A 115,343-nucleotide genomic window follows, 5' to 3' on the forward strand; every position below is an offset into this window, starting at 1 on the left:
TCTAATGTGCTTTGTGAGAGGGTGTATCTATGCTAGCAGTAAATGAGTATTTCGCAGGAAATGTAAAATCTATCGGTTTTCAGGGTGAGGATAAACCAGCATCTGTCGGTGTGATGGAGCCTGGCGATTATGAATTTGGTACAGCAGCACCTGAAGTTATGATAGTGGTTGCTGGCGCATTGACCGTTTTATTGCCGGGCAGCGATAGCTGGCAGACTTTTAATGCCGGCACTCAATTTGATGTGCCTGGTGATGCTAAATTTCAGGTGAAAGTTGAGACTCAAACAGCTTATCTTTGTCTGTATGGCTGATGCTTACCAGAGCAATCTAACTTGTATATACAGGCTAGCCTAAAGCAGCTAGCCTGTTTTTATCACTTATCACTTATCCCGCTTGCTTGTTTCTCTTTATTCAGTGCCAATCTATTGCGTATCAGCCCTATGATCTGTGGCATAAGAGAGCATACAATCATGCTGGCCATCAAGGCATATTGGTGGGGAGTAAACATCTCTCCCAACAGCAACATTCCTGTGATTATCCCCGCGACCGGATTGGCAATACCGCCGAAGGTAAAGTCGACCACAGTCATTCTCTGCAGCAACCAGACATACATTATGTAGCCTAGGGCAGTATTGAGCAGTATTATCCAGAGCAGGCCTAAGCCATGGGCTAGGTTGAAGCTATGTAATACCTCAACATAGACCTCGGGGGAAATGAGGGCCTGGATCCCGGCAGCCACGGCCAATATTCCTCCTCCTAAGATCAGTTGCCATGTCAACACGCTCCACCACTGGATACGGCTACCCAGTGCTTTTGTGAGGCTACTTCCCACTACGATACAGATGATCGCGCCCAGCATGGCGAGCATGCCGATAGGGTTAAGGCTTATTGAGCCCGGATCGAATAACAGCCAGGCTAACACGATTAACAAGAAACCGAAGAAGGCCTGTATACCCTTGGGTCGGTGCTTGCTAACAACCCAGTGATAGAGCATGGCAAATACAGGCACAGATATCATGCCGACACCGGATATTGCCGCGGGCAAGGTGAGTGCCATCACGAAAATCAGGCTGAAGAAAGCGGCGATATTAATACTTCCCAACTTGAGCAAGATGCCCCAATCACTTCGTTTCGGCAAGCTAGGGTTAAGCGCTAGCAAGATGAGCCCGGTCGGCAGTGCTCTGAGTGCTCCTAGTAATAGCGGCGGCCAATCCGGTAGGCTAAACTGGGTCACAGCATAAGTTGTCCCCCAGAAAAATGCTGGGATCATCGCGAGTAATATATTCATTAAACAGTCTCAAAATCATCTTTAAGCTTAGATTTAAGCTCATTCAAAGTTAAACTACCTTCATGTGAAGATAGTTTGTAGTCTGCGCCTCATTTTACCATTTGTAAAGTACCTTCACATGAAGTATCTTTTCGATAAGGTAAAAGTTGTTTTGCTGGTTAATCTAGTGTTGAGTTCAATAAACCAAATAATGTCAGTATAAACAATAACAATAATAGGATAAAAGGAATGGATGGATTAGATCGTGTCGTCGCCCAGTGGAAAGCCGAGAAGCCAAATTTAGATACCTTGCCCATGGAGCTGATCGGTAGATTAATGCGTTTGAGTAAGCATATAGAGTCACAAGTCGCCGAGTGTCATAAGGCCTATGATCTTAAGCCCGGTGAATTTGATGTGATCGCGACCTTGAGGCGTTCAGGAGGCGAGTACTGTTTAACGCCCTCTGAACTGATAGATTCCATGATGCTCACCTCAGGTGCCATGACTAATCGTTTAACTAAGTTGGAGTCCAAGGGCTTGATTGAGCGAGTGAACAGCAAGCAAGATAGGCGCAGTGTCTCGGTGGCGCTGACTCAACAAGGAGTGGTATTGATCGATGAGGCGATAGAGGAGCATGGTCGATTGCAGCAAGCAATAGTAGCGTCTTTGTCTGAGTCCGCTAGGCCAGAACTCAATGGATTATTAAAAACCTGGCTAGCCCAGTATGAGCCTTAAATCCTAAAATATTGGTAATAGCATAATCAGTGAAATAGCGATTAACACCAGCTCGAGAGGCTTGCCGAAAATATCTCCTTTAGGTGCTAGCTTCTCAATGAGCACCACTAAGGTCAATATTGAGATCCAGAATAGGTCCATGACCCCAAGTACAAATAAGAGTGCCATCAATACCCAGCAACAGCCAAGACAGTATTGCTCATGGCTAAAGCCCATCTTAATGGCATTCAAATTACCCTCACGCCAGTGAGTCGTGATTAGGCTCATCAGAGGCTACAGCAAAGAATGACAGTCCTAGGACCGGAACTAAGGTGCTATTTTTTGAATCATAAACGGCGGTAGTATCTACCTTTATCTCCTAGTGAACAGAATTAACTTTTGGTTAAATGACTAAATCGGGAGACGGATTTTAGAACTTTTTATAGCGAAGTAAAGTGGAATGATTACCGGCAGGGTTAAATCTTGTTAATGAGTCTTAAATTATTTTGTATCAAAGCCTTACACTTTTTTTGTTTTTTGTTGGCGGGTGTGAGTCTGGAGGAGATAAAAGCAGATTATATGATTGAAGGCTAAACCTTTATGGAGAAGCTGTTAATCACTGACTTTCGGGTTTTAATTAGGTATGTAAACTATTTTTCTGAGAATATCTAGATAAGTATATGTCAAATCACGTCAAAATCACGTCAAGAAGACAAATAAAAATGAACATTTTTATATCTTTGTTGTGTACTTAGAAGATCTTGTTGAACAAAGTTTATCAATGTAAGGATTTTGGTATGATTCAGGCTTAAAGATATAGTCGTGTCATGTGGGTGAGCTGGAGTTACAAGCGCCGCGGAGGGCTATTAGATGAGCTCACTCAACTCGTTATTTAATTCAAGATGACTTTTTTTGATTGGTTTGATGTGTATGGTGGTTTTATGCAAGGTTCTTTGCAAGATAACAATAGCAAATTTACAGCTGGTATAGTGATTAACCCTCTAATTCTGAATCCCATCAAGTCGGTGATTAATCGACATGGTTTTGCTGGTTTTTGGTTTCAGGGCATTGCAAATCGTGCTCACCAAGATTATCTGCAAAACTGTAAAAAAAACATACTGACTCGTCGCGTGCTACATAGATCCGATGGTATTTTGAGCTCATCGTCTAAGGTTCAATTGCTACAAAATCAGTATTTGGCTAAAGTGGCTCCAAGTGACATTAATTTCGCCCCAGCGCTGCAGTTAGATGAGCCTTACTGTTATCAGCTGTTAGAAAATGATCAAGCTAACAAGGCGAAGAAGCTGTTTAACTCTTATGGAATTAACACTGTGGTGAGTTATCCACTGCGGCATTTTTCTTCGAGCGTATGGTGCGGCCGCTTCACTCTATTATCTAAATATGACTCTAGCGAACTTAATTTTTCAGGATTAGATCTTAGCCTGAAGCAAGCTCAAATGGTGTTATTCGAGCACTATCATGATGAGTTAAATCCATACCTGCAACCTAATCTATTTAATCAAACTGCGATAAAAGCACTGAAAATGGCGGCAATAGGACTGCATAATCATGAAATATCAGCACAGCTTCGCATTACGGTTCGTGGTGTGGAATATCATTTAGAGTCGATGAGAAATAAACTCTCGGCAAGTAATCGTGCCAATCTAGTACATATTGCCCATCAGCTGGAGATTATATAATTAATGTTGGTATTGCTGGTTGAAGACAACCGTCTGTTAGCTAAAAACATCATTCACTATCTAGAGTTGAAAGGTATTGAATGCGACTATGCTGAATCCATCATGCAGGCAGACAGTGCCGTGTTTAGCCGTATTTTTGATGCCATTATTCTTGATTTGAACCTGCCTGATGGAGATGGACTCGAAGCATGTAAAAGGTGGAAAGATCAGTGCGTCATTTCACCTGTGATTATGCTAACTGCCCGCAGCGGGTTACAAGATAAACTTTCAGGCTTTGAAGTTGGTGCGGATGATTATCTGATCAAACCTTTCGCTATGCCCGAGTTGGTAGCCAGACTGAAAGTGATTGCTGAGCGTCGTCCAGCTCCTAAGTTACTAAAAATTGGAGAGTTAGAGTTTGATTTTGCTGGTCATAGAGTGCACCGGTTAGGGGAAGAGCTTTTACTATCGCGTACGGGGTGGAAAATATTATCCCTGTTAGCTAGACGCAGCCCTGAAACGGTCGAACGAGAAGAGGTTGAACGTCTATTGTGGCCGGATTGTTTGCCTGATAGTGATAGCTTAAGGAGTCATATGCATTTGTTGAGAAAAATTGTCGATAAACCCTATAAACATCACTACTTACATACCGTGCGCGGGATTGGTTTGTGTTTAAAGGTGGCAGCCTGTGAAGCATAAAATGAGTTTAAAGCGTGTCTATCAATGCTATGGCGTGGTGTTCTTAGCGGTCACCTTACTTATCAACATGTTTATTCCACTGTGTATGATGTGTACAGGGATGTTCAGTATGCATGACATCACCATGAGAAGTGCCGCACAGGCGGCTGAGCAATATCTGGCCGATACCGGTAACCTCTATCAAACAGATAATATTAAAATATACACAGATTGGAATAGCGTTCCAGAGCAAGTCAAATCGATCACACAGGGTATTAAACCGACAGGGTTAAATGAAGTTGAATATCATCACCATAATGGTCAGTTCATCGATGCAATTATGGTGTATCAGCAGGCATCAGGCCAAAACTTATACGTGTGGCTAAATTATAATGTCACCCATGATCTTGAGTTTGCACCAAAAAATATGGCGGCGCTCGGTTTGCTGATCACGATGACATTTGGTGTTGTCGCCAGTTTAGCCTTCTATCTACAAAGCCGAGTGATCTCTCCTGTTCATCAAATCAGTCGTGCGATTAAACAGCATGATTGGCAAAAAATGCAAAGCCTTAACTTCCCTCAACAATGTTATTCCGAGCTGCAATCGATAGTCGATGCTCTGGATATCTCGATAAGACAGTTAAAAGAGGCACAGCAACGCGAACTCTCTTTTTTGCGTTTTGCCAGTCATGAGCTTCGTACTCCTATTGCGATATGTCAGTCCTCTTTTGATATTTTAACCCTGCAACAAGGCAAGCTAGAGGGGCCTACGCTGCACGCTAGTCAAGCAACAAGTCAGATGAAGTCTATTACCGAGACTTTACTTTGGATGATGAGTTCTGAGTGTTCTGCTATGCAGTCTAGTCCAGTCAAACTGGATGAATTGTTACGAAAAATCATTTTTGATCAACAATATGCACAAGGAGATGACATCCAGATAGAGTTAATTTGTGATGATACTGAATTGATCGTGTTGAAAGAACCACTGACTATTATTCTAAATAACTTGGTACGCAATAGTTTAGAGCACGGTGCTCGAGGTGTACGAATAGAGCAGTCGGGTAAGCGAATTGATATCACCAATATAGTGTCACCTCATAATCGCAGCGGATTTGGTCTGGGACTCATGCTCGTTGAACGTTTAGCTAAACAGTTAGACTGGCAGTATCATTCGACTACTGTCGATAACAAATTCCATGCATCATTAATTATAACCTGACTGAAAGTAAGGAATATTTTGGCCATTACATTCCCTTGCTTTAAATAAGGTATCATTATTTTTGTCTAATATATAATAATTACATTAATATATATTAGACTATCCACTTAATTATTTTTAACGAACCCAAATTCATTTTGTTATTTATTTACTTTTAGTGGTTTTTTTGCTTTGTGGTCCATAAAATTTTGACGTAACTTTCACATTGTAAATTATTTAATTGTTCGTGTTAGCACCATTTTAATAGGTTTTACTTCTCAAACCCACAGTGATATTTAAATCAAAAGTAGATATCGAGCCAGCTCACAATTAATGTTTCTTGGTTGTTTATTCTATTCCAGATATTTTTATTAAGGAATAGCTCTATGAAAAAGCAACTTGTAACCGCACTGACCATGCTTCTTGTGGCACCAGCAATGTCGGCGACTTCTCTGGATATTGGCTACAAAGCTTATACCTCAGATACTAAGTCTGATAATGGAGGGGCTTATGACCAGCCTTTTGTTAAGTTGACTCACTTTAATAAGGCCGAGTGGGGAACCTTAATCGCTTATGTGAAACTGGAGAATCCAGGTGAGATTAGTGATGCTCAACATGGCAAGGATGGCAAGCTAACGGTTAAATCACTTCTTATTATTGACAAGCAAATCGCCGATTCTAGCTTTAATATTTGGGCACAGAACTTTCTTATTTCTAACCGAACCGTGATGGAAGACAACTTCTATCTTGGTGTTACCACCAACCAGAAGTTTGGATCTCTGTTCGTGAATGCAGGTGTCGGACTCAACTACTCAGCGGCTCACTTCGATCCTAGCGGGGAGAGTTTTGATGGATTAAGCGGTTATGCCGTGGTGATCAACGTCCGTTATCCATTCTCGGCAATGGGGCTTAAGCATTCCTTATCTGTTAACTATGAAGGCCAGATCGATCGTGATGAAGATCATATGAGTACCTTAGGTTATGCCAGCTACGGACATCAGATCATCACTACGTTAAAGACAAGTGTGAGTGATTCTTTCTATACCAAGTTGCACCTGACACAGTTCGATAGCTGGGGCGCAGCGCCTAATGATGGCATCGAATATGGCGTCTCGGTTGGTTTTAAATTCTAGTATCAGATTGATTTAATGGGAATATAAAGTGATTAAAAAAACAATTATCGCCAGCGCAATTATAGCTCTGGTTATGGGGTGTTCGGTTAAAGAGGCTGATCAAATAACCAAGAGCGAAGGTTCTGCGTTTGGTAAGCATGGAGAAATTCAAGTTCAGACCGAAACTAAAAATGGCCAGCTGGTCGATATTAGTATCTTGAAGCAGAATGAAAATAAGATATTGGCGGCGTCGGTATTTACCGAAATGAAAGATGCGATGATTGCCAATAACAGCACTGAAGTCGATGGCATCAGTGGTGCGACGATTACCAGCGATGCATTTAAACAGGCTGTTGAGAGCTCACTTTCTGCAGCTGGCGTCACCTTAGTTGCCGGTATGACTAAGAATAATAATAAGTCGAAAGTCCTGCTCGACAGTGAACAAAACTTCGACGTGGTTATCATAGGTTCAGGTGGTGCAGGTTTCAGCGCCGCTATCACGGCTAAAAATGCCGGTGCTAGTGTAGTCATCATAGAGAAGATGCCGACCGTAGGTGGTAACAGCTTGATCACTGGTGGCCAGATGAACGTGCCTGGTAGCTGGGTTCAGAAGAAGATGGGTATCGAAGATAGTATCGAGCTGTTTGTTAAAGATACCCTTAAGGGCGGCGACTATGAGGGCGATCCTGAGATGGTGCAGATCTTAGCTGAGCAGGCACTTCCTGCTGCAGAGTGGCTTAGGGACTATATTAAGGTTGATTTTTATCAAGACCAGCTATTCCAATTTGGTGGTCACAGCGTTAAGCGTGCCCTGATCCCTCGTAACCATACCGGCGCCGAGTGGATCAGCAAATTTATGGCAAAAACCGATGAGTTGCAGATCCCAATTCATACCCGCACGACAGCAACTGCGCTGATAAAAGATCAAAGTGGACGTGTTATCGGTGTAGAAGCCGAGAAGAATGGACAGAAGATCACCTATTACGCCAAGCGTGGCGTGATCATAGCAACGGGTGGGTTCGGTGCCAACGTTGAGATGCGAACTAAATATGCTCCCGAACTAGATAATCGTTATGGCACAACGAATGCTCGTGGGATCATGGGCGACGGTATCGTGATGGCCGAGAAACTCAACGCTCAAACTCATAATATGAAGTCTATTCAGACTTATCCTATCTGTCATATCGATAGCGGCGCGATCTCTTTGATCGCCGATTCACGCTTCTTCGGTGCCCTGCTAGTGAACAAAGAAGGTCATCGCTTCGTCGAAGAGTTGGAGCGTCGTGACGTTATTAGCAGCGCAATTTTGGCTCAGACTGGCAAGCAAACTTATGTGCTGTGGGGAAACGAAATCGAGAAAATAGCTAAAGTTGTAAGTGTGCATAAGGATGAGTTCGAAGAGCTTAACCGTAAAGGTATGATGTTTAAAGCCGATTCAATCGAAGAGCTGGCAGGTAAGTTCGGTATCGATGAGAAGGCATTGATGGCTCAGGTTGAACGCGTGAATCAGTTTGCTAAAGCGGGTGAAGATAAAGAGTTTAATCATCGTGGTGGACTCAAGACTATCATGGAGCCTCCTTTCTATATGTTGGTTGCTAAGCCATCTGTTCACCATACTATGGGCGGCTTGATGACAGATACTCACACCCGAGTACTCGATACCCAAGGTAAGGTTATTGCTGGTCTGTTCGCGGCTGGTGAAGTTACCGGAATGACCCATGGTTCTAACCGCCTAGGTGGTAATGCCATCACAGATATTACCGTGTTTGGTCGTATCGCAGGTAGAGAAGCTGCTGCAGAATAATTGCTAGCAGATGTTTAAAGATAACATGCCGATCACCTCAGTGATCGGCATTTTTTATCGCCATTTATGCGAGCTGTTTTGAATTATAGCAAGAGGCTAGGTATGAACCTTCTGATGATGATCTGCTTAGTCCCCCTGCTGTTCATGTCTCAGGCATGGGCGCATATCAATATCGAGCAGATAACCGGTACGACCTACACCATACAGTTGCGCCTACAGGATACTCTCGCATCGAAACAAGAGATAAAGGCGTTAGTGGAGCAGGAGCTTGAGAGGGTTAATCAATCTCTGTCAGTTTACCGTGAGGATTCCGAAATTTCTAAGTTCAACTTAAGTGATGCAGGTAAACCTATTTCGGTATCTGCGCGCCTTTGGGATGTACTGCAGATATCCCGCAGCGTTTCGGCACAAACTTATGGTGCGCTAGATGTGACCTTAGGCCCGGTGATCGAATTCTGGGGTCGCAGAGCTCTGCAAGGTAAAAACCGTGGTCAGCTAGAGCTGGCTCGCTTAAAAACAGGCATGGATGGATTCAGCTTGGACTCGGGAACCGTGACGAAAGTAATAAGGGGCCTAGAGATAAATCCCTCGGCGGTGGCGAAAGGTTATGGCGTGGATCGTGTCGCCAACATTCTTGATGATCTGGGTGTGCATCATTATCTGGTAGAGATTGGCGGGTAGCTATGTAAATTATATCGACAGTGATGATAAGACCTTGAGTCATATTATCGATCCGATAACAGGGATGCCGGCCAGCAACAGCTTGGTATCGGCGACCGTGCTTCATCAGCAATACGCCGTAGCCGACTGTTTTGCGACTGCCATGACGATCTTGAGTGTGGAGCGATCGATGCAGATTGCCAATGAGCTCGATCTCGCGGTCATGTTAATCGAACAGACTGACACGGGTCTTAGGACTCACTTCAGTGACAGCATCTCCCCGTACTTATCTAAATAAGAGCATTGAATAACCATGGAGTTTGACAAGACATTACGCACGATTGTCTGCTTGAGCGCTCTGGTGCTGCTGGTATGCACCCTGACTCTAGCTGTGTTTATGGTTAGGGGGGAATTTTCTGGAATCGATATTGTCGTGATAGCTTGCTGACTTTTTTTATTTTATTGAGCGCGTTTGATTATATTTTTACAGATAGGGAAGTTCTGAATTGTTGGATTTTAAAAAAGCATTAATATCATCATCAGTTATATTACTGACTATTAGCCTATTAGTTTCTAATTGGCTTTCATATACCTATATCAGAGATACCACGATTCAGAGTGTTAATGAGAAAAGCTTAGCCTTAATCAACTATGAGTCGAATAAACTTAAAATTTGGTTTGATAATCAAGTGTTAGCGGTAGATTCTGTGGTCAAAAATTATAAGAATGGCATGATAGATAAAGATTTCTCTCTGGTTGCCAGACTGGCTCAGAGCGGCAGCCATTTGACCAATATCTGCTTAGGGTTCGAATCCGGTATCGCCTACTCTTCGACCAGCGATCATGGTTGGATAAACGGCATGAGCCCCGCCGATTACGACCCTAGAGTTCGGCCCTGGTATCAACAAGGTCGGAGTGCCAACGGCTTAGATATTACCGATATTTATATCGACAAATACACAGGTGAACAAGGTATATCGATTGTCGCTAGTCTGGGAGATGGTGCTATTTTTGGCAGCATAGAGCTCTCCAGATTAGAGGCTAGCGTTAAAGGCATTAACTTTCCAGGTGCTTATGCCGTGATAGCAGACGATTCAGGAAAATTTATGGCATCTAGCTCAGGAGATTATAGGCTAGGTGATCGTTTTTCTGACATAGGTTTGAGCTATGTAGAGAGACAGATGCTGTCTAATCTTGAAACGCAGCAGGAGTACCGTCTCGATGGTGTAGATAAGTTGGCTTTTACTAAGGCGATAGAGCTGGTCAATGGCAAGCGTTGGTATTTGTTTATTGGCGTGGATAAAGCGGTGGCTTACGCAGGAGTCGATAAAGCCCTGAAAAATGCGATTATGCTGTCACTGGTCATGTTGCTGATATCAGTTTTGACCTCTCTTGGAATATTAAAAGTCTTATATCGGCCCATTCTTGAACTCAAGGAGATGGTAAGTGCTCTATCTACCGGGAATGGCGATCTCACACGTCGGTTAACTGTCAGTAGTAACGATGATCTAGGACAAATATCGGCAGGAATAAACCGTTTCATTGCCAGCTTGCAGGCGATGATGCTGGAGATAAAGGAGGCAGCAAATAATATCTCTCACAGTGCCGAACGCTTGAGGGCGCAGACAGATTCAAACGCTGAAATATTAAATGCTCACACCCAGGAAACGGAGCAGGTTGTGACGGCGATTGAGGAGATGAGTGCGACCGCAAATGATGTCGCTAACAATGCCTCGGAAACGGCGCTGTTTACTCAAAATACTCACTCTCAAGCGACTAAGTCCCAAGTGGCAGTCGCTGAGGCCGAAGAGACTGTCGCCCAGTTAGCGTTGGATGTTGACAAGACAGCTGCCGATATTGCCGCAATCGATAAAGATACCTTAGATATAACCAATGTACTTAAGGTGATCGGAGATATTGCCGATCAAACTAACCTACTGGCGTTAAACGCGGCCATCGAGGCTGCTCGTGCAGGAGAGCAAGGCAGGGGGTTTGCCGTTGTTGCCGATGAGGTAAGGGCGTTGGCCGCCAGAACTCAGACAAGTACGGCCGAAATTGAGTGTACATTGGCTAACTTGCGTCTTGGAGCCGATGCGGCCATGTTAGCCATGCAAGCGACAAAAGATACCTGTCAAAAAACAAGCCAAGCGACACACCAGGTTGCCGAAGATCTTGGGGTGATTAGTGATTCAGTTGAGCAGATCACCGAGTTGAATACTCAGATCGCGACAGCTGCGGAAGAGCAGAATGCAGTGTCTGCGGAGATCACTCGTAATATATCTTCGATGAGTGAGATGGTTGCAGAACTATCAGTGAACGGAGAAAAAACGGTCAATGAAACAATCGAATTGACTGCAGCACAGCGCCAGTTAAATACCTTAGTCGAACAGTTTAAACTAAAATAACATCCGCTAATGAGTACTGGAGGAATAGAGCTTCAAAGCTAAAAATTGTAGCATACCGAGCCTTAGTGATAAGGCTCTTAAAAGCTGAGTCTGTGTGTTGCTATCTCTTGCGCCAATGGCGCAGTGTGGACATCTTTGAGCGTAGTTCTCTGTCGGTTATATTCTCTAATTCATCCCAGCCACGTCTGGCGATCGCTTCAAGCTGTAATTTGGCACCTAAGTGGATATCACTTATCCCAATTTTGTTTTCTGCTAGAGGAGTGGAGTGTTGACTATTTGTTGCTGAAATTATTTGATGAACATCTCTCGCTTCTTTCCCTTTTATTTGCAGATTTCTGATTATTTTATTTTCATCTCGCGGCATGAGCATAGACTCTATTGATGATAAATATATTTATTTGGTACTTTGTTGAGGTGATTTATTAAACAATGTAAATGTTAAGTCTGAAATCACTGCGAGTATTTTATCTCTAAATTGATAGTAATAATATGGCTTGTCGACAATAGTTATTAAGTGATCTCGTATATTCACGCTGGATTCAAGTAATAAGTGCAACACCCTGTCCCATATAGACCTCAAATGGAGTGAGGCCACCTAATACTTTTCTTGGCGTGAAATTAAGTAGCAAGATCCTTCTTTCAATTTCATCATCTGTCAGTTTGCCCATGTCGAATTTTTTTGGCCAAAAACGCCTGATCCGACCATTGGTATTCTCATTGGTTCCTCGTTGCCAACTGGCATAAGGCTTGGCAAAGTACATATCTGCACCTATTGCCTTTGACACTCGAACGTGACCTGCAAATTCACCGCCATTATCTAACGTCACTGTCTTTACCGTGTGAACGGTTTTCAGCAGAGCAATCATTGCATCGCCAACTTCTTCTTTCGTTTTGCTAAATACACGTTTGGCTAGCGTAAAGCGGCTTGTGCGATCGACGAGTGTCACAAGGTGGGCACTCTGCCCGTGTACCGTGTCTCCTTCCCAATCACCTAATCGCGTCCGCGCATCCACAATATCAGGCCGCTCTGTAATATCGACTCGATCATGAATTAGCCTAACTCCCGCTTTTTTATTACGTTTCCCACCCTTCCACCGTGTTTTACCAAACCTGTGCAACTGACGGTACAGGTGACCACCTTGCAACCTATTCTCTTCAATACGTCGGTAGATCGTCGTATGGCTAAGCGTCTCTGTGACTTTACTTTCAACCGTCATTCGCAGACTAATAGCCTCTGGAGACCAGCCTAAAATGACGGAGCCACGGATGATGTCATCTGTGTGGCTATGACGTTTGTTCGCTTTTAAGGATGTTCGTTTCCGTATATCACTCAGCGGGTGAGCCTCAGCACCTGAGTATCCATTAGGGGGTGAATTTCTATTCAGCTCCCGACTAACAGTGCTGTAATGTACCCCGATCTCTTTGGCAATGCCTCTCAGTCCCATCCCTGTTTTACGAAGGGCTGAAATCTGGTATCGTGGCTCTTGAGTTAGCTGTCGGTACTGTTCGTTGAGTTTATTCATAACGGACTTAATTTTTGTGTGAGAGCTTAGATTGTGCCTTCAGCTGGCTCACTATTCAAATTTCAGCCTGTTGCACTTATTGTATTACTCCAGCACAATGCATTAAAATAAGTGATAGTATTTTTTGTTGCGACGTCGATATTATTATATTACCAATTGTAAATATAGGTGGTTCTTATATCATCAGTAATTATTCAGTGAGGAGATTTAAAAGTTTTATGTATTCTAAAATTATGTTAATTGTGGGTCGTTTTGTCCTAATAGTTACTGTAAAGAAAAAAATTACGATTTAGGTTGCAAAAAAAGTATAACTACTTGCTCTGGATGAACGATTAGTAATAATGAGTCCTCTTATTCAAAGATCTTCTGTCACCGCTGATTCAGCTTAACATTTATTGCCGGGAACTATTATGATGTGGAAAACCTGTTCTGTTCGTTTAATGGCTATTTTTACCTTGCTCATATCGAGTCCACTTATTGCCGATGAGCTTTCCGCTTTCGATAAGATGAGTGGTCAGTTGAATATTGCCGGTGGTACCGCGCATATTCCGGTGATGAAGAAGGCTGCGAGAAACATTATGGGGCATAACCCCAATATTCGTATCACCATCGCTGGTGGGGGATCTGGCGTCGGTGTGCAACAAGTGGCCAACGGCTTGGTGGATATAGGTAATACCGGGCGTGCTTTAAAAAATAAGGAGATGAATTTAGGGTTAAATTCATTTGCCTTCGCTATCGATGGTGTGGCTGTGATCATTCATCCCGAGAACCCAGTCAATGATCTTAGCCAGCAGCAGATCATCGCGATTTATCAGGGAAAAATTACGAATTGGCAAGAGGTCGGTGGCCATGACAGGCAGATACACCTCTTTAGTCGCGATGAAGCGAGTGGTACACGTTCAGTGTTCAGCAAAAAGCTGCTAAAAGGCGCACCGCTAGCTGGCAATGCGAACATAGTGCCATCGAATGGTGCGATGAAAACCGCAGTGTCTCAGGATGTTGCTGCTATTGGTTACAGTAGCGTGGGCTATATAGATGAGATGGTAAAAGCGCCAACTTATAACCAGATTAAGCCCAGTCAGGAGGCTTGTGCTTCTGGGGAGTATCCTGTGGTGCGTCGCTTATATATGAACACTAAGGGAGCGCCTAATGGTCTGACTCAGGCTTTTATCGATTATATCTATAGTAAGCAAGGTGCTCAGCTCATCCAGGCATCTGGTTATATTGCACTCGATGCAAAGCCATAACCATACGCTCACGCAAAATTGCTGGATGCAAGGCTTGCTGATGATTTTAGTGGTCATCAGTGGCCTGATGTTGTTTGCTGTATTCTGTTTCTTAATTTGGTTTTCGCTACCAGTTTTTTTGACTGAAACCAGTCTTGTTTTCAGTCTGCAATGGCAACCCGAACAGGGGCATTTTGGCATTCTGGCCATGGTCTTCGGCACCTTATCACTGGCTCTTATTTCGACATCTGCCGCCTTTGTGATCGCCCTGGGTCTCAATAGCTTCTGCCTGTTATCGCGTCGGCGTTGGTTGGTCGTTATCTTGCGATCTCTGCTTAAATTTATGGCGGCGGTACCGACTGTGGTATATGGGTTAGCAGCCCTTTTTCTCCTCTTGCCGCTGCTGCGTAACGGCCTGCAGCTCGGCTCAGGTTACAGCCTGTTTGCCGCTATCTGTATGGTGATATTGCTCATTTTACCTGTTATCTGTGTCATGTTAGATAACATTACCACGCCCTTATGGCAGCAATATGCTCTCGGGGCTCAGGCGTTGGGCTTTAGCCCTGAGCAAACCTATATGCGAGTCATCTTGCCCCATTGTAAAGTCAATATTTGTGGTGCAGCGTTACTGGGTTTTAACCGCGCTATCGGGGATACCATGCTCCCTTTGATGTTGGCGGGAAATGCCACGCAGTTGCCCTCGGGTGTCTTCGATGCCATGCGTAGTTTGACAGCGCATATCGCGTTAGTGATCGCCACAGATCAAGGCAGTGAAGTTTATAATTCACTGTTTGCTGCCGGAATGATCCTCTTAATGAGCAGCGCGTGCATCTGTTTGTTATCACGTTCTCTGGTGGGGCGAAATTGATTGGTGCAACTAGAATGAGTCGGTGGATAGGTCATTGGGGTAAGCTCTGTAGCCTTTTATTAATCAGTATCATGCTGATTTTAATTGGTTTCATTATATTTAAGGGGTTGCCCACATTAGGGCTGAAACTCTTCTTCGGTGATACAGACCCCCTAGCTGCAATGATGGGGCAGAAGCCAGTTTGGGAGGGGATATGGCCTGCCTGCGTAGGTACGCTCACCGTCGTTTTATGTGCGGTATCTTTGGCTGCGCTCCCCGGAATTGCCAGTGGGATCTGGCTCGCGAGTGCTGCGGAAAAACGGGCTCAGAAAGTGTTTAGTCTAGCGGTAGATATTCTGGCCGGGATCCCATCTATTTTAATGGGACTGTTTGGTTTTAGCCTGATTTTAGTTCTGCGAGCAAGTTTCTTTCCCCAAGCCAACGTCAGTCTTCTACTTGCGGCGTTCTGTTTGGCCCTACTCATTCTGCCTTATATCGCCTGTGCGACTCAAAATGCATTGAGCAGTTTGCCAAAACAGTTGACGGTTACGGGGGCCGCCTTAGGTATGACTCAATGGCAAGCCACTTATCGTCTGCTACTGCCACAAGCCAGCCCTGGAATTATGAGTGGGCTCATGCTAGCGATAGGCCGGGCGGCTGAAGATACCGCGGTGATTATGTTAACCGGCGCGGTTGCAAATGCGGGGTTACCCGGTGGACTTCTGCAGCGATTCGAAGCCTTACCATTTACCATATTTTATTTAAGTGCCCAGTATCAATCGCAACAAGAGCTTGATATGGCTTTCGGCGCGGCGTTAGTCTTACTCATTCTGACCAGTATTATCTTTACCTTACTTGCTGCTCTGCTCAGGCGCCGCAACTGCAATATATTTGGATCAGCAAAGAGCCTGATAAAGGAGACAATGTGTTAGATATCGTTCACAATTCCGGAGATGACATCGTCGGTTCCCTTCGGGGAGTCAGTATTCGTTTTGCCGATAAAACGATCCTCAAAGATGTGAACTTGCGGCTGATTAAGGGGCAGCTACACATGCTGAACGGTCCATCGGGTTGTGGAAAAACAACTTTATTGCGGGCGTTGAATCGGCTCAATGATTGCTTCGACCAGCATGATATGAGCGGCAGTATTTGTTTGAAATTGTCCGGGGAACAGGTAGATGTTAGTCAGCTTGCTCATAAGTTCCTGCCTTTGCTACGTCGCAAAGTCGGCATGGTATTTCAAACTCCCAACCTGTTACCGGGTAGTATCATAGAAAATCTGCTACTGCCGCTAAAGGTTGTGGCAGGATTAAATGCGGCTCTGGGCTTAGCACGCTGTGAGAAGGTGTTAGTGCAGGTGATGTTATGGGGCGAAGTTAAAGATAGGCTCAATGCCGATGCCGCCTCACTGTCCGGCGGTCAGCAGCAAAGATTATGTCTGGCAAGAGCCTTAGTGCTTGAGCCCGAGATACTCTTGTTAGATGAACCAACGGCTTCTCTGGATCCCGAAAATACAGAGGTGATAGAGCAGTTACTTGAGTCATTGAAGCAGCAATACACCATGGTGATGGTGTCACACTGCCCCGCGCAGACTAAACGACTGGCGGATAAGGTATTTAAGCTAGATCGACAGCAGGTTTTTACTTGTTAGTTTTATGAGCCAATTTATAGCAAGTTATCGGGGAGATTGAATCTCTGCGCCAAACAGATAAGCTAATCAGGGCTAATAGGCCCGCTTTCTTCCTCGCTCCATCATGTCTAATGTATTGAGTTTTTCTGAGGTGATTCGGTGAGGGTGAGTGTATATAGTCGCCGTTGGTGTTATATGTTTATTCTAAGTTATTTATTATCCTATTTAGTGGTAGATAGATTCGCTCATGACATATCTGTCTTTTAATATCGAAGTTAAAAAACATAATTGAACTAATTTGTAGCAGAAGTGCCGTATCGACTTGAGTGCTATATCATTGAGCATGGAAAAGTCACCACAGAGGCGTATTAGCCAGTTGGCACGTTGCCAAAGCAAAGACTCCCGCTCTGTTAGTGCAATATTGTGTCTGGGAAGATGAACTAAGCCACGGCTCGTCTGAAGCTGCTTTTGCTTACAGAGATCAGAAATGACATAGCAGTGTATTTCGAAAGGGTATTTGCCTCGGCTCATACGTTGAAGCCGGCTCATTGCTAATCCAAGTTGATCGGGAAACGGGTCATGATAGTCATGGATAATAGATAAAAACTGGCTTGAAATCTGTTGCCAAAACTGGGCTTATCAGGCTTTGGAATTCAAGCGCGTTACTCGGTGAGTTGCACTGTGCCAAGTGGTTTAAATAATCCAGCCGTTTAGGCTTACGTTTGCCTATCTAAGCGGGTCTTAGCTCCAAAACTTGTGCGCCGCCTAAGGTACTGCTTGCGGCGGTATCACGAACAATGAGCTTATCGTGGTGGGTCAGTGACATCGGCGGTTCAAACTGCAACTCGACTAAGGCGCGATGACCTTCGAGTGCCTGTAGAGGTGTTAATTCAGTTAACCAATCTCCCCGTTGCAAGCCTAAGTGAGAGTCAACACTGATCAGATTGACTCGGTCGGTTAACATCTGTTGTGGGCTCGTCACCTAAGCCAAATTTAGTTAAATCGGTGAGGGCACCGCTACCTTGATCTGAGATCAAACAATTGATGTTGCTGACAAAGGTCTGCTAAGGCTTTTTGTCTACCGCAGAGGTGAAGCCTTGAATATGATAGTTACTGGCATGATCTTTAAGCAAGGATTGTGATATTGCTAAGGGTACCTTATAAGATCTGATGTGACTTATACCAACCCTATTAAATATGTGCTCTTTCAGCGGGAGTTCAAAGCACTGTAGGCAAGGTCTATATTTGCTCCTCGGTAACTGCTCCTGCGTTACTCTACCTCCTATATCCCTATAGTCGTGCAATATAGACATTCACCACATCCATGTGGCTTGCGGATGTTTGAAGCTAATAGTTATTCTCGGCAACAAGCTCCTGCATTGCTCTACCTCCTGCATCCATGCAGTCGTATATCGAGAACATGTAACGCAGCATAAAGGGCTTTGCCCTTTTCTTTAAACATCAGCCGCACTACGTGAGCCTCTCAGGCGTTCCACTTCTGTGTTGCACTGACTTAAAAGGGAATAACCATTTCTACATCAATGCGCCTTGAATTGAAAAGCCTGAGTGGCTCTGAACTGAGCAGATATCTAATGAGATTGGTATTAAATGCCCTCAATATCGACTAAGCCTATGCAGGCTCATATGCCTGATAAATTGAAATATAGTACGATTTCGGCCTGACCGTGGGCCAGTATGCTTATCCCATGCATTTCCGCTCCCTGGGCTTACTGATGATGACCTCGGCGACACTTGCACAAGCATTCGAAGCCCTGCCAAATTATTCAGCCCTGGTGAGTAACTCGGCCAGCATCAAGTTGCAGAGAACCCCTGATCGCCTGGGATTCACAATTAGCCCATTACCCGGGGTTGATATTAGCCCTATGTCGATAGATGCATTTTTTGCTACCTTGGTGCATCACGGTGAGCTTATTTTAGGCCATGAAAAGTTTGTATTGAGTGTCGAGCTGATGCGAGCAGAACCTAAAAATTTGCGTCCCTGGCAAAGTTGTTTGTCCTGTCCTATCTCTTTCGATAAGCAAGAGAACTTGATGAATACCGAACTTTCGATCACCTTGCTCTCAGATAAACTCGGTTATACCAGCCTAACCAATTTTTCCCGTGCTTTTCATCGCTGGCATGGCACCAGTCCAGCCGCTTTTCGTCATAGAAGCAAGCCATAGCCTAATGCTACTCACCATTTTTAAATTCAACCTGAGCCAATATAAACCCGCGTTTATATTGGCCGGAAATGATAACCATGGTGTTGCATTAGTGTAATACGTTAGCTCTAGTTGTTAATGCCAGAGTGAGTACCCATGTTGAATAATCATACTAAAATGGACAGCGGTCAGCGGCCTTTTCTCAAGCAGCTTGCCAAAAATATTTCCAAGCAGAGCCTGAAGCAAGGTTTTCGCCCTTGTGGAATTAGATTAAATCGAATCAAGTTCAGCCGTACATTGCTCTTATCCAGTAGCTTATTACTGCTAGCCTGCCAGCCTAAGGTCGATGAGCGAGCCGACATGGCAGCCTTATCCGTTGCCCCCAATGTGGTGGATGCCTATGGTTTTACGCCCGCGACGAGTTATACCCTAGAGGCAAACTCTGCCGAGCTCCCAATCGGCGCATAAATATGTCGAATTGATGGGCGGCGCCGATGCCGTGCTAATTCATGGCAAGACAGCCTTCGCAGCCGGAGAATATCGTTGGGCCGCCGAGCTGCTCAATCATCTGGTCTTTGCTGATGGAGCTAATACATCGGCTAAAGAATTACTGGCCAAGAGCTACGATCAACTTGGTTATCAGGCCGAGTCTGCCGCTTGGCGTGATGTGTACCTATCGGCTGCATTTGAATTACGCCACGGCACTCCGGATAAGGGCATCGGATCTCATGTTCTCCGATGATCTCAGTATCGAGGGCAGCAAGCTGGATCTGCTGAGTTTCTTCTCGCTACTAGATAAGCCTAAAGGTGTGTTCGATATCGTTACACCTTAGATTAGGCCAAGCAGTTCCTAGCTTCAACTAGGAACTGCTTTCCAGCTTGTCTCCGCTTACCGCCTATGGTCCTAATGATACTCTGTTCATCGTTTGAGCCTCGCTGAGTAAATACGATTGACATATATAGTATAAAACCACTTAATGATATTAATAGTCATTCTCACTAAGTGGTTTGTATGTGCCAATGTTTTCCACAGTTCGATAGTCAAGATCCTGCCATCAATGTGCTTCGTCATAAGATACGCCACGGTGAAGAGGTCGATAATCCTAGCCTAGTGTTAATCTGGTTTTCCATGGAGCTAGCTTTTATGGGGGCCTGTAAACATGCTGCCTGGTCACTCCATGTGGCAGAGTATCGATTATTGCTCGATACTTTAGCTGATGACATACTCGAAGGACATTGGCGGTTGTGGTGTCTAGATAACATCTATAAGCCCTTAAGTGCGCTTTCTAGGTTGGTAGATACTGATGTTCAGAAGCTGGAACTTGAGAAGCTTTTCTATGAACTAAGAGTGACTAGCCAGTTTTTCAAAGCAGGCTTGGCCCACTAAGAAAGGACATTGGCCAGTTTATGGGTGTTTAGACAATATCTATAAACCGCTGAGTGCACTTTCTAGGTAGGTAGGTAGGTAAGTAGGTACTGATGTTCAGAAGCAGGAACTTGAGCGGCATGCTCTTAGCAAAGAGCTATGAGCTGAGAGTCACTAGTCAATTCTTTAAAGCAGGTTTGGCCCACTGATTGAACTAATTAGTCAGTAATAATGAAAAGGAAGATCATGACTACACGTATTGAAAGAGACAGCATGGGAGAGCTAGAGGTGCCGGCTTCGGCGCTATATGGAGCTCAAACACAGCGAGCGGTGAATAACTTTCCCATCAGTGGCAAGAGAATGCCTGAGGCATTTATTCGTGCCTTACTTCTGGCTAAATCTGCTGCTGCTCAGGCTAATGCAAAGCTAGCCTTGCTGCCACAAGATATGGCAGATGGTATCTCAGATGCAGTGTCTCAACTACTCGATGATGAGGCCATGATGCAGCATTTTCCGGTGGATGTGTTTCAAACCGGCTCGGGCACTAGCTCGAACATGAATGCTAACGAGGTATTAGCTACGCTAGCGTCTAGAATTGCTAACCAAACCGTAGGTGCCAATGACCATGTCAATTATGGTCAGAGCAGTAACGATATCATCCCTTCCTGTATTCATATCAGTGCCGCCATTGAGTTGGAGAATCGTTTATTACCGGCACTGGAACACCTATTGAAAGTGATTAAACACAAGGCCGCTGAAGTCGATCATCATATCAAGACGGGTAGAACTCATCTTATGGATGCCATGCCTGTGCGTATGAGTCAGAGTCTGCTGAGCTGGGCGAGTCAAATAGAGCAAAATATCGACCTGATCGATGGGATTAAGCCGAGATTACATAGCCTGGCTCAGGGAGGGACGGCTGTGGGCACAGGCATCAATGCCCATGCAGATTTTGCCGCGGAGTTTAACCATCAGCTCAGTGAGGTCACCGGACTCACGTTTACTCCGGCGAGTAATTTTTTCAGCCATATTGGCACACAAGATATTGCAGTTTCATTGTCGGGGCAGTTGAAAACGCTGGCCGTATCTATGATGAAGATAGCGAACGACCTACGTTGGATGAATTCGGGACCCTTAGCCGGTTTGGGGGAGATTGAGTTGCAAGCCTTGCAGCCCGGTTCATCTATCATGCCGGGCAAGGTTAATCCGGTGATCCCCGAGGCGGTCACTATGGTCGCGGCTCAGGTCATAGGTAACGATAGCGCCATCACAGTGGGCGGCCAGGCGGGAAATTTTGAATTAAACGTCATGTTGCCCATGATTGCCGATAACTTACTTTCGAGCATAAGCTTGCTGGCCAATGTCAGTCATCTATTGGCGGATAAGGCCATAGCGACATTCAAGGTTAACGAGGTGCAATTGCAGAAAACCTTGGCTCGTAACCCGATTCTAGTGACCGCGCTCAATCCAATTATTGGCTATGCTAAGGCCGCTGAAATTGCTAAGAAGTCTTATAAAGAAGGTCGAGCCGTACTGGATGTCGCCGAGGAAGAGACCGACATTTCTCGTGAGGAGCTTGAGCAGCTTTTAGACCCAGCCAAACTCACCTTAGGTGGGCTTTAGTCCCTTTAATTCAGAGGAGAAGGGAGAGCTAGTTCTCACTTCTCTGGGTTTACTTATGCGGCTTATCGCTCAGTTGAAACTTGCTGCACATGTAGACAGTCAGAGAGATAAGCGCCGTGATGATGAGATAGCGGTTAAACAGGAGCACAGAGAAAGGATCTTTGCCTAAATGCTTTAATTCACTCACTAGCACAATCATGGATAGGGCAAAGATAATCCAATATTGATACTTGAGTTTGAGTGTCGATAATGGCACGGCACCGCAAGCCAGATAGGCCAATAACCAGCCCAATATCGCGCCAAAGGCGATGTCTTCTGGCCAGTGTGCACCCACCGCAATACGAGAAAGCCCCACCGCAACCGCCAGCATCAATACGCTTAGTTTACACCATAGCTTATCGGCTAGTAGCCAGATGACACCGGCTAATGCAAAGGCTGTCGTTGTGTGTCCCGATGGGAACGCATGCTCATAGCGAGCCTTGCCTATTATATTGATTACCTCGAGTACGGCAGCAGGCCTGGGGGCATCGAAATACTGTTTTAAAAAATGCACGCATAATGCACACAGCAGCGTGGTGACTATGACACGATATAACCATTGAGGCTTATAAGTGAGGCAAATTAAGATTAAGGCTCCGGCGGTAATGCCGTCGCCTAAGTCAGTCACGCACAGTAGTAACCAGCTAGGTAGGCTAGCGCCAAGTTCATTGAACCAGTTGAAGGTCTCTAAATTGGTTTGCGCATTCAAGGTGAGAATGTGGCAGATAAATAACAGCAGTAAAACGGATAGGAAGCTACTGTTAATTTCTGAGTCTTGTGGCTGTTTTACAGTCGCGACTCGACTGAGCTCGTGTGTCGGTAACATAAACTGATACTCATACTTTTATTATTTTTATTCGTGGTAGTTTAAAGCGACAGGTGCGACCGGACTCTTGCGAGAAATGTAGGCCTGAAGCAAATTGTTAACATAGACATAATCTTACCTGTCATATGTTGAAATCCGTTTCAGTCATTGAAAGTTTTGTTTTAGAAATTGATTCGCTAAAGCTAGCGTATATTCAAACACTGGAGATGTAATGTCAATGTATTGCCAATGTTTACACTAGTGAGTGAAAATAGATTAGCGCGGTTAACTTATGATCAGGGAGACCATCTTCAGTGGGTGATTCCCGTCAAATGACGGGAAGTCCTGATGGCAATCTAGCCAGGTATGGCTGGTTACCGTGCGTCCTTGTTTCTCGACGCAGCGAACCAGGGCATCAAACCAGGCCGCTCGTTCGACCTTAGCGACGTTATTACAGCAGATTATGGTGCCACCCGGTTTCGTTGTCAGTAGTGCGGGCTTAAATAGACTCTGGTAGTCATTGATAAGGTCGACGATACCGAAAGGGCTCTTGGCGAAGCGAGGTGGATCGAGAAATACCAAGTCAAACTGAGTCGCTGTTAGTTTAGGGTATTTAGGTAGCTTCTGGTTACGACGCCCACCGACCTTAAGTCCGGCTAGCTGACGCAGTGCCGGGAAGGCATCACTCTGGACAAACTCACAGACATCGTCGACATTATTTAGCTCGGCATTCTTTTTACCTGCGGTTAATGCAAACGATGAGAAGTCCACATTCATCACCCTGCTGGCTCCGCCTACCGCGGCGGCTGTGCCTATGCCGCAGGTATATGAAAATAGGTTGAGTACGGTTTTATTCAGGCTGTTTGCCTTGACGAATTCACGACCCGCTCGCATATCCAGAAACAGCAAGGGATCTTGTCCCTCATGACGCAGCTTAGAGGTAAACTTGATGCCATTCTCATGTATCACCTGAGCTTGGTTAGCAAAGTCTTGGGTAATGACATCCAGCGGGTTCATCACGCGTGAATTCTTATCGGAGCGGTCGTTGTAGATAATGGGCAGATCTTCGACTCGAGTTAGCGAGTCACTTATCTCTTTTAGCTCGACTTCATTCAATGTCTGATGAAAGCTTTGAATTAACCAGGCTTCGCCATATCTATCTATGTTTAAGCCATTTACGCCTTCGGCTGTGCCATGAAATACCCGGTAACAATCTGTGTGGTTCGTTTTAGCTTGGGTAAGTAAGTCTTGACGCTTTTCGAGAGCTGTGGCTAATAATGCGGAGATAGACATGGTCATTGACTCGTATAGATGACTAATATTGACATTGGTGTATTGGCTGTAACTAGTGACAGCGGCGCCATGATAGCAAAACCGATAACTAAAAGTGGTGTTAATCCAAGTTAGTATTTAGAAATAATGAGAAGCGATCAGTGATGACCATAACAGAGGGAAAGCCTAAACTGGTTTTAGTGCATGGTATTTTTAATACGGGATCTGTGATGAGCTGGATGAGAAGACAGTTTGAGTCTCAGGGATTCGAGTGTTTCACCCCGACGCTAAAACCCTTTGATGGTCGCCATGGCGTTGAGTATGCCGCCAATAGCCTAAAGAGCCAGATAGATAAGCGCTACGGTGAACATCAGCGCATAGTGCTTATCGGCTTCAGCATGGGGGGTATCGTTGCGAGATATTACCTGCAACATCTCGAAGGGTATTCAAGAACTAGCCACTTATTTACCATCTCTAGTCCTCATAGCGGCAGCTACATGGCCTATCTGCCTTATCCATCGAAAGCGATGAAACAACTCAGGCCCGATAGTGAACTGCTCAGGTCCTTAGATGAATCTGCAGACCGGCTCGATGGGCTAAAACTCTATTCTTACAGAACATCTATCGATTACACCATAGTGCCGAGTACCAGTTCACATTGGGAGTTGGCTGAGAATAAGACGTTCTTCGTCGCTCTGCATCTTTCTATGGTCTTCAGCAGTAAGATCACTAATGAAATACTCGCTAGACTGAATGAGTAACTGAAATATGGCTAGGCCTAAGATTCGGCCTAGCCATAGGTTAGATTAATTATGGCTCCGGCCTATGTTTGTGCTTTTATCCATTGCTCGACATCGGATTGGACTACAGACATAGGTCTGGCGCCTGGTAGTAAGATGAGATCATGGAAGGCGCGGATATCAAACTTGTCTCCCAGAGTTTGTTGCGCCTTGGCTCTGAGCTCGACTAGCTTCAACATGCCAAGCTTGTAGCCCAGGGCTTGACCCGGCCAGGCGATATAACGGTCGATAGCAGAAGTCACCTTTTTTTGGGTGGACCCAGTCGCTTCGGCAACATATTCTATGGCCTGCTGGCGAGTCCACTTTTTATGATGAAGTCCGGTATCGACTACGAGTCTCGCGGCGCGATAAGCCTCGGCCTTGAGACGGCCCAAGTTACCCCAAGGATCATTTTCATACATGCCCATTTCAGAGGCAAGCAACTCTGAGTACAGGGCCCAGCCTTCAATATAGGCATTGAATGAAGCGTTTTGACGCATCAGGCCAATATCCTTTTGCAGCATGTTAAGGGCTATCTGGAAGTGGTGTCCTGGTACTGCTTCATGATAAGTGAGCGTCTTGAGGCCGTATTTGGAGATAGAGGTCATATCTTTAAGGTTAATAAAGAAGACGCCGGGACGACTAGCATCGAGCGCTGGTGGTATATAGGATCCACCTGCAGCCCCAGCCTCGGTTTCAACAGGGACACGCATGACGATCACCTCTTGTGGTGGCAAGGTCGAGAATAGTTGTGGTGCCTTGGTCATCACTGTCTCTATGTCTTTGCTGAGATCCTTGAGCAATTGTTGACGGCCAGCATCTGAATTCTCGTATAGAAAACGTGGCTCGCTGCTGAGTTGGATCATGCGCTCGCCTACACTTCCCCTATTGTAACCGTTAGCTTTTAAGATGCTGTCCATCTCGCTGGTGATGCGGTTAACTTCTTCGATGCCCAGCTGATGGATCTCGTCGGCACTCAAATTTGAGTCTGCCAAGTAGGTGATGCCATGTTGATAGAAAGACTCACCATTGGGCTGGGCCCAAATCCCCACATCAGTGGGTGCTTTACGCGCTAAACTGGTCATCAGAGCGCTAACATCACGGTATGCGGGATAGATCTGCTCATCGACGAGTTTACTGGCTTGTGCAATGAAAGCCTCTCTATGCTTTGCATCAATTTTATCTGTGGCATTCAGTTTTTCTTGGAAGCTAGTGACCAGGCTGTGTTCACTAGCAGGTTTTGCCGTAAACTTAGTGAGGAACTTGAGCGTGTTGGCAAATAGTGGCTTAGGAAGAATGACACCGTTAGCGGCATCGGCTTCCACTTTGGCCTTTACTTGATTAGTCATTTCAGCCAAGGCAGTTAAGCGGTGCAGATAATCTGCAGCATCGCCTAGGTCTGAGATAGCCTGCTGATCGGTTAATATGGCAGGAATGTCGATCAGTGGCCCACTAATTTGGTTGACTATGTAAGGTAGGTGTCCGCCCCAGGTATCGATATAACCTGCGTTAAATTGCGCATCTCCGGCGTAGTAATTAGCGATTACCTGGTTAACGACGACGTGACGTTTGTCGTTATCAGATAGATTTTGAGTCTCTATACTGGCTAGCTGTGATGCCGCGAACTGCATTTTTTGTTGCAAGGCTTTCATGCCTGTCGGAGAGTAATCGGGGAGCTGGCGTTGAAAGTTTCCCGCAATGTCATAACTGAGATTTAACGAGGTGGCCAATGCTGGCTGAGACTCGATGAAGTCTTGAGTGAACTGCGCCACTCTAGCGTCAATACTCGCTCGTTTATCCGTGTCGACCTTAGCTGTTTGAGCGACTTGTGTACTTTGGGCAGTGACTCCGATCGTATTATTTGCAGATTCAGTCTGTTCATTAGTGCAACCAAACAAGGCCACTAAAACACTTAGGCCGATAAGACTTTTACTAAACATGGTTCATCCTTCTTTGTCACGTTTTTTGTATTTTTGTGAACTATACCCTGATTCTGAGTGGTAGGCATTGGTTAAAAATATTGTGGCATCCTCTGCCGCTGGTTAAGTGGGAATCTTGATATTTCACTGTTCGATGATAGTTATCATGCTCATAACAGCGCCATGAGTGAATCTGAGCATGTCTACATTCAGGCCGGTTTCAGCGAAAAATTGTATCTAATTAGGCTCCTGCCTAATTAGTTTGTAACATCTTATTAACTGAACTTTCTTTTTTTTTCAGAGTCGATAGATTAAGCCCATAGGTTTTTAGCGCGATACGAAAGAGAAAGTCAGGCGCTTATTGCGAGATTGGAGTTTATTGCAAATGGAAAAAATCAGAAACGGTTCACCTTTTTTATCTATGCTTGCGGCGTCCCCCGTACATGCATTACCTGTATTGCTCTTACCTATGCTGGCTCTGGCATCGGTTGGCGCTAATGCGGCCTCCAAAAAATTCGGCTGTAATCCTCGAATCTCACAGTGTTGAAACAAGCTTCAAGCTGACTCATCCAATATTGCCGGCTAATTTGCTAGCGACGAGTGGCAAAGAGCTAGTTATCTTCGGTGTGGATGATTCCCGGCAGAAGTGGTTAGCCGTTTTTGCTTTCGATAAGGTGAAGGGCAAGTATACCGAGTCTTTAAAAGTTAAATTTCCTCGTGAGCTTGCCAGCTTCGATTTGACCCGGCGTGATAACGATAACTCGCCGACTAATGCTAATGAAATGCAGCAATTGATGTTCTTATCGAGTAAGCATTTAATTAGATTCGTTCCCGGTGATAAGTTAAATCCCTTCCAAATTGTTGCCGATATCAACTCAATGTCGCTCAAGCATAGCCCCGACTACATTAGTGACAGTGATTTTATTCGAGATCTTAATGGTGATGGCCTGGATGACATCATCATTAGCGACTTCGATCAGGTAGAGCTGTTTATCGCACAAACCGATGGCAGTTATCAAAGGCAGCCACTGCCGATTAAGCCTCAAGTCCGACTTTATAACGATGGTGTTCGCTACACTCAGTCAAAACTCTATAGTGCCGATATCAATCTCGATGGTAAGTTGGATGTCGTTAAGATAGGTGAGGGGGAGCTAGAGGTGTATAGACAAGATGAGTCGGGCAATTTCGATCCTATCGCTAAATACAGCTCGGTTCGTCTGGCTATCAGCGGTCTGGATTGGTGGAATAAGCGCGACGCTTACGGTGAGCAGTTAGATCAGAGTGACTTGATTTACCGCAAAGTGGAGCAGCTTAAAGATATCAATAACGATGGCTTAACCGATATGGTGGTGCGTTACACCAAGAGCTCAGGTGTGCTGGATAGGGTGAATGATTATGAGATTTATCTGGGTGAAAACATCAAGGGACAGCTGACGTTTCCGCAGAAGCCTAATAGCGTGATTAGAGCCGATGGCACCTTAACAGGGTTAGAATTTATCGATATCGACGGCGATAACAAAGATGAGGTGCTGGTGGCGGGGTTCGACATCGGCTTATCACAGATCATCGGCGCCTTGATTTCGGGCAGTATCGATCAGGATGTGTATCTATTTAAGATGGATGAGAATAGCCAGTTCTCCGATGATGCCAATTTTAGTAAAGAGGTGGAGTTAAGCCTCAGCCTCACCTCGGGTCAAAGTGGCACCCCTGTGGTCAAGCTGGCGGATATTAATGGTGATGGGCTGCAAGATCTGTTGTTGTCAGACGGAGATGATACCTTGCAGATATTTCTAGGCAGTGACAGGCTTTTTGTTAACAGGAGCGAAAAAATCCGAGTCCAGCTGCCTCAAGACGGTGGCATGGTATCTAGCGAAGACCTCAATGGTGATGGTAAAGATGATCTGCTGATCAAGTACGGTCAGCAAGATGATGAGTCACTACAAAGTCAATTTAAGGTGATTTTAGCCGGATAGAGATGTCACAACTTTATGATTTATTGGGCAGAGCAAGACTGAGCTAAGCCAGATTTAACATTGAGATTAGGGTTTCTTTTGTTAATTAACATATGCTCTTACTCGCGATAAAAAAACGGTGCCATTTGAGCACCGTTTTTTATCCACTTACTTTTATATGCCGATAACATGCAATCCTTAGGTTTTCAGCTGGCTTTCATTAACTAGAGTCATCAACAACTAACTTAATCGATAAAGAGTACTTCTACTTCTGCCTCGATTGCGCATCACATTGAGTATCAGCGGGCTGGCTAGAAGGTCTGCTCTTGGTAGGTTAAATGATTGTAGGAATAGTTTATGAAATGTTTTATAAGATGACTTTCTTGATGATCTCTATTGAACCTTTATGACATGTTCCTCATGTTAACTTAATAAACCATTGGTGAATGAGTTGTTGATCTTTCTTTGACATTGCTCAATTTACCACTACCTCTTTAGGGGTGTTCTTCGGGTGTTCACAAAATAATTATATTGAACAACTCCACGGAGATGATGAGCGATGTTAAATACTAAAAAAAGTAAACTCTGGTTACTGCTTGCTGCAGCCATGACTATGGGAGTAGTCGGTTGTAGTGACGGCGAAGATGGTAAAAATGGTGCAGATGGGCAACCCGGTGGTCCCGGTAGCCCCGGTGACCCTGGCACTTCAGGTCTCCATATTGATATGGCTACTGAAGCAGTTGCCAATATCAGTAACGCAACTTATGCCGATGGCATTATCACAGTTGATTTCGACCTTGAAAATAAGCAAAATATCGGGCTTTATGGCCTGAGCGCTGAAAATGAATTTCATGATTTCCGCTTCTCATTAGCTCAATTAGAAACCAATGAAGGCTCTGAGCTAAAACAGTGGATTTCACTGTTGAATGAGACCACAAACGATGCCGGAACAACGTTTGAACAACGTTTGAACAACGTTTGAACAACGTTTGAACAACGTTTGAACAACGTTTGAACAACGTTTGAACAACGTTTGAACAAGGTTTTGAGCAGATAAAAAATTGTGCTGATTGTCTGGTCGATCATAAAGACGGTACTTATACCTACACTTTCGACACTAACCTAACGACTACTGTCGATGCGGCTGGTGTGGTATTCGATCCTGCTTTGACTCAACGAATTGCTATCGAGATGCAGTTCGAATATGCCTCGGGTCATGAGCTGGCAGAAAACGCACACTACGATTGGATCCCATCAACAAATGGAGCCGAAGGTGTTGAGACTCGCGAACTGGTTACACTTGAGACTTGTTATACTTGTCACCAGCCAGATAGCCTTAAGGCTCACGGTGGTCGTCGTCTCGATCTAGAGAACTGTCAGTCTTGTCACAACGGCATAGTTTCAGATCCTAATGGAGTTTCAGTTGAATTAGGTCATATGATACATGCTATCCATATGGGACCTGAGCGTGAAGGTAAAGATGCAGAGGGTAATGTTGTCCCTATGCCTTATACCATACTAGGTTACGGCAACCGTGAACATGCATTCGATTACCCGGCTTTCCCAACTAAACCCTTTATGGACTGTGCAGTTTGTCACGTTCAAGATGAAGAGTTAGCCGACAAAGATCTATGGTTAGCGAATGCTAATGCCAACGCTTGTACAGGTTGTCACACCGATTCTCCGGCACAGCATAAGTCAGATAAGAACCCTCAACTTGTTTGTACCGATTGTCATAGTGCAGCAGTGCATTCTGACCATAAGAAACCTTATGAGGCGGCAAAAGACTATGATGTAACAGTCTCAAACGTAGAGATTAATGCGAATAACTTACTTGAGTTCGATGTACAAATAACCGCTGCAGATGGTGTTGTAGTAACTGATGAAGAGATTTATCAACAGGGCTATAGCAATCCCTATATGGTCGTAAGCTGGGATATCGAGAAAGATTATCCTGAGCAAGCTGAGCAGCCAACAGTTGGTATGACAAGTGTAGGTACTATCTATGATCATAGACGTTTTAGCCTTAAAGGTGATGATTCTACTACCTATGATGATGGCGTATTCCATGTGACGACTTCGAAGAATAAATACAAAGATGAAGTGATCTACAAGACCTATGTATTGGACCTTCCTACTGATATAAATACACGTTCTTTAGAGATTTTACCCGTTGTTAAGGTCTGTTTTGATGAGGGGGCTGATAAGCGTGTTAAGTGTACTGCAGATGGTGCTTATCCAGCCTATCTTCAGGCGGATGCTTACCGTGCTGCGTTAGGAGATGCAGAGGCTGTAGTAGGCGAGCGCCGTCCGATTGTCGATGATGCTAAATGTCAAAGTTGTCACAGCTTTGAGTTTTACCATGATTCAAATGGTGTGAACTGTATGGCTTGTCATACTAACGATAAGAGTCTGAAAGGTAATGGCGAAGCGAGCAATGGCGTAGCATTACTTAACTTAAATCGACCAGTTTCATGTACAAGGCTCACAAGGCTAAAGGACATGATAATGGCCACGGTGGTAGCCTATCCTGAAGACAGATTGTACAACGTGTCACTCAGCTGTAGAGGGTTATGGTGGTCTTAAGTATGGTTTCGAGTTAGGCCGTAATGCGGGCCAAGCCCACACAATTCCTAGCACTCAAAGTCCAGCTGCTGATAAGAGGTTGAGACTTGGTATGCCTCTTCTGATGCTGCTGCTGCATGTATAAGTTGTCACCAGAAGTACTTGTCAGACGCTGCTATGTCGCACATGGAGTTAAATGGTGCGTATATTGGTGCTAACAAAGATGCTGACCATATGGTTGATATGAATGATGCTGGTAATGCAAAAGATGCTAAAGAGGCTTGTGCAACTTGTCATACTCCAGAGAAAATCATGGGTCACCACGGTTTTACTCTGTAATGATTAAGTTCCTAGAGAGGCCATTAAGGCTAGCTCTAGGAGTTTAAGCTCCAAATGTTTTCCTGCAAAGTCAAAGGCACCTTGGGGTGCCTTTTTTGCTTTCTTACTTTTTATATTGCTTGCGCTGCCTGTTCAATGCAGAATTCTGGCCGCGAGCAGTGCTAGCTCCGTAAGAATGTGTAGCTGTTATTAGATGATTAATTGTTGCAGAACACTATTTGTTAACTTCTGTATTGAACTTGGTCACACCAGAAAATTAATGCTGTAGACAAGTATCTAGTAAAATAATATAACTATACCTAAGCAGATATTAATTTATCTATTTATAAATAACACAATAAAAATCAAGATGGCTATCAATCAATTATTCAATGCAGGGGGATAATGATGAGTAATGCCGAAGGTGCTGTGAGCTCGCTCGACTGTTTTCAGGAGTATGTCATGGTAAATAATGGTGTTGGAAATAAAATCAGAAAGCGGATATGGGAGTTGACGCTAGAGGAGTGTAGGGCGCGAGCTAAAGTGCACGATGCAAAATCTGACGATGATAACTTTAGGATTTTAACCTTAAAGCTTGATTCCAGCGATACATCCTGGCTGTAACAGGCTACGTGTGCCTAGGTTTAAAGTAGAAGAGATGAAATTAAAATTACTGCATGCCGCCAGTACGGGTGTGTTTGATCGAGAGCTGGTTCATGCGCAAAAATTACAGACTAAAGTGATGAGATAACATAGCCAGCTAATCGCTAACTCATAACTCCTATGTATTGGACTTGAATCATTTCAGGTGAATATGGATTTTATTGAGTTGATACCTCCCTTGCAGAGATGTTGAATTATTCTGTAGGGGAGTGTTCGAATTAGAATAAACCAGTCTGACTCTAATCATAAACTAGATGAGTTCGGCTAATCACTAGCCCTTGTCTCACCGATATTGGGAAAGGTCAGCTTAGCAATGCAACCTGACTCTTCTCCAGAAGTTAACATCAGTTGCCATCCATAGCGATCGCAGAGTGCATCCACGATCAAGAGGCCTAGGCCGTGACCGTCTTTGTTCTGTTGTGAATCATTCAATCCATGGCCCTGGTCTACGACTTTGATGCAAGACTGGCAAACTTCCAGGGTGATAATCCCTGAATCACTGGCATTGATGGCGTTCTGCAACAAGTTGATCAATAACATCCTCAGTACGGGAGGACTCGGCTGAATGTCTGGTTCAGCAAATATCTTCAGCTCGACCTTGAGATGCTTGTATTTAGCCAGGGGTGACACCTCATCCAAGATCTGCTTTATCTCTTTCTCAACCAGTTTCCTACAGGTGGAACTCTCTCTTGTCTGCTCCTGTTTGACCAGACTTAACAGGGCTTCAATCGTGTGTTGCATATCGGTCGCAGCCTTAGTGATTCTTGCTCTCTGTCGAAGTTGAAACTCAGGCTCTGTACTCTTGTCGAGTAGCTTGGTGGCGCCAAGAATAACGGTTAAAGGAGTTCTTAATTCATGGCTGGCATATTTGGCGAATGACTGCTCTTGTTTTATCAGTATCTCATTTTGATTGCGATATTTATTCAGGCTATTAGATAGCTCAGTGAACTCTAATGCCGAACCTTCCGGGACTGAGAAACTGGTTTCTCTGTGGGCGGACTTCAGTTGCTGACTGAGCTGATTGACAGGCTGCACCAGACGTTTAGATAATTTTGAGATGGCGAAATCGAATGCCAGATAGAGGAGTATCATGATGGCGAGAGAGGCAAAATTGATATATCGCCATTCATCAGGGCTGAGCTCGACCTTTTCAGCTGCCATGGTTAAGTACAGAGGTTTAGTCTCACCTTGGATCTCAAAGCTGGAGTGATAGAAAAACAGGTCGTGGGCTATGTCATCGGTGATTTCATCATTGTAGCCAATGGGGTATTGGCTGAGTGGTTGGAATTGCTTAGGTAATGCCTGGACAGAGTCATAGGCTAAAATATTAGGACCTATGATGAGGGGGGAGTTTGCCCCTTGCTGAAATTGGTCGACGGCAAAATCAGCAGTCTGCTGTAAGTTGCGCTTGTTTATCTCATCTTCGAGCCAGTAGAGGCCCGCCTGACTAAGAGCAAAAACTAATATGCCGATAAGCAGAGCGATGGCATTGAAATAGAGGCTTAATTTTTTGGTTAAGCTCTGAGCCGTGGAACTAGGTGGTTTAGGGGCTTTCATTACTATTATTTAACGTTTCTTGTTGAAGTTTAAAGCCTATTTTTGGCACAGTGACCAGCATTGACTCAGGAAATGGCTTATCTAATTGATTACGAAGTTGATACATGTGGCTACGCAATATGTCGTTACCCGGTGGCATATCACCCCATAACTCCTCGATAAGCTCTTCACGTTTGACTACGTTCGGCGCTCGCTTCATCAATAATTGCAATATTTGATAGCAAGCCGGCGTCAGAATGAGCTGAGTTCCGTTGCGATAGGCTTGATGTTCAGCCGTGTTTAACTCGAGGCTGCCGTATTTTAATATGCCTAAGGCTACTCTTCCTTGCTGTCGTTTGATCAATGCTGAGATACGGGCATTGAGTACATCTAAGTCGAAAGGTTTGGCCAGGTAGTCGTCAGCCCCTGATTCGAACCCGTTGAGCAGATCTTGTTTATCATCGAGGGCGGTTAACATGAGGATCGGAGTGGTACAGCCCTGCTTTCTGAGTTCTTTAGCGACACTGAGGCCATCCATCTTCGGCAGCATTAGATCCAGTATGATGGCGTCAAAATCGGATTCAAGAGCGAGTTTAAATCCGAGCTCGCCATTGGTGGCGAAGTCGACTTCTGCTCCCTGTACTTCAAAATAATCGGCAAGAATCCCCGCGATATCTTGATTATCTTCAACGATTAATAGTTTTGACCTCACCGCACCTTACCTATTGTTTTTTAGAACTGAGAATTATCTCATTTACATGTGTAAAAAATGTCGAGTGAGTAACAAGTCTATGCATTCTGGACATCATGAACTAATATTAAGCTGAAAAAAATGAACGGTTAGCCGATGAACATTTGTTTATTCATCGGGAGTTTATATACTGAACATCATTCGATTTATAAAATGTAAACTGTATTTACCTTGTTGTATATCTTGAGTGTAAATTTATCAAGATGTTCTGGAGTTTTATGTGATCAAAAAAATGAATAAGTCAGTACTGAGTGTCGCTGTGCTTGCGACTAGTATCTTAGTTGCAGGTTGTCAGGTGACTAATCCTTATACAAACGAGAGTCAAAACGCCAAAGCTACCAATGGGGCAATTTTCGGCGCGATAGCGGGCGCTGCAATCGGTGTCATCTCTTCGAGTAAGAGTGATCGTGGTAAGGGAGCATTAATAGGTGCTGCATCGGGTGCTGCATTGGGTGGTGGTATCGGTTATTACATGGATGTTCAGGAAGCAGAGCTGCGTAAGCAGTTACAATCAACCGGAGTGAGTGTGACTCGTAGTGGTGACAATATTGTGTTGAATATGCCCAATGAAGTTACCTTCGGTGTCGATGAGGTTCATCTCAATCCTGGAGCTAAAAAGGTACTTAATAGCGTGGCTCTAGTGGCTAAAGAGTATGATCAGACTCAACTCAATATATTGGGTTATACGGACAGTTCAGGGTCTGAGTCATATAACCTGCGTTTATCGAAAATTCGCGCCATTGAAGTGGGCAATTATCTTGTGGGTCAGAACGTGGAATATGCCAGAGTTAAGTCTGAAGGTATAGGTGAAGCTAGACCTATCTCAAGTAATACCACCGCAGCAGGCAGGGCGCAGAACCGCCGTGTGGAGATTATCTTAAGTCCACTGCCTTAAAGTGAATTGCTGTTTTTGAAGGATTATCAAAAGGCTCCCTCTGGGAGCCTTTTGTCTATCTGTAGGGGCTAATTATGGCCACTTCTTTAAGTCTCTATTCACAATAGAAAGAAGGTGGCTAGCCCGAGGAAGGCGAACAAACCAATCACATCTGTGACTGTGGTTAACACCATGCCACCGGCAAGGGCTGGGTCGATATTCATTTTTTTAAGCAGCAAGGGAATACTGGCACCGGCAAATCCAGCCACCGTCATATTGATCAGCATGGCTCCGCCTATGAGTGCACCTAAGGCTATATCACCTTTCCAGAGCCACACAGCCGCGAATATCAATACTGACCATAATAAGCCATTGAGGAAGCCGATGGCCAGCTCCTTGCCTATCAGCCAGCGAGAGTTACTCTGTCCTATCTGGCCCAGTGCAATCCCTCGAACGACCAAGGCTAAGGTCTGATTGCCAGCGACGCCTCCCATGCTCGGCACTATGGTCATCAGTATCGCTATGGTGGAAAATTGTTCCAGCGTGCCTTCAAACATATTACTGACAGACGCAGCCAAGAGGGCGGCAAATAGGTTGATGGTCAGCCATAGAGAGCGCTGTAAAGTACTCTTCAAGACCGGGCCAAAGGTATCGCTATCTTCATCCATACCCGCCATGCCCATCATGGAGTGCTCGGCATCTTCCCTGATGATATCGACAACATCATCTATGGTTATTCTGCCCAGGAGTTGATTATCTTCGCCGATCACAGGTGCCGAGAGCCAATCGTGTCGTTCAAATAGTTGTGCGACTTCGCTGTCATTCATGCCAACAGGAATGCCCTCCAGGTCCGGGGCCATAATGTCTCTGACTGATGCGCCTGGGTTACAGGTGAGCAGATCTGAAATCCGCATACCACCGAGTAAGTTGTCACGTTTATCGACGACATAGAGGGTGTCAGTCGCTTCCGGTAGCTCACCACGAATTCTAAGATAACGCAGTATCACATCTATGTTGACGTCGGGGCGTAGGGTGACGGTATCGGTATTCATGATACTGCCAGCCGTGTCCTCCGGGTAGGATAGCGCTTGTTCGACTCTCGTCCTATCTTGGCTGCTCATGGACTGGAGTACTTTATTGAAGATACTGTCCGGCAAACTACGCAGGATATAAGCGAGATCGTCGGTATCCATGCCTTGTGCGGCTTTCGCGACTCGCTCTGGTGTCATCTGTTTGATGAGGTTATCTTTTAGCTCCTCACCCAGCTCATCTAAGATCTCACCAGTATGGTCCAGATCGATAAGCTGCCACAACACCTGACGCGTTCTTGGCGGAGATGATTCTAAAATAAAGGCCACATCCGATGCTGCCATATCATGGAGCATGTTTCTGACATGGACAAACATACCACTACCAAGGGCTCGGGTGAGCCGATTTAGACGTTGATCTGTTGTTTCACTGTCGAGCACTTCTATCGGCATAGTGGACGCCCTTTCTTGGTTGTGAATTGATAGTTTGTTTTAGACTAGAGTTAACTAGCTAATTTATAACAGAAAGGGTGCTTATAGTGAGAATAAAAGGTGAGTGTTAACTCGCTTCATCGAATTTGGCGTCGACAAGTGCACATATTGCATCTAACGCGGCATCGGCATCCTGACCTTCGCCGAGTAGTGTGATGGTTTTCCCCATGCCCGTTTCTAGCATCAATAAGCCTAACACACTGGCAGCAGAGGCTTGCTTCTCTCCCTGCACTATGGTTATTTCGGCGTCAAACTCGGACGCCAATATGGCGAGTTTGGTTGCGGCGCGGGCATGGAGGCCGAGTTTATTACATATGGTGACTTGGCGTGCTAATTTAGTCATTGCTCAATTCGCGATGACGTGCCTGAATTTTATGCTTACTGTTACTGAATAACTTAGCTAATTGCTCTGTGACATAAACAGATCTATGTTGTCCGCCAGTACAACCTATGGCGATAGTAAGGTAACTACGGTTGTTTCTTTCAAGATGAGGTAACCAGGTTGCCAGTAAGTTTTCTATTTGCCAGATAAATTTATTGACTATGGGTTGTTGACTTAAAAACAGTTGCACGGGTTCATCAAGCCCTGTCAAGGGTCTTAGCTCAGGTTCCCAATGGGGGTTTGGCAAGAAACGAACGTCAAACATGAAGTCTGCCTCGGCTGGCATCCCATACTTGAAGCCAAAAGATTCGAAGCTAATCACCAGCTCTTTATCGATAGTGCCCAGGAGAATTTCACGGATCTTGTCGCTCAGTTCGTAGATGTTAAGGTTGGATGTGTCTATGTAATGATCGACCATCTTAGATACGGGTTCGAGCAGTTCTCTTTCATGCTCTATCGCCTCTTTAAGAGAGGATTTAGTGCGGGATAGAGGGTGTAATCTTCGGGTTTCACTATAACGTTTCAGCAGTACTTCATCGCTCGAGTTCAAGAAAAAACTGAGTAACTCTGTGCCCTCGGGGAGGTTAGAAAATTGCTTCTCCAGCTCTATATCTTGCTCTGGCATATTACGCACGTCGACACTAATGGCAACGAGATCTGTACTGCCCTTGAGTTGTTCGAGCAAGGTATCCATTAGCGGCAGAGGAAGGTTATCGACACAGTAGTAGCCAAGATCTTCTAAGACCCTGAGTACGACAGACTTTCCCGAACCGGAACGACCGGATACCATCACCAGTTTCATTGTGTTATTACCTGATAGAGTTCTGACTCATCATGAGTTTTTCGTAATTGTTTCACAATAAGCTTGTTATTGAGTTTTTCGGCCATAGATGACAGAGTACTCAAGTGCTGCTCACATTGATCCGCAGGGACTAAAAGTGCAAATAGTATATCCACAGGTTGCTTATCAATGGCGTCGAAGGCGATAGGCTCTTCACACTTGATTAATACAGCAACCGGTTGACTTATATTGTTCAGCCTACCATGAGGAATCGCAATACCATTACCTATACCTGTGCTTCCCATTTTCTCTCTCGCCAAGAGACTTTCAAAAATCTCTTGTGAAGATAGGGTTGGGTACTGGACAGCGGCAAGATCGCTGATGAGTTCCAGTACCTTTTTCTTACTGCCCGGAGTGGCGCAAGTTGTACACTCCGGCTGCAGGATGGTGCTTAATTCCATTATTTAATGCTTTGTTAGCTTCTCTTTGTGTTTAATAACCTGACGGTCGAGCTTATCAATCAGGGAGTCGATAGCGGCGTACATGTCTGGGTTCTCTGACATCGCGAAAACCTCACCACCGGCGAGGTGGAGTTTGGCTTCAGCTTTTTGCTGCATTTTCTGAACATTTAAAATAACGTGTACATTATTGATCTGATCGAAATGTCGTTCAAGCTTAGTGAACTTTTCTTCGACATATTGTCTTAGCGATGTCGTGATCTCTATATGGTGTCCAGTTAGGTTTATTTGCATAGAAATACTCCTTCAGTGTCCAAGTTAACTCTTATGTTGATTGAAGATAAATCTTTAGGGATTTAACTCACAACATAGTTCCCTGTTCTATAAACTCTTACGTTGATTCGATGGTGGAATCAACATGGCTTCACGATATTTAGCTATGGTACGTCTCGCGACCTGAATGCCCTGCTCTGCTAATAGTAAAGCCATCTTACTGTCGCTGAGTGGTTTCTGTTGATTTTCGCTCGCAACCAGCTTCTTTATAAAAGCACGAATGGCGGTAGATGAGCACTCGCCACCATCATCGGTCCCCACATGGCTGGAGAAAAAGTATTTCAGCTCAAATATACCCCTTGGAGTATGCATATATTTTTGTGTGGTGACCCGGGATATGGTGGATTCGTGCATCTCTACGGCTTCGGCTATATCGTTCAATACCATAGGTTTCATGGCTTCTTCACCGAATTCGAAGAAGCCCTGTTGGAATTTAACTATACAGTTTGAGACTTTCAGTAAGGTCTCGTTGCGGCTCTCTAAGCTCTTGATAAACCACTTGGCCTCTTGCAGATGGCCACGAATAAACTGACCATCTGCTTGATTCTTAGTACTTTTCGCCATGGATGCATAATGTTTATTGACATTGATCTTCGGCATATTATCTGGATTTAGCTCAACCATCCAACGACCTTTCTTCTTGGTCACTGTGACATCTGGGATGACATATTCATCTTTGCTAGGGGTAATGGCGAGCCCTGGGCGGGGATTAAGCGTTTGGATTAACTCAATGGCGACTCTGAGATCATCTTCCTTGAGCTTAGTCTTACGCATTAGCAGGCGGAAATCACGTCCTGCGATCAGATCCAGATGGTCTTTGATAAGCAGCCTAGCATTATCTATGTAGGGAGTTGTATCTGCGTATTGTGCCAGTTGAATCAAGAGGCATTCGCTGAGGTCTCTGGCCGCTATGCCGATAGGATCGAAGTGTTGAATACGTTTGAGTACGGCTTCAACTTCATCCTGTTCAATTTCAGGATCACCCATGGCTTCGAGAATATCTTCAATACTCTGGGTGAGATAGCCTCTCTCATCTATGGCCTCTATGATGGCGGTCGCTATGGCAAGATCATTATCAGAAAATGGTGTGAGGTTTTTCTGCCATTCGAGATGCTCATATAAACCTTCGCTGGTCTCACCTTGGAAAGGCATATCGTCGTCGCGCATGGCGCCCGAACTCGAGTTAGGAGATGCGGTATAGACTTCGTCCCAGGTGGTGTCCATGGGGAGCTCTTCTGGTATTGTGTCTTGGGTTATCGCCTCTGAGGTTTCAACCGTCGAGCTGTCGACTGGACCATCACCATCACCATCACCATCGCCATCGCCATCACCATCGCCATCACCAGTGGCGCTAAAGTCATCTGTGTCTATGGTCTTGTCTTCACCATTAACCGGGGGGTCAACCTGTTCTTCATCTAGTTCGAGAAGGGGGTTGGAGTCTAACGCTTGTTGGATTTCTTGTTGCAGTTCCAGCGACGATAGTTGCAATAGACGTATAGCCTGCTGCAGTTGCGGTGTCATGGTTAACTGCTGACCCATTTTTAGCTGAAGTGACACTTTCATTTACCGCTATTCCCTTCATTGTAATTATAAAATGAGAAAGCCTACTTTGACTTTTTTGGGGTTTCTCTGAGCCCCTTGGCCTTAGGCTGACTAAGCCTAATGTCGATAAGTACTCATTTCTTAATGTGCGCTAAGAATGAGTCTCTTGATTAACTATAGCTTGAATTGTTCACCTAAGTACACAGCTCGTACTTGCTTATTGTTCAAGATCTCGGTGGGTGTACCCTCAGCGATTAAATTGCCATGATTGACTATGTAAGCGCGTTCACATACGTCTAAAGTTTCACGCACATTATGGTCGGTGATCAGTACACCTAAGCCGCGACTCTTAAGCTGTTCGATGATTTTTTTAATGTCGATAACCGAAATAGGATCCACGCCAGCAAAGGGCTCATCGAGGAGAATAAACTTAGGGTTAGCAGCCAAGGCTCTGGCTATCTCGACGCGTCTGCGTTCACCACCCGAGAGTGTCATGCCTAGGCTGTCTCGAATATGGGTAATATGAAACTCTTCCAGAAGGCTCTCGAGTTGTTCTTCCCGAGCGTTGTTATCTATATCTGCACGTGTCTGTAGTACCGCCATTATGTTATCCCGTACCGATAACTTCCTAAAGATGCTGGCCTCTTGAGGCAGGTAACCTATACCTTTTCTTGCCCTCAGGTGCATAGGATCTAAGGTCAGATCATCATCATCGATTAAAATTCTGCCTTTATCACTCTGTACTAAGCCTACAATCATGTAGAAAGTGGTGGTTTTTCCCGCGCCATTAGGGCCTAGCAGACCGACTATCTGTCCGGTTTTGACCGTGATGCTGACATCTTGAACTACGGCTCTATTCTTATAACTCTTGGCAAGGTTGACTGCCTTTAGCGTCATCTGGCTCATTGTTTCTCCTGCCTTATGACGGGTAACTGAGTAGGCATAATGTCGTGTTTACCGGTTTGATTATTCGTTTCACTTGGCTTTATTTCTGGTAGTTGAGTCGGCAGCAGCTCTGTAGCGGCTTGTTGTTCTTTGGGCTTCTCTTCGCTCTTATCCTGACTGTTTTCCTGATAGCTTTCTGGCTGAATAATGGTGATAACCCTCTCATTGCCGATGCTTTCTGCTATCAACTGTTGTTTAGCTATGTTGTAGCGAATCATATTACCTGTCACTCGGCTACCATCTTGCTCCAGCGTGGCATTGCCTACCAAGGTTAAGGTTCTGCTTGACAGCTCATACCTAATTTCTTTGGCACTGGCAGAAGCCGGGCGTCCATCTTCCATTATCTGGGAGTATGTCGCGGGATTGCCGATGGCGATAAGTATTTTGCCGCCGCCATCTTCTTTAGAAGTGGCTCTGAGTTCGTCGGCCAAAATCGTGATCGATCCCTGAGTCACTTCCACGGGACCATGAAAGATCATCTGATTATTTTTGATATCGGCTTCCTGACTCGCTGCCGAGATCTTCACTTCTTGCATGAGATCATCTTGCTTTGTCATGCCACTAAAACTGGTGGTACACAGTAGAGCAGCAATGATTAAGTTATGTTTGTTCATATCGTCCTTCAAATGGCGTACTTGTCTTGTTCACAACACATATGGAGCATAGCTATAGGGTATTTTGAGTCTGATTTTTCTGTAAATATGGCTTTGGGCTAGCACAAAACCAAGTTAATTGATCTCATATACTCCTTTAATCTTACTCAATAATTGTATTTTCTGGGCGTTAAGATCACCGAATAAACCCACACCTTGGATAGTAAAATCATTACCTGTGATGTAAACCTCACGATCTGAGGTCATGACCATGGTATTGAGATCTAATTCCAGGTAGCTGGTTTTCATGGTTTGGATCGGTTCATCAGGGCTTATGGAATCAATAATAACATTGTTCTCGAGAACGACTTTGCCTGATTTCTTATTGAGTGTCCCCATCTTCGATTGCAGGCGCCATTTGGCTTGACCTCCGTCGGGATAGATTAGGTATATGGGCTGAGTGAAATAGGTCATATTGGTCTCATCAAAGTGCTCCATATGGATAGCTGTGACTCGGCTACTGACTAAACCTAACTCATTATAATCGACACTACGTAGGTCATCGGCAATGTAATCTGGTCTTAAGCTGACATCGAACGTCATCGCTTCATCGCTTTTCTTGGATTGTACCTGCCAATAAAGCAGCAAGGCCGTGCCGAAGAAAGCTATGATGGCCAGAGTCACTCTATTCATATACTCATACCGTGTGCTGTATCGAATTTATCTTGGCTGAGAAGCAAGAGATCGGTTAACTCTCGTAAGGCTCCGTGTCCGCCTCTGATGCTGGTGACGAAGTCGGCAGCTTGCTTTACATAGGGGTGACCATCCGCGACACAGACAGAAAGCCCAACTTGTTTCATGACTGGCAGATCAACCATATCATCGCCGATATATGCCACCTGCTCTGGATTCACATCATACAAGGAGAGTAGCGCTTGGTATGGCTCTAATTTGTTGTCGACACCTTGGTATATATGCTTGATGCCCAGTGCTGTCATACGGTCTTCGACTATCTGAGATTTACGCCCTGTGATGATCGCCACGGGAATATCACAGGTGAGCAGAGATCTCACCCCGTATCCGTCTCGTGTGTGGAAGGTCTTTAGTTCTTCACCGGCATTACTCATATAGACTAGACCGTCGGAAAACACGCCATCTACATCGCAGATCAGTAGTTTTATCTGCTTAGCCTTCTGCCAAACCTTATCTGCTACAGGACCATAAAAACTTTGATGGGATTGATTCATTTTATATTACTCCAGCCTTAACCATGTCGAGCATGTTTAATGCACCTATAGGGGTGTTGTTATCATCGACTATGATGAGACCATTGATATCATTTTCGTCCATCACTTTGAGAGCTTCGGCGGCCAAAATCTCTTCAGAGATAGTGATGCAGGCTTTACTCATCACATCTGAGATAGAGGTCTCTCTCAGGTTGACCTGAGTATCTATGACCCGGCGGAGATCACCGTCAGTAAAAATACCCACCAACTTGTTGGCACCATCGGTAACGGCCGTCATGCCCAGGCCTTTGTTAGAAATCTCATAGAGGGCATCTGTGACGCAGATATTCTGCTTGACCAGAGGCAGGTCAGGACCTTTATGCATGACATCACTGACTTTGAGCAGTAATTTCCGGCCTAACGTACCACCTGGGTGTGATAGGGCGAAATCATCCTTGGTAAATCCTCTCGCCTGTAACAGTGCCACGGCGAGGGCATCGCCCATGACTAAGGTCGCCGTGGTGCTGGATGTTGGAGCGAGTCCTAGGGGGCAAGCTTCTTCGGGCACTTCGATGCACAGATGCACGTTAGCATGTTTAGCCATGGTGGATTTTGGCTTACTCGTTACCGCTATGATAGGCAGACCCATACGTTTAATGACCGGCATCAAGGTTAAAATTTCTGAGGATTCGCCCGAATTGGAGATGGCTAAGATGATATCGTTCTCGCTGAGTACCCCAAGATCGCCATGACTGGCTTCACCGGGATGAACGAAAAATGCGGGTGTGCCAGTGCTGGCAAAAGTGGCTGAAATTTTATTACCTATATGGCCAGATTTGCCCATCCCCATGACGATGACCTTGCCAGTGCATTCAAAGATCAATTTACACGCTGCAGCAAACTCGGCTGAATCTACATACTGGTATAAGTTATCGAGAGCTTTTCGCTCGATATCGATAACGTTTTTGCCCCATTGGCGTAATTTATTTACATCTAGCATTTTGATCTCTCTGTTTATTCAGTCTGATGTAAGTCTTGTTAAGCAAGAAAAAGGACGAGTTGATACGAGATAAAGGTCAAGAGTAACACGCCTCCATGCCAAGGCTTCAATGCTCTTGCACGGCCACTCAGTAAAATGAGTACGGCAAGGGCGCTACTCGTGGCCATTACCATATAGAAATCTCGGGTACTGGCCGCCGCGTCTACTTCCCCTGGCGCGATTAACGCGGGCAGGGCGAGTACGGCGAGAATATTGAACAAGTTTGAACCGACAATATTACCAATGGCCAGATCGTGTTCTTTTTTCAGCACGCCGGCAACACAAGCCGCAAGCTCAGGTAGGCTGGTGCCTATGGCTATGATGGTCAAGCCTATGATCAGATCCGATAAATGATAGGCTTTGGCGATACCTACCGCGCCCTGAACCATCCAGTCGGCAGACAGAGGCAGTAAAATAATGCCCACGACGAGCCAGAGAACCGCCTTGCGAGTGGGTACGCCAGTCGGTATTTCCTCATCGGCTTCAGCTTCGAGTGTGTCAGCTTGCTTGTTGGTTAAGCCATGCCAGATAAGGTAACCCATGAGGATGAAGAAGAGTCCCATTAACATGACGCCTTCCATGCGTGTCAGTAGGGCATCATGGAGAAAATACCCCGCGATTGCTGTGGCGGCCAACATCAAGGGTATTTCCCGCATCAGGGTTTGGGAACGCACTGAAATGGCCCCTAATAGCGCTGTGATGCCCAATACCAAGGTGATGTTGGCGATATTTGACCCTAATACGTTGCCGATGGCCGTATTTGTCATGCCTTCCATGGATGCGGTGGCCGCGACGAACATCTCCGGAGCCGAGCTACCCATTGCCACTATGGTCAAGCCGATTAACATAGGTGGCAGTCCGAGGTTGCGGGCAAAAGCTGCCGCGCCATAGACAAATTTGTCGGCGCTCCAGACTAAAACGCTCAATCCCGCAATAAGCATGAAAATATTAAATGACATTTAATTCAATTCTAAAATGAGTCAAGGAGCATTTTCGCTGGATTTGAATGAAAATGAAAGTATTGAGGCAAGATAGTGTCGATTCAGTTGTGCCTATTAGCGCAATTACGTACAATTTGCTGCTCAGTTTCTGTCAGACTCGTCTGCCTTCCCCTGGTGCTTGTACGTAATGGATGCGGTATGAACATAGAAGTGTCACCAAAACTCAAGTCATTGGTCGAGATCTGCAACTTAAAATTTAGTCGCGGTGAACACGTCATTTTTGATAATATTAGCCTATCTATTCCCAGAGGTAAGATCACGGCCATCATGGGTCCGAGTGGAATAGGTAAGACGACTCTGCTTAAGTTGATTGGCGGCCAGCTAACTCCAGACTCAGGTTCGGTATTGTTCGATGGTAAAGATGTGCATCGATGCAGCCGCAAGGAGTTATTTACTCTGCGTAAGCGAATGAGCATGCTATTTCAGAGTGGGGCCCTGTTTACCGACATGAATGTGTTCGACAATGTGGCCTTCGCTCTGCGTGAGCATTCAGGACTCGCCGAAGAGATTATCGCCCGTATCGTATTGATGAAATTAGAAGCGGTTGGTTTACGAGGCACAGCTAAAATGATGCCTAGCGAGCTTTCCGGGGGGATGCAGCGCCGGGTGGCGCTTGCCAGGGCGATTGCACTTGAGCCCGATATGGTGATGTATGATGAGCCTTTTGCGGGTCAAGATCCCATCTCAATGGGGGTGCTGGTGAAGCTTATTAAAGAACTCTCAGCAGCTTTGGGTCTCACCTCTGTGGTGATATCCCATGATGTGCAGGAAGTCTTAGGCATTGCCGATTATGTTTATGTGATGGCCGATAAGAGCGTAATAGCCCAAGGGACTCCCGAGGAGTTACAAATTGCCGACAATGAGCAGCTTAAACAATTTATGGGTGGTGAACCTGATGGCCCGGTTCCTTTTCATTATCCTGCAGCAAATTATGCCGAGGAGTTAGTCGGTCAGTGAAAGATAAATATACTAGCAAGTCGCCAATGTGTCCTCCTAATATAGAGAGGGGCGGTTTATGAATATGGCTGAAAGTTTAGCCAATCTTGGCCGTGGAGGCATAGCGCTGGTGACCGGCTTGGGCAAGGCGGGTATCATGCTTTGGGGCGCGATAGCCCATAAGCCGCGTTTGAAAGGATTGCCGCTATTTGTTAAACAACTCTATGTTGTTGGCGTGCAATCTATGGTGCTGATACTGATATCGGGTCTGTTTATTGGCATGGTATTGGCGTTGCAAGGGTATAATATTCTCGTCGGCTTCGGTACCGAGGAGAGCCTTGGTCCTATGGTAGCCCTGAGCCTGCTACGGGAATTAGGCCCGGTGGTGACGGCACTGCTATTTGCGGGGCGTGCTGGTTCGGCGCTAACCGCCGAGATAGGCTTGATGAAGAGTACCGAGCAACTCTCCAGCCTAGAGATGATGGCTATCGATCCGCTAAGGCAGATCATTGCGCCTCGTTTCTGGGCCGGCGTAGTCAGTCTGCCTCTGCTGACATTGATGTTTACCGCTATCGGCATCTATGGTGGTTATATCGTCGGAGTCGAGTGGAAGGGCATAGACGGCGGCAGTTTTTGGTCGATTCTGCAGGCTTCTGTAGAGTGGCGTGAGGATATCGTCAACTGTTTGATCAAGAGTTTTTTATTTGGCATTGTCGTGACCTGGATTGCCTTGTATAGAGGCTATCAGGTGGTTCCTAATCCGGAAGGGATAAGTAAAGCCACGACTCAGACCGTGGTTCAGTCAAGCCTGGCGGTATTGGCTTTAGATTTTTTACTTACGGCGATAATGTTTGGCCGTTAATGGGTTTTATTGAGCAGACTGCAGTTGGCTTAGCATGTAGAGTGGAAATGAGAGTATGTTAACTCGTAAAATTGAAGTATTAGTGGGATTGTTTCTGTTATCCGGCCTGGCTGCATTTTTGATATTAGTGTTCAATGTTGCCAATGTCGAAGTGAAGTCCGGGGCTAATCATTACACCCTCTATGCTAAATTTAGTAATGTCGGCGGGCTTAAAGTGCGTTCTCCGGTCAAGGTGGGTGGTGTGGTTGTCGGGCGTGTGAGTGCGATTACTCTCGATCCTAGTGAGCTGATACCTGTGGTCGAGTTGTCTATGGATAAGCATTTCGATCAGTTCCCCGAAACCAGTAGTCTGTCGATTCTGACTTCGGGTTTATTGGGTGAGCAATTCCTGGGGCTGACTCCAGGATTTATGGACGACGATATCGCCATGCTGATCGATGGTGATAGAATTGATGATACTCACTCGGCTCTGGTGCTCGAAGAGCTTATTGGTCAGTTCCTATATAGCGTCAAGGATTTTAAATGAGAATGTTTAATCGCATCTGTATCTATAGCGCTTCACTGTTGTTACTCGCGTTGAGTGCAACAGCACATAGTGATAACTTGGCAGTGAACACCATGAACCCTTATGATATGGTTGAGGCTGTAGCAAAGAATACTTTTACCAGATTTCATCAGGATATTGACATAATTAACACCGATCCTGACCATCTTAAACTGATAGTCTCAGATGAGCTGATGCCCTATATTGATTATAAGTATGCGTCTTATAAAGTCATGGGTATACATCTTAAGTCAACCACAAAAGATCAAAGAGAGCGATTTGTAAAAGCATTTCAGGGCTATCTGGTGTCGACCTATGCACAGGCGTTCACCGAGTACACAGATCAACACGTGAGGTTTTCCCCCGGGAAAGATTTTTCTGGTGAGAAGATGGTCGATGTCAACGTTGACTTGATAGAACCGGGTCGACCGGCAATTAAGTTAATGTTTAAGGTGCGCCGCCTCAAAGACGGCAGCTGGAAGGCATTCGATCTTGTTGCCGAAGGTGTCAGTTTACTGGCATCGAAGAGCTCAGAAATTTCAAACTTGATCCGTCAAAAAGGGATCGATTCGGTGATTTTAGAGTTAGAACAACGCAATAAAGGCAATATCAGTAATAAGACTAATGGGGATAAACTCTAAGTGGTTGAGTTTATCTGTGAGGGCTCTGTGTGTTGCATCTCAGGTCGGCTCTCACAAGGAGATGTGGTTAAGCTTTGGGGTAAGAGAAAACGCCTGCTTAGTGCCAAGATTAAGGTCATCGACTTGTCGGCACTGAGTTACAGCGACAGTGCTGGCATCGCTTTCATCTTAGAACTGATAGCCCTGGCTAAGAGAGAGGGAAGAGTGGTAACACTCAGTGCTGCATCGAGTCAGCTAGCGAAATTAATTGCGTTATACGATTTAGAATACTTCTTCGATGAAGAAGCAAAACAAGGTAAATAGATCCATGGATACCAACGAAACAGAACAAGCCAATGAAGCACAGAAGCTAAAAGAGATTGAGCAGCTTCTTCAGGATGCACTCTCATTAGATGAAGTGCACGTCACCCAAGCTGGAACCCACTATAAAATCGTGGCCGTCGGCGAGTGTTTCGATGGCATGGGGCGCGTAAAGCAGCAGCAAACCATATACGCTCCTCTGATGGAGCGTATCACCAGTGGCGAGCTACATGCGCTAACTATCAATGCCTTCACGCCGACACAATGGAAGCGTGAAAAAATCTTCAACATGTAAGCCGAGATCTAAATTGGATAAATTAAAAATTCAGGCGAGCGAAGCGCTGGCTGGTGAAGTCGTGATCTCCGGGGCTAAGAATGCCGCCTTGCCTATCTTGATGGCTGGCGTATTGGCCGAAACTGATTTTGTTGTCAGCAATGTGCCGGATCTGAGAGACGTGAGCACAAGTTGTGAGTTGCTGCGCTGCTTAGGCGCCGAAGTGAGCCGTACCAATAACAGTGAGGTGCGTATCTCAACCACCTCTTTGGATCATTTTTGTGCACCTTATGATCTGGTTAAAACCATGCGGGCATCGATCCTTATCTTGGGACCATTATTGGCCCGTTTCGGTACCGCAGATGTATCCCTGCCTGGAGGCTGTGCCATTGGTGCACGTCCGGTCAATCTTCATCTCCATGGTTTAGAGCAGATGGGGGCGAAGATCGAAGTCGAAGAGGGTTATATCAAGGCCCGTGTCGATGGCCGTTTAAAAGGCGCGCATATCTTCATGGATATGGTCAGCGTGGGGGCGACAGAGAATTTATTGATGGCGGCCTCCCTCGCCGATGGTGAAACTATCATAGAGAATGCCGCCCGTGAGCCTGAAGTTGTCGATCTGGCTAACTGTCTTATCGCCATGGGTGCGAAAATTAAGGGTGCTGGCACCGACTCGATTCGTATCCAAGGGGTCAAATCCCTGCAGGGTTGTCATTATCGTGTGATGCCTGACAGAATCGAGACTGGCAGCTTCTTGATTGCCGCTGCGGTCACTCGTGGCAAGATACGTTGTGTCAAAGCCGAACCATCGACTCTCGAGGCTGTGCTTGCCAAGCTTGAAGATGCTGGCGCTAAGATCACCACCGGCAGTGACTGGGTTGAGCTGGATATGCAAGGTAAGCGACCCAAGGCGGTCAACATTAAAACGGTGCCATATCCGGGATTTCCTACCGATATGCAGGCACAGTTTTGCTTGCTCAATGCGTTAGCCGAAGGCACATCAACCATTACCGAAACCATTTTCGAGAATCGCTTCATGCATGTCCCTGAGCTTATTCGTATGGGCGCAAACATGGAGCTCGAAGGCAATACCTGCATTATTCAGGGAATTGAGCGACTCAATGGTGCCCAAGTGATGGCGACTGACTTAAGGGCCTCGGCCAGTCTGGTTATTGCCGGTTTAGTGGCAGATGGTACCACCATAGTCGATCGTATCTATCATCTGGATCGCGGCTATGAGCATATCGAAGACAAGTTTAAGGGCCTTGGCGGACAGGTTGTTCGTATAAGCTAGCTGTAACCGACTTAAACTCGCTGAATAAAGTAAAGCCAGCAAGCCTCCTTGGTGGCCTGCACTGGAAGTTATTATCCCCGAATGCCACGGAAGGCATAATAGGGGTTTATGTCTGCAGTATTGATATAAAATATATGCTGCGGATTTTATATCAAAGTTCATCTAAAAAAATGATTCATTTATCTGTTGTAACGATCACTGAATCATTGCCTAGAAAATGATCCGTTCCGCCCATGCCAACATTCATCACATTTAACATTTATCTATTTTATGGCCTGGTGTTTTTCTCTATAGGCTGTGTTGTCGTATTTCGAAATTTTAAATATAGCCAGTTGTCTATATCTCCTATTCTATGGGCGCTAGCGCTGTTTAGTTTCGCCCATGCCTTTTATGAGTGGTCTGAACTTTATGTCATCCTGTTTAGCGATGAGATCTATCCAGACTATGAGATCCTTATACAGTGGCTAAGGTTGATAAAACTCTCACTTTCCTATGCAGGTTTAATGATCTTCGCTTGGCTGCTGTTTGGCATTAGCGATAGGCTCGGTGCCAAGCTCGGTCAGCTGGTGATTGCTGTGATAGTGATTATCTATACCTCAGGGCTGTTTTTCTTCCTCAGAGGTTATTATCTTCCTGCCGAGACCTTTGCTGAAGCCGCCCTGTATACCCGTTGGTTACTGGGGTTTGGTAGTGCCTCATTAGCGGCTATCGGTATCTCTCTTTATGGATATCAGTTGCAAAAGGCTGCTCATGAATGCGGCCATTACTTTGTCGCAACCGGCGTAGGCTTATTGATTTATGGGGTTTTGTCAGGGCTGGTACCGACAGATTTTCACCCTAGTGTGCCCGTTTTTCGGACCCTGGCAGCAGGCTTAATTTTATTTACCTTACATAAGGCACTGAAATTTTTTGATATTGAGAAGGAGTTGGCTACAGAGGCTAAGCTAAAGCGAGCCATTGAAGCTGATAAGTATAAAGCCATTGGTCACCTGGCCATGGGGATTGCCCATGAAATCAACAATCCACTCGCGTCTTCTCATCTTGCCTTAGATCTGCTCGAACGTAAGCTGCCTGCCGAGAATCTGGCATTAGTTGAGTACCTAGATAGAGCCCGTCTTGGCATTGACCGTGCATCTGAGATCAGTAAGGAGTTACTGACGTATGCCAGACCTAATGATGGCAAGGCCGAGCTTGTGTCGGTTCAGCAAGTTATCGATGGTGCTATTCAGTTACTCGCACATAAAGCGAAAGCTTACCATTTAAGTATTAGCTGTGGGTCTGAGTTAACCCTATATGGGCATAAGGTTAAGCTCGAAGAATTGATGATAAATCTGATCAATAATGCAATGGATGCGACAGATTATGGCGGTAATATTGAAATCATTGCCCATGGTGAGACTGACTATATTTACCTCTCAATCAGAGATTGGGGTGAAGGCATGGACAGTAAAACCTTAGAACGAGCGAGCGAATTATTTTATTCGACCAAGTCAATTGGCCAAGGGACGGGACTTGGATTAGCGATTTGTGAACAAATTTTGAGTGCTCATCAGGGCAAGATGAATATTGAAAGTACATTAGGTGAGGGTACCAAGGTATCTATGACATTTTATAACAGAGGTTTGATCCATGACTAAGGTCTTAATTGCAGAGGATGATAAAGATCTGCGGCTGAATATGGTTGATATTCTCGAGCTTGAAGATTTCGATGTGATCGCCGTACCCTGCGCAGAGGAAGCGATTGCAGTCTGCCAAAAGCACTCTTTCGATATCGCTTTAATGGATCTGGTCATGTCCGGAATGACAGGTGTCGAGGCTATTTCGAACCTGAGACAGGAAAATCCCTTTATGGCTGTGGTTATTGTCACTGCCTACGCCACCGTAGATACTGCGGTTGATGCGATGAAGAAAGGGGCTGACAGTGTGCTGACCAAGCCATTTAAGAGTGTCGACCGAGTGATGACCATACGACGCAGTATCGCTGAAAAGCAATTACTGAAATCGAGTTCTGCTATCGACTCAGATAGCGTCTATGCAGCGTTAGCTAATCCACTACGACGTGCAACGTTAAAGTCGTTGGGTTGCCATAATAGGTTGAAATTTATGGATTTATTTCGTTTGGTTAGCGTGGGAGATCATACTAAGTTTAATTTTCATCTGCGCCAGCTCAAGAAAGCTGGATTAGTGATGCAAAATGAGAGAAAGCTCTACATTTTGACAAGTACAGGATACTTTGTGTTACAACACCATAACTTGCCATAGGTTTTATTTTTCAGAATAAACAGTCACTTATCAAACTTCTGATAACTATAGTTCACCAGTTTAATCTGATTGTGAACTCCCCTTATCTATTCCTTTAGGGGTAACTCATTAATACTGGCTAAATGTCCAAAGAGACATATTAATCGCCCTCTCAGCAATGTTGGCGATATCAAAAAAGCCTAATGAGGATGAACTTATGAACGTAAAAATACCCTATAAAAAGCTAGTATTTGCCAGCATGATAACCATGTTGGTAGCTTGTGGTAGCGATAATGATACAGCAGAACCCGCACCGGTTAATAACGCACCCGTTGTCGTTGCTGATAGCGTAACGGTAACCGTCTCTGAAGTTGTGACCATAGATGTATTAGCCAATGATACCGATGCCGATAGTGATGCCTTATCCATCGTATCCGTTGACTCAGGTAGCGCCGTGATAAACGCAGGAAAAATTGACTTCACTGCCGGTGTAGCGGCTGGGGAGGTGAAGTTTAACTACACCATTACTGATGGTACCGATGAGACGACCGGTGAAGTGACCGTGACGGTTGAAGCGCTGCCTGAACCTGAAGTGCTCGCTTATGTCGGAACACAAACCTGCTTATCTTGCCATACTAATAAATCCACTTATCTTGAGACAGGGCATAACTTTAAGCTCAATAAGATCGTCGATGGCGGTATTCCTGAGTTTCCATTTACCGATGTTACCGGCGCGATTGATTTCATCACCGGAGCCGACAATACATTGGGCGCGCCAACCAGTTATGATGAGGCCAGTTACGTTGTTGGCGGCTACCACTGGAAGATGCGTTGGCTGGATGCCGATGGTTATATTGTGACTGGATCGGGGGTGCAGTACAACATCGAGGCTAACGGCGGGGTCTTGGGCGCCGAGTCTATGGGCGGATATCACGCGGGTGATGTCGATAAGAAATATAACTGTGGTAACTGCCATACAACTGGCTGGAAACGTAATACCACAGAAGACGGCGATACGCGTAACTTAGATGGTCACCAAGATGGCTTGATCGGTATCGATGGAACCTTCGCGGCAGCTGGCGTGCAATGTGAATCTTGTCACGGTGCGGGTAGCTTACATGCTAAGGCACCTTCAAAAGACAATATCACTAAGCTGGCTATGGCTAGAACAACCGAAGATTTCTTAGCCGATGATATGGCCTATGGTAAAGCGGTAACGTGCGCCGAGTGTCATACTCGTGATGGTGAGAAGGACTACCCTTCATTCGTTACTCCTTACAATGCCGCCTTCCCCGAGGGCGCGAAAGTGGGTGGTCGTATCATAGCCAACGGCAGTGGTTTGAGTAAGCACCACCAAACAGCCGATGAGATGTTAGGTGTTAATCCTACTACCGGTGAAGAGCGGGGTCCGAAGAAAAATATGAGCTGTACCACTTGTCACGACTCTCATATGTCAACGGTCAACAGAGACAAGCCAGGACATGAAACTGCGTTAATTAAAGAGTGTAGCGATTGTCATACTATGGAGTTTGTCGATGGCGGTGGATCATATGGCCACAGCACAGTTGCAGAGTGTACAACGTGTCATATGCCTGAGCTGGCTAAAAGTGCAACAACTCGTACATCAAAGGGCGGCGTAATATTCGGTGATGTGAAGTCTCACACCTTCACCATGGATATCTCTGCCGATGCTAAGCAGTTTATTACCAACGCAGATGGTAAAGACACCTTCCAGAACCCTTGGGTTACTGCTGAGTTCTCTTGTGGCGAGTGTCATACTGACTTTGCCGACAAGGCCGCAGCCTTAACTAAGATACATAAGTAAGCTCATTATAATTACCAGTAATCTGTTAATTTAGTCCCTTGTCCATCGAGCCACTCCAATTTATTATTGGAGTGGCTTTTTTTAGTGTTTATCCTCCCTTCAAAAACTTCTTCGTTGGCTTTTGTTTGCCAGAAATCATGAGTCACAGTCACAGTCACAGTCATGAGCTATAAGCTATAAGCTATAAGTCTGATATGTGATATGACGCCGGTAAAGTGGACACGGGGTTTAAATTCTTGATAGCAGAAAGGGGGGGGGGGCACGGCTAGCGCATTTTAATCCCTGACTCTAACAGGGTTGAGCGATACTCGTCGTCCAACCCTGCCATCTTCTTTTTAGCCACTATACTCGCGCGTTTTGTCTGCTCTTGCTTGAACACAGTCATTGCTATTTTTCTCATCACATTAAAAGCAAGCGGACCTCGGCCTTTACGGATCCGTGATTCATCTTCTCTGAATGTCATCTCTAACACCCAATGCATACTTTCTACTTGCCAGTGATTTCGCACAGAAGATAACGCCTGCTCTGCATTTAAATCTAATGAGCTAATGTACCAACGTGTTTCAGTGGTCTCTTTACCTGTCATTTTTTCATGTACGTCTGATGTCACTTTGATAATGCTTTTTAAGCCAACCCACTGATATTTATTATTTAACCAACTTTTATTAACCAGCACTTGCTGACAACGTCTTGTTTCAATTCGCCCTGTAGACCAGAATGATGACCTTTAAGCGCTAGAATATAATCAGCCTTTTGCTTAACGATTAGCTTTGCTATCTCTTTTTCATCCGCTTTTAATCGGCAGATAACACGGGCAATAGTGTCATGCCGAGGAATACCTGCTTTAAAAGGACGATGTTGAAGAAGCCAATCAAGCTTTAGATGTCCAAAGTTTTCAATGTCTTCCCATCCTTCAGAGCCTGACATAACCGCACTTATAGCGAGTAAAATAATATCTAATAAGTTATGTTTTTTACAACGCTCGATACGGGGATCCGCAATCGAATCAAAATGTTTTAAAAAAGTAGCAGTCATTAACATCACCAAAAAAGAGTATTTGGTGATCTGATCGCTACTTGAGCATAAAGTTCAATTTATAATGATCTTGCCGTGGGGGGGGGAACTGGATGCTGAAACAAGTAAGAATAACAGTCATGGGCTAGCAGCTAGGGGTCATAGGCTTGACCCCTGTGTGAACGTTAATTACTGCTCATTGGCAGATTTCTCACCAATGACAACAGGGACATCGTAAGGCCTGCCTTTACGTATGATAGTGATTGAAACTTGCTTTCCCGGTGGTGTTTCGGCGATTCTATCCATCAGCATTTCGACGCCAGGAATATCTTCCCCTGCATATTTGATGATCACATCTCTTGGCTGAAGTTGAGCTTGGGAGGCCGGCCCATTAGGATCGACGCCGGTGATCACCACACCAGTAAGATCCGGTAGATTGAGGATCTGCGCCATTACAGGGCTGATAGGTTCACCGCTTATGCCTAGTGCCCCCCGGATCACCCGACCATTTTTAATCAGTTTACCCATGATGCTATGGGCCAGCTTGATTGGGATGGCAAAGTTTATTCCATGACCACCACCTTCTTCACCGACCTGGAAGGCCGCCGTGTTTATGCCGATCAATTGGCCACGGGTATCGATAAGTGCTCCACCTGAGTTACCGGCATTAATCGCAGCATCTGTCTGCAGGAAATCCATGTAGCCAGAACTGAGTCCATTACGGCCCGTGGCACTGATAATTCCTTGAGTGATAGTCTGACCAAGGTTGTAGGGATTGCCTATGGCTAAGACAACATCACCGACTTGTGCTGGCTCCTCTAAGTTGATTGGCACTATTGGTAGGCTGTCGCCTTCAATTTTTAGTACGGTCAGATCGGTGACAGGATCTGAACCGACGACTTCAGAGGTGAATTTACGGCCATCTTGTAGGGCGACGACTATCTCATCGGCTTGTTTAATGACATGGTAATTGGTAAGGATATAGCCTTCAGCGCTCATGATCACACCAGAACCAAGGCCTTGTAGTGATCTTGAGTTAAGAGGTTGATTACGATTGATACTCAGACTATAGATATTGACCACGGCAGGGGCTGCACGCCTAACTGCAACGGAAAATGAAAGCTCAACTCCATGATCACCACGTTTTTGGAAAAACAGGCTGGTCATATCCTTGTTTGCCAAAAAAGGCGTTACTACCAGAAACACTGCCGCCATAATAAGGCCGAAAAAAATGGCCTTGCCGAGATAGAGTAGAGTGTCTTTAAGGGCCATGTCAGAGAGTATTAAAGAAAAAGTAGCGTAAGATTAGCATGTTTAAAGCTTGAAGGTAATTAAGATAAAGTGATGAAGCAGCAAAGAAGACCAGCATTGTCAATGCTTCGTCATCGCCTTATCTGACAATAAGAAACAGCATAAAGGCTAACCGTAGCCTTTATGCTGTTTTATTGTTATCTCAGCACTAGATATAGGCTGCTGTTGTCACGTCTTATCTTCAATGCGACATCGCCTTGTTGATCGGCTAGTTTGGCCTTGAGCGACTTAATATCTTTTATTAGTGAGCGATTCACACCGACAATAACATCGCCTTTGTGTAAACCACTAACTGCAGCCGGCGAGTTTTGGGCAACATTGGTTATCTCTACGCCTTGCTTGCTGTTTTCTAATGCCGCACCGGCGAGCATGGGATGAATGGCTCCGGCGGCGGTTTCTATTGTCTGACTGTTTTCCCCTAGAATCGCGGTTACGGTTTGTTTGTCACCATCGCGGATCAAGCCAAACTCAACTTCTGCGCCTGCGCCCATGGTGGCAACTTTCGCCCTTAGCTCCTGAAAGCTTTTGATATTGCGTCCATTGACACTGACAATAATATCGCCAGCCTTTATACCGGCTTTATCGGCTGCGCTATCGGCCATGACCTGATCGACAAAGCCACCATGTTGGGTATTTAAGCCAAAACCTTTCGCCAGCTCATGGGTCAGGTCTCGACCCGATACACCTAATACGCCGCGGCGGACTTCGCCGTACTCGATGATCTGATCGATTAGGTTGTTAACCATATTAGAAGGAATCGCGAAGCCTATGCCTACGTTACCGCCGCCGGGGGCTACGATGGCGGTATTGATGCCGATAAGGTCACCATTGAGGTTGACTAAGGCGCCGCCGGAATTACCACTGTTGATGGCGGCATCGGTTTGAATGAAGTTCTCTAGCATCTCAATACCCAGACCCGAGCGGCCCATGGCGCTGACGATACCCGATGTCACTGTTTGGCCAAGACCGAAAGGATTACCAATAGCGACGGCAAAGTCACCGACCCTGAGTTTATCGGAATCGGCACGTTTCAATGCGACTAAGTTATCGGCTTTGATTTGCAATAATGCGATATCTGACTCGGGATCGGTGCCGATAAGTATTGCCTCGACCTCACGTCCATCATGCAGGCCAATTAAGATCTCGTCAGCGCCTTCTATCACATGATTATTGGTGACGATATAGCCCTTGTCAGCGTCGATGATGACTCCCGAACCTAGGCCTCGAAATGGACGTTCCTGTACTTGCTCCCGGGGGGCATTAGGACCAAAAAAATATCTGAAGGCATCGGGTAACTTTTGTTTAGAGACATGGGTCCCCGTAACAGCTACGGCAACTACCGCGGGTGTGGTGCGCGCTAACATGGGAGCCAGACTGGGGATGGATTGTCCATCAACCGCGATTGGAATTGCCGCCTGAGACAGGCTAGGAGCCAAAGAGATCGATGCCGTAAGCAGGGCGGCAGAAAGTAAGCTTAATTTGGATTTCATCTATTTGTAGCTCCAATATCGGATTCAGTAGTATTACTTAAGGATATAGGGATGTTTTTTGCTATATCAAGAAGTAATTATAGATCTTTTGTTACTGAATCCGACAATAGGCTGGAGATGAGAGTTCATTTTTATTAACAAAGGTTAATTTTATTTATGCACAATTATGACATTTTTACGGTTTGTTTCATTGGTTTGGGCGAATATAGAATCTGAGATTACTTCATGGCTAACTAAGTTAGCCAGTGGTTTAGCCGTACTTTTTGGGGCTAAGGTGTTCGCCGCTTCATTCCACTGTTTGTTAACCTTGTTTAATTGCTCCGTCAGCTCGGCGAGTTGTGTATGGTGCAGTTCGAAATGATCAGTGACCTCTTGTTTGTGCTGACTCAATTCTAATCTAGTCTGCTCGTGGGCTTTTCCCTTGCCATTTGACTCACTGTTACGGGCAATGATAGTGCGACCGACGTAACCGAGTAAGATACCGAGAACGAAAGCGGCAATAACTAAGGGCCATTCCATATAAAACTCCTTTACATCAGCAACTAAAAATTTGAATCAATTATTATTGTTGACATGATACCATCTAGCCGTTCATTTAAGCATTAAAGAGATTATTTCACGTGTCCCAGCTAACTCCGTGGCAGCATTACCAGCAAGACTTGACTCGAGATGAGTTTTCACACGATCCAGCGCAGGAACAAGCGGTAAAAAGTTTGCAGCGTGTGTTTGATGAAATTCAGCTTATTAATCGTAAACCGAGCCTGGTGAAAAGAGTATTTTCGTTTCTGGGGGCGAAACAGCAAGGGGTTCAGGGACTCTATCTCTGGGGTGGGGTTGGGCGCGGTAAAACCTACTTGATGGATACCTTCTATGATGCTTTGCCCGGAGAGAGAAAGCTGCGGGCACACTTTCATCGTTTCATGCATCAGGTTCACTTAGATCTCGATAGCCTAAAAGGGCAGAGAGATCCCCTGTTAACGATTGCCAAACAGATGGCCGATAAGTACCAGGTGATCTGTTTCGATGAGTTCTTCGTGTCGGACATTACCGATGCCATGTTACTCGGCACCTTGTTTCAAGCCCTATTCAAAGAGGGGGTGGCGCTGGTCGCGACGTCCAATATCATTCCCGATGAACTCTACCCTAATGGCTTACAGCGAGCGCGCTTTCTGCCAGCCATAGCGCTGATCAATCAACATTGCCAAATACTCAATGTGGACTCAGGCATCGATTATCGTCTGCGTACGCTGGAGCAGGCCGAAATCTATCATTTCCCCCTCGATGCTAAGGCCGATACGAATTTACTCTCCTATTTTAATAGGTTGGCACCCGAGTCTGAGGTGTCAGTGGATGGGATCGAGATCGACGGGCGCAATATAGCGATAAGAAAGCAGGCTCAAGGTGTCTTGTTGTTGGATTTTCTTGCCCTGTGTGATGGCCCCAGAAGTCAGAGAGACTATATGGAGTTAGCCTGCCTCTATCATACTGTCTTGCTCAGTGGGGTTAAGCAGATGGGTGATAAGCTTACCGGCGACGATATTGCTCGGCGTTTTCTCGCCATGGTGGATGAGTTTTATGAGCGTAATGTCAAACTCATCATTTCAGCCGAAGTCTCCCTCGAAGACATCTACACTCAGGGCTTATTAAGCTTCGAATTCAGGCGTTGTCGTTCACGTCTCACCGAGATGCAATCCCATGATTATCTGGCCTTAGAGCATTTGCCATAAGGTTAAATATTTGGGCTTCTAGGGCTAACAAGTGTCTTGCCAAGAGCAGGGAATTATTTAAATTACCTGCTCTGCAAATATTAGGTGATTTTTAGCTCATCTTTGTCTATAATCCGCCACCTGCCCTCGTTACTCCATCAATTAGATGGAAGTTGTAAAGCCTAATTCTTTGCTCGAAGGGGCGGGGAATGGCACTATTTGTGCTTCTTACCAATATTGGTAAAGCATTTGAGACAGAATTTTAACATTGGGTTTTTGTAAAATGAAGACTACTTTTACTACTTTTACTGCTACACCAGAGACAGTCACTCGCGAGTGGTTTGTCGTTGACGCTGAAGGTAAAACTTTGGGTCGTATGGCTACTGAAATTGCTTCACGTTTACGTGGCAAGCATAAGCCAGAGTATACACCTCATGTTGACACCGGTGATTACATCATCGTTATCAATGCTGAAAAAGTTACTGTCACTGGTAATAAAGCGAAAGGCAAAGTGTACTACTCGCATTCGGGTTTCATTGGTGGCATCAAGCACATCACCTTTGAAAAGCTGCAGGCTCATAAGCCTGAAATGATTATCGAGAAAGCGGTTAAGGGTATGTTACCTAAAGGTCCTTTAGGACGTGCCATGTTCCGTAAACTTAAAGTTTACGCTGGTACAGAACATAATCACGCTGCACAACAACCTCAAGTTCTTGATATCTAAACAGGATTAAGCTAATGGCTGCAACTCAGTACTACGGCACTGGCCGTCGCAAAACATCTACTGCACGCGTATTCGCGAAAGCAGGAACTGGCAACATCGTTGTCAATCAACTTCCACTAGATCAGTATTTTGGTCGTGAAACTGCTCGTATGGTTGTTCGTCAACCACTAGAGCTAGTTGAAATGACTGATAAACTAGACATCTATGTCACTGTAAAGGGCGGTGGTATCACTGGCCAAGCAGGTGCAATTCGTCACGGTATTACCCGTGCATTGTTGGAGCTTGATGAAACTCTACGTCCTTCTCTTCGTGCCGCTGGTTTTGTTACCCGTGATGCTCGTAAAGTTGAGCGTAAGAAAGTTGGTCTACGTAAAGCACGTAAGAAGCCACAATTCTCAAAGCGTTAATTTTTCGCTATCGAGAACTCAAAAAACCCAGCTTATGCTGGGTTTTTTATTGCCTGAAAATAGACCATCTCCTTGCCGATTTGTTAATCTAGTCTTAATCCTGTTCAATTTTACTTTAGGCTATGCGGAATTTTAAATTATGTCACTACAGCTAATCATGCTAGCGTTAGGTATTGTGCTTGTTATCGAAGGAATTGGTCCCCTGTTATTTCCTAATCGCTGGAAAGCATATTTAAAGGATATTTCGAACCAAAATCAGCAACTTCTGCAACGTTTGGGTGGTGGTTTAGTCACCGCAGGTATTGTTTTGTTGATTATTTTTTCATAAATTACTTGCCTACAGCCCCTATAGATCTGCTAAAATCCCGTTTTAACCACTAGCGTGCAGCAAATAATGGGCAAAAACGTCGTAGTTCTCGGCACCCAATGGGGTGACGAAGGAAAGGGTAAGATAGTTGACCTACTTACCGAACAGGCTAAATATGTCGTTCGATATCAGGGTGGCCACAATGCCGGTCACACTCTTGTTATCGATGGTGACAAAACCGTTCTTCATCTTATTCCATCAGGGATCTTACGTGATAATGTAAAATGCATTATCGGTAATGGCGTGGTGCTATCACCAGAAGCTCTGATTACTGAGATCAACATGCTTAAAGAGCGTGGAGTTCCTGTTGAGGAGCGTCTGCTTATCTCTGAAGCGTGTCCACTGATCCTGCCATTCCATTGTGCTCTAGATGTTGCCCGTGAGAAAGCTCGCGGTAATAAGGCTATTGGTACAACGGGCCGTGGTATTGGTCCTGCATACGAAGATAAGGTTTCACGCCGTGGTCTTCGTGTTGGCGATCTGTTTGATGCAGAGCTGTTTGCAGAGAAGCTGAAAGATGTGATGAGCTATCACAACTTCATGTTGACGCAATACTACAAGTGCGAAGCTGTAGATTATGAAAAGACATTGAAAGATGCTTTGGCAATCGCAGATTACCTTAAGAGTATGTGTACCGACGTCACTGAATTGTTAGATCAGGCGCGTAAAGCGGGTGAGCCTATTCTGTTTGAAGGCGCACAGGGTACCTTGCTTGATATCGACCATGGTACTTATCCGTTCGTCACCTCTTCTAATACTACCGCAGGTGGTGTTGCTACAGGTTCAGGATTCGGTCCACGTCATCTGGATTATGTATTGGGTATCATGAAGGCTTACACGACTCGCGTCGGAGCCGGACCTTTCCCAACTGAGCTTAAGTGTGAAATCGGTGACTACTTAGGCACTAAGGGTCACGAATTCGGAGCCACAACTGGTCGTAAGCGTCGTCCAGGTTGGTTAGACATAGTTGCCATGAAGCGTGCGGTACAGATCAACAGCGTAAGCGGTTTCTGTCTGACTAAGCTAGATGTGCTAGATGGTCTGAAAGAAGTGAAGATTTGTGTGGGCTATCAGTATCCAGATGGAACTGTCGCGACTGTGACTCCACTCGCGGCTGAAGGCTACGAGAAGGTCACACCTGTACTGGAAACTATGCCAGGCTGGAGTGAGACCACTTTCGGTGCGACTTCTTTAGAGCAATTGCCGCAAGCGGCATTGAACTACATTAAGCGTCTCGAAGACTTGTTAGAAACGCCAATTGATATTATCTCTACGGGTCCCGATAGAAACGAGACCATGATTCTGGTGAATCCGTTTAGTTAATAGTAAGGGGCCGCATATCGCGGCCTTTTTATTGGTGTTGATACGGGCAAGGCAGTGCTCAAGAAATGCGTGATACTGCCGATGACCTATTATGTACCCAATAGGCGAGTATTGATGAGACAAGCTATTCACCGCTAATCGAGTGTCTTGTCTGATCACTACTTATGTTTATGAATTTTTCGCGAGAGAGCTCATGCTAGGAGAAGTGCTAAAATTTTCATCGAAAATCATGTCGCGTTATCTGTTGTTATCGATAGTAGCGCTGATACCGGCTTTGAGCTGGGCCGAGACTCGAGCCGTGGATATCTATAGTCAGGAGCAGTTAATTGAACTGATCAGGACTAAACAATATCTTACGCGAGTCACGGAGGATGATTGTCAGTTAGTCCAGGATATTGAGGCGAGAGCCGAGGTGCTTGAACAGCCCCTGTATCAATATCTTTGGGCCGAGATGCTTAATCATGGTATTTGTGTCAAAGCAAACCCACCGAGAGGGATCTCTTTACTGCGTGACTCTGCCGAGCAGGGGAGCGCGGAAGCTATGCTCAGGATCGCCGAGTACTATCACGATGGACAATTCGTGATACAAGATCGCGACAGAGCCATTCATTATGTGATGCCCGCAGCGGCCAATGGCGACCTGCCGGCACGTATGATGTTAGTCAGACTGTTTGGTGAAGGCTATGGTAGCCCAAGGGATTTCGAGATGGGATATCACTGGCTATATAACGATGTATTTAGTGATGAGGCGACAAAACATAAAGCCTTAGAATTATTGAAGGTGCTAGAGCAGAAAATGCCGCCCAGTGCAGTTGCCAGGGCAAAACAGGAGCACCTGAGATCCCGATAAACAGTACCATTTGTCTATTAGCAATTGGTATGACCCGGAATGTTCCGGTAAAATATTTGAGATATTGAATGATCAAAGATCCGCATTTAAAGCGTGAACAAGAAAATTATGAAAATCCCATTCCAAGCCGTGAGTTTATTTTAGAATACTTACGATCAGAAAAATCCCCGTTAAACCGTGAACGCATAGCACAGGCGCTTAAACTCGAAAGTGAGCAGCAGCTTGAGGCGCTTAGACGTCGTCTGCGAGCCATGGAGCGGGATGGGCAGCTGGTGTTTACCCGAGGGCAGGCCTACGGCCTCCCCGAGCGTATGGACCTGCTTACCGGTACGATTATCGGTCACAGAGATGGTTTTGGCTTCTTGAAGCTGGCTGAGGGCGGTGACGACCTCTTTATCAATAACCGTGACATGATGATGTATTTCCACGGCGACAAGGTGCTGGCGCAGAAAGCCGGAGTCGACCGTAAGGGGCGCCGCGAAGCACGTATCGTACGCCTGGTCGAACAGAGATCCGCCGTCCTAGTGGGACGTTTCCATTTAGATTCCGGCATGGCTTTCGTCATTGCCGATGACAGGCGTATAGGCCAAGAGATACTCATTGCCGATGAGGACCGTAATGGTGCTCGTCAGGGTGATGTTGTGGTGCTCGAATTGACCCGTCGCCCGGGCCGTTATGTGAAGGCTGCGGGTAAAGTCACCGAAGTGTTAGGCAAGCAGCAGGCTCCTGGCATGGAGATCGAGATTGCCCTGCGTAACTACGATCTGCCACATACCTGGTCGAGTCAGATTGAGAAGAAGCTGCGCGCAATTCCCGATGAAGTGACTGAAGCTGACAAAGAGGGCCGAGCCGATCTACGTCATTTGCCTTTAGTCACCATAGATGGTGAAGATGCCCGTGATTTCGACGATGCCGTTTATGCCGAAGCCAAGAAGAGCGGTGGCTGGCGTCTTTGGGTGGCGATTGCCGATGTGAGCCATTATGTGCGCACCGAATCTGCATTAGATAAGGAAGCTCGTGCTCGAGGAAACTCGGTGTACTTCCCATCACAAGTCATCCCTATGCTGCCGGAAAAAATCTCTAATGGCTTATGTTCTTTGATGCCTGAGGTCGATCGTTTATGTATGGTTGCCGAGATGACTATCTCAGCAGCAGGTAAACTCTCAGGATATAAATTCTATCCGGCCGTGATGCATTCTCATGCTCGTCTGACCTATACCCAAGTTGCCGATATGCTCGAAGGCGCAGAGGTGAGTGATAAGCTCAAACCTATATTCCCGCATCTGCAGACGTTGCAATCTCTGTATCTGACTCTGGATGTGACACGTGCACAAAGAGGCGCCATCGCCTTTGAAACTACTGAGACTCAGTTTGTTTTCAATGCCGATCGCAAGATTGACAGCATAGTGCCGAGATATCGTAATCAGGCGCATAAGATCATCGAAGAGTGCATGATTTTGGCCAATGTGGCTTCGGCCAAGTTCGTCAAGAAGCACAAGGGCGAAGTCTTATACCGGGTGCATGAGTCTCCATCCGAGCAGAAGTTGACGAACTTTAAAGACTTCCTCAAGGAACGTGGCCTGACCATGGGCGGCGGGCTTAAGCCTACACCGACAGATTATCAGGCCTTGATGGAGTCGATCACCGACAGACCCGATGCCGAGCTTATCCAGATCATGTTGCTGCGCTCGATGAAGCAAGCGGTTTACACGCCGGATAATGAAGGACACTTTGGTTTAGCCTTAGAGGCCTATTCTCACTTTACTTCGCCTATTCGTCGTTACCCTGACTTGATCTTGCATCGTGTTATTCGCTTCTTGCTGGCGAAAGAACAGGGAGAGGCGAAAGAGAAATGGACGCCTGGTGGTGGTTATCACTATCAGCTAGAAGAGTTAGACCTTCTCGGTGTCGAGTGTTCGACCACAGAGCGCCGCGCCGATGAGGCGACCCGCGATGTCAGCGATTGGCTCAAATGTGAGTTTATGCAAGATCACGTGGGCGATACCTTCGACGCTGTAGTGGCCTCGGTCACTCATTTCGGCATGTTCGTCCGTCTGAATAAACTCTTTATCGATGGCTTAGTGCATATCTCAAGTCTGGGGAGCGATTACTACCAATATGATAATATGCGTCAGCGTCTGGTGGGTGAATCATCCGGTCAGGTATACCAGATAGGCGACAAGGTCACGGTGAAGGTGGCGAGCGTCAATCTGGATGACAGACAGATAGACTTGATGATGGCGGGTGAGGAAGGTAAGTCTACACGTCCAAGCCGTGGCAAGAAGCCAATGACTGCCAGAGAGCGAGTCAATGCCGAGGGTGCTAAGCTAGGCAAAGCAGATAAGAGCGGTAAACCTAAGCGACGCGGTTCTCGTTCAAAAGCGGCGGCGGGTAAAGCTTCTGCCGATTCAGCTAAAACCAATACGAGCGGTGGAGCTAAAAAGTCCGCTGCTAAAACAAAAACGACGGCTAAGAAGTCGAAGGCTAAAAAGTCTTCAGTAAAAAAGAGCCCAGCCAAGCGTAAAGCCAAAGAAAGTAAGTAATAGAGACAGTAATAGATGAAAAAACAAGATATCACCTTTGGTATTCATGCCGTTGAAGCAGTACTGAAATATAGCCCGGAACGCGTAATCGAACTTTGGGTACTACAGGGCCGTGATGACAAGCGTTTCATGCCGATCCTAGAGAGTGCGGCTGAGTACGGTATCTCGGTGCAGCATGCAACACGTAAAGTATTGGATGACAAGTCAGACGGGGGTCAACACCAAGGTGTGATAGCCCGAGTCAAGGCGGTCAAACAGCTCAATGACAAAGACTTAGCGGTCCTGCTTGATAAGATAGAAGTAGAGAAGACAGAGACACCTTTCTTGCTGATCCTCGATGGAGTTACCGATCCGCACAATTTAGGTGCTTGTCTGCGTAACGCAGATGCCGCCGGTGTTCATGGGGTTATCGTGCCGCGTGATAACTCTGTGGGTCTAACGCCAACGGTGAGTAAGGTCGCTTGCGGCGCCGCAGAAGTGGTGCCGCTGTTTCAGGTCACTAACCTGGCTCGCACCATGAAAAGCCTGCAAGATAAAGGTATCTGGATTGTCGGCGCCGCCGGCGAAGCAGAGCAGGATTTGTATAAAGCCGATCTTAAAGGCTCACTGGCGATCGCCATGGGCTCCGAAGACAAGGGCCTGCGCCGTCTAACCCGCGAAAGCTGTGACTCACTGGTTTCGATACCTATGACCGGCTCAGTATCCAGCCTGAACGTGTCAGTGGCGACTGGAGTCTGTTTGTTTGAGGCTGTACGCCAGAGATTAAGCTAAGTTTGTGAAAACTTAGCTATCGTCATTTTGGGAGCATGTATCCCATAGTGCATCGAATGCCGTACCTTCATGGTTACTTATCACCTGCCGTGGGTGCCGTGCATGGATGCACCAATGTCGTGATTACATGGATGTGAATGAACGACCTTATATGCAGATACTTCTGTGACACACTGCTAGTACGTCCTTGTAAGTTCGGCCGTGACATCCTTGTCACGGACGCATCTTATGTGGACTCCCCGGTGTCAACAAAAACAGACACTCTTGAAGAAATAAATGCGAACTTATGTATGAGCTCTCAATTGAGTAGCGAACTCAGGCTCTATGATATTTACGCGAACCAGTTGATAATTCTACACTGCGAGCTCAAGACTCTTTGATGCGGGCTACCTTAACTGGCTGATTTCTAATCTTCGATTGTGCATTTTTGTTGTTTGAACGCTTTTTAAGCTGAAATTAACTCTGCTCTATACTCTGTACCCTGTGTGAGCATGGCGTAGGCGGTTCTGACCGTCGTCTTGGCTTCTCTTTTGACTGACCGCTGACAATGCGCCAGTTATTAACTGGCTTCTGAGAATGCTATTTTTAACGTGTTTTCCTATGGACCCCAGTTTGACCTTTCCACCTGAAGAATACTGAATCGGGGTTAATCCAATACAGGCGGATGCATCTTTTCCTGTGGAAACGACACCAATATCAGCGCAACCTAATGCGATATAGAGAGTAATCGCATTGAGAGTACCCACCCCTTCAATTTTTAATAATTTTTGAGCCTCAGGGTGAGTGACGAGTGATTTTTCCAAACACAGATCATAAGTCGTGATGGATGTTACTACGGATAAATACTGTTGCCAGGCCGCTTCAAGAGCGGCTCGAAACTCAGAAGAAAAATCATTTTCAGCGTTTTCTAACGTGGATTCAATCACACCGCGTAAGCCGCCATTTCTGCTTGACACCATAAGGTTAAACTCTGCCAACAACAAGGTGAGCTGGTTACTCATCGCAGTTTTTTGTTTGATAGCAAGTTCTCGTAATCTCATAATGGATTGAAGTTGTTGCTGCTCGACCGTTTTACCTGTGATGAAATTGACCTCGAGTAACAGTGCGGCCTGAACAATCGCTAAAGCATTATTTTTGTCCGCTTTTTGATTTTGCCTGACGGCTGAGACTAACTTAGCAGAAATTAACTTAGCCTCATGACCAAATGATATTGCTTTTTGTTTCCAATAATTAGACATTCCACACGCTTCGAACACTATGGTTACGGGGGCTAAGTTGGCCAGCCAGTCGATAAATTCATTCGGTGTCATTTCAGTATTTGAATGCACCTTATTATTTTTGAAGACACAAACTTGAATTACATTTTTAGCCAGATCAACGCCAACAATAGTCCCTTTCATTTTAGACTCCGGAATCTCGTGAGAATTGAGATATAACGTAACTGATTAGGAGAGTGGGGAGTCCAATTATCTACACTGGGTTATTCATATAGAAATTTGACCTGGCTCTCTGCCTAACTAATATTTAAAACCTTGAAAAAAAAGACAAACTACCGTAAATTCAGCTAGATGCTCTGTACGTTTGTCAAATAATAGGTTTGTTAATTGTGCATGCGCACTATGCAGCTATTTACTAGCAAGTTATTGAATAATCATTTGATTTTATTTGTATAAAGCTGTGATGCTTGAATGAAATAATACTGTTACTAACAGTGCTCTCTTTGGAATGACTTAATGATTGGAATCACCAAGATCATTCGGCAAATGAAACAAGGTCAAACAGGGCCTTTTTTATGTGAAGCTGATGATGGACACAAATATATTGTAAAAGGTGCAAGAGCGACTCGAACAGGTCTAGTTAAAGAGTGGTTAGTCGGGCATTTATGTCGTGGTTTTGAACTGCCTATTCCTGACTTTGAACTCGCGTATGTCGATGATGTACTCGTTGAATTTGATTATGAAGATCTTGGCGCAGGTGTATGTTTTGCTTCTCGGTATATCGATAATATTCAAGATATTACAGTTGCTCAGAGAAATCATATCGATAAACAATTACTCCGTGATCTATTTGTCTTTGATTACTGGGTTAGAAATGATGATAGAAATTTAACGTCTCTTGGTGGGAACCCCAATTTGTTTATGCACCCTCAAACTAATAGGGTCTATGTGTTGGATCATAATTTATCATTCGAACGTGACTTTGATTTAGATACTTTTAACCAGTGTCATATCGGGGCAGAAGCTTGGAATGAACAAAGGGATTTACTCGATAAGCAATTTTATGAAGAACGCTTTATTGCTTCTTTAGCTACACTTAGAGAAGCAATAGAGCAGCTCCCTGATGACTGGCTTGAAGTATTCGATCTCGATAGCATTGAGGCACAAATCAAAGTAGTATTGCTTCACTACAAACACACTGGTTTTTGGGAGGGCATACAATGAGCAATTTATGTAATTACGCAATAATACGTTTTATGCCGTTTGCAGAAACAGAAGAGTTTGCAAATGTTGGTATTTTACTATATTCCCCAAAGCAGGGGTTTGTTGATTTCAAACTAGCGCCAATACGATTTGCTAGAGTGACTGACTTTTTTGATGATCTTGATGGTGCATTGTATAGCAATGCACTTAGAAGCTTTGCTGATGAGTTAGAGCGAGTTCGTGACTTTGGGCGCAAAATGCTTGGTAGAGAGCAGGTGAACTTCTTCCAAGAGGTTACTCGTTACCGTGAAGGTGTGATGACATTTGGTGAAACGAGCTCAATGTTATGCGATGAGCCAACTATCGCATTGGAAACGCTTTTTGAGCGTTATATTGGAAGAAGCTTTGCGACTAAAGAGTATCGTGAGCAGCAGATGGTCAAAGTGCTTAGACATGAGCTTAAAACCCATGTCGATAATGTTAGGTTTAAACAGCAAAGGTTAGTTGCTGATTATGTGCCAGTTAATATGCCTCTTGTGGCCTGTATTGGCAACATAACTAAGGTGATAAAACCTATCGCTTTTGATCAAACTAGACCACTTAACCTTATAGAACATGGGGAGCAATGGATTAGCCGAGTTAAGAGGTTAATTCAAGCTAAGACTATTAAGCCTGAGCACATGATGTTTACAGTTGAAAATCCTATGACAAAAGATAGAAATATCATAAGGGCTTTTAATGAAGTTTCAAATGAAATGCATGATCTTGGGGTAAATGTTACTCAGTTTGAAGATAAAAAATCTATCTACAGCTTTGCTTCTAACCTTCATGAAAATGAGCCTTTTGAACTCATGAATTAATTATTTTGCCAGTAAATATAGTTATAAATATTTACTGGCATCTCTTCCTTATTTCTTCTTCCATTTATCCCCTAAAATGTTAAATCAGAAGTAAAACTGATATTTATCAAATTCCGCTTTCGTAGCTCGTATGTGTTCACATGAACAGTCAGGTATACGATTACAATGCCAGTCGCTTCCTGAGTGGTGTAGGTCATGGCCAGAAAAATGAGAGTAATAATAACCAAGACACTCAGGATTGTCAGATGAACGCTCACAAAACTTGTTATCAGACTTTTTTTGGGTAACTATGAGGCTGCCCTGAAATGACCCGCTATAAACTTTACCACTTACCACTTACCACTTACCACTTACCACTTATAACTTATAACTTTCCCCCTTCCCAGAACCTAGCCTCTCGAACCTAGGGGTCTTACTGGAACGTATACAGTAAATTGAATGTGGTGATGGTGTCTGTTTGCTCGCTGCCTTCGGGGACGACGTCTGTGTACTTGATGTTGACGCCTATCTTGAAGGCCCAGTCTTGGAAGAGGGTGTTCTTGTAGTTCATATCCAGGGTGAGGGTACTGTTGTTTTCGCCTATTTCAGCGGTGAGATCGGCGTTGAGGCTGGTATATTCCTGCAGTTTTTGCTCAAACTTGGCGGCAGTACGAACAATGATGTCTTTATCGGCCATGGGGTTTGGTTCAGATTCTGTTTCGATAGGCATGTTATATCGGTAACCTGAACCGATTTCTAAGCTGAGCTTAGTATCACTATTTGAAATAGCATCGAAACCGTAACCCACAGAAACCGTAGATATTTGGGTGTAACTACCGAAATGGTCTAAGGTGAAGTCACCTCGACCGAAGACATAGCCATCGTCTAGCCATGAAAAATCATTGTCTAGTTTATAACTGGACTGCAGCTGTACATCATATTTCTCCGCCGTGGTTTTTTCATTGTCGGCCGCATAATAGAGTTTAAATGTTCCTTCCTGTCTAAATTGCTCTGTGTCGTAAACCAGTTTGGTTCGACCATTGAAGCTACTGGACTCGGTATTGCCGGTATTGAGTTGCAAACCTGCCTCGATTTCCGCGGTGAAATCACTGGGCAGCTCTTGATAGTCGGGGGGCACTAAGGCCCAAGCTGACATAGGTATGGATACAAGTAGTGCAGTTAAAACTCTAAACATTATTTATTCTTACTATTATTTTAATGTGGTGAGGTTCTATGACGATAGGTCAACATCATACCTATTCTGTTCTGCATCGGTAAAGTTAATATAGCGATACAATTTCAAATTATCGTTGCCAAGTTTAATGTGGCAATCAGGTTACGGACCAGCAATGAACCTAGCGGGGCACTTGGAAAATTGCCCATATAAAGTGTGCTGTCTGTTTCGATAGATGACCATGAGTCGCAAATTAGCCTAATTGGTTATAGATACTGCTTGAATTCAGGCTTAGATTTGTGTAATATCTCGCGGCTTAAATCAGTCACTTTAATTAGTTCCTTGCCTCTATTTGGTCTGACTGAGCCAGCAACGAGGCTAGATAACCGTAAGGAGCAAAAAATGCGCCATTATGAAATCGTATTTTTGGTTCACCCTGATCAGAGTGAACAAGTACCTGGTATGATTGAACGTTACACGGGTATTCTTACCCAAGCTGGCGGTCAAGTTCATCGTTTAGAAGATTGGGGCCGTCGTCAACTGGCTTACCCAATTATCGAATTGCACAAGGCTCACTATGTTCTTATGAACGTAGAAACTACTGCAGAATCGATTGAAGAGCTAGAAACAGTTTTCCGTCTCAACGACGCTGTTTTGCGTAGCATGGTTATGCGTACTAAAGCAGCCATCACTGAAGCATCTCCAATGGCTAAGCTAAAAGAAGAGCGTGATTCACGCCGTTCTAGCGAAGGCGAGCGTCGTAGCGCGCCTGTTGAAAAAGCTGTTGAAGAAGTTAAAGAAACCGCTGAAAAAGCAGCAGAGTAAGCTTTTCTTTGGCCACAAACCACTTGGTGTTATCGGGAACCATTACGCGTTCCAGAAGCTTTAAAAGCCCAGCAGGCATCGCGCATTGTGTGATTATGCTGGAACACAAATCTCAGTGCTTCGAAGCAGAAATGCTAAGAAGCGTATACTGTCAGATACAAGTGATATTAAGTGGTGAACGCTTTGAAAGCGTTACAGATAAGCTGAAAATCGGCGTGGATATCGAAGTGCAAGGCTTTATCGCTCTCCAGCAGAGTCGAAATGGTCAAAATCGCTTAGTCATACACGCTGAAAATGTCGAATTGAAAACTTAGGAGACTGTCACATGGCACGTTATTTCCGTCGTCGCAAGTTCTGCCGTTTCACTGCAGAAGGCGTTACAGAGATTGATTACAAAGATATCGTAACTCTAAAGAACTATATTACTGAAAGTGGTAAAATTGTTCCTAGCCGTATCACAGGTACAAACGCTAAATATCAACGTCAACTAGCTCGCGCTATCAAGCGTGCTCGTTATCTTTCTCTACTGCCTTACACTGATTTACATCAGTAATAGCGCAATAATCTAGAGGAATTAATAATGAACATTATTTTACTTGATAAGATCGCTAACCTAGGAAATCTAGGTGACCAAGTTACAGTTAAGTCTGGTTACGCACGTAACTATCTTTTGCCACAAGGTAAAGCTGTTGTTGCCAACACTGCTAACACTGAAGTCTTTGAAGCACGTCGTGCTGAATTAGAAGCTAAGTTAGCCGCTACCCTGACGGCTGCAAACGAGCGCGCTGAGAAAATCAACGCACTTGAGTCTATTGTTATCGCTTCTAAAGCTGGTGACGAAGGCAAGCTGTTCGGTTCTATTGGCAACCGTGATATCGCCGATGCAGTTACAGCTGCTGGTGTTGAACTCGTTAAGAGCGAAGTTCGTCTTCCATTAGGCGCTTTGCGTACTACTGGTGAGTTCGAAATTGAAGTTCAGGTTCACACTGAAGTTAGAGCTATGGTTAAGATTTCTGTTGTTGCAGAAGCCTAATACATAGTTTTAAAGCGCACGACTCAATGCCTCGGTATTAAGGCTAAAGCTTTAAAAGAAAACACCGCACTAATTTAATTAGGGCGGTGTTTTTTTATGTCTGTAAAAAAGAAGACGCTGCATCTGTGAACCTCGGGGCTAAAGCCCCTCCTACAGAAAGACGAGGTTGCGTTGTAGGACCGGCTTTAGCCGGGAGATGATGAACCCTAGGCCCTTTCCATTTTAATTCCTGACTAAATCCAACTCGGCTATCAAGTTATCCGCATGGTCCACTTCATCCATCATCCAGAGGATATAGCGGAAGTCCACATGTATGGCGCGGGTGATGCTGGGGTTAAAGAACCAGTCCTTGGTTATCGCTTCATAGGTGGAATCGAAGTTTAGGCCAACTAACTCTCCCTTGCCGTTAAACACGGGAGATCCTGAGTTTCCGCCTGTGGTGTCGACACTGGAGAGGAAGTTTACCGGTACCGAATTAAACGCTTCCGGCTTATCTAAGCAAGAAAATAGCCGACACAGCCAGGTACTGGGATCGTTTATGACTGAGGCGACCTTGTGGCTGCCATATCTCTGCTCTTTAATGGCATCTAGGACTTTCTGTGGTGCATTGAAGGGTGCTACGCCGGTATGTTTGGCGGCTATGCCTTCTAGGTGAGTGAAAGGCTGTTTATATAAGGCATCTTTCGCCTGATATCCGTCGACCATGCCATAGCTGATCCTCAGTGTGCCATTAGCATCGGGATAGACTGGCCAGTCGTTGGCTTGGTAATAGGCGATGATGGCTTTCATGTAGTCGGGGCGAGCCTGAGATAGCTCACCCGCTAAGGTCTTCTTGTCTTTTTCCTGGGCCATATTGGTATCAAAAAGTGCTACGGCAAGACGAATAAAGGGATCGGCACTGGTCTCGAACGCGTCGGCTTCGGCGTCCATCCAGGCTAATCGTTTATCTTGGTTTGTCAGTGAGGTCAGTGAGTAAAGGCCATCTAGCTTTTCAGATAAAGAGGCGGACTCTTGATTATCGATAAGCATAGCGTCCAGGGCTGCCACTCGGTTGTCTTGAGCCTTGTAAGCTTGTAGATCCTGTAGCCATAGGGCTTTATCTACTGAAGTATCGAAGCTAGCATCGATGCGTTTGAGACGAGCCTTGAACATCTTCATGTCTCGCTCTTGATAGCCTTCTTCACGCTCTGCATCGGGCTTAGTCTTCTCTTTCGACAATCGATACAGCTTGTTGGCCGCGGCCAGAAGCGTACTAGATTGAGCATTTTCAAAATAGTAACGTGTCTGGCTCTCGATACGTTTCTTGCTGAGTAGACGCTCGAGTCGATCGAGTTGGGCTTGATAACTCTGGTAGGTCTTATCGGTTGCTAACCATTGCTTGAAGTCATCTTCACGGCTCTGCTTGATGCCTGCTATATCGGTGGCTTTAAAACCATCGAGTAGGCCGTTATATTTTTTCATACGGTTAGCCATAGAGGCTAAGGTGCCGGCATATTTGATTTCAATTTCACTACTGCTGTCTCCCATGGCCTCAATGGTGTCGATACGCAGTTGATATCGAGACGCTAAGGTGGGATAGAGCCAGTCACTGGCAAATTTAAGCTCGCTGGTTAAACGATAGCGACTGGTCGAGCCAGGGTACCCGGCGACAAAAACGCCATCGCCAGCCTTGACACCGTCGGCATTTATCTTCAGATAACTCTTAGGCTTGAATGGCACATTATCTTTAGCATACGCCGCCGGCTGACCATCTTTGCCTACATAGGCGCGCAGGAAGGTGAAGTCTCCTGCGTGGCGTGGATATTCATAGTTGTCTATATCGCCACCGAAAGCGCCGACACTCTTAGGTGGTGCATATACGAGACGCACATCACGGATAATCAGCTGCTTGATAAGATAATATTCGAGGCCGCTATGGAAGCTTTTGACTGAGCAGCGATAGTTGTCATCACTCTCACAGCTTTTAATCAAAGACTTTCTGTTTGATTGGATCTCTTCATAACGCACCAGAGGATCTTGACTCAAGTCTTGGGTTACTTGCTCGGAGACATTGGTCACCGCTTCGGTAATATACAACCTTTCGTTAGGGCCCGCGCTCGGCTCATCGATTTTACTCGTTGCCAGGAACCCATCGGCAATATAATTATGCTCTTTTTTACTGTTGTATTGTATGGCTCTATATGCGCAGTGATGGTTTGTGACAACTAACCCTTGGGGGGAGACGAAACTGGCTGTACAATAGCCGAGTCCGACAACCGCATTCATCGGATACTGAGTGAGGTCGGCTAACTGTGTTGCCGGAATGCTGATTCCTCTTTCGCTAAGCTTGTCTGCAATCGATGGCATTTGATAAGGCTGCCATTGCCCCTCATCTGCATGGGTCTCGAGAGAGATAAATGCCACTCCAGATGACAGCACTAATGCTGAGATCAATGCATTGCGCATAGTGATTCCTTATTTTAATTGTTGTTTGGATAGGAAGTTGTTCACTTCCTGTTTTTATTGAGTTGGTTTTATATCATATTTAGTGTAATCGTTGGGAATTTGGAGATTAAATGTCACAACAAGCTCAAGGTGGCTTCAAGGTAAAACAGAAGCCTAGAGATATCCAGATGGATACTCTTAAGATGCCACCACATTCTTTAGAGGCGGAGCAATCTGTACTCGGTGGTCTAATGCTAGATTCCGAGGCTTGGGATAGGGTGTCTGAAGCGGTTGTTGCAGAAGATTTTTATTCTCGCTCTCATAAGATGATTTTCAATGCGATGGCAACCTTAACCGGTGCCAGTCATCCCATAGACCTGATCACTGTTTCTGAGCAATTAGAAATTGAAGATCAGTTAGAAGATGCCGGCGGCTTCGCCTATCTGGGTGAGATTGCCAAGAATACTCCGAGCGCGGGTAACATACTTTCTTATGCGGGGATCGTACGTGAGCGAGCCGTCGTTCGCGACATGATCAAGGTCGCCAATGAGATCGCCGATGCCGGTTTTAATCCCGAAGGGCGTAACTCCAGCGAGTTACTGGATCTTGCTGAGACCAAGGTCTTTAAAATTGCAGAGTCTCGAACTAATGACAAGGATGGTCCGAAAGACATCAAGGCTATTCTGGAGAAAACCGTCGATAAAATTGAGGAACTCTATAATAACCCTACGGGTGGTGTGACTGGTGTTTCCAGTGGTTTTCACGATCTCGATAAGTTGACGGCGGGTTTCCAGGCGGGCGATTTGATTATTGTCGCCGCACGTCCCTCTATGGGCAAGACGACCTTTGCGATGAACTTGTGTGAGCAGGCGGCGCTCAATGAAGATAAACCTGTGCTGATTTTCAGCCTGGAGATGCCTTCTGAACAGATCATGATGCGTATGTTGGCCTCATTGGGTCGAGTGGATCAGACTAAGATACGTACCGGACAGCTGGATGATGATGATTGGGCTCGTGTGTCATCCACCATGGGGATCATGCTTGAGCAAGGTAAGATGTACATCGATGATGGCTCAGGCCTGACTCCGACCGATGTTCGCAGCCGGGCCAGACGAATAGCCCGTGAACACGGCGGTCTGTCGATGATCATGATCGATTATCTGCAGTTGATGCAAGTGCCAGCTCTGAAAGATAACCGTACCTTAGAAATTTCTGAAATCTCCCGCTCACTCAAGGCGTTAGCCAAAGAGTTAATGGTTCCGGTCATTGCACTATCACAGCTCAACCGTTCATTGGAGCAACGTGCCGATAAGCGTCCGGTGAACTCAGATTTGCGTGAATCTGGTGCGATTGAGCAAGATGCCGACTTAATCATGTTTATCTATCGTGATGAGGTGTACAACCACGATACTGAGCATAAAGGCGTCGCAGAAATTATCATAGGTAAGCAACGTAACGGGCCCATTGGGCGTGTTGTTTTGACCTTCCAAGGGCAATTCTCTCGTTTCGATAATTATGCCGGCCCTAAGTTCGATGAAGACTAATCGTTAGCTCTTTCTCATAGGAAGGCGCAAGGGTGACGTTGCGCTTAAGCCGAGATTAAACTTGATTCGTCTAGAGGGTGGACAATGGATCATTGGCATCACTCTATATAGATTCAATGCTCATATTAATATCACCGCTGGATCGCGCCCAAGGTTCCGCTCCATCGATAAGGTCTATTTTTGAAACCATTCCCACGTGCAGAGATCAGCTGTAAAGCGCTGAAACATAATCTAGCTCGCTTACGCCAGATCGCGCCCTCGAGTAAAATCATGGCGGTGGTTAAAGCGAATGGTTATGGCCACGGCTTATTGAATGTGGCTCAATGCATCGAAGATGCCGATGGGTTCGGTGTGGCCCGTTTAGAGGAGGCAATAGCATTAAGAGATGGTGGCGTGACGGCTAAGCTCATCTTGCTGGAAGGCTGCTTTAGGCCGGTAGACTTGATCACCTTAGTGATGAACGACATAGAGACAGTTGTGCATAATGAGACACAACTGGAGATGTTAGAGCAGGCAAGCTTATCTAAGCCTGTTAACGTCTGGTTAAAGTTAGATACAGGTATGCATAGGTTAGGTTTCACCCCCGAGCAATTTGAGCAGATTTATGCGCGACTTCAAGCATGTCCTCAGGTGGTAAAACCAATCAAGCTGATGTCTCATTTTGCCTGTGCCGATGAGCCGGATAACCCCTATACCCAAGAACAATTAAATAAATTCAATAAGTTGGTAAGAAATTTACCGGGCGACACGACACTAGCCAACTCGGCAGGAACTTTATATTGGCCGGATAGTCATAAGGACTGGGTTCGACCGGGTATCGCCCTCTATGGCGTCTCCCCTGTGACGGGAGATCTGGGTAAGAATCATGGTCTGCAACCGGCGATGGAGCTGATATCTCAGCTGATTGCCGTTCGTGAGCATAAGGCTGGTGAGCCTGTGGGATATGGCTGCTATTGGCGAGCCAAAGCAGATACTAAGCTTGGCATTGTCGCTATCGGTTATGGTGACGGCTATCCGAGAAATGCGCCAGAGGGAACCCCTGTGTGGGTTAATGGACGTCTGGTGCCCATAGTTGGACGCGTTTCTATGGATATGTTGACTGTCGATCTTGGATCTGACTCAAGCGACAGTATTGGTGATGAAGCCATATTGTGGGGCAGTGCCTTACCGGTTGAAGTCGTTGCCGAGCACATAGGCACCATCGCCTATGAACTCGTGACAAAATTAACTCCTCGTGTTGCCGTGTATATGGAATGAACACCTAGATCTATTTTGCTAGTTGTATCGATTCAATGAAGCGGATATTCGTAATCGAGTGAGATAAATTTTGAAATACCATAATTACCCCCTTACTGTGCTGATGCTCTTTAGTGTCATTGCCATTTCTCCTGTTGCGGCAGAAAAGCTCGCGAATCCTGGAATACGTGTTACTGGCAGTGATATTTATGATGACGGCAATGTCGTTGAACCCGTTGCCAGTGCCGATTCTGAGAGGGTAAGATATAAATTTGAGCCTGAATTTGTTGCCGTTCCCTTTATTTTTTCAACAGAAACCTTAAGCACCACAGTTGGTGCCGCCGGGGTGCTCAAGCATGCGGGACAGGCTCAAGCATCCATATTAGGTATCGGGCTCTATAGCAGCACCGATAGTTGGGTAAGCTACTTAGCGGCGAGTAATTATCAACTGCCAAATCTAGATCGCTGGCTATTCTCGGGTGAGTTTTATCGGGCCAATTATAAACAGGGGATCTACTTCGTCCCGGAAGGATCTGCTGGGGGAAGTTTAGTCTCTGGTGCCAGTGATTCGAGCCAAAGAACTCGTATCGTGACCGAGGGAGATAAGTCATATTCCAAAGTGCATATCAAATATGTATTGCCTTGGGGCAAGGGAGCAAATGGTGCGGCAAGAAGCTTGATGCCCTCAAAGTCAGGTGATGATTTTACCTGGGATCCCAGAGAGTCGGGTGTGACCAGCATAGATCTCACTCCTTTCGTGAAAACTCAGGAATTAGTGGGCTATGAAAATCTGCCCACTAAGGCTCAAGGACTCGAGTTAACACTGGATTGGGATAATCGCGACAATGGTAAAAGTAGTACTCGTGGAGGCCACACTAGCCTGACTTTTACTCGTGATTTTGGCTCAAGGGGCTCGTCTGATGGCGCAGACAGTGGTGAAAGTTGGACGACTTGGGAGTTCGAGCAGAGCGCCTTTTTTTCTCTTGAGGGAAGTGCCTGGTTTCCACAGCAGATCTTGGCCTTGAACTTCTATCTTGCCGATACGCCGACATGGAACGAATATGATTCTGGAACTGAACAGTATCAGCGGCCTCCCTCTTTCGCCGGAGTGAGTCTGGGTGGGTTCGAACACTTAAGAGGCTATTCCAACAGACAGCTTGTCGGTCGTAGCGCCGTACTCTACTCTGTCGAATACCGAGTGCAACCAGCATGGCAACCCCTGCCAACTCTGCCTTTTTTTAATCTTTATAATATACCTTGGTGGCAGTGGGTGGTGTTTGCAGAAACGGGACAGGTCGCCGACAACTTCAGTGCCAGTGAACTTCATGATGACATGAAATGGACCTTAGGCGTGGGCGCCAGATTTGAAGTTGAAGGTGTCGTGGTTAGGGCCGAATTTGCCCAAGGTGAGGGCTCCAGTCAATTTTTGGTCATGGTTAATCAGCCGTTCTAATCTACTTGTAGGATAACAAGTTTCAAATATCTTGATTGGGTTCATTGGGAGGGTTTGGTATTTGGCAATCTTCTGAATGCCATTAGTTTGCTGTGATCTAGCGCCTGCCCGGCGAGGAATGTGCAGATACTTCTACGAGTCGCCGTGAACACATCCGTGTGGGCTCTACCAAAACGTCCCTGTTTTGGAAGCTCGCAGCTGCATCTACACCGGGGTAATTATCTCTTCGATTAAAGGTAGCGTAGTTGTTCAGTGGGGTTAACTGGCTAGTCTGGTATTTTTGGAATATATAAATATCATTACAGTATTGATGTTTATTGCTTACAGCAGCCGTATGCGTAAACACTTTTTCGTTACGGTGAATATGGCGTAGCCATGAGCCTATGAACGAGAGGCATGGATGCAGAACTGGCCTTTAGATAGGATATCATTCAAGCACGCTCCCAGTGGGCTCTGCCGTTTCCAACAACGTCCATGTTTAAGAGCCAGTTCGATATCCCTATTTCTCGCTCGGAGAGTTTCACGCTGTGAAACCTCGCCCTGACACCGAAGGTCATAGCCGCATTCGCACCTGTTCTTGTTTCGAGAAAGTTGCTTCTTCGATTTGAATTTTACTGGCTAGTAGCTCACTTTTTTCCATAAACGAGCTAGATTATTTGCTCTAATACGGGGGGCTCAGATGAGAAAAAGTATCTTAGTTTTATTCGAAATTCCTAATTAGTTCCGACCCCTTTATCTGTGAAAAGGAAAACGTACTCAAACTGCTATCCGAGCTTATGGCCACAGTCAGTTCGCTAGCCTCTACTTGCGCCAGCCACCAACACGGCAGCAGCCCAGTACCAAACGAAGCCAGCGACTTCAACAGCCAATCGTCACAAGCCAGCAGCCAAAAGGGCAGACTCGACCCCATTACTAAGTGATAGTTATTTGTTTATCATCTATCACGCAGTATCATCTATCCATATTTTTACTTGTAGGGATTCAAGGTTATGGAAGCCGAATACGTAAAGAGCAGTACTCAACCATTTATGGTTAAGTCCGCGGATGGACAGGAGTCACAACTATTTGTAGTTAAAAGTTCAACCGGTGAGCCAGAACCTTTTATGGTCACAGTATTAGAAAACTTCACAGATGCTGTAAAGGCCTGCGAAGCTTTAAATAAGAAGCAACAAGAGTCAGTACTCATATGTTAGTCCTTAAGGAGCTGTAGCCCTTTAAATATGAGGGGTTATACATTCTCAGACATGAGTTTCTGTTAGTTGTACAAAAAGCGTCTGATTATCTCTTTTAGGATGAGCGCGGCAAGCATACTCACTGAAGTAACGGCACCATTTCCTTAGTGTCTTTTTGATCCTGTATTCACGTCCAGATAACAGTGCTTTTAAAATGTCAGGCAGCCAATCGTTTGCACACCGTGCGACTTTTTGCGTAGATATAGTCACTTGGTGTATTAGGCCGCTCGCCCTCGCGATAAAGCGCTTTAATAGTAAGGTAAGCATGCTCGCCCACACGAGACTTTCGGCAATGCTTTTATCTCGAGTATTGAAGGTTTTTAAACCGCTGTATGACTTTAACTCATTGAAGAATAATTCTATTTGCCAGCGCAATCCATATAATTTACTTACTTTATCAGCGCTGAATTGTGCTCGCTTTAGGTTGGTGATGAGGTAACCAATCGCCGATTTATTTCTATCCCAGAAGGCGATTAATCGATGAGTTCCTAGCTTGCTTTTCCACTGAACATCGAGGTCGGTACTTGAGCGTCCTAAATAATGACTCAGAATAAGGATTGTCATTACTCACACTCGGTCTACTCAGTGAGGCTGTTACGCCCAACTCTTCAAGCTTAGCTTTTATGGTCAGACACTTCATTGGCGCACCATTATCTGAGTGCAACACCAGTGGCTGGTTAAAGCATTGTTCGCGTAGCATGTTTCGTTGCATGAGCTGGGCGGCAAGCTCACCACACTCCCGCTCATGGACTTCATATCCAACAATTTTACGGCTGTAAATATCTTCAAACATATACAGATAATAAAACTGACCTTTGATGACCGAGGCGCAATAAGTGATATCCCAAGACCAAATTTCATTTGGGCCTTTAGCCTGATAAGCCTCAGGCTTACTCCTTGCCGTGATGTGGCGACTACGGCCACGATGATTGACCTGTTCGTTGGCTTTGAGCACGCGATAGTATGTTGATTCAGAAGCAATATAAACGCCTTCATCCAGGAGTGTCGGCACTATCTGCGACGGAGGTAAACTCGCAAACCTCGATTCATTGCACACATCCAACACTTGCTGACGTTCGTGCTTTGTCAGCTTATTGGCAGGCTCAGGCCTCACTGCGGTTGCTCGTCGGTCAGCCTGTACTGTTCCTGCTCGATACCAACGACGATAAGTCCGCTTACTCAGTAAGGCGACTTCACACGCTTTATCCAGCCTTGCACCGCTATGGTGAGCCTCTCGGATTAACTCGACTAATTTAACGCGCTCTGCCAGCGGTGTTAGCTCTCCTCGTTGTCGTCTCCCCACAAGGCACTGAGCTTTTTTCTGAGCACCAATAACGCTGCGGTTTCAGCTAGCGCCTTATCTTTATATCGCAGCTCTCGTTTCAACGATTTTATCTCAGCTTTATCTGCTTTAGCCTGAATTTTTATCTCTTTAGCTTGAGATTTACTCGACTGAAAACCACCTAAACAATCTTGCTTCCACTCCAGTACATGCTCTCTATATAAACCCTTTTCTCGACAATACTGACTAATTTCAGCTTCTGACATCGGGGCTGTTTCGATAATGACTGCAAGCTTAGCTTCAGCAGACCATTCATCACTGGTTAATGTTTTACCTGGCACGGGTTGACCTTCTTTTCTGAGTTTATCGCGCCAATGATACAAGGTTTTGGATGAGACACCTTCACTCTGTGAGACCTCTGCGACAGTCATACTTTGGGGAGGCAATAACTTTTTAAGGATCGCTTCTTTACGTTCTTGTGAATATCTGGCCATCTCGCTCTCTGTTTACCGCCCCTTATGTTGAATTAATGGATGATTTTAAGGGGTGACAACTATCCTGACACATGGGGATCATATGGTTGCCTTTTTTTTTCTTGGGTCCTTCCTATCTCTCACTAAAATGGTTTTATGATCTTCCTTCAAATTCTCCCAGCGTAATTTGCAAACTTCACCAATTCACATACAGGTCAAAATACTAAAGTCCAAGATATCAAGGAAAGGTATCCGGTTTTTTCCATTGGGTCTAAAGTCCATTCTTACTTGAAGGCCCGCTCTTAATCTATCGAGTTCATTCTCTGTCGGGCGGCGCGTTCGCTTCTGACTTTTCCCCACTAAGCCCATTTCTATTAGAACGGGCACAGCATCTTCGAAAATTTGATAGTTGGCGGCGATATCCCAAACAGGCAAAGCTTTTTTCATCACACTGCGAAGGTAAGCAATATCATGGTATATAGTTGCAGGCCCAGTGCCAGCTGCACGTCGATTCTTACAATGCTCAATGAGATCACTGGTCTTAAGCGAGTCACTTTTGATTTTTGCAATATCGCAGTCCATAATCATTTTAATGACATAGCGTTTAGTTCGGCCTGTTCTACCCCATAGATCATGATCTTCAAAATATAAATTCAAAAGAGCACCAAGCGATACCACTTTCTTAGTCTTTAGCGCATCAGTTTTTTGTAATTCGTTAACGCGTGCTAATGCCCATGTGCGCGCCACTTCTTTTTTGGCGCTGTTGTAGCGAAATGTTGTCTACCCTTATCATTGAGCGTAATTGATTGAGGTTAAAGAAAATGAAAACAAAATTATTTGTGAGTAAGCTTAACCAGATAACAAAAACATTTTTATCGATGACACCGGCTCAAAGAGAAGTCGTTCACCAGTCAATTCAGGCATTAAACGCTAAAATCCCCACCGATGAGCTCATTCAACCACTTTTCGATGCGTTATCCCAGTGCCCACATTGCCACTCTCCTCAGTTCAAAAAATGGGGGAAGGCTGGAGCAATACAAAGATACCGATGTAATACCTGTTACAAGACCTTCAATAACAAGACTAAGACACCGTTAGCTAGGCTATATAAATGCCACCTTTGGGCTGACTATACTCGCTGTATGCAGCTCAAGTTAACACTGAGAGAGGCGGCGATATTGATAAACGAACTAAAGAAGGCCAGATCGCTATCCTATTATCCATAGATCGCAGTAAACACATGATCACCCCTATTTTATCTGCTGATACGACTGCAGAAATAGCGGCTAATTTGTCTAAAAACATTGCAGCAGATTCGGTACTTTGCAGTGATGGCTCTTGGGCATATGTAGCGATAGCAAAGCAAAAGAACTGCGATCATAAGCGATTGATAAATAATAAAGTAAGAGTGATAGATAAGATTTACCATATCCAGACTGTAAATGGTGCAATCGCTCACTTTAAGAGTTGGGTTAATGGGCAAATGAAGGGGGTTGCCACAAAGTATTTGTCACATTATCTGGCTTGGTTTAAGGAAAGTAACGCAAAACTAGATAATCTGCAGATATTGAAAGCCGCGTATGGGGGACAACAATATTATGGAACATAGCCTCTTTTTTACTGAATGTTTTTGACTCAGAATGTATAATCGCATTCGACTTTTTTATTCGGATTAAGCAGCGAAAGCTTAATTCACCGTTCGCCTTTGGTCTTTTCTGTATTGTGAATGACGCCATGATACTCACTAAGTTGTTGAATCGTCCTACTGCATTATGGATCCTATATGGATCACCCTGCAAGGAAATTCAGAGAAATTCAAGGCAACTCAGAGCAATTGAAACAAGATGACAGTAGCAACCAAATCAGGCTGTAAGCCAGCAACAGCAAGAAATTCAATAAATCGCACCTTCTCCATCGCGCCTATGCTGGATTGGACCGATCGTCATTATCGTTATCTGGCGCGGATAATGTCTACAGAATTATTGCTCTATACCGAGATGGTGACCACAGGTGCGATTATTCACGGCAAAGGGGATTATCTGGCATATAACAGTGAAGAGAACCCATTGGCATTGCAGTTAGGTGGCTCAAATCCTCAGGATTTGGCAACTTGCGCTAAGCTGGCTGCCGAACGCGGCTATGATGAGATCAATTTGAATGTGGGCTGCCCTTCGGATCGGGTTCAAAGTGGCCGCTTCGGGGCTTGCCTTATGGCTGACCCTAAACTCGTCGCCGAGTGTGTCACCGCGATGAAGCAAGTGGTGGATATTCCTGTGACCGTTAAGACCCGTATCGGTATCGATGATCAGGACAGCTATGAATTTTTGACTGAGTTTGTCGATACTGTCAGCGATGTGGGTTGTGATACCTTTATCGTGCATGCCAGAAAGGCCTGGTTACAGGGATTAAGTCCTAAACAGAATCGTGAAATCCCCCCTCTGGATTATCAGCGTGTGTATCGGCTGAAGCAGGATTATCCTAAGCTGCATATTTCCATCAACGGTGGTGTTAAAACACTCGATGAATGTCGACAGCATCTGCTGCATATCGATGGCGTCATGGTGGGGCGTGAAGCATATCAAAACCCCTATATATTGGCCGAGGTCGATCAGCGACTCTGCGGTAGCAATAAATCTGTGTTGAGCCGAGATGCTGTTTTAGAGAAATTTATTCCTTATATAGAGAAACACCTTGTCGAGGGTGGCAGGTTAAACCACATCACTCGCCATATGACAGGCATGTTTCAAGGAGAGCCAGGATCCAGGGCCTGGAGACGCTACATTAGTGAGAATGCTCATAAACAAGGGGCAGGAATAGAAGTGATTGAACAGGCTAGAAAAAAAATGGATTGCTAGACTCGATTTAGCTATTAAGACCGCCTGACTGGCGGTTTTTTTGATCTCACTGCAGATAAATCAGTTATCTATAACTTCACTTAGTGAATTTAACCAGCCCATGGTTAAAATTACTAAAACCTTATTTACCTTTTCATATCATTTTTGTACACATTCGATACGTTGGTGTCCATGTCTTTGTTGTTTAACGATTTTAGTTGTTCGGTTAAAGTTGGCACGCTGCTCGCTTTATCTAATTTGTTAATCACTCAAGTCGAAAGACACTAATGAAAAGGAAGACATCATGTTTAATTCAACTGTTAGCAAAATAGCAAAAGCATCTCTAGTGGTCGCAGTATTGATGGGAGCGAGCATGGGGGCCCATGCAGATGGTCTTATGCTTACTGATTTGACTCGCAATATAGAGCAGAACATCAGTGCCCAAATGCAAGATATGATGCAAGTCGCCCAACACGAGCTCAGCCTCTCACTACAAACACATCTTGCGGAAGCCATGTTTGAACTAGAAGACAGTGGCAAGGTGAGTGAGTTAGTTCAACTGCAATCTGAGACAGGGATCACTAGCGCTATGGTTAAGGATTAAATATGTGGTTTTCAGCGGATATAGCGACTCTACTACTCATGCCTGTAGTCAGTTTTTCTCTTTGTGCCATGTTAGTTTGCAGTTTTAGCTGGCACAAGGTTCAAGACTAAAGTAAGTCTGGCAAGTAGATTTAAATGGAGAAGACAATGAGTGCCTTTAGTTCAATAGATAGATATATGCGTCGTATGAAACGACCGACTCGCTTGGTATGTGGCGTAGCTGCAATGATGGCCGATAAGTTTAACTGGTCTTGTTTATGGACTCGAGTGGTGTGGGCTGCAGTGATCTTGCTGAACCCGGCGATGGGACTCTTGATCTATTTTGTACTCGCTTTAGTACTGCCTAAATGGCAAGCGAACTCTTGAATTGTCAGTCGAGTCAGTTTGACTGAAGAAGCGACTTAAGTTTTCCTGAGTTTTCTATCTCTTCTCTATCAAGATGCAGAGTCCACGAGGACCCTGATCTTATCCGGTCAACTGGGCTTATAGATTAAAGCCATTATTTTTTGAGAAATGCCTCGAAACGAGTTCTGGCTTCATCACTCTTTAGTCTTACAGCAAACTGAGCTAGCTCATCTTTCATCTGTTGACGTACCAGCTCTTTATTTGAACGTAGCAATGCACGAGATGCCTGAAGTGCCTGTGGTGGCTGTTTAGCGAGTTTGATTGCCTGGGCTAAAGCAAAGTCAAAAATGGTCTCCGAGGGGATGACATCATTGATAATATTGAGTGTTTTAGCCGTATGAGCATCGAAACTTTCTCCGAGTAGCAGTAATTCGGCTGCTTTTTGTGGTCCAACGAGTTGCGGAAGCAGCAGACTCGCTCCGGCTTCAGGTACCAGCGCCAAGTTAACAAAAGGTAACTGAAACTTTGCAGTGTTATCGGCATAAACCAGATCGCAATGCAGTAGCAAGGTGGTACCTATACCTACTGCAGCACCTGTGACTGCTGCAACGATTGGCTTTTTGAGATCTAATAAGTGAAAGAGAAAGTTAAAGGCCGGGTGATTGCTATCTAAGTTACTATTTTTTAAAAAGTCTGCTACATCATTACCCGAGGTAAAACAGTCCTGTTGGCCTTTGATTAAAAAGCAGTGAATTGCGTTGTCTGACTCACCTTGGATAAGGTATTCTGTGAGATTAGTATACATCTCAAGGCTGAGAGCATTACGCTTTTCAGGGCGATTAATGGTGATAATTCTTACGCCTTGTTCATCCTTAACCTGAATTGTACTCATTGCGTTTTCTCCTCTAAGACGAATGGGGTTAAATGGAGTTTAAGACATTGAAGCAAATATTCAAACACATGTTTAACTTTGCCCTGCTGTGTGGGGCATCTTTCTCTGTCATGGCCAATGTTGTGCTTGTCGACGGTCAGGTGAGAGCTATGCCACCTAGCGTGCCAAATACTGCAGCATATTTAATCCTGGAAAATCATGGTCCTTCGATCAAACTCGTTGCCGTAGAGGCCAGTTTTGTCAAAGAGGCTCAGTTACATACCGTTATCGAAGAGGACGGTATGGTAAAGATGCGTCAGGTAGAAAGCTTCACTATCCCCCAGCATGGTCAGTTAACTTTGAGCGAGTCGGGTAAGCACATCATGTTGCTCGGTTTGAAACAGCCATTAGTCGCGGGGGAGTCAGTCAATTTGACCCTTAAGTTCGATAATGGCTCAGAGCTTCCTGTGAGCTTGATGGTGAGTAAGCAAGCCATGACTGAATCGGAAGGTCATCACCATCATCATTAATTTAATGTGGGATTCAACGGAGTGTATCAAATGCAAATGACATGGAAAAAGTGGACGGGTATCGCGGTGCTCATCATATTTATTGGCTACTTCATCAGTGTTTGGTGGAGCGCCGCGCCGGATGTGATTCTGCCGCAGCAGTTAAAAGCGGGTCAAGAGTCTCGAGTGGTGGGCTATGCGACGACGACGTCACTCATAGTGACCATGGAAGCCTTGCTTAACAAGCGAGGTGGCTGGTTATCTAACGATGTGACTCCGCCCTCAATTTTTATGGATAATATGCCAGCCTTTGAGTTTGGGGCCTTGGAGCAGGCGCGAGATCTCGCATTAATCCTGCGTAAAGAGTTCAGTCGTTCCCAGTCCCAATCTATGGCTGATAAAGATCTGCTCGCCGCTCACTCTAAGCTCAATATCGAGCATACCAGCTGGTTAGTGCCTAGCGCCGAAGGTGAATATAAAGATGCCATCAAATTACTGAAACTTTATCGCGCTAAAATATCAGATACCAACAACCAAGAAGCGCAATTTTATGCTCGAGCGGATAATCTCAACGAGTGGCTCAAAGAGGTGCAGAAACGTTTAGGTAGCATGTCTCAGCATCTCTCTGCTAGTGTTGGGCAAGATAGGTTGAACACAGATTTAGCCGGCGACAGTGAGGCTTCTCAGTCTACGCCTAAGCCGGCTAGCCAACAGATTAAGACCAGTTGGTGGAAGATAGATGATGTGTTTTATGAGACTCGAGGTGCTACCTGGGCATTATTAAACTTTATGAAGGCTATTGAAATTGATTTTGCCGATGTATTACGTAAAAAGAATGCCCAAGTCAGTTTGCAGCAAATCATACGTGAACTGGAAGAGACACAAAGGTCTGTTTGGAGTCCGATAATCTTAAATGGTTCGGGCTTTGGCGTAGTCGCCAATCACTCTTTGGTGATGGCAAATTATATTTCCCGCGCAAATGCTGCGGTGATCGATCTAATAAATTTATTGATTAAAGGTTAATTAAATAATGAAAAAAACATTAGTTGCATGTGCGCTTTTGGCAAGTTTGGTAGGTACTTCTGCACAGGCTGCATCCCTGATAGGTTTTAAGGTCGGTGGCGATTATTGGCAGGCCGATACCAGTGGCACTTTTGCTGGAAATGGTCAACCACAGCAAGATTTCGACTACAGTTCATCTTCTCAAGGTAGCCTTTGGGTTGCCATAGAGCATCCGATCCCTTTGCTACCGAATGTAAAAATCAGGGAGAATCGTCTTGATGCAAGCGGCAATGCGACTCTCGCCAGTGGTACATTGATGAGCTTCGGTGGCACTGATTTTAGAGATAATATTTCGACGAATACCGATCTAAGTAACACAGATTTTATTCTATATTACGAGCTGTTAGATAATGATCTGGTTGCATTAGATCTTGGTGCGGCTTACAAGAAGATGCATGGCTCTTTCCGTGTTAACGATAAAGCTACCAGCGGCCGTGTAAATTCAGAAATTGAACTCGATAGCGGCATAGTGATGGCTTATGCCGATGCACAGGTTGGTATTCCAGGCTTTGGTCTATATGGTTTTGCCGATGTTATGCTAGGTATCGATGAGTCCAGTGTTTATGATTACTCTGTCGGTCTAGGTTGGCAGTTCGATGGCGTAGCTTTGGATACTAAGGTGCGTGTGGGTTACCGTGACTTTAACTTCGATGTGAATGACTTCGATGGTGTAACGGCTAACACTCAGTTTAAAGGTTACTTCGCCGGTGTCGAACTGGTCTTCTAAATTTAGTGCTTCAAGTGTGATAAAAAACCGCCATCGATTAAGAGTGGCGGTTTCTAGTTAAGTTATCCAAAGCGGAGAGCTTAGCAAAATTCTAAATCAGTGTAGTGACTCGTTACTGAGTGGTATTTTGTGTAGCTTGAGCCTGTGCAATCAACCCCTTGTTGATGGTGATAACATCATCTTCATTCAAAGTGCCGGCAGCTTGTTTAAGTGCCAAGATAGAGTTGATGTAACCGTAACGGGCATCAGATAGCTTTCGCTTAGAGTCATACAGATCGCGCGTACGGTTAAGTACGTCGACTATGGTACGAGTACCTACTTCAAAACCTGCCTGAGTCGCTTTTAGGGCACTCTCTGATGAGATAACAGATTGCTCATAGGCACGGATCGAGCTGATTGAGGCGCCTACATTGTTGAAATTATTGCGAATATCCTTGACTACCTTACGGTGAACCTGTTCCATCTTCTCACTCGCTTCTACGTACTGATATTGCGCCTGATTGACTTTAGAGCTGATTTTGAAACCTTCGAAAATAGGTATACTCAAGGTCAGGCCCACAGTGCCGTTGTCAAAATCATTTGCATCATTATCATTATTTTCTTGCTGAAAATTGGTTGTGTAACCCGCATTCAGACTCAGTATAGGCATATGACCCGCTTTATAGAGACTGATAGTCTCTTTGGCAATATCTTTACCAATACGGGTAGTCAGTAGATCGACACTGTTGGTTTCAGCTATCTTAAGCCAATCGATTGCTCTGGTAGGAGACGGGCTGACGGCACTGAAACGATCGGTATCTAAGATATTGATCGTCCTATGCTCTATACCTGTGATCTCACGCAGTGCCTCATAACTATTGGTCAGTTCATTCTCGGCTAAAATCTCTTGTGCGCGGGCCAAGTCATACTGAGCTTGGGCTTCGTGAACGTCTGTGATGGCGGTTAAACCCACGGCGAACCTTTGTTTCGTCTGCTCGAGCTGACGCTCAATCGCGCGCTTTTCCGAGCCCTGAAATTCGAAGGTATCTTTAGCAGATAAAACAGCAAAGTAGGCACTGGTTACGCGGATAATAAGAGTCTGCAGCGATGACGCGTAGGCTGCATCGGCTTGAGAGGCGGCTAACTCGGCCAGGCTCAACCCTACCCAGGCGCTGTGATCATAGATGACCTGATTCAAGGTGACGCCAGCATTTATGCCGCTTGAATCCGTATTCGACATTGTATCTTCATTGTGCCAGCTCTTGTTATATCCCACACTAGCACTTATGGTTGGTAATAATGGGGCGCGGTTTTCTTCAATCTGTTCATACAGGGCGTCGCGTCGAGCCTGAGCCTGCAGTGCGATAGGGTCACTGGTTAGTGCTTGTTGATATATCTGCAGTAAATCGTCGGCCTGTACAGCAGAAGTGCTGAATGCCAGCGTGAGTGCTGCGCATATCGTGCGGATCTTGAATTTCATTGGTTGTCCTTTTAGACAAAATCCTCCAGTGGAGGAGCCGTTTAACTTTTATAGATTTAAGTGATACCACACATAATAGCGAGGCAGTTTGCGCTTCCCGACGCTTCCCGATACATCAAAAATTAATGGCCTGAGCCAGCTAGCCATTTATTAATAGCTATTAAGACATAGATATTAATAAATCACCTGTTTTCAAGTCAACTTAGAAGTGTAACAGTTTTTGATTTTTAATATGCTAATTCTATCTAAATAGAATTTACTCTAGTCTAGTGTGTTTCTTATACACTTTTGCAGATGATTTGATACTGGATTGATCCAGGTAAGGGAGCCAGATGAAACAGAAGTTTGATCAACAAGATGTGGATTTGTTAGGTAAAGAAACGGTGTTTAAGGGCTTTTTCTCTTTAGATGTTTATCGGTTTAAGCATAAGTTGTTCAAAGGTGGCTGGAGCGGTGAAGTTAAGAGGGAGGTCTTTGAACGCGGCGATGCCGTCGTAGTATTGCCTTATGATCCTGTGACGGATGAAGTGGTGTTGATCGAGCAGATACGTATTCCCGTATTTGGCAAGACCAAGAGTCCTTGGATGCTTGAGTTAGTGGCGGGTATGATAGAAGAGGGTGAGACGGCCGAGGCTGTTGCCCGCAGGGAGCTGGTCGAAGAGGCGGGAGTTGCGGCTAAACAGATGTCGAAGATCTCCAGCTATTTCGCTAGTCCAGGAGGAACCAGTGAGAAATTCGATTTTTTCTGGGCTGAAATCGATGCGAGTCAGGCACATGGAGTACACGGGCTAGAACATGAAAATGAAGATATTCAGGTTCACGTATTCAGCAGGGAGCAAGCTTTTAACTTAGTAAATGATGGTATAATTAACAATGCGTCTACTGTTATTGGCCTGCAGTGGCTGGAGCTGAACTATCAGAATTTACGTAAAACGTAAAAGTAAGTAAAAATAGTGTAAATGATGGATGTATCAACTGAATAATGCGTTTACTGTTATTGGGCTGCAGTGGTTAGAGCTGAATTACCAGAATTTGCTAGAACTTAGAACTTAGAACTTAGAACTTAGAACTTAGAACTTAGAACTTAGAACTTAGAACTTAGAACTTAGAACTTAGACTAAACGTGAGGATGAATCGGTAAGTGAGTAGTGCAACCAGCTTAAACCCAAAGAGATATCAGCCGAATATTAATCGCTTTCTCGCGCTGTGTGGGCGTAATTATTACCATATTCTTTGTTGGTTGCCCGATGGCGCTGAGCAGGGGGCAAATTGGCAAGTCAGAGGTGATTACGGGCTGTTAGATATTCGCTTGCTGGAAAATACTCGCTATACCCAATTGATCGAAATCTCAAGAAATGTTGGTAAAACCGATTTTGTCTCTACCCCTAAAATTTCGGTTCGCGTGTATCATGATGCTAAATTAGCAGAAGTGTTAACCAGTCGACAGATTTATCAGCTCAGTCCGGTATATAATTATCCAAATGTACGTATGCACCATCGTGACGAAAAGCATCGAGTGAATGCTTTTTTGGAAGAGTTATTAAGAATTGATAACCATACGAGTGTTGTTTGTTTGGCTGAATCTTAGGGTCTATCTAGTGTTAAAAGAGGCTATCTCTTATTCTCTTGAAGAGAAGGCAAGTGTGAGAATCGTGCAAGTGACCGATCCTCACCTGTTTGCCGATCCCAATGCTCAACTCTTAGGTGTTAATACAGCTAAGAGTCTGGAGTCTGTGCTTAATACCATAAAGGCTGTGGGTTACCCGGCAGATCTTATGTTGGCTACCGGAGATATCAGTCAAGATTATTCGGGGGAGTCGTACCACAATTTTGTGCGAGCGATAACTCCTCTCGATATGCCTTGCCATTATCTGCCCGGAAATCATGATGATCCTCGAGTTATGAATCTGCATATGCAGGGAGCAAAGATATTCGGTCAGCGTCGAATCTTAGCCGGTAACTGGCAAATAATCATGCTGGACTCTACGGTGAGGGGCAAGCCCGGCGGACACATGTCTGACAGTGAAATAGAGATCATTAGAAGCGCTGTTGCCGATCAACCGGAACGTCACATCTTGCTAGTGATGCATCACAATCCTATTCTGATCAAGTGCCGCTGGCTAGATCAACATTGCATGGATAATGGCAGTGACTTTATCGAGCAAGTGGCTCAAATCCCACAAGTCAAAGGCTTGCTTTGGGGTCATGTGCACCAAGAGTTGCATAAAGAGCATCAAGGTATGCATGGCATTATTCACTTGATGTGTACGCCTTCAACTTGCATCCAATTTAAGCCGCTATCCTCTTACTTCGCACTGGATGCGAAACAACCTGGATATCGCCTGTTGGAGCTTAAAGCCGATGGCAGCATGATTACCAATGTATATCGTGTCCCCGGTGATAAATTCGCTTCCGATAGAAACGCCAGTGGTTATTAATACTAATCTTGTCAGCTTGTTCAGGAGTTGATGCCAGATTTTAATGGTACGTCGCTGTAAAAATTAGCTACTTTCCCTCTCTTTGAAGCCTAATCACTTGGTAGAAACGTAAGCAAGTGTTAGCATCCTATTGATCATTTATTAAAATTATTCTCTCACTCCCCTGAGTGATTATTCGATGATGGGAAGAATCCGCCTATGAGGAAATATGCTACTTTATATTCATGGGTTCAATAGCTCTCCATTATCAGATAAAGGGCTGGTAACAGCGCAATTTATCGCTGAACACTATCCCGAACTGAACTTCCGTCAGCCTCAATTACCATCCACTCCCAGAGAAGCGATGGAATTACTGTCAGGATTGGTGGAATCTGCACTCGAGGATGGAGAGACGCTCACCTATATAGGTTCTTCACTTGGCGGTTATTTTGCGAGTTATTTAGCCGAAAAGTACGGTGGGCGAGCGGTATTGGTTAATCCTGCTGTGACGCCTTTCGAGCTATTCGATGGCTTTATCGGTCAGCAGTACAATCCCTATATCGATGAGTGTTATCAAGTTCTGCCTGAACATAAAGATCAGCTTGCCGCTTTTAATACTGACGTTATTCTTAACCCCGACCGATTTTTAGTGCTATTACAGTCGGGTGATGAAGTCTTGGATTATCGACAAGCAGTACAAAAATATCACTGTTGTCAGCTTTTGATTCAATCCGGTGGCGATCATAGCTTTGTGGGTTATGAAAAGCAGATGCACTCTATCTGCCAGTTTCTGTTTTCTTGACAATTAACCATATCGGGCCGCAACATGGCCTTAATAACTATAAATTGTGTGTGCCATGACAAAACAATATACCTCTGATTCCATTGAAGTCCTGAATGGGCTAGATCCCGTTAAACGCCGTCCGGGTATGTATACCGACACCACGCGCCCAAATCATCTGGGTCAAGAGGTTATCGATAATAGTGTCGATGAAGCATTGGCGGGACATGCAACTAAGATTGAAATAACCCTGCATAAGGATAACTCGTTAGAGGTTATCGATGATGGTCGTGGTATGCCTGTGGATATTCACCCAGAAGAGGGGATATCTGGGGTAGAGCTTATTCTCACTAAACTACATGCGGGTGCTAAGTTCTCCAACGATAACTATCAATTTTCAGGAGGTCTACACGGGGTTGGTATCTCAGTAGTGAATGCACTCTCGAGTCGTGTGGAAATTACCGTGCGACGCAGCGGTATTGTCTATGACATCGCCTTCGAACATGGTGATATGGTCGAAGAGTTGCGAGAGACGGGAACTTGTGGCCGTAGAAATACCGGTACCAGGGTTCATTTCTGGCCTATTCCCAGTTATTTCGACTCAGCCAATTTTTCCGTATCTAAGCTGACTTATTTGTTGAAAGCTAAGGCGGTTCTCTGTCCCGGCCTTAAGATTAAATTCACTAACAAGCAGACGGATGAAGTTCAGGAGTGGCTCTATGAGAGTGGTTTGACTGATTATCTACAATCTTCGGTCAAAGATGCGCTGATGCTGCCTGAAGAGCCATTTATTGGTAGTTTACAAGGTAATAAAGAGGCGGTAGATTGGGCTATTACCTGGTTACCGGAAGGGGGAGAGTATCTTAACGAAAGTTATGTGAATCTTATTCCTACTCCCTTAGGTGGTACTCATGTGAATGGCTTCAGGCAAGGTCTGCTCGAGTCTATGCGTGAATTTTGTGAGTTTCGTAACCTAATGCCCAGAGGCGTTAAGCTAACCCCAGAGGATATCTGGGATCGCAGCAGTTTTATCTTGTCGATCAAGTTACTGGATCCACAATTTTCCGGCCAGACCAAGGAGAAACTCTCCAGTCGTCAGAGTGCGGCGTTTGTTTCCGGCATTGTCAGAGATGCATTCAGTCTCTGGCTTAATACGAATATTGAACAGGCACTGGCGCTGGCGGAAATGTGCATTAATAATGCGCATAAACGCTTAAAGTCGGCTAAGAAGGTTGCCCGTAAGAAGGTGACGTCTGGTCCGGCACTTCCTGGTAAGTTGACCGATTGTAGTGGTCAAGATCCTATGCGTGGAGAGCTGTTTTTGGTGGAGGGTGACTCGGCGGGAGGCAGCGCTAAACAGGCTCGTGATCGAGAATTTCAAGCTATCATGCCTCTGCGTGGTAAAATCCTCAATACTTGGGAGGTGGATGCCAGCCAGGTATTGGCGTCAGAGGAAGTACATAATATCTCGGTTGCGATAGGCTGCGATCCCGATTGCAGTGATATCTCCGAACTTAGGTATGGAAAAATCTGTATCTTGGCCGATGCGGATTCAGATGGACTGCATATTGCTACCTTGTTATGTGCTCTGTTTATGAAACACTACAAGATCTTGGTCGAAAAGGGTCATATCTATGTGGCTATGCCTCCTCTGTTTCGTATCGACGTAGGCAAAGAGATTTTTTATGCGTTAGACGAAGCAGAAAAGCAAGGCATACTGGATCGTATTGCCGCCGAGAAGATGAAAGGTAAAGTACAGGTGACTCGATTCAAGGGGCTGGGTGAGATGAATCCACTGCAGTTACGAGAAACCACCATGGACCCTAATACACGTCGTTTGGTGCAGTTAACCATAGATGATGTTGAAGAAACCGTAGCGCTTATGGATATGTTGCTTGCCAAGAAACGCTCAGGTGATCGTAAAATATGGTTAGAATCTAAAGGTGATCTTGCAGATTTTTAGTGAAGCGCCTCCAACAATTAGAATAATTAGGCTTATAAAACAATAATGTTGTTGAATCAGAAAAAAAATAAACGAAGGTGGAGCATACTGTTAGCTTGCGCTGCGGTGCTGTTTAGTCAAAAGTTACTGGCCGCACAGCCCATGATGATCACTGTGACTAAAGGCTTCGGCTTAACTCTCTATGCCTCAGAGCTTGGTGATGCTAAACAGATGGTGCTGGGGGATAAGGGCACGCTTTTTGTCGGTTCCCATAAGAAGGGCACCATAGTGGCTCTGGTCGATAGCAATGCCGATGGCCGAGTCGATAAACAATACACAGTAGCCAAAGGCTTAGATAATCCTGAAGCCATCGCCTTTCATCATGGTGATCTTTATGTCGCCGTCAATGAAAAGATAGTGAGGTTTGTCGATATTGAGAACCGCTTGCGCCGACCAGGACGGGGCAAGGAGGTTTATGATCGGCTGCCGGGAAAGACCAATAAGAGCCGACGTGCGATGCACTTTGGTCCGGATGGTCGTTTGTATGTCGCGATCGGTGCACCTTGTAATGTGTGTGAGGCCGTAGCCCCCTTTGGCAGTATTATCGCCATCGATATAGAGACCGGCAGTAGTGAGCAAGTCGCAACGGGCATTCGCAGTGTGACGGGCTTCGATTGGTCGCCTATGGACGATGCCTTATGGTTTGCCGATCAAGGGCGAGACTGGATGGGGGATCGACTGCCTCCCGATGAGATTAACCGGCTAGAAAAAACCGGAGAACACTTCGGTTTTCCCTATATTCATGCTGCTTCTGTCATAGAGCCCGCCTACGATAAACCTAAGAATCTGAAGATCACTTTGCCCAATTTCGAATTACCAGCTCATGTTGCCCCTACTGGCCTGCATTTTTATCGTGGTCAGACGTTTCCTGCTAAATATCATAATCAGATGTTTGTCGCCGAGAATGGTTCCTGGAATCGTTCGAGCAAAATCGGTTACCAGGTGGTGATGTTAGAGGTTGAACAGCAGAAAGTCGTCAAGCGCAGTACTGTGGTCAGCTTCTTAGATGGCGGTTTTCCCGTAGCCAGGCCTTACGCTTTATTAACGGCGCCCGATGGAGCCATGTATATATCAGATGATCTTAAAGGCAATATTTACCGTTTGTATTACAAAGATATTGTTAAGAAAGAAACAGAACAAACTGCGCAAGCAGAGGAAACTGAAAAATGAGTGATGCGATAAATTTAAGTCTCGATGGCGTAGAGCAGATGTCGATGCGCCGCTTTACGGAAGATGCGTATCTAAATTATTCCATGTACGTCATCATGGATCGGGCCTTGCCACATATTGGTGATGGATTAAAACCGGTTCAACGTCGTATCATCTATGCCATGAGTGAATTGGGTCTATCGGCTCAGTCTAAGCATAAGAAATCAGCCCGTACCGTAGGTGATGTGTTAGGTAAGTACCATCCCCATGGGGATAGTGCCTGCTATGAGGCTATGGTACTGATGGCGCAGCCTTTCTCATATCGATATCCCTTGGTCGATGGTCAGGGAAACTGGGGAGCACCGGATGATCCCAAATCATTCGCCGCCATGCGTTATACCGAAGCGAGATTATCGAAGTTTTCAGAGGTCCTGCTCAGTGAGCTAGGGCAAGGCACTGTCGATTGGGGAGTTAACTTCGACGGCACGATGAAAGAGCCCTTGGTGCTACCGTCTCGTCTGCCGCATATTTTGCTCAATGGTATTACCGGCATAGCCGTGGGCATGGCGACAGATGTACCGCCACACAACACCCGTGAATTAGTGGCTGCATGTGTCGAATTACTGGATAACCCTAAAGCAGATCTCGAACGCTTGATGGAGTTTGTGCCTGGACCCGACTATCCAACCGAGGCGGAGATTATTACTCCCAGGGCGGATATCGCTAAGATCTATTCGACAGGTAAAGGTTCGATAAAGGCGCGAGCCGTTTATGCTGTTGAGAGTGGCGAAATTGTTATCACTGCTTTGCCACATCAGGCCAGTGGCGGCAAGATTTTAGAACAGATTGCCGCGCAGATGCAGGCCAAGAAACTGCCTATGGTGGTCGATCTCAGGGATGAATCTGACCACGAGAACCCGGTCCGTATCATTGTGGTGCCGCGTTCAAATCGCGTCGATTGTGATCAACTGATGGCCCACCTTTTTGCGACGACGGATCTGCAGAAAAATTTCCGAGTGAACCTGAATATTATAGGGCTGAACGGGAAACCTCAAGTCAAAGGGCTTAAACAGATCCTCACCGAATGGTTGGAATTTCGTTTAACTACCGTGACTCGAAGAATCACCCACAGATTGGATAAGGTCTTATCCAGGTTACATATTTTGGATGCCTTGATGGTTGCCTTCCTTAATATCGACGAGGTGATCGAGATCATCCGCTATAAGGAGAACCCCAAGACTGAATTGATGTCACGGTTCCAGATTTCCGAGATTCAAGCCGATGCTATTTTAGATCTTAAGTTACGCCATCTGGCCAAGCTTGAAGAGGTGAAGATCACATCGGAGCAGGATGAGCTGGAAGTCGAGCGAGATAAGCTAGAGTTGCTGCTTAGCTCGGATAGGCGCCTGAAGACCCTGATTAAGAAAGAGCTTATACATGATGGTGAGACCTACGGTGATGATAGACGTTCTCCATTGGTGGAGCGTAGCGAGTCTAAGGCACTGACTGAGCAAGAGTTAGCTCCGGTAGAGGCCGTGACTGTCGTCTTGTCTGAGAAAGGTTGGGTTCGCTGCGCCAAGGGACATGATATCGATGGTCATGCACTGTCTTACAAGTCCGGAGATGGTTTCCTCTGTTCTGCGGTAGGTCGAAGTAATCAGCCTGCGGTATTTATAGGCTCAACCGGTAGATCGTTTGCAACCGATACTCATACCTTGCCTTCGGCGAGAAGCCAAGGTGAGCCGATCACCACACGTTTTAATCTGTCACCCGGTGAAGTGATGGAGCATCTCTTGCTTGGTGATGATGAGAAGTTCTATCTGCTAGCGTCGGATGCAGGTTATGGTTTTGTCGGCTCATATAAGGATATGGTATCGAGGAATAAAGCCGGTAAAGCCCTGCTCAGCCTACCGGCTAACGCCAAAGTGATTAAACCTCAGTTGGTGGATAAGTCGAAAGTCGAGTCGATTCTGGCCATCACCAATGAAGGTAGAATGTTGCTATTCTCTATGGAATCCTTGCCCCAGTTATCTAAGGGTAAAGGGAATAAGATCATAGGTATCCCAACTGAAAGAGCGAAGAATAGAGAAGAGTTGCTCATCCACCTGCATGTGGTGCCCGAAGATATTTCGGTGACTCTTTGGGCCGGTAAGCGCAAGCTAACCCTGAAACCAAGCGATTTGGAGCATTATCGTGGGGAACGGGGCAGGAGAGGGGCGAAACTGCCACGGGGATTACAACGTGTCGATAGCGTAGAGCTAGGCGATGGTAACAGTGAGTCTATCGACTAGCTAATCACGAGTCTGAGATGAAAACGCTGCCGATGGCAGTTTTTTTATCTGAATTTTTTATTGAAATAACCAGATAAGAGTCGTTTGTTGCTTATCAGGCCACTTGGTAATATTTGGGCTCTATGTCCAGTTGTCTCTGGATTATCTGGTCAGCCATCTTAGTACATTTACCACATTGACTCCCTACACCCAAACGTTGCTTCACATCAGCTAGAGAGACATCTCCCTGACTAACGGCTGCTTTTATTTGTGTATCGGTAACGGCGAAGCAAAGACAAACGTACATAGATATAGGCCCCCTAACAAGATGAGCGAATTATAAATGAAAACGATTCTCAATGCTAATATCAAAAGCGTATAAGTCAAAATAGAAACTCTGCTAGCTGTTATACCTAAGTGTGAGTGACGTCTGAAAAATGAAAAAACTGGCGCTGCTGATCATTCGATACTAGTAACCGCGCTCAAAGTTGACTTCATGGGAGAGTCGCTCGCCTCTTAGCAGCTTATGGTAGTTATCGGCAAAGATCTCGACCACCTGCTCGGGAAAACTAGGGGCGGCAATATGTGGCGTTATGATGACATTATCCAGTGTCCATATGGGATGATGTTGCGATAATGGCTCCTGGTTGAAGACATCTAATATTGCATTCTGGTGGATGTTTTCCTTTAGTTGTAAATACAGAGCATCGAGATCCAGTACATCTCCTCTGCCTAGATTAAATAAAATACCAGCGGATTTTATCAGTGATAAGGTCTGGGCGTTGAGCGCTCCTCTGGTATCTGGTGTGCTTGGAAGTATGCTGGCAATAGCATCAGCCAGGGGCAGATAGTGGTGCAGGTTTGCTAGGGTATCGACATCATCGAAACCAATCGTTGGCTTAGCTCCTCGGTTTATCCCTGTGACATGCATGCCAAAGTGCTTCGCAGTTTGGGCAATATGCTTGGCTATATTACCCGTTCCAAGCAGAAGTAAATGCTGACCCTGAAGGGTCTTGAAGCTGGCTGGACGCCAAATTTTCTGCGCCTGTTGTGATCTGTATATCGTGTGTCCTCTCTGGTGAGCAAGTAGATAACCAAACAAGTATTCGCTCATCAAGGGGCCGAATATGCCTCTGACATTGGTCAGCCGATAGTCTTTTCTTTGGTGCGGCTTGACCAAGGCATCGACGCCGGCTATGGTCGATTGCATCCAGATAATATGCTTACCATGAGGCAGTAGCGGCGCGGCGAGAGAAGGCTCTGCCAGCCAAATATTGGCTGGTGAAATCTGCTGGGTTTCATCACCCAGAATTTCAATTTCAGGGAGGTGACAGGATTGCAGTAAAGATCTATATCGCTCATTATCACCGGTGAGTAATAGTAACTTGTATCTCATCTTCAGCCCCCTTATTCTACTGAATAATCTTGTCTATGGATCTTGCATGTGGAACGTATTATTTCAGTATTTCATTAACTTGGGTCTTTGATCTATCCTTGGCTCAATGAGATTTCAACAGCGACATAGGCAAATTTAGCCGAGTTTACCTATAGTTTAGGTTGCTATTGAATTTTTGCGCAATAAATTCGATTTTGCTGTGAAGCCCTGCTTGCGATAGTGTTACTGAGTCTCATCGGCAGGCTTTGAAATTGGGTAAATGTTGGTCTGAATTATGCTTGCAGAGCCTTCATTGCTCGACCCGGGAATTTAGTAAATATGCCATCAACCCCCATCTGTTGTAACTGAGCCATATCCGATGCTTCATCGACTGTGTATACAAAGACTTTTAGTCCACGTGATTGAGCTTGTGTCACTATCTCTTGAGTCAGGCAACTGAGACTCAGGTGCAGCGAGTATGCATCGAGCCGGCGGCTTATTTTTAGGCTAGCCGAAGTAATCCCTCTGAATAAAGGTGCCACTAAAGCTTGAGGAAACCGCTGGCGGAATTTTTCTAGGAAACCGTGGTGAAAGGATGAAATAATTAGCTTTTCGGCTGAGAAATTTAATTGATTAATTAGCTTAGGGTAAGTATCGATAAATACCTCTAAGCAGTTCATCCCCTTGAGTTCTATGTTCACCAGGCAGTTATGCTGGTTTAGGTAGTTCATCACCTGCCAAAGTGTGGGGATAGGTTCACCCTCAACTCTGAGGGAGTCGAGATAACTGCGGCTTACCTCTTCTATTAACCCGGTGCCATTACTCTTGTTATCTAAGCGACAGTCGTGGAAGACATAGAGTTCACCTTCAACATTATGAATATCGAACTCGATGGCACGTGCGCCTAATTCGATCGCCTTCTTCATGGCCGCCATGGTATTTTCCGGCGCGTATCCACTGGCGCCTCTATGGGAAAAAATAATCATTAGCTTCTGATGAGTCCTTGAACCTCTTTACTCTGCATGTTATTGATATGTACTTCCAGCTGCGGATATGCGAGTTCTAGTTGGTTTTCTTGAAGTTTTTTACAGATGGCTTTATGCAATTTATGACGAAGAGGCCAACGGGTATTCATATCCTTGGCATAGGCTCTGACTTCATAATCTTGGGTGTGTTTACCAAATCCCGCAAACCAGACTTCAGGCTCTGGACTTTCTAATGCATCATCACATCCTTTTACGGCTTGATATAGTGCCGCTTCGACCCTCGCCGGATCTGAGCCTCTCGCGACAGAGACATAGACAATAACACGTGTGATTGGATCTGAGAGGGACCAGTTGATGAGTTGTTCGGTAATGAACGCCTTATTGGGGATGATGATCTCTTTCCTATCCCAGTCAATGATGGTGGTTGCACGGATCTGAATCTTAGTTACGGTACCCGTGAGATCTCGTATGGTCACTGTGTCACCAATTCTCACTGGCTTTTCGAACAAGATGATCAAGCCTGAGATGAAGTTAGCGAAGATCTCTTGTAATCCAAAACCCAGTCCCAGAGAGAGTGCTGCTACTAGCCACTGTAACTTGGACCATTCCATACCTAAAGTTGAAAAGCCACTCAAGATACCGAAAAATACCACTAGATAGCGACTCATAGTGGTGATGGCAAAGCCGGTTCCCTGACTCAAATCGAGTCGCTGTAATATGGTGAGCTCGAGTAAACCGGGCAGGTTGGTGGCTATCATCAGTGAGAAGCCGACTATGACAAATCCGAGCAATAATGATTTTAAGGTAATCGGGATCTGTTGCTCGATGCCGTTTACCAGAGAGTTGCTGGTCCAGAGCGTCACGCCATCGAGTAATGAGAATAACGCGGTGTGGGTCTGGGTCCAGAGGCCGATTAAACTGGCTAAGAAGGCCAGTAGCAATAGTGAGCGTACCAGTCCCAGAGATTGGCTGGAGATGGTTTCCAGATCGACAACCGGCTCTTCATAGGTGTCGAGGGGGTCGGTATTGCTTTGTGGATCTTCATCTCGCTCACGTTGAAGCAATATCTCTGCGCGTCTGGCTTTGGCACGATCGAAGGCGATGCGCCTCCTTTCGATGAGCATCCAACGTTTTACCAGTTGATAGAGCAACATGAAGCCTAGGGATAATAACAGGGAAAGTTGCAGTTGTAGTAGCACCTGAAACGCGGTGTAGTAATAACCTCTAAAAGCCAGGATGGCACAGACAGGAGGGACGATTAGCAGTACTGCCCATAGAAATTTTTGCAGTAATTTTTTATTTTTATCATCCTGGTGTTGATGTCTGTTTTTCTTAGATAAGGATAAGATATCTTTATAGAATCTAAACAGGAAAATACTGAAAATAATGAAGGCGCCACGGCCAATGCTATTTCTCAGTACTGAATTATCGATAAACTCGGTAAACCCCATGACAAAAAAGAAAGGTATCGCCATGATAACGAAGGATTTAAACCTTATTTGACCTTGCCTAATTATGGCTTTTTCACCTTTGAAATGGCCTATGAGCAAGCCCCTATTCAGTGCGAGAAGATAGGTGAAGCGGTAGAGCAGGTAGAGTAAACCTACGATTAACACCCCCATGCCGATTGCCGCCGTTAGGTTTAGACTGGATAAGAGTAAGATGGCGCCTGCGGCGATCATCGGCAGGGGTTTAATCACGCAGTAGAGTAAAGAGTTAATCAGGGCCCTGAAGGTGTAGCTGAACAGATCTTGGGTGACATTACCGACAAATGTGATGTCATTGGCCATGGCAGATTTGAACTTAGGTGTTAACAGATCTTGGGCGACTAAACAGAGTACCAACAAGATGATCCACCAAGACCAGTATTCACTCTGCTCATCGAAGGAAACAGAGATGTCAGGCCAAAAAGTTTGGCCCACAAGCCACTTCACACTCTGAAAAATATCTGTGATCCATAATTTATCGATGGAGTTAGCATTTGGCACCCAAAATAGGTGTTCGTTGAGAATACTTTTAAGGGCGATATTCTGTTGAGTTAACTGCTCATATATCACTCTTAAATCAGTGAGTTCACTCAAATAAAGATCTTGGCTTTGCAAGAGTTGCGTGATCAAGTCATGTTGCGAGGTGAGCAGTCTCATTTGTATCTTAGTTAAAGGCTCATTGGCTACCAGCTGTTGGTTGTTTATCGTTAGATCTTGCTCTAGTTGATATCTTTCCAGTCTAGCTTGGGCAATTTTTGTTTGTAGCTTATCCTGATTGGGTGGGGCGGGTAGAGATTGCAGCATCTGCAGAAACCGCTCGCCGAATGCAGCATTTAATTTGATTAAACCTACCTGTTGTTGGATGTTGGTCAGCTGTTTCGCTTGAACTTGATAGAGGTTTTCGGCAGCTTCTTGTGCGAGAACGGCTCGATTGGTGTCCTTAGTGAGGTTCTTTAGCGTGTTGGCATAATCGATATTTAGCTGACTCAGTTGTTGAGTCAGGGGGGATTGCTCTGCAGAAGTCTCAAAAAGATTCTTAGCTATGGTGGTATCTGTCTTTTGTTGCCTCTGTTTAGCAGTGGCTTTATTGATCTCTTCGATCAGGCTCTCTTGTTGCGATAGTTGCAGCCTGACCAGCGACATCTGTTGTTGATTGAGGTTGATGCGTTTTTGGCTGCTCGCCTGTTCGGCCTCCAATGTCGTCAGGAGCTGAATATAGAGCTGACGCTGTGCCTTAAGCAACATATTTTGATTGCTGTCAGAGTGATCTATTTGATTTTTTTTATGCTGAGTCAGTGATTGTCGAGCAGAGGCAATATCAGAGGGTAGCCGGTTATGCTGCTTGATTAAGTCCGTCACTTTGGTGTTGAGTTCGGCTTCTATCTCTTTGAGCTCAGACTGTCTTAAATAGGCGAGAGATGCCTGTTGAGTGGGATCATTAGTCTTGGACCGAGGGAGAGGTGACTTAGCTTCTTCCCGTTGTCGCTCCAGACTGAGTTTATGTCCTTGGTAGTTATTGATTAGCTTCAGGTGATTTTTTTCTATTAACGCTTGCTCTTCGATACTGCGCTGGATATGTGCCAGCTTTTGTTCGGCCGTTAAAGTGGTTGAAGCCGGTTGAGTGAGTCCTAGGCGCTTATTGAGTTCGAGTGGCGAACTTGCGGCTGCACTGAAGCTAGTTAATGCAATGAAAAGAAGAAAAATAGTGCGCATAGTTGGAAACATATTCGGATGCAGGTTAGAGAAAGAGTCAGAGATATCTTATCAATAAAAGTGGCTCAATATAGCTTCTTTTTTTTACGTTTTTTGTGATTTTTTTCATAAAATAGAAATATAAATTAAAATTATCATGGCAAGATCCTGTTTTCTCTCTCTCTAGTCTAGAAAAGGAGAATCAGCTGGATGTTTTTCGATGTCGTTGAGTCTCGAAAATGGCGGTTGCGACGACCAATAAGCCGCCTATTGTTGTCTTGATATCTAGCTGTTCACCTAAAAATAGCAGAGCTAAAACAGCACCATAGAAAGGTTGCAGGCAAGAGACTAAGCTTACCGTTTTGGCACTGAGGTGACGCAAGGCTGTGGTAAAAAGTGCGTGGGGAGCCGCGGTGAACATCACTCCGAGTAATAGTATCAGCCACCAGGTATCTTGTTCTATTTGACTGAATTCTATTGTGTGCCAAGGAGCGAGGAAAAAGACGGCTACACCTGTTTGGTAAAACATAGCGTGGGGACCAGAGTAGGCGGAGAAATATCTCTTATGTAGCAGGTTGCGAGCGGTAAAAAACGCAGCAGATAAAATTCCCAGCGCTATGCCCATAGTCACATCATTGCCCAGATTGGCTTCGGGGATCAGTAGTATGACTCCAAGTAGCACGGCGAGCCCACTAACAAGATCACTTCGTTGAATTCGATTACCGGTGAAGATGGGCTCAATTAAGACTGTCATCACGGGATAAGTGAAGAAGGCAATCATACCGATAGCGACGGAAGAGAGCTGCATAGAAGCAAAATAAGTGACCCAATGTAGGCTGACTATAATGCCTAGGCCCAGGGCGATGAAATAATCTCTAGTGGAGTTGAGTGATAAGTTTTTTTTGCTGAATTTGACTATGCAGGCTAAGACAAGAGCGGCCACTATGCAGCGCAGCAGAGTGATATTTAATGCACTGAGTGGAATAATTTTTGAGAAGAGTGCCGTGCCACCAAATAGCAGCACAGCGAGATGTAACTCTAATAAACCTGATTGTTTACTACTAGCTGTTTGGTTCATTACCACTCCGTATACTGACCAAAAGCTGTTTAGATCCGGTTAATCCTCTATTTTTGCGAAAGTCTGTCCCATGCGGGTCACGGCTTTTGGCACGACACCGTCGGCAAATTCATCTAAAGCATCTTTAGCGAATAGCATGACAACCGTACTGCCTAGCTTAAACCTTCCCATTTCGGCACCTTTTTCAAGGGTTAATGCCTCTGGCCCCTCGGTCGGGTAATCCCAGGTAAATACTTTTTTACTTCCGGGTGGTGTAATGGTACCTGCCCAGACGGTTTCTATGCTTGCGACTATGGTTGCACCGACTAATACCATGGCAATAGGACCTATCTCGGTCTCAAAAATTGCCACCACACGTTCGTTACGGGCGAACAGCCCAGGAACATTTGCTGCGGTTAATGGGTTGACGGAAAACAACTCACCGGGAACATAAGTCATTTTTGACAAGGTGCCTTTCACTGGCATGTGAATTCGATGATAGTCTTTTGGTGCTAAGTAGATGGTAGCGAAATCGCCATCTTCGAAGCGTTTGGCATCATCGGCTTGATCACCAAGTAGTGCAAGTGATGAATACTCATGCCCTTTGGCTTGAAATATCTGACCATCATTAATAGGACCGCATTGGCTTATCGCGCCATCGACCGGATGGACAATATAATCTTGATCTTGTGAAAGCGGACGTACACCTGGCTTGAGGGCTCGAGTGAAAAAATCATTAAACGTCTTATAAGCTTCAGGTTCGCTCTGTGCGGCTTCACTCATATCGATCTTGTATTGCTTAATAAACCATTTTATTGCAGCGGTCGTTATCGAACCTAATTCAGCGGCTGCCAGTTTACCTATCAGGCGAGAGACTAGATGTTTAGGCATGATATATTGTAATGCAATTTTTACTTTATCCACGTGTACTTCCCTTCAAAATATTGCGCTTACCCTATTCTTCTTCGCTGGCTCTAAACTGTCTGGCATGGCGCATCTCATTGAGACTAGCGATAATTTTATGATAATTATTGTATCGATCTGCTGCTATCTTGCCATCATTAAATGCTTTTGTGATGGCACAACCAGGATCATTTTTGTGCTTACAGTCTCTGAATTTGCAAGTGCCTAGATATTCTCGGAACTCGATAAAACACTCACCCACTCTTTCGGGTGGCAGGTGCCATAGTGCAAATTCTCGGACTCCCGGAGAATCAATCAGATCGCCTCCGCTAGCAAAATGCATTAACTTAGCCGTCGTGGTCGTGTGTTGTCCTAGGCCTGAGTTTTGAGAAATATCGCCAATAGCTAGCTCGGCATCAGGCATCATGGCGTTAATGATGGATGACTTACCAACACCGGATTGGCCGACGAAGATACTGACTTTTTCATTCAATAAGGCTTTTATGTCATCGATACCTTGGCTGGTATGACTGCTTATTTGGTAGACTTGATAGCCTATATCTTGATAGCGCTTGAGTGCAGCTTCTACTTCTGGACGATCTTCATCGGTGAGGAGATCGATCTTATTGAGGACGATAATCGGTGAAATACCCGTGTCTTCAGCCGCAACTAAGTAACGGTCGATTATTTGAGTCGTAAAACTTGGGAGAATCGAAGAGACAATCAAAATTTGATCGATATTTGCTGCAATGATCTTGATGCCGTCATAGAGGTCCGGCCGCGAGAGCAACGAAAAGCGAGGGTGAACGGCTTCAACCACGCCGGCTACTCTGGTCGTCATTTCCACGGCCAAGCGCACGATCACCTTGTCTCCGGTGACCAGGCTTTGAATGTTACGGCGAATATTACAGCGCACAACTTGGCCTGATTCGATTTCAACATCAGCATGCTGGCCGAAACGAGATATAACAGTTCCGAGCTGTTCAGGCTCGAGTGAACTATCCTGTAATTCAGGGACATTGCGACCTGAATCTTTACGTTGCAGCCTTTTATCTTGATTGGCTCGCATACGGCGTTTTTGACCCTGACTTAGGGGTTTCTTTTTACTCACAGGTTTGTCATCGTAAATAAGGTGATTTTGTTGCTTAAAAAAGCAGTATGATACACGGTCTTAAACAAAAAAGCCTGAATTTAGGCAAACAGGAAGAATAAGGCAGATCTATGGTTGCAGATGCAAACAATCTCATTTGGGTAGATTTAGAGATGACAGGGTTAGATCCCGAGACCGATAAGGTCATAGAGATCGCGACAATAGTGACAGATAAAGAGTTAAATATTCTTGCTGAAGGACCTGTGATTGCGATTTTTCAGACTGATGAGCAGCTGGCAACAATGGATGAGTGGAACCAAAAGCACCACGGGGAGTCAGGATTAGTCGAGCGAGTGCGCAGTAGTCAGTACAGTGAAGATGATGCCATTGCCATGACCATAGAGTTTGTTTCTCAATATGTCCCTCAAGGTATATCACCTATGTGTGGTAACAGCATAGGTCAAGATAGACGCTTTTTGAATAAGTACATGCCAAAGTTAGAAGACTATTTTCATTATCGTAATATCGATGTAAGTACTATCAAGGAGCTTACCAGACGTTGGAAGCCAGAGCTTATGGATGGCTTTACTAAGCAAGGAACCCATAAAGCCCTAGTGGATATCCAGGAATCTATCGCCGAATTGCAGTATTATCGAGCAAAAGTATTCAAAATTTGACCAAACAGACATTTATTTTCAAGAAGGGGTTGCAGCAATATGAAATTCTCCTATAATGCGGCCTCAACTTTTGCTGACAAGTTAAGTTAGTAAATAGTATGAATGCGACATTAGCTCAGTTGGTAGAGCGATACCTTGCCAAGGTATAGGTCATCGGTTCGAACCCGATATGTCGCTCCAAATTTAAAAATGTTTTGAATACGCCAAATATTCGAGACTAAAAAGTTTTAAGCGACATTAGCTCAGTTGTTAAAGGCAGAAAGACGATACCTTTAGTGATGTTTACAGTTGAAGTTGTTCGAAAGAAAGATTTGCGACATTAGCTCAGTTGGTAGAGCGATACCTTGCCAAGGTATAGGTCATCGGTTCGAACCCGATATGTCGCTCCAATTTAAAAAGATTATGCGACATTAGCTCAGTTGACTCTTTGTTTAGAGTAAAAGGGCGATACCTTGCCAAGGTATAGGTCATCGGTTGTTTGTTTCGAACCCGATATGTCGTTTCAATCTAGATTTAAAGATTTACCAAAATCTTTAAATAAAAAAGTTTTAAGCGACATTAGCTCAGTTGGTAGAGCGATACCTTGCCAAGGTATAGGTCATCGGTTCGAACCCGATATGTCGCTCCAATTTCCCTCTTCGATATCAAACTTCCAAATATAAAATTTTATGCGACATTAGCTCAGTTGTGCCCATCTATTCAGATAGTAAAGAAACGATACCCTCTTTTTTTCCAAGGTATAGCTAGCCTCGAAACAAGAGGCGGTTCGAACCCCTTTGGTTTACATCAAGAGCTCGCTCCAATTTCCTTCTTACCAAAACTCCTATCATCTCAGCCCCAAATCTCTGTATTACCATTGTCAACACACAAAGCGTACTAAGCTTCATTATTAGTTTATAACCCATTACAGATCTCATTCACCAGCGATTTCATGTCTATATCACCTTCTGGCTATTTACGTGAGGAATAGCGAAATTCTTTAACTATTCCTAATGTAGCCAGTTTAAGAAGTAACAAACTTAGACCTTGTTCAAGTATTGCATTGGTGTTTGTCCCCATAATGGCAGCAGTAAAAAATTACTTTAGCCAGCTTTTGGCAAGAATTTGGAGTGCAAACATGCGATTTCAACAACTAAGTGAACTATTAAGTTATGTTGCTACTTGCCGAGTAGAGATGGCGAAACTCTATAGCAGACTGCAAACAGAGGCGGATTCAACCAGAGTGAAGATGATGCTGGAGTATTTCCAACAGCATCAGAGAGGGGTATCAGAGAAGCTGGAAAACTATATTGATTCAGCACCCAAAAAAGTACTGGATACCTGGTATAAAGACATTATTTTTGAAGATTTTATAAAGAGGTGTCACGACACTGTCTTGACTGCAAATATGTCTGAAGAAGATGTCTTAGAACTGCACTTGAAATTGGATAACCTATTGATCGATCTTCTGCAGGTAACCGCCGAGCATTCCTCCTCTGTGGATATCGCTGGAACGTTAAATGAGCTTGTGCGTGTAGAGAGAATTCAACAACAAAGACTGGTTCATAGCAGCATACGTATGGATGATATCTAATACCAATAGGTATTAGACGGCTAAGCTATTTGATAAAGGTGCCTGAGGGCGCCTTTATTGCTTCTCGATAAAGATTAATACACATTTTTTATTACTGTCACCAGTTTCTTCTCCAGTTATCTCTTCATTTTTGTCATTGATGACATTGTTATACTGTCCATTTCTTATGCAAGATCAAATCATGGTTGAATAGGCACAAGGATGACTGAATCTATTAACGATTTTAGGTTCTAATTCTACTAATCTTAATTTATATCAATATGATGTACTCATTCACCCTCGAGGAAGATTCGTTATGTTAGAAAATGCTTCGGTACTTCCTTGTGAACTGTATAGTGCTTCAGAAATAAATGAGGCTGAATTGGGTCTGGTTAGCAGTGGCCTAGCTACTTATATAGATCTGGTCGAATCAGCCGGCGAGGCGGCCTATCGACAGCTAGTCAAAAGGAAAAACAGTAAAACTCCTGTCTTGGTGCTTGCAGGTTACGGTAATAATGGTGCCGATGCCTTCGTCTGTGCAAGATACTTGTTACAAGCAGGTTTCGATGTCTCCTTGATGGCAGTGTCTAGACCTGCTGATCCCCAAGAGGCTAATGTTATCGCTGCTGAGTTTATCCATGCACGTGATGCTTTTAAGGCCGAGGCCGGAGTCATAGAGACTCCGAATATAGAGAAAATAGTGGCGGCGGAAGTCATCATAGATGGTTTATTAGGCTTAGGGTTGAAGGGAGAGCCAAGAGACCCATTTAGAGACATCATTGCTGCGATCAATAGCAGTAAAGCTTGGGTCTTTAGTCTAGATGTACCATCGGGTCTCAATGCCGATACAGGCAGTGGCCTCTGCTCTGTTCAAGCGAATATGACTCTGACCTTCGGCGCTTTGAAGCAAGGCTTGCTGACTGGGCATGCCAGACAATGTGTCGGCGAGCTCATTTTTGCAGATCTTGGTCTCTCGCCCTATTTACCTAGTTCTAAGGTGACTCGTGTCTCGAGTGATCTGTTAGCCAACATGCTCTCCCCCAGAGCAAGAGACACTCATAAAGGTCTTTCGGGGAAAGTCACTGTGATTGGTGGTGATAAAGGCATGGCGGGAGCGATTAGACTGGCGGCTGAAGCCTGCTTAAGAGCGGGTGCTGGCTTAGTCACTGTGCTCTCAAGGCCTGAGCATCAACACACGATTAATGTCGAACGACCGGAATTGATGTTTTGGGGATGTGAGCTAGTCGATATGGAAGTGTATTTCAGACTAGGATGGGCAAACACATTACTCATAGGCCCGGGTCTAGGAAAGGAGTCATGGGGCTACAACTTGCTCAAGGCGGTGGGCTTGTGTGACAAACCATGCGTATTGGATGCTGATGCCCTGAACTTACTGAGTGAGGAACCCGGTAATAATGATAACTGGGTACTGACTCCTCATAGTGGAGAAGCGGCCCGACTACTGGGAATCACCACTATTGAAGTTGAGCTGGATAGGTTTGCTGCGGCTGAAAAGATACAGCAAGAATATGGTGGCATTGTGGTCCTAAAAGGTCCAGGAACCTTAATATCTGATGGGAAAAAATGTGTTGTGGCTCCAGTGGGTAACCCAGGTTTAGCGAGTGGAGGTTGTGGGGATGTGTTGTCAGGTATCATTGCTGCATTGATTTCTCAGGACTTTAGCCTATTCGACGCCGCCATCATGGGGGTTGTTGTTCACGGTGAGGCGGCTGACCGGGCCGCTATTTCGGGGGAGCGAGGTATGCTGGCGAGTGACTTGATGCCCCATATTCGCTCTCTGGTTAATAATCTTTAAATAATGAATTGTTGCGATGATCAGTGAAACCTGTTTTGCTGATCAGTAATTTGGTATAGAGTAATGGGTTCGAAACAGCTAAAAAAGGGTAAAGTCAATACAATGGCATCGGTTAAGGTTTTTCTAGATAATGAGCAAGATACAGTGGAGTTGGGTAAGCGATTGGCACAATTCATTACCCCACCTTTAACGCTGAATTTATCGGGTGAACTGGGTGCCGGGAAAACGACTTTAAGCCGAGGCCTGATCCAGGCGTTGGGTCATGAAGGCGCAGTTAAGAGCCCAACTTACGCCTTGGTTGAACCCTATGAGTTAGGTGATATTGAGCTATTTCATTTCGATCTATACCGGTTAAGCGACCCAGAAGAACTTGAGTATATGGGGATCAGAGATTATTTCACCGATAAGAGTATATGTCTGGTTGAGTGGCCTGATAGGGGGCATGGATTAATGCCGGTAGCCGATATCAGTATTGCTATTAAATATGTGGGTACCAGTCGAGAAGTTGAAATAACGTCAGGATCAACCAAAGGGCAAGTATTGCTCAGTAAACTTAAATAATAATGATAAAAATCGAAAATCTTCTCAAAGCTATTCTTGTGATGCTGACATTATGTATATCTTTTGTTGTCCATAGTGCTACTAAGCTAGATGGTGTGCGCATCTGGGCCGCTCCAGAGTCGACTCGAGTCGTTTTCGATCTCACTCATGCACCTAAATATACCTATTTCAATCTGACTAGCCCTTATAGACTCGTTGTCGATCTCAAGGGGACCACGACCTCATTAAACCTCAGTAAATTAGCTAATAACAGTAAATTGGTTAAGAGAGTGAGGATAAGTAAACCGCCTGCTAAGGGGATCTTACGCCTAGTTATCGATCTGGTAAAACCGGTAAAAGCTAACCTGTTTTCACTGCCACCAACGGCTCCCTATGGAAATCGTTTAGTGCTAGATCTGGATGATAGTCGCTCTTTTGTCACAGTGAGCCAGCCTAGTAAATCAACACAGAAGCTTAGAGACGTCGTGGTCGCCATCGATGCCGGTCATGGGGGAGATGATCCTGGATCTATCGGACCATCTGGGATCTATGAGAAAAAAGTGGTGCTGGAGATAGCTAAGAAAATTGCGGCTAAAATCAACGCAACACCGGGCATGAGAGCCGTTATGACTCGTTCCGGTGATTACTTTGTCAATCTAAATAAGCGCTCTGAAATTGCCAGAAAGAGTAAAGCGGATCTTCTGGTTTCAATTCATGCCGACGCATTTACCTCGCCACAACCTAGGGGGGCATCGGTTTGGGTCTTGTCTATGAAACGTGCCAATAGTGAAATCGGTCGCTGGTTAGAGCATAAAGAGAAGCATTCAGAGCTCTTGGGTGGTGCCGGAGAGATTATCCAAAATACTGATAATGAGCAATATCTGGCTATGACCTTGCTGGATATGTCTATGGATAGGTCAATGGCTATTAGCCATAACATAGCCGACGATGTACTGGCGAACTTAGGTAAAGTCACCAAGCTGCATAAGCACAAGCCCGAATCGGCAAGTTTTGCAGTACTAAAATCACCAGATATCCCTTCTATTTTGGTTGAAACTGGCTTTATCTCTAATCACAAAGAAGAGAGGTTGCTGTCTCAAAGACAGCATCAGAATAATATTGCCAATGCAGTACACAAGGGTATTGTCAAGTATTTCGAGAATAATCCGCCGGTTAATTCTTTGATGGCAAGTAAAAGTTCGCGAAAGCATAATGTTCGTAAGGGCGAATCCCTGTCTGTTATTGCTCACAGGTATCAAGTGTCTGTTACTAGCATTAAGAAGGTCAATAATCTAAAGTCTAACAAGATTCGAATCGGTCAGAAGTTAGTTATTCCAAGAGCCTAGTTCATCTTAAGTGATCTTGTGAGTCCCCCCCCCCCCCCTTGTTTTGAGAGCTAAAAATTATGACAATTCAGATATTGCCACCTCAGTTAGCTAACCAAATTGCGGCGGGTGAAGTTGTCGAAAGACCGGCTTCAGTCATCAAGGAGTTAGTTGAAAACAGCTTAGATGCCGGTGCGACCCGAGTCGATATAGAGATAGAGAAGGGTGGCAGTAAACTGATTAAAATTCATGACGATGGTACGGGGATCCCCAAAGAAGAGTTGAGCTTGGCTTTGTCCAGACACGCCACCTCTAAGCTCAGTACCTTAGACGATCTGGATGCTATCTTAAGTTTTGGCTTTCGCGGTGAAGCGTTAGCGAGTATCAGCTCTGTTTCTAGATTAACCTTGACCTCACGCACGGCTGAGCAGAGTGAAGCTTGGCAGGCCTATGCCGAAGGCTCTGATATGGCCGTTAAGGTGATCCCTGCGGCTCACCCCGTAGGTTCAACTGTAGAGGCGGTGGACCTTTTTTTTAATACTCCCGCCCGAAGACGTTTTCTTAAAAGCGACAAGACAGAGTTTACTCACATAGATGAATGGCTTAAACGTATTGCTTTGGTGAGAGGAGATATACATTTCACGTTAAAAAACAATGGTAAGGTGGTGAGAAACTATCGACCGGCAAAAACCTCAGATCAATATCTTCAACGCTTAGCTCTGATTAGTGGCAAGAAGTTTGCGCAGCAGGCACTAGAGGTCAAGTGCGAACATGAAGGCTTGAACTTGTCAGGCTATATACAGCCGCCCTATTTTGAGGGCCCGGCCAGTGACACCCAATATTTCTATGTGAATGGCAGACAGGTTCGCGACAGACTCGTTAATCATGCAGTTAGACAAGCCTTCGCCGAGCATGTTACCGGAGCTCAGGCTAGCTATGTGCTGATGCTCGAACTCGATCCTCATCAAGTCGATGTCAATGTGCATCCGGCTAAGCATGAAGTGAGGTTTCATCAGAGCCGTTATGTCCATGATTTTATTTTACAGGCGCTGCAATCGGCACTCTCTCAGGTCGGCAGCCCAGTTTCTACTGAAGACCAGAACAATAGAGAAGCATCCTCAAGCTCTTATCAAGCAGGCGTGCAGGAATCTCAGAGAGTCAAGGAGCCAGATGGTCGCGCAGTTCATCTTCCTGTTGACAAAGGGCCAGGTACAAGTCCTGTAGGCACTCAGCATGAGTATTCGATAACATCTCCTTCACCCTATTCTG

At 45.2% G+C, this 115,343-nt stretch carries 107 protein-coding genes, 4 tRNA genes and 6 pseudogenes (1 of these 117 running past the window's edge); 75 read left to right on the forward strand and 42 right to left on the reverse strand.

Features of this window, described 5'->3' with window-relative positions; genetic code table 11:
- The first annotated feature begins 29 nt into the window (after nucleotides 1-29).
- On the forward strand, nucleotides 30-311 hold the full coding sequence (gene ppnP, locus KT99_RS03610; protein ID WP_005497152.1) for a pyrimidine/purine nucleoside phosphorylase: 282 nt from the start codon (nucleotides 30-32) through the stop codon (nucleotides 309-311).
- A gap of 62 nt (nucleotides 312-373) precedes the next feature.
- Here ppnP and KT99_RS03615 read toward each other — a convergent pair whose 3' ends face one another.
- Complete coding sequence (locus tag KT99_RS03615; RefSeq protein WP_005497154.1) at nucleotides 374-1,288, reverse strand: DMT family transporter; 915 nt, start codon at nucleotides 1,286-1,288, stop codon at nucleotides 374-376.
- A 228-nt stretch (nucleotides 1,289-1,516) separates the two neighbouring features.
- Here KT99_RS03615 and KT99_RS03620 point away from each other — a divergent pair, with 228 nt between their 5' ends.
- Nucleotides 1,517-2,002 (forward strand): MarR family winged helix-turn-helix transcriptional regulator, encoded by a 486-nt coding sequence (locus KT99_RS03620; RefSeq protein WP_005497156.1) that lies wholly within the window; start codon nucleotides 1,517-1,519, stop codon nucleotides 2,000-2,002.
- A gap of 3 nt (nucleotides 2,003-2,005) precedes the next feature.
- On the opposite strand, the gene KT99_RS03625 is transcribed toward KT99_RS03620, so the two are convergent.
- A complete protein-coding gene (locus tag KT99_RS03625) occupies nucleotides 2,006-2,269 on the reverse strand; it encodes a DUF2182 domain-containing protein (protein WP_005497158.1) in 264 nt (87 codons plus the stop codon).
- 653 nt (nucleotides 2,270-2,922) lie between these two features.
- Here KT99_RS03625 and KT99_RS03630 point away from each other — a divergent pair.
- From KT99_RS03630 to KT99_RS03660, 7 genes and pseudogenes are all read left to right on the forward strand, one after another.
- Nucleotides 2,923-3,681 carry a helix-turn-helix domain-containing protein gene (locus KT99_RS03630; RefSeq protein WP_040571587.1) on the forward strand — a complete coding sequence of 253 codons (759 nt, stop codon included), beginning with the start codon at nucleotides 2,923-2,925 and terminating at the stop codon, nucleotides 3,679-3,681.
- 3 nt (nucleotides 3,682-3,684) lie between these two features.
- Entirely contained in the window at nucleotides 3,685-4,359 is a 675-nt protein-coding gene (locus tag KT99_RS03635) for a response regulator transcription factor (RefSeq protein ID WP_005497161.1), read from the forward strand.
- A complete protein-coding gene (locus tag KT99_RS03640) occupies nucleotides 4,349-5,557 on the forward strand; it encodes a sensor histidine kinase (protein WP_005497162.1) in 1,209 nt (402 codons plus the stop codon). Before KT99_RS03635 ends, KT99_RS03640 begins: the two co-directional genes overlap by 11 nt.
- A gap of 365 nt (nucleotides 5,558-5,922) precedes the next feature.
- Nucleotides 5,923-6,669, forward strand: coding sequence for an outer membrane protein OmpK (locus KT99_RS03645; RefSeq protein WP_005497163.1), 747 nt, complete (start codon nucleotides 5,923-5,925; stop codon nucleotides 6,667-6,669).
- Between the two features lie 28 nt (nucleotides 6,670-6,697).
- Nucleotides 6,698-8,452 (forward strand): flavocytochrome c, encoded by a 1,755-nt coding sequence (locus tag KT99_RS03650; protein ID WP_005497164.1) that lies wholly within the window; start codon nucleotides 6,698-6,700, stop codon nucleotides 8,450-8,452.
- Nucleotides 8,453-8,596: 144 nt separating this feature from the next.
- Nucleotides 8,597-9,410: pseudogene (locus tag KT99_RS03655) on the forward strand (FAD:protein FMN transferase).
- Nucleotides 9,411-9,621: 211 nt separating this feature from the next.
- The gene (locus tag KT99_RS03660; RefSeq protein ID WP_005497170.1) at nucleotides 9,622-11,517 is read left to right on the forward strand and encodes a methyl-accepting chemotaxis protein; all 1,896 of its coding nucleotides are present in this window, start codon (nucleotides 9,622-9,624) and stop codon (nucleotides 11,515-11,517) included.
- 100 nt (nucleotides 11,518-11,617) lie between these two features.
- Here the strand turns inward: KT99_RS03660 and KT99_RS03665 are convergent, their stop codons facing one another.
- Together KT99_RS03665 and KT99_RS03670 are read right to left on the reverse strand one after the other, a co-directional pair.
- Nucleotides 11,618-11,881, reverse strand: coding sequence for a hypothetical protein (locus tag KT99_RS03665; RefSeq protein ID WP_232504242.1), 264 nt, complete (start codon nucleotides 11,879-11,881; stop codon nucleotides 11,618-11,620).
- A 175-nt stretch (nucleotides 11,882-12,056) separates the two neighbouring features.
- The gene (locus KT99_RS03670; protein WP_005497172.1) at nucleotides 12,057-13,040 is read right to left on the reverse strand and encodes an IS30 family transposase; all 984 of its coding nucleotides are present in this window, start codon (nucleotides 13,038-13,040) and stop codon (nucleotides 12,057-12,059) included.
- 410 nt (nucleotides 13,041-13,450) lie between these two features.
- On the opposite strand from KT99_RS03670, the gene KT99_RS03675 reads away from it, so the two are divergent.
- From KT99_RS03675 to KT99_RS03690, 4 genes are read left to right on the forward strand one after another with little or no spacing between them, the layout of a single operon-like run.
- The gene (locus tag KT99_RS03675) at nucleotides 13,451-14,287 is read left to right on the forward strand and encodes a phosphate ABC transporter substrate-binding protein (protein ID WP_005497173.1); all 837 of its coding nucleotides are present in this window, start codon (nucleotides 13,451-13,453) and stop codon (nucleotides 14,285-14,287) included.
- A complete protein-coding gene (locus tag KT99_RS03680; protein ID WP_005497174.1) occupies nucleotides 14,274-15,134 on the forward strand; it encodes a PstC family ABC transporter permease in 861 nt (286 codons plus the stop codon). The genes KT99_RS03675 and KT99_RS03680 overlap by 14 nt, the downstream gene beginning before the upstream one ends.
- Before the next feature lie 14 nt (nucleotides 15,135-15,148).
- Entirely contained in the window at nucleotides 15,149-16,045 is an 897-nt protein-coding gene (locus KT99_RS03685; RefSeq protein ID WP_040571577.1) for a PstA family ABC transporter permease, read from the forward strand.
- A complete protein-coding gene (locus tag KT99_RS03690; protein WP_005497178.1) occupies nucleotides 16,039-16,764 on the forward strand; it encodes a phosphate ABC transporter ATP-binding protein in 726 nt (241 codons plus the stop codon). Before KT99_RS03685 ends, KT99_RS03690 begins: the two co-directional genes overlap by 7 nt.
- A 204-nt stretch (nucleotides 16,765-16,968) precedes the next feature.
- Here KT99_RS03690 and KT99_RS21910 read toward each other — a convergent pair whose 3' ends face one another.
- Both KT99_RS21910 and KT99_RS03695 read right to left on the reverse strand, forming a co-directional pair.
- On the reverse strand, nucleotides 16,969-17,361 hold the full coding sequence (locus KT99_RS21910; RefSeq protein WP_157752179.1) for a DNA/RNA-binding winged helix domain-containing protein: 393 nt from the start codon (nucleotides 17,359-17,361) through the stop codon (nucleotides 16,969-16,971).
- A 112-nt stretch (nucleotides 17,362-17,473) separates the two neighbouring features.
- Entirely contained in the window at nucleotides 17,474-17,725 is a 252-nt protein-coding gene (locus tag KT99_RS03695; RefSeq protein ID WP_157752177.1) for a hypothetical protein, read from the reverse strand.
- Nucleotides 17,726-18,422: 697 nt separating this feature from the next.
- Here KT99_RS03695 and KT99_RS03700 point away from each other — a divergent pair.
- The 5 genes from KT99_RS03700 (at nucleotide 18,423) to KT99_RS03720 (ending at nucleotide 21,894) form a co-directional block, all read left to right on the forward strand.
- A complete protein-coding gene (locus tag KT99_RS03700; RefSeq protein ID WP_269764035.1) occupies nucleotides 18,423-18,926 on the forward strand; it encodes an AraC family transcriptional regulator in 504 nt (167 codons plus the stop codon).
- Nucleotides 18,927-19,061: 135 nt separating this feature from the next.
- A complete protein-coding gene (locus KT99_RS03705) occupies nucleotides 19,062-19,373 on the forward strand; it encodes a hypothetical protein (RefSeq protein WP_005497183.1) in 312 nt (103 codons plus the stop codon).
- Nucleotides 19,374-19,386: 13 nt separating this feature from the next.
- Entirely contained in the window at nucleotides 19,387-19,647 is a 261-nt protein-coding gene (locus KT99_RS03710; protein ID WP_005497185.1) for an alkyl sulfatase dimerization domain-containing protein, read from the forward strand.
- A gap of 270 nt (nucleotides 19,648-19,917) precedes the next feature.
- Complete coding sequence (locus KT99_RS03715) at nucleotides 19,918-20,292, forward strand: hypothetical protein (RefSeq protein WP_005497188.1); 375 nt, start codon at nucleotides 19,918-19,920, stop codon at nucleotides 20,290-20,292.
- A 225-nt stretch (nucleotides 20,293-20,517) separates the two neighbouring features.
- On the forward strand, nucleotides 20,518-21,894 hold the full coding sequence (locus KT99_RS03720) for a class II fumarate hydratase (RefSeq protein WP_040571578.1): 1,377 nt from the start codon (nucleotides 20,518-20,520) through the stop codon (nucleotides 21,892-21,894).
- Between the two features lie 49 nt (nucleotides 21,895-21,943).
- Here the strand turns inward: KT99_RS03720 and KT99_RS03725 are convergent, their stop codons facing one another.
- On the reverse strand, nucleotides 21,944-22,759 hold the full coding sequence (locus KT99_RS03725; protein WP_005497190.1) for a phosphatase PAP2 family protein: 816 nt from the start codon (nucleotides 22,757-22,759) through the stop codon (nucleotides 21,944-21,946).
- A gap of 264 nt (nucleotides 22,760-23,023) precedes the next feature.
- Nucleotides 23,024-24,031 (reverse strand): class I SAM-dependent rRNA methyltransferase, encoded by a 1,008-nt coding sequence (locus KT99_RS03730; protein WP_040571592.1) that lies wholly within the window; start codon nucleotides 24,029-24,031, stop codon nucleotides 23,024-23,026.
- A gap of 143 nt (nucleotides 24,032-24,174) precedes the next feature.
- Here KT99_RS03730 and KT99_RS03735 point away from each other — a divergent pair, with 143 nt between their 5' ends.
- Nucleotides 24,175-24,771 (forward strand): lipase family alpha/beta hydrolase, encoded by a 597-nt coding sequence (locus KT99_RS03735; protein WP_005497192.1) that lies wholly within the window; start codon nucleotides 24,175-24,177, stop codon nucleotides 24,769-24,771.
- 62 nt (nucleotides 24,772-24,833) lie between these two features.
- On the opposite strand, the gene KT99_RS03740 is transcribed toward KT99_RS03735, so the two are convergent.
- Nucleotides 24,834-26,729, reverse strand: coding sequence for a DUF885 domain-containing protein (locus KT99_RS03740; RefSeq protein WP_005497194.1), 1,896 nt, complete (start codon nucleotides 26,727-26,729; stop codon nucleotides 24,834-24,836).
- A gap of 476 nt (nucleotides 26,730-27,205) precedes the next feature.
- Here KT99_RS03740 and KT99_RS03745 point away from each other — a divergent pair, with 476 nt between their 5' ends.
- The 4 genes from KT99_RS03745 (at nucleotide 27,206) to KT99_RS22610 (ending at nucleotide 31,564) form a co-directional block, all read left to right on the forward strand.
- Nucleotides 27,206-28,681 carry an FG-GAP repeat domain-containing protein gene (locus tag KT99_RS03745; RefSeq protein WP_005497195.1) on the forward strand — a complete coding sequence of 492 codons (1,476 nt, stop codon included), beginning with the start codon at nucleotides 27,206-27,208 and terminating at the stop codon, nucleotides 28,679-28,681.
- A 538-nt stretch (nucleotides 28,682-29,219) separates the two neighbouring features.
- On the forward strand, nucleotides 29,220-29,642 hold the full coding sequence (locus tag KT99_RS23215) for a hypothetical protein (RefSeq protein WP_005497197.1): 423 nt from the start codon (nucleotides 29,220-29,222) through the stop codon (nucleotides 29,640-29,642).
- A 92-nt stretch (nucleotides 29,643-29,734) separates the two neighbouring features.
- Nucleotides 29,735-31,246 (forward strand): OmcA/MtrC family decaheme c-type cytochrome, encoded by a 1,512-nt coding sequence (locus tag KT99_RS03750; protein ID WP_269764036.1) that lies wholly within the window; start codon nucleotides 29,735-29,737, stop codon nucleotides 31,244-31,246.
- A gap of 141 nt (nucleotides 31,247-31,387) precedes the next feature.
- Nucleotides 31,388-31,564, forward strand: a complete 177-nt coding sequence (locus KT99_RS22610; RefSeq protein WP_420038529.1) for a hypothetical protein — start codon at nucleotides 31,388-31,390, stop codon at nucleotides 31,562-31,564.
- 906 nt (nucleotides 31,565-32,470) lie between these two features.
- Here the strand turns inward: KT99_RS22610 and KT99_RS03760 are convergent.
- Nucleotides 32,471-33,763 (reverse strand): sensor histidine kinase, encoded by a 1,293-nt coding sequence (locus tag KT99_RS03760; protein WP_005497205.1) that lies wholly within the window; start codon nucleotides 33,761-33,763, stop codon nucleotides 32,471-32,473.
- Entirely contained in the window at nucleotides 33,750-34,454 is a 705-nt protein-coding gene (locus KT99_RS03765; RefSeq protein ID WP_005497206.1) for a response regulator transcription factor, read from the reverse strand. Before KT99_RS03765 ends, KT99_RS03760 begins: the two co-directional genes overlap by 14 nt.
- A 271-nt stretch (nucleotides 34,455-34,725) precedes the next feature.
- Between KT99_RS03765 and KT99_RS03770 the strand changes: the two genes are divergently transcribed.
- Nucleotides 34,726-35,388, forward strand: coding sequence for an OmpA family lipoprotein (locus KT99_RS03770; protein ID WP_005497207.1), 663 nt, complete (start codon nucleotides 34,726-34,728; stop codon nucleotides 35,386-35,388).
- Nucleotides 35,389-35,486: 98 nt separating this feature from the next.
- On the opposite strand, the gene mgtE is transcribed toward KT99_RS03770, so the two are convergent.
- The 12 genes and pseudogenes from mgtE to KT99_RS03830 form a co-directional block, all read right to left on the reverse strand.
- Nucleotides 35,487-36,848 (reverse strand): magnesium transporter, encoded by a 1,362-nt coding sequence (gene mgtE / locus KT99_RS03775; protein ID WP_005497208.1) that lies wholly within the window; start codon nucleotides 36,846-36,848, stop codon nucleotides 35,487-35,489.
- A gap of 106 nt (nucleotides 36,849-36,954) precedes the next feature.
- A complete protein-coding gene (locus tag KT99_RS03780) occupies nucleotides 36,955-37,230 on the reverse strand; it encodes an HPr family phosphocarrier protein (RefSeq protein ID WP_005497209.1) in 276 nt (91 codons plus the stop codon).
- Nucleotides 37,223-38,071: an RNase adapter RapZ gene (gene rapZ, locus KT99_RS03785; RefSeq protein ID WP_005497211.1), complete on the reverse strand. Its 849-nt coding sequence runs from the start codon at nucleotides 38,069-38,071 to the stop codon at nucleotides 37,223-37,225. The genes KT99_RS03780 and rapZ overlap by 8 nt, the downstream gene beginning before the upstream one ends.
- Nucleotides 38,068-38,511, reverse strand: coding sequence for a PTS IIA-like nitrogen regulatory protein PtsN (gene ptsN, locus KT99_RS03790; RefSeq protein ID WP_005497213.1), 444 nt, complete (start codon nucleotides 38,509-38,511; stop codon nucleotides 38,068-38,070). The genes rapZ and ptsN overlap by 4 nt, the downstream gene beginning before the upstream one ends.
- A gap of 3 nt (nucleotides 38,512-38,514) precedes the next feature.
- Nucleotides 38,515-38,802, reverse strand: coding sequence for a ribosome hibernation promoting factor (gene hpf / locus KT99_RS03795; protein WP_005497215.1), 288 nt, complete (start codon nucleotides 38,800-38,802; stop codon nucleotides 38,515-38,517).
- A gap of 87 nt (nucleotides 38,803-38,889) precedes the next feature.
- Nucleotides 38,890-40,404, reverse strand: a complete 1,515-nt coding sequence (locus KT99_RS03800) for an RNA polymerase factor sigma-54 (RefSeq protein WP_005497217.1) — start codon at nucleotides 40,402-40,404, stop codon at nucleotides 38,890-38,892.
- A gap of 153 nt (nucleotides 40,405-40,557) precedes the next feature.
- Nucleotides 40,558-41,289 (reverse strand): LPS export ABC transporter ATP-binding protein, encoded by a 732-nt coding sequence (gene lptB / locus KT99_RS03805; protein WP_005497219.1) that lies wholly within the window; start codon nucleotides 41,287-41,289, stop codon nucleotides 40,558-40,560.
- A 119-nt stretch (nucleotides 41,290-41,408) separates the two neighbouring features.
- Nucleotides 41,409-41,942, reverse strand: a pseudogene (gene lptA, locus KT99_RS03810) (lipopolysaccharide transport periplasmic protein LptA); the annotation flags it as partial.
- A gap of 114 nt (nucleotides 41,943-42,056) precedes the next feature.
- Nucleotides 42,057-42,614, reverse strand: a complete 558-nt coding sequence (gene lptC / locus KT99_RS03815; RefSeq protein ID WP_005497222.1) for an LPS export ABC transporter periplasmic protein LptC — start codon at nucleotides 42,612-42,614, stop codon at nucleotides 42,057-42,059.
- The gene (kdsC, locus tag KT99_RS03820) at nucleotides 42,611-43,168 is read right to left on the reverse strand and encodes a 3-deoxy-manno-octulosonate-8-phosphatase KdsC (protein WP_005497224.1); all 558 of its coding nucleotides are present in this window, start codon (nucleotides 43,166-43,168) and stop codon (nucleotides 42,611-42,613) included. Before kdsC ends, lptC begins: the two co-directional genes overlap by 4 nt.
- 1 nt (nucleotide 43,169) lies before the next feature.
- Entirely contained in the window at nucleotides 43,170-44,147 is a 978-nt protein-coding gene (locus KT99_RS03825; RefSeq protein WP_005497225.1) for a KpsF/GutQ family sugar-phosphate isomerase, read from the reverse strand.
- Between the two features lie 38 nt (nucleotides 44,148-44,185).
- A complete protein-coding gene (locus KT99_RS03830; RefSeq protein WP_005497227.1) occupies nucleotides 44,186-45,145 on the reverse strand; it encodes a calcium/sodium antiporter in 960 nt (319 codons plus the stop codon).
- Nucleotides 45,146-45,325: 180 nt separating this feature from the next.
- Here KT99_RS03830 and KT99_RS03835 point away from each other — a divergent pair, with 180 nt between their 5' ends.
- The 10 genes from KT99_RS03835 (at nucleotide 45,326) to KT99_RS03880 (ending at nucleotide 54,104) form a co-directional block, all read left to right on the forward strand.
- Nucleotides 45,326-46,144: an ATP-binding cassette domain-containing protein gene (locus KT99_RS03835; protein ID WP_005497228.1), complete on the forward strand. Its 819-nt coding sequence runs from the start codon at nucleotides 45,326-45,328 to the stop codon at nucleotides 46,142-46,144.
- Nucleotides 46,145-46,202: 58 nt separating this feature from the next.
- A complete protein-coding gene (gene mlaE, locus KT99_RS03840; RefSeq protein ID WP_005497229.1) occupies nucleotides 46,203-46,985 on the forward strand; it encodes a lipid asymmetry maintenance ABC transporter permease subunit MlaE in 783 nt (260 codons plus the stop codon).
- 55 nt (nucleotides 46,986-47,040) lie between these two features.
- Nucleotides 47,041-47,511: an outer membrane lipid asymmetry maintenance protein MlaD gene (gene mlaD, locus KT99_RS03845; protein ID WP_005497230.1), complete on the forward strand. Its 471-nt coding sequence runs from the start codon at nucleotides 47,041-47,043 to the stop codon at nucleotides 47,509-47,511.
- Nucleotides 47,508-48,170 carry an MlaC/ttg2D family ABC transporter substrate-binding protein gene (locus KT99_RS03850; protein ID WP_005497231.1) on the forward strand — a complete coding sequence of 221 codons (663 nt, stop codon included), beginning with the start codon at nucleotides 47,508-47,510 and terminating at the stop codon, nucleotides 48,168-48,170. The genes mlaD and KT99_RS03850 overlap by 4 nt, the downstream gene beginning before the upstream one ends.
- Nucleotides 48,171-48,473: an STAS domain-containing protein gene (locus tag KT99_RS03855; protein WP_005497232.1), complete on the forward strand. Its 303-nt coding sequence runs from the start codon at nucleotides 48,171-48,173 to the stop codon at nucleotides 48,471-48,473.
- Between the two features lie 4 nt (nucleotides 48,474-48,477).
- Nucleotides 48,478-48,765, forward strand: coding sequence for a BolA family protein (locus tag KT99_RS03860; protein WP_005497233.1), 288 nt, complete (start codon nucleotides 48,478-48,480; stop codon nucleotides 48,763-48,765).
- Between the two features lie 13 nt (nucleotides 48,766-48,778).
- A complete protein-coding gene (murA, locus tag KT99_RS03865; protein ID WP_005497234.1) occupies nucleotides 48,779-50,038 on the forward strand; it encodes a UDP-N-acetylglucosamine 1-carboxyvinyltransferase in 1,260 nt (419 codons plus the stop codon).
- Nucleotides 50,039-50,271: 233 nt separating this feature from the next.
- The gene (locus tag KT99_RS03870) at nucleotides 50,272-51,675 is read left to right on the forward strand and encodes a sensor histidine kinase (RefSeq protein ID WP_005497235.1); all 1,404 of its coding nucleotides are present in this window, start codon (nucleotides 50,272-50,274) and stop codon (nucleotides 51,673-51,675) included.
- Nucleotides 51,668-52,300: a response regulator gene (locus KT99_RS03875; RefSeq protein ID WP_005497236.1), complete on the forward strand. Its 633-nt coding sequence runs from the start codon at nucleotides 51,668-51,670 to the stop codon at nucleotides 52,298-52,300. The genes KT99_RS03870 and KT99_RS03875 overlap by 8 nt, the downstream gene beginning before the upstream one ends.
- 196 nt (nucleotides 52,301-52,496) lie before the next feature.
- Nucleotides 52,497-54,104, forward strand: coding sequence for an Ig-like domain-containing protein (locus tag KT99_RS03880; protein WP_040571595.1), 1,608 nt, complete (start codon nucleotides 52,497-52,499; stop codon nucleotides 54,102-54,104).
- A 265-nt stretch (nucleotides 54,105-54,369) separates the two neighbouring features.
- On the opposite strand, the pseudogene KT99_RS20420 reads toward KT99_RS03880, so the two are convergent.
- From KT99_RS20420 to KT99_RS03905, 4 genes and pseudogenes are all read right to left on the reverse strand, one after another.
- Nucleotides 54,370-55,139 (reverse strand): annotated as a pseudogene (locus tag KT99_RS20420) (ISAs1 family transposase).
- A gap of 168 nt (nucleotides 55,140-55,307) precedes the next feature.
- Complete coding sequence (gene degS, locus KT99_RS03895; protein WP_005497244.1) at nucleotides 55,308-56,390, reverse strand: outer membrane-stress sensor serine endopeptidase DegS; 1,083 nt, start codon at nucleotides 56,388-56,390, stop codon at nucleotides 55,308-55,310.
- Between the two features lie 176 nt (nucleotides 56,391-56,566).
- Nucleotides 56,567-57,919: a DegQ family serine endoprotease gene (locus KT99_RS03900; protein ID WP_005497246.1), complete on the reverse strand. Its 1,353-nt coding sequence runs from the start codon at nucleotides 57,917-57,919 to the stop codon at nucleotides 56,567-56,569.
- A 150-nt stretch (nucleotides 57,920-58,069) separates the two neighbouring features.
- Entirely contained in the window at nucleotides 58,070-58,438 is a 369-nt protein-coding gene (locus KT99_RS03905; RefSeq protein WP_005497248.1) for a ZapG family protein, read from the reverse strand.
- Nucleotides 58,439-58,539: 101 nt separating this feature from the next.
- On the opposite strand from KT99_RS03905, the gene zapE reads away from it, so the two are divergent.
- The 8 genes from zapE to rlmB all read left to right on the forward strand — a co-directional run bounded on the left by zapE (nucleotide 58,540) and on the right by rlmB (nucleotide 66,610).
- Entirely contained in the window at nucleotides 58,540-59,646 is a 1,107-nt protein-coding gene (gene zapE / locus KT99_RS03910) for a cell division protein ZapE (protein WP_005497253.1), read from the forward strand.
- Nucleotides 59,647-59,908: 262 nt separating this feature from the next.
- Entirely contained in the window at nucleotides 59,909-60,349 is a 441-nt protein-coding gene (gene rplM / locus KT99_RS03915; RefSeq protein WP_005497254.1) for a 50S ribosomal protein L13, read from the forward strand.
- Between the two features lie 14 nt (nucleotides 60,350-60,363).
- Nucleotides 60,364-60,756 (forward strand): 30S ribosomal protein S9, encoded by a 393-nt coding sequence (gene rpsI / locus KT99_RS03920; RefSeq protein ID WP_005497255.1) that lies wholly within the window; start codon nucleotides 60,364-60,366, stop codon nucleotides 60,754-60,756.
- 139 nt (nucleotides 60,757-60,895) lie between these two features.
- Nucleotides 60,896-61,084, forward strand: a complete 189-nt coding sequence (locus tag KT99_RS03925) for a DUF2065 domain-containing protein (protein WP_005497256.1) — start codon at nucleotides 60,896-60,898, stop codon at nucleotides 61,082-61,084.
- A 66-nt stretch (nucleotides 61,085-61,150) separates the two neighbouring features.
- Nucleotides 61,151-62,446 (forward strand): adenylosuccinate synthase, encoded by a 1,296-nt coding sequence (locus KT99_RS03930; protein WP_005497257.1) that lies wholly within the window; start codon nucleotides 61,151-61,153, stop codon nucleotides 62,444-62,446.
- A gap of 229 nt (nucleotides 62,447-62,675) precedes the next feature.
- Nucleotides 62,676-63,296, forward strand: coding sequence for a tetratricopeptide repeat protein (locus tag KT99_RS03935; RefSeq protein WP_040571579.1), 621 nt, complete (start codon nucleotides 62,676-62,678; stop codon nucleotides 63,294-63,296).
- A gap of 68 nt (nucleotides 63,297-63,364) precedes the next feature.
- On the forward strand, nucleotides 63,365-65,839 hold the full coding sequence (gene rnr / locus KT99_RS03940; protein WP_005497261.1) for a ribonuclease R: 2,475 nt from the start codon (nucleotides 63,365-63,367) through the stop codon (nucleotides 65,837-65,839).
- A 15-nt stretch (nucleotides 65,840-65,854) separates the two neighbouring features.
- Nucleotides 65,855-66,610 (forward strand): 23S rRNA (guanosine(2251)-2'-O)-methyltransferase RlmB, encoded by a 756-nt coding sequence (gene rlmB, locus KT99_RS03945; protein ID WP_005497263.1) that lies wholly within the window; start codon nucleotides 65,855-65,857, stop codon nucleotides 66,608-66,610.
- 445 nt (nucleotides 66,611-67,055) lie between these two features.
- On the opposite strand, the pseudogene KT99_RS03950 reads toward rlmB, so the two are convergent.
- A pseudogene (locus KT99_RS03950) lies at nucleotides 67,056-68,010 on the reverse strand (IS110 family transposase).
- 333 nt (nucleotides 68,011-68,343) lie between these two features.
- Here KT99_RS03950 and KT99_RS03955 point away from each other — a divergent pair.
- Together KT99_RS03955 and KT99_RS03960 are read left to right on the forward strand one after the other, a co-directional pair.
- Nucleotides 68,344-69,051, forward strand: a complete 708-nt coding sequence (locus tag KT99_RS03955) for a HipA family kinase (protein WP_005497267.1) — start codon at nucleotides 68,344-68,346, stop codon at nucleotides 69,049-69,051.
- Nucleotides 69,048-69,890, forward strand: coding sequence for a DUF3037 domain-containing protein (locus KT99_RS03960; RefSeq protein ID WP_040571580.1), 843 nt, complete (start codon nucleotides 69,048-69,050; stop codon nucleotides 69,888-69,890). Before KT99_RS03955 ends, KT99_RS03960 begins: the two co-directional genes overlap by 4 nt.
- A gap of 412 nt (nucleotides 69,891-70,302) precedes the next feature.
- Here KT99_RS03960 and KT99_RS03965 read toward each other — a convergent pair whose 3' ends face one another.
- A complete protein-coding gene (locus KT99_RS03965; RefSeq protein WP_040571581.1) occupies nucleotides 70,303-71,064 on the reverse strand; it encodes a DUF481 domain-containing protein in 762 nt (253 codons plus the stop codon).
- 381 nt (nucleotides 71,065-71,445) lie between these two features.
- On the opposite strand from KT99_RS03965, the gene rpsF reads away from it, so the two are divergent.
- The 4 genes from rpsF to rplI are packed head-to-tail and all read left to right on the forward strand — an operon-like array spanning nucleotide 71,446 to nucleotide 72,901.
- Nucleotides 71,446-71,868: a 30S ribosomal protein S6 gene (gene rpsF, locus KT99_RS03970; protein ID WP_005497273.1), complete on the forward strand. Its 423-nt coding sequence runs from the start codon at nucleotides 71,446-71,448 to the stop codon at nucleotides 71,866-71,868.
- Between the two features lie 8 nt (nucleotides 71,869-71,876).
- Nucleotides 71,877-72,182 carry a primosomal replication protein N gene (priB, locus tag KT99_RS03975; RefSeq protein WP_040571582.1) on the forward strand — a complete coding sequence of 102 codons (306 nt, stop codon included), beginning with the start codon at nucleotides 71,877-71,879 and terminating at the stop codon, nucleotides 72,180-72,182.
- A gap of 11 nt (nucleotides 72,183-72,193) precedes the next feature.
- Nucleotides 72,194-72,421, forward strand: a complete 228-nt coding sequence (gene rpsR, locus KT99_RS03980; protein WP_005497284.1) for a 30S ribosomal protein S18 — start codon at nucleotides 72,194-72,196, stop codon at nucleotides 72,419-72,421.
- Nucleotides 72,422-72,448: 27 nt separating this feature from the next.
- Nucleotides 72,449-72,901, forward strand: coding sequence for a 50S ribosomal protein L9 (rplI, locus tag KT99_RS03985; protein WP_005497285.1), 453 nt, complete (start codon nucleotides 72,449-72,451; stop codon nucleotides 72,899-72,901).
- Between the two features lie 222 nt (nucleotides 72,902-73,123).
- Here rplI and KT99_RS03990 read toward each other — a convergent pair whose 3' ends face one another.
- Nucleotides 73,124-75,346 carry a S46 family peptidase gene (locus KT99_RS03990; protein WP_005497287.1) on the reverse strand — a complete coding sequence of 741 codons (2,223 nt, stop codon included), beginning with the start codon at nucleotides 75,344-75,346 and terminating at the stop codon, nucleotides 73,124-73,126.
- Nucleotides 75,347-75,456: 110 nt separating this feature from the next.
- On the opposite strand from KT99_RS03990, the gene dnaB reads away from it, so the two are divergent.
- The 3 genes from dnaB (at nucleotide 75,457) to KT99_RS04005 (ending at nucleotide 79,558) form a co-directional block, all read left to right on the forward strand.
- Nucleotides 75,457-76,869 (forward strand): replicative DNA helicase, encoded by a 1,413-nt coding sequence (dnaB, locus tag KT99_RS03995; protein WP_005497289.1) that lies wholly within the window; start codon nucleotides 75,457-75,459, stop codon nucleotides 76,867-76,869.
- Between the two features lie 180 nt (nucleotides 76,870-77,049).
- Nucleotides 77,050-78,126, forward strand: coding sequence for an alanine racemase (gene alr / locus KT99_RS04000; protein ID WP_005497291.1), 1,077 nt, complete (start codon nucleotides 77,050-77,052; stop codon nucleotides 78,124-78,126).
- A gap of 103 nt (nucleotides 78,127-78,229) precedes the next feature.
- On the forward strand, nucleotides 78,230-79,558 hold the full coding sequence (locus KT99_RS04005) for a hypothetical protein (protein WP_005497293.1): 1,329 nt from the start codon (nucleotides 78,230-78,232) through the stop codon (nucleotides 79,556-79,558).
- Nucleotides 79,559-80,796: 1,238 nt separating this feature from the next.
- On the opposite strand, the gene KT99_RS20425 is transcribed toward KT99_RS04005, so the two are convergent.
- The 3 genes and pseudogenes from KT99_RS20425 to KT99_RS04025 all read right to left on the reverse strand — a co-directional run bounded on the left by KT99_RS20425 (nucleotide 80,797) and on the right by KT99_RS04025 (nucleotide 83,292).
- A complete protein-coding gene (locus tag KT99_RS20425; protein ID WP_100067609.1) occupies nucleotides 80,797-81,354 on the reverse strand; it encodes a transposase in 558 nt (185 codons plus the stop codon).
- Nucleotides 81,302-82,566 (reverse strand): annotated as a pseudogene (locus KT99_RS20430) (IS3 family transposase); the annotation flags it as partial. The gene KT99_RS20425 and the pseudogene KT99_RS20430, both read right to left, overlap by 53 nt.
- Before the next feature lie 183 nt (nucleotides 82,567-82,749).
- Complete coding sequence (locus KT99_RS04025) at nucleotides 82,750-83,292, reverse strand: hypothetical protein (protein WP_005497303.1); 543 nt, start codon at nucleotides 83,290-83,292, stop codon at nucleotides 82,750-82,752.
- A gap of 74 nt (nucleotides 83,293-83,366) precedes the next feature.
- Between KT99_RS04025 and KT99_RS20435 the strand changes: the two are divergent.
- The 4 genes and pseudogenes from KT99_RS20435 (at nucleotide 83,367) to KT99_RS04050 (ending at nucleotide 86,348) form a co-directional block, all read left to right on the forward strand.
- Nucleotides 83,367-84,154 (forward strand): annotated as a pseudogene (locus KT99_RS20435) (IS1595 family transposase).
- A 235-nt stretch (nucleotides 84,155-84,389) separates the two neighbouring features.
- The gene (gene dusA, locus KT99_RS04040; RefSeq protein ID WP_050774310.1) at nucleotides 84,390-85,400 is read left to right on the forward strand and encodes a tRNA dihydrouridine(20/20a) synthase DusA; all 1,011 of its coding nucleotides are present in this window, start codon (nucleotides 84,390-84,392) and stop codon (nucleotides 85,398-85,400) included.
- Nucleotides 85,401-85,683: 283 nt separating this feature from the next.
- Nucleotides 85,684-85,983 (forward strand): hypothetical protein, encoded by a 300-nt coding sequence (locus KT99_RS04045; RefSeq protein ID WP_005497308.1) that lies wholly within the window; start codon nucleotides 85,684-85,686, stop codon nucleotides 85,981-85,983.
- Nucleotides 85,984-86,129: 146 nt separating this feature from the next.
- Complete coding sequence (locus KT99_RS04050; RefSeq protein WP_050774311.1) at nucleotides 86,130-86,348, forward strand: PspC domain-containing protein; 219 nt, start codon at nucleotides 86,130-86,132, stop codon at nucleotides 86,346-86,348.
- A 133-nt stretch (nucleotides 86,349-86,481) separates the two neighbouring features.
- Here the strand turns inward: KT99_RS04050 and KT99_RS04055 are convergent, their stop codons facing one another.
- A complete protein-coding gene (locus KT99_RS04055; protein ID WP_005497314.1) occupies nucleotides 86,482-87,219 on the reverse strand; it encodes an enoyl-CoA hydratase-related protein in 738 nt (245 codons plus the stop codon).
- Nucleotides 87,220-87,251: 32 nt separating this feature from the next.
- On the opposite strand from KT99_RS04055, the gene KT99_RS04060 reads away from it, so the two are divergent.
- Genes KT99_RS04060 through KT99_RS04070 form a run of 3 tightly spaced genes read left to right on the forward strand, consistent with a single transcriptional unit; the run spans nucleotide 87,252 to nucleotide 89,496 of the window.
- Nucleotides 87,252-87,728 carry a copper chaperone PCu(A)C gene (locus KT99_RS04060; protein WP_005497315.1) on the forward strand — a complete coding sequence of 159 codons (477 nt, stop codon included), beginning with the start codon at nucleotides 87,252-87,254 and terminating at the stop codon, nucleotides 87,726-87,728.
- 30 nt (nucleotides 87,729-87,758) lie between these two features.
- Complete coding sequence (locus KT99_RS04065) at nucleotides 87,759-88,730, forward strand: DUF2333 family protein (protein WP_005497317.1); 972 nt, start codon at nucleotides 87,759-87,761, stop codon at nucleotides 88,728-88,730.
- A 7-nt stretch (nucleotides 88,731-88,737) separates the two neighbouring features.
- Nucleotides 88,738-89,496, forward strand: a complete 759-nt coding sequence (locus KT99_RS04070) for a TIGR04219 family outer membrane beta-barrel protein (RefSeq protein ID WP_005497319.1) — start codon at nucleotides 88,738-88,740, stop codon at nucleotides 89,494-89,496.
- A gap of 112 nt (nucleotides 89,497-89,608) precedes the next feature.
- Here the strand turns inward: KT99_RS04070 and tolC are convergent, their stop codons facing one another.
- On the reverse strand, nucleotides 89,609-90,955 hold the full coding sequence (gene tolC, locus KT99_RS04075; RefSeq protein ID WP_005497320.1) for an outer membrane channel protein TolC: 1,347 nt from the start codon (nucleotides 90,953-90,955) through the stop codon (nucleotides 89,609-89,611).
- A 332-nt stretch (nucleotides 90,956-91,287) separates the two neighbouring features.
- Here tolC and nudF point away from each other — a divergent pair, with 332 nt between their 5' ends.
- From nudF to parC, 7 genes are all read left to right on the forward strand, one after another.
- A complete protein-coding gene (gene nudF / locus KT99_RS04080) occupies nucleotides 91,288-91,893 on the forward strand; it encodes an ADP-ribose diphosphatase (protein WP_005497322.1) in 606 nt (201 codons plus the stop codon).
- Between the two features lie 203 nt (nucleotides 91,894-92,096).
- Nucleotides 92,097-92,543 (forward strand): DUF1249 domain-containing protein, encoded by a 447-nt coding sequence (locus tag KT99_RS04085; RefSeq protein ID WP_005497324.1) that lies wholly within the window; start codon nucleotides 92,097-92,099, stop codon nucleotides 92,541-92,543.
- A 10-nt stretch (nucleotides 92,544-92,553) separates the two neighbouring features.
- Nucleotides 92,554-93,393, forward strand: coding sequence for a 3',5'-cyclic-AMP phosphodiesterase (cpdA, locus tag KT99_RS04090; RefSeq protein WP_005497326.1), 840 nt, complete (start codon nucleotides 92,554-92,556; stop codon nucleotides 93,391-93,393).
- Nucleotides 93,394-93,601: 208 nt separating this feature from the next.
- Nucleotides 93,602-94,174: a YqiA/YcfP family alpha/beta fold hydrolase gene (locus KT99_RS04095; RefSeq protein ID WP_005497327.1), complete on the forward strand. Its 573-nt coding sequence runs from the start codon at nucleotides 93,602-93,604 to the stop codon at nucleotides 94,172-94,174.
- A 55-nt stretch (nucleotides 94,175-94,229) separates the two neighbouring features.
- Nucleotides 94,230-96,116 (forward strand): DNA topoisomerase IV subunit B, encoded by a 1,887-nt coding sequence (gene parE / locus KT99_RS04100; protein ID WP_005497329.1) that lies wholly within the window; start codon nucleotides 94,230-94,232, stop codon nucleotides 96,114-96,116.
- 45 nt (nucleotides 96,117-96,161) lie between these two features.
- Nucleotides 96,162-97,325 carry a PQQ-dependent sugar dehydrogenase gene (locus KT99_RS04105; RefSeq protein WP_005497331.1) on the forward strand — a complete coding sequence of 388 codons (1,164 nt, stop codon included), beginning with the start codon at nucleotides 96,162-96,164 and terminating at the stop codon, nucleotides 97,323-97,325.
- Nucleotides 97,322-99,595, forward strand: a complete 2,274-nt coding sequence (parC, locus tag KT99_RS04110) for a DNA topoisomerase IV subunit A (protein WP_005497333.1) — start codon at nucleotides 97,322-97,324, stop codon at nucleotides 99,593-99,595. Before KT99_RS04105 ends, parC begins: the two co-directional genes overlap by 4 nt.
- A 94-nt stretch (nucleotides 99,596-99,689) precedes the next feature.
- Here parC and KT99_RS04115 read toward each other — a convergent pair whose 3' ends face one another.
- The 7 genes from KT99_RS04115 to rsgA all read right to left on the reverse strand — a co-directional run bounded on the left by KT99_RS04115 (nucleotide 99,690) and on the right by rsgA (nucleotide 108,185).
- On the reverse strand, nucleotides 99,690-99,881 hold the full coding sequence (locus KT99_RS04115) for a bacterioferritin-associated ferredoxin (protein ID WP_005497335.1): 192 nt from the start codon (nucleotides 99,879-99,881) through the stop codon (nucleotides 99,690-99,692).
- Nucleotides 99,882-100,043: 162 nt separating this feature from the next.
- Nucleotides 100,044-100,970 carry a D-2-hydroxyacid dehydrogenase gene (locus KT99_RS04120; RefSeq protein ID WP_005497337.1) on the reverse strand — a complete coding sequence of 309 codons (927 nt, stop codon included), beginning with the start codon at nucleotides 100,968-100,970 and terminating at the stop codon, nucleotides 100,044-100,046.
- A gap of 272 nt (nucleotides 100,971-101,242) precedes the next feature.
- Complete coding sequence (locus tag KT99_RS04125; protein WP_005497338.1) at nucleotides 101,243-101,935, reverse strand: glycerophosphodiester phosphodiesterase; 693 nt, start codon at nucleotides 101,933-101,935, stop codon at nucleotides 101,243-101,245.
- Nucleotides 101,935-105,135, reverse strand: coding sequence for a mechanosensitive ion channel domain-containing protein (locus KT99_RS04130; RefSeq protein ID WP_005497339.1), 3,201 nt, complete (start codon nucleotides 105,133-105,135; stop codon nucleotides 101,935-101,937). Before KT99_RS04130 ends, KT99_RS04125 begins: the two co-directional genes overlap by 1 nt.
- 181 nt (nucleotides 105,136-105,316) lie before the next feature.
- Nucleotides 105,317-106,192, reverse strand: a complete 876-nt coding sequence (locus KT99_RS04135) for a DMT family transporter (protein WP_005497341.1) — start codon at nucleotides 106,190-106,192, stop codon at nucleotides 105,317-105,319.
- A 39-nt stretch (nucleotides 106,193-106,231) separates the two neighbouring features.
- Nucleotides 106,232-107,095, reverse strand: a complete 864-nt coding sequence (asd, locus tag KT99_RS04140; protein WP_005497343.1) for an archaetidylserine decarboxylase — start codon at nucleotides 107,093-107,095, stop codon at nucleotides 106,232-106,234.
- Nucleotides 107,096-107,126: 31 nt separating this feature from the next.
- Nucleotides 107,127-108,185, reverse strand: a complete 1,059-nt coding sequence (gene rsgA / locus KT99_RS04145) for a small ribosomal subunit biogenesis GTPase RsgA (protein ID WP_040571583.1) — start codon at nucleotides 108,183-108,185, stop codon at nucleotides 107,127-107,129.
- A 110-nt stretch (nucleotides 108,186-108,295) separates the two neighbouring features.
- Between rsgA and orn the strand changes: the two genes are divergently transcribed.
- The 10 genes from orn to mutL all read left to right on the forward strand — a co-directional run.
- Entirely contained in the window at nucleotides 108,296-108,841 is a 546-nt protein-coding gene (gene orn / locus KT99_RS04150; protein ID WP_005497346.1) for an oligoribonuclease, read from the forward strand.
- Nucleotides 108,842-108,945: 104 nt separating this feature from the next.
- Nucleotides 108,946-109,021: transfer RNA gene (locus tag KT99_RS04155), tRNA-Gly, on the forward strand.
- A 133-nt stretch (nucleotides 109,022-109,154) separates the two neighbouring features.
- Nucleotides 109,155-109,230 (forward strand) — tRNA-Gly (locus KT99_RS04160).
- 15 nt (nucleotides 109,231-109,245) lie between these two features.
- A tRNA-Gly gene (locus KT99_RS21920) sits at nucleotides 109,246-109,343 on the forward strand.
- Nucleotides 109,344-109,393: 50 nt separating this feature from the next.
- Nucleotides 109,394-109,469: transfer RNA gene (locus tag KT99_RS04165), tRNA-Gly, on the forward strand.
- A 489-nt stretch (nucleotides 109,470-109,958) separates the two neighbouring features.
- A complete protein-coding gene (locus KT99_RS04170) occupies nucleotides 109,959-110,414 on the forward strand; it encodes a hypothetical protein (protein ID WP_005497347.1) in 456 nt (151 codons plus the stop codon).
- A 295-nt stretch (nucleotides 110,415-110,709) separates the two neighbouring features.
- A complete protein-coding gene (locus KT99_RS04175) occupies nucleotides 110,710-112,209 on the forward strand; it encodes a bifunctional ADP-dependent NAD(P)H-hydrate dehydratase/NAD(P)H-hydrate epimerase (protein ID WP_005497348.1) in 1,500 nt (499 codons plus the stop codon).
- Between the two features lie 102 nt (nucleotides 112,210-112,311).
- Nucleotides 112,312-112,770, forward strand: a complete 459-nt coding sequence (tsaE, locus tag KT99_RS04180) for a tRNA (adenosine(37)-N6)-threonylcarbamoyltransferase complex ATPase subunit type 1 TsaE (RefSeq protein WP_040571601.1) — start codon at nucleotides 112,312-112,314, stop codon at nucleotides 112,768-112,770.
- Nucleotides 112,771-112,772: 2 nt separating this feature from the next.
- Nucleotides 112,773-114,095 (forward strand): N-acetylmuramoyl-L-alanine amidase, encoded by a 1,323-nt coding sequence (locus KT99_RS04185; RefSeq protein ID WP_005497350.1) that lies wholly within the window; start codon nucleotides 112,773-112,775, stop codon nucleotides 114,093-114,095.
- A 59-nt stretch (nucleotides 114,096-114,154) separates the two neighbouring features.
- Nucleotides 114,155-115,343 carry the 5' portion of a DNA mismatch repair endonuclease MutL gene (gene mutL, locus KT99_RS04190; RefSeq protein WP_005497351.1) on the forward strand. The gene runs 662 nt beyond the window's last position, so only the first 1,189 of its 1,851 coding nucleotides appear in the window; its start codon is at nucleotides 114,155-114,157; the stop codon falls past the right edge of the window.

The sequence above is a fragment of the Shewanella benthica KT99 genome, from assembly GCF_000172075.1.
GTDB classification, from domain to species: Bacteria; Pseudomonadota; Gammaproteobacteria; order Enterobacterales; family Shewanellaceae; genus Shewanella; species Shewanella benthica_A.

What these genes read in the sequence shown, in the direction of transcription:
- kdsC (WP_005497224.1), bottom strand. Translation starts at nt 43,168, where the DNA reads ATGAATCAATCCCATCAAAGTTTTTATGGTCCTGTAGCAGATAAGGTT.
- KT99_RS04055 (WP_005497314.1), bottom strand. Translation starts at nt 87,219, where the DNA reads ATGAGTACAATTCAGGTTAAGGATGAACAAGGCGTAAGAATTATCACC.
- KT99_RS03735 (WP_005497192.1), top strand. Translation starts at nt 24,175, where the DNA reads ATGACCATAACAGAGGGAAAGCCTAAACTGGTTTTAGTGCATGGTATT.
- KT99_RS03740 (WP_005497194.1), bottom strand. Translation starts at nt 26,729, where the DNA reads ATGTTTAGTAAAAGTCTTATCGGCCTAAGTGTTTTAGTGGCCTTGTTT.
- KT99_RS03800 (WP_005497217.1), bottom strand. Translation starts at nt 40,404, where the DNA reads ATGAAAGTGTCACTTCAGCTAAAAATGGGTCAGCAGTTAACCATGACA.
- KT99_RS04175 (WP_005497348.1), top strand. Translation starts at nt 110,710, where the DNA reads ATGTTAGAAAATGCTTCGGTACTTCCTTGTGAACTGTATAGTGCTTCA.
- KT99_RS03990 (WP_005497287.1), bottom strand. Translation starts at nt 75,346, where the DNA reads ATGCGCAATGCATTGATCTCAGCATTAGTGCTGTCATCTGGAGTGGCA.
- ptsN (WP_005497213.1), bottom strand. Translation starts at nt 38,511, where the DNA reads ATGGAATTAAGCACCATCCTGCAGCCGGAGTGTACAACTTGCGCCACT.
- mgtE (WP_005497208.1), bottom strand. Translation starts at nt 36,848, where the DNA reads ATGCCGATAGAAGTGCTCGACAGTGAAACAACAGATCAACGTCTAAAT.
- KT99_RS03830 (WP_005497227.1), bottom strand. Translation starts at nt 45,145, where the DNA reads ATGTCATTTAATATTTTCATGCTTATTGCGGGATTGAGCGTTTTAGTC.
- KT99_RS03670 (WP_005497172.1), bottom strand. Translation starts at nt 13,040, where the DNA reads ATGAATAAACTCAACGAACAGTACCGACAGCTAACTCAAGAGCCACGA.
- mlaD (WP_005497230.1), top strand. Translation starts at nt 47,041, where the DNA reads ATGTTAACTCGTAAAATTGAAGTATTAGTGGGATTGTTTCTGTTATCC.
- KT99_RS03725 (WP_005497190.1), bottom strand. Translation starts at nt 22,759, where the DNA reads ATGTTACCGACACACGAGCTCAGTCGAGTCGCGACTGTAAAACAGCCA.
- KT99_RS03730 (WP_040571592.1), bottom strand. Translation starts at nt 24,031, where the DNA reads ATGTCTATCTCCGCATTATTAGCCACAGCTCTCGAAAAGCGTCAAGAC.
- lptB (WP_005497219.1), bottom strand. Translation starts at nt 41,289, where the DNA reads ATGAGCCAGATGACGCTAAAGGCAGTCAACCTTGCCAAGAGTTATAAG.
- dnaB (WP_005497289.1), top strand. Translation starts at nt 75,457, where the DNA reads ATGTCACAACAAGCTCAAGGTGGCTTCAAGGTAAAACAGAAGCCTAGA.
- KT99_RS04185 (WP_005497350.1), top strand. Translation starts at nt 112,773, where the DNA reads ATGATAAAAATCGAAAATCTTCTCAAAGCTATTCTTGTGATGCTGACA.
- rpsF (WP_005497273.1), top strand. Translation starts at nt 71,446, where the DNA reads ATGCGCCATTATGAAATCGTATTTTTGGTTCACCCTGATCAGAGTGAA.
- KT99_RS04070 (WP_005497319.1), top strand. Translation starts at nt 88,738, where the DNA reads ATGAAAAAAACATTAGTTGCATGTGCGCTTTTGGCAAGTTTGGTAGGT.
- KT99_RS04170 (WP_005497347.1), top strand. Translation starts at nt 109,959, where the DNA reads ATGCGATTTCAACAACTAAGTGAACTATTAAGTTATGTTGCTACTTGC.
- KT99_RS04135 (WP_005497341.1), bottom strand. Translation starts at nt 106,192, where the DNA reads ATGAACCAAACAGCTAGTAGTAAACAATCAGGTTTATTAGAGTTACAT.
- rapZ (WP_005497211.1), bottom strand. Translation starts at nt 38,071, where the DNA reads ATGAAACTGGTGATGGTATCCGGTCGTTCCGGTTCGGGAAAGTCTGTC.
- KT99_RS03955 (WP_005497267.1), top strand. Translation starts at nt 68,344, where the DNA reads ATGATTGGAATCACCAAGATCATTCGGCAAATGAAACAAGGTCAAACA.
- orn (WP_005497346.1), top strand. Translation starts at nt 108,296, where the DNA reads ATGGTTGCAGATGCAAACAATCTCATTTGGGTAGATTTAGAGATGACA.
- KT99_RS03705 (WP_005497183.1), top strand. Translation starts at nt 19,062, where the DNA reads ATGTTGAATAATCATACTAAAATGGACAGCGGTCAGCGGCCTTTTCTC.
- KT99_RS03665 (WP_232504242.1), bottom strand. Translation starts at nt 11,881, where the DNA reads ATGCCGCGAGATGAAAATAAAATAATCAGAAATCTGCAAATAAAAGGG.
- tsaE (WP_040571601.1), top strand. Translation starts at nt 112,312, where the DNA reads ATGGCATCGGTTAAGGTTTTTCTAGATAATGAGCAAGATACAGTGGAG.
- KT99_RS03850 (WP_005497231.1), top strand. Translation starts at nt 47,508, where the DNA reads ATGAGAATGTTTAATCGCATCTGTATCTATAGCGCTTCACTGTTGTTA.
- KT99_RS03930 (WP_005497257.1), top strand. Translation starts at nt 61,151, where the DNA reads ATGGGCAAAAACGTCGTAGTTCTCGGCACCCAATGGGGTGACGAAGGA.
- mlaE (WP_005497229.1), top strand. Translation starts at nt 46,203, where the DNA reads ATGAATATGGCTGAAAGTTTAGCCAATCTTGGCCGTGGAGGCATAGCG.
- KT99_RS04130 (WP_005497339.1), bottom strand. Translation starts at nt 105,135, where the DNA reads ATGCGCACTATTTTTCTTCTTTTCATTGCATTAACTAGCTTCAGTGCA.
- KT99_RS04065 (WP_005497317.1), top strand. Translation starts at nt 87,759, where the DNA reads ATGCAAATGACATGGAAAAAGTGGACGGGTATCGCGGTGCTCATCATA.
- rpsR (WP_005497284.1), top strand. Translation starts at nt 72,194, where the DNA reads ATGGCACGTTATTTCCGTCGTCGCAAGTTCTGCCGTTTCACTGCAGAA.
- rplM (WP_005497254.1), top strand. Translation starts at nt 59,909, where the DNA reads ATGAAGACTACTTTTACTACTTTTACTGCTACACCAGAGACAGTCACT.
- KT99_RS23215 (WP_005497197.1), top strand. Translation starts at nt 29,220, where the DNA reads ATGTTAAATACTAAAAAAAGTAAACTCTGGTTACTGCTTGCTGCAGCC.
- KT99_RS03685 (WP_040571577.1), top strand. Translation starts at nt 15,149, where the DNA reads ATGAGTCGGTGGATAGGTCATTGGGGTAAGCTCTGTAGCCTTTTATTA.
- hpf (WP_005497215.1), bottom strand. Translation starts at nt 38,802, where the DNA reads ATGCAAATAAACCTAACTGGACACCATATAGAGATCACGACATCGCTA.
- KT99_RS03825 (WP_005497225.1), bottom strand. Translation starts at nt 44,147, where the DNA reads ATGCTAGATGTAAATAAATTACGCCAATGGGGCAAAAACGTTATCGAT.
- nudF (WP_005497322.1), top strand. Translation starts at nt 91,288, where the DNA reads ATGAAACAGAAGTTTGATCAACAAGATGTGGATTTGTTAGGTAAAGAA.
- rnr (WP_005497261.1), top strand. Translation starts at nt 63,365, where the DNA reads ATGATCAAAGATCCGCATTTAAAGCGTGAACAAGAAAATTATGAAAAT.
- degS (WP_005497244.1), bottom strand. Translation starts at nt 56,390, where the DNA reads ATGGCCCTTAAAGACACTCTACTCTATCTCGGCAAGGCCATTTTTTTC.
- rlmB (WP_005497263.1), top strand. Translation starts at nt 65,855, where the DNA reads ATGAAAAAACAAGATATCACCTTTGGTATTCATGCCGTTGAAGCAGTA.
- KT99_RS04105 (WP_005497331.1), top strand. Translation starts at nt 96,162, where the DNA reads ATGTTGTTGAATCAGAAAAAAAATAAACGAAGGTGGAGCATACTGTTA.
- rplI (WP_005497285.1), top strand. Translation starts at nt 72,449, where the DNA reads ATGAACATTATTTTACTTGATAAGATCGCTAACCTAGGAAATCTAGGT.
- KT99_RS03680 (WP_005497174.1), top strand. Translation starts at nt 14,274, where the DNA reads ATGCAAAGCCATAACCATACGCTCACGCAAAATTGCTGGATGCAAGGC.
- KT99_RS03900 (WP_005497246.1), bottom strand. Translation starts at nt 57,919, where the DNA reads ATGAAATCCAAATTAAGCTTACTTTCTGCCGCCCTGCTTACGGCATCG.
- KT99_RS03615 (WP_005497154.1), bottom strand. Translation starts at nt 1,288, where the DNA reads ATGAATATATTACTCGCGATGATCCCAGCATTTTTCTGGGGGACAACT.
- KT99_RS03710 (WP_005497185.1), top strand. Translation starts at nt 19,387, where the DNA reads ATGGGCGGCGCCGATGCCGTGCTAATTCATGGCAAGACAGCCTTCGCA.
- KT99_RS03960 (WP_040571580.1), top strand. Translation starts at nt 69,048, where the DNA reads ATGAGCAATTTATGTAATTACGCAATAATACGTTTTATGCCGTTTGCA.
- KT99_RS03905 (WP_005497248.1), bottom strand. Translation starts at nt 58,438, where the DNA reads ATGGAATGGCCCTTAGTTATTGCCGCTTTCGTTCTCGGTATCTTACTC.
- ppnP (WP_005497152.1), top strand. Translation starts at nt 30, where the DNA reads ATGCTAGCAGTAAATGAGTATTTCGCAGGAAATGTAAAATCTATCGGT.
- KT99_RS04115 (WP_005497335.1), bottom strand. Translation starts at nt 99,881, where the DNA reads ATGTACGTTTGTCTTTGCTTCGCCGTTACCGATACACAAATAAAAGCA.
- KT99_RS03925 (WP_005497256.1), top strand. Translation starts at nt 60,896, where the DNA reads ATGTCACTACAGCTAATCATGCTAGCGTTAGGTATTGTGCTTGTTATC.
- KT99_RS03745 (WP_005497195.1), top strand. Translation starts at nt 27,206, where the DNA reads ATGCGGCCTCCAAAAAATTCGGCTGTAATCCTCGAATCTCACAGTGTT.
- KT99_RS04095 (WP_005497327.1), top strand. Translation starts at nt 93,602, where the DNA reads ATGCTACTTTATATTCATGGGTTCAATAGCTCTCCATTATCAGATAAA.
- KT99_RS04125 (WP_005497338.1), bottom strand. Translation starts at nt 101,935, where the DNA reads ATGATTATTTTTTCCCATAGAGGCGCCAGTGGATACGCGCCGGAAAAT.
- KT99_RS03630 (WP_040571587.1), top strand. Translation starts at nt 2,923, where the DNA reads ATGCAAGGTTCTTTGCAAGATAACAATAGCAAATTTACAGCTGGTATA.
- KT99_RS03645 (WP_005497163.1), top strand. Translation starts at nt 5,923, where the DNA reads ATGAAAAAGCAACTTGTAACCGCACTGACCATGCTTCTTGTGGCACCA.
- KT99_RS03720 (WP_040571578.1), top strand. Translation starts at nt 20,518, where the DNA reads ATGACTACACGTATTGAAAGAGACAGCATGGGAGAGCTAGAGGTGCCG.
- KT99_RS04005 (WP_005497293.1), top strand. Translation starts at nt 78,230, where the DNA reads ATGCTCTTTAGTGTCATTGCCATTTCTCCTGTTGCGGCAGAAAAGCTC.
- KT99_RS03715 (WP_005497188.1), top strand. Translation starts at nt 19,918, where the DNA reads ATGTGCCAATGTTTTCCACAGTTCGATAGTCAAGATCCTGCCATCAAT.
- dusA (WP_050774310.1), top strand. Translation starts at nt 84,390, where the DNA reads ATGACAGTAGCAACCAAATCAGGCTGTAAGCCAGCAACAGCAAGAAAT.
- KT99_RS03875 (WP_005497236.1), top strand. Translation starts at nt 51,668, where the DNA reads ATGACTAAGGTCTTAATTGCAGAGGATGATAAAGATCTGCGGCTGAAT.
- parE (WP_005497329.1), top strand. Translation starts at nt 94,230, where the DNA reads ATGACAAAACAATATACCTCTGATTCCATTGAAGTCCTGAATGGGCTA.
- KT99_RS04060 (WP_005497315.1), top strand. Translation starts at nt 87,252, where the DNA reads ATGGAGTTTAAGACATTGAAGCAAATATTCAAACACATGTTTAACTTT.
- KT99_RS03880 (WP_040571595.1), top strand. Translation starts at nt 52,497, where the DNA reads ATGAACGTAAAAATACCCTATAAAAAGCTAGTATTTGCCAGCATGATA.
- KT99_RS03835 (WP_005497228.1), top strand. Translation starts at nt 45,326, where the DNA reads ATGAACATAGAAGTGTCACCAAAACTCAAGTCATTGGTCGAGATCTGC.
- tolC (WP_005497320.1), bottom strand. Translation starts at nt 90,955, where the DNA reads ATGAAATTCAAGATCCGCACGATATGCGCAGCACTCACGCTGGCATTC.
- KT99_RS03935 (WP_040571579.1), top strand. Translation starts at nt 62,676, where the DNA reads ATGTCGCGTTATCTGTTGTTATCGATAGTAGCGCTGATACCGGCTTTG.
- KT99_RS20425 (WP_100067609.1), bottom strand. Translation starts at nt 81,354, where the DNA reads ATGACAATCCTTATTCTGAGTCATTATTTAGGACGCTCAAGTACCGAC.
- lptC (WP_005497222.1), bottom strand. Translation starts at nt 42,614, where the DNA reads ATGAATAGAGTGACTCTGGCCATCATAGCTTTCTTCGGCACGGCCTTG.
- KT99_RS03770 (WP_005497207.1), top strand. Translation starts at nt 34,726, where the DNA reads ATGAATAAGTCAGTACTGAGTGTCGCTGTGCTTGCGACTAGTATCTTA.
- KT99_RS03635 (WP_005497161.1), top strand. Translation starts at nt 3,685, where the DNA reads ATGTTGGTATTGCTGGTTGAAGACAACCGTCTGTTAGCTAAAAACATC.
- KT99_RS03965 (WP_040571581.1), bottom strand. Translation starts at nt 71,064, where the DNA reads ATGTTTAGAGTTTTAACTGCACTACTTGTATCCATACCTATGTCAGCT.
- KT99_RS04120 (WP_005497337.1), bottom strand. Translation starts at nt 100,970, where the DNA reads ATGAGATACAAGTTACTATTACTCACCGGTGATAATGAGCGATATAGA.
- KT99_RS03860 (WP_005497233.1), top strand. Translation starts at nt 48,478, where the DNA reads ATGGATACCAACGAAACAGAACAAGCCAATGAAGCACAGAAGCTAAAA.
- KT99_RS03870 (WP_005497235.1), top strand. Translation starts at nt 50,272, where the DNA reads ATGCCAACATTCATCACATTTAACATTTATCTATTTTATGGCCTGGTG.
- KT99_RS03620 (WP_005497156.1), top strand. Translation starts at nt 1,517, where the DNA reads ATGGATGGATTAGATCGTGTCGTCGCCCAGTGGAAAGCCGAGAAGCCA.
- KT99_RS03675 (WP_005497173.1), top strand. Translation starts at nt 13,451, where the DNA reads ATGATGTGGAAAACCTGTTCTGTTCGTTTAATGGCTATTTTTACCTTG.
- KT99_RS03780 (WP_005497209.1), bottom strand. Translation starts at nt 37,230, where the DNA reads ATGACTAAATTAGCACGCCAAGTCACCATATGTAATAAACTCGGCCTC.
- rpsI (WP_005497255.1), top strand. Translation starts at nt 60,364, where the DNA reads ATGGCTGCAACTCAGTACTACGGCACTGGCCGTCGCAAAACATCTACT.
- KT99_RS04045 (WP_005497308.1), top strand. Translation starts at nt 85,684, where the DNA reads ATGTTTAATTCAACTGTTAGCAAAATAGCAAAAGCATCTCTAGTGGTC.
- KT99_RS04050 (WP_050774311.1), top strand. Translation starts at nt 86,130, where the DNA reads ATGAGTGCCTTTAGTTCAATAGATAGATATATGCGTCGTATGAAACGA.
- KT99_RS03760 (WP_005497205.1), bottom strand. Translation starts at nt 33,763, where the DNA reads ATGAAAGCCCCTAAACCACCTAGTTCCACGGCTCAGAGCTTAACCAAA.
- KT99_RS03625 (WP_005497158.1), bottom strand. Translation starts at nt 2,269, where the DNA reads ATGAGCCTAATCACGACTCACTGGCGTGAGGGTAATTTGAATGCCATT.
- parC (WP_005497333.1), top strand. Translation starts at nt 97,322, where the DNA reads ATGAGTGATGCGATAAATTTAAGTCTCGATGGCGTAGAGCAGATGTCG.